The 99219-nt window shown below is 67.3% G+C and carries 93 protein-coding genes and 1 riboswitch (1 of these 94 only partly in view); of the genes, 52 read left to right on the forward strand and 41 right to left on the reverse strand.

From position 1 onward, the window contains the following. From AADJ02_RS07535 to AADJ02_RS07615, 17 genes are all read left to right on the forward strand, one after another. A protein-coding gene (locus tag AADJ02_RS07535) for an LLM class flavin-dependent oxidoreductase (protein ID WP_341212374.1) crosses the window boundary here: on the forward strand, positions 1–580 show its 3' portion. Its footprint begins 455 nt before the window's first position; 580 of the gene's 1035 nt are visible here — the last part of the coding sequence; its start codon lies beyond the left edge, outside the window; its stop codon occupies positions 578–580. Then, the gene (locus AADJ02_RS07540; RefSeq protein WP_341212375.1) at positions 580–1062 is read left to right on the forward strand and encodes a metallophosphoesterase family protein; all 483 of its coding nucleotides are present in this window, start codon (positions 580–582) and stop codon (positions 1060–1062) included. Before AADJ02_RS07535 ends, AADJ02_RS07540 begins: the two co-directional genes overlap by 1 nt. 117 nt (positions 1063–1179) lie before the next feature. Continuing rightward, a complete protein-coding gene (locus AADJ02_RS07545) occupies positions 1180–2238 on the forward strand; it encodes a C4-dicarboxylate TRAP transporter substrate-binding protein (protein ID WP_341212376.1) in 1059 nt (352 codons plus the stop codon). 111 nt (positions 2239–2349) lie between these two features. Then, on the forward strand, positions 2350–2871 hold the full coding sequence (locus AADJ02_RS07550) for a TRAP transporter small permease (protein WP_341212377.1): 522 nt from the start codon (positions 2350–2352) through the stop codon (positions 2869–2871). A gap of 4 nt (positions 2872–2875) precedes the next feature. Next, positions 2876–4213 carry a TRAP transporter large permease gene (locus tag AADJ02_RS07555; RefSeq protein ID WP_341212378.1) on the forward strand — a complete coding sequence of 446 codons (1338 nt, stop codon included), beginning with the start codon at positions 2876–2878 and terminating at the stop codon, positions 4211–4213. A gap of 7 nt (positions 4214–4220) precedes the next feature. Next, complete coding sequence (locus AADJ02_RS07560) at positions 4221–5033, forward strand: IclR family transcriptional regulator (RefSeq protein ID WP_341212379.1); 813 nt, start codon at positions 4221–4223, stop codon at positions 5031–5033. 92 nt (positions 5034–5125) lie between these two features. Then, positions 5126–7213, forward strand: coding sequence for a 3-hydroxyacyl-CoA dehydrogenase NAD-binding domain-containing protein (locus AADJ02_RS07565; protein ID WP_341212380.1), 2088 nt, complete (start codon positions 5126–5128; stop codon positions 7211–7213). Between the two features lie 14 nt (positions 7214–7227). Further along, positions 7228–8403, forward strand: a complete 1176-nt coding sequence (locus tag AADJ02_RS07570; RefSeq protein WP_341212381.1) for an acetyl-CoA C-acyltransferase — start codon at positions 7228–7230, stop codon at positions 8401–8403. Positions 8404–8417: 14 nt separating this feature from the next. Next, the gene (locus AADJ02_RS07575; protein WP_341212382.1) at positions 8418–9614 is read left to right on the forward strand and encodes an acyl-CoA dehydrogenase family protein; all 1197 of its coding nucleotides are present in this window, start codon (positions 8418–8420) and stop codon (positions 9612–9614) included. Positions 9615–9624: 10 nt separating this feature from the next. Beyond that, positions 9625–10752: an acyl-CoA dehydrogenase gene (locus tag AADJ02_RS07580; RefSeq protein WP_341212383.1), complete on the forward strand. Its 1128-nt coding sequence runs from the start codon at positions 9625–9627 to the stop codon at positions 10750–10752. A gap of 1 nt (position 10753) precedes the next feature. Beyond that, on the forward strand, positions 10754–11182 hold the full coding sequence (locus tag AADJ02_RS07585) for a PaaI family thioesterase (protein WP_341212384.1): 429 nt from the start codon (positions 10754–10756) through the stop codon (positions 11180–11182). Further along, positions 11179–11973 carry an enoyl-CoA hydratase family protein gene (locus tag AADJ02_RS07590; RefSeq protein WP_341212385.1) on the forward strand — a complete coding sequence of 265 codons (795 nt, stop codon included), beginning with the start codon at positions 11179–11181 and terminating at the stop codon, positions 11971–11973. The genes AADJ02_RS07585 and AADJ02_RS07590 overlap by 4 nt, the downstream gene beginning before the upstream one ends. Continuing rightward, positions 11970–12986: a nitronate monooxygenase gene (locus tag AADJ02_RS07595; RefSeq protein WP_341212386.1), complete on the forward strand. Its 1017-nt coding sequence runs from the start codon at positions 11970–11972 to the stop codon at positions 12984–12986. The genes AADJ02_RS07590 and AADJ02_RS07595 overlap by 4 nt, the downstream gene beginning before the upstream one ends. Next, positions 12983–14545 carry a class I adenylate-forming enzyme family protein gene (locus AADJ02_RS07600; RefSeq protein ID WP_341212387.1) on the forward strand — a complete coding sequence of 521 codons (1563 nt, stop codon included), beginning with the start codon at positions 12983–12985 and terminating at the stop codon, positions 14543–14545. The genes AADJ02_RS07595 and AADJ02_RS07600 overlap by 4 nt, the downstream gene beginning before the upstream one ends. Position 14546: 1 nt before the next feature. Then, entirely contained in the window at positions 14547–15758 is a 1212-nt protein-coding gene (locus AADJ02_RS07605) for an acyl-CoA dehydrogenase (RefSeq protein WP_341212388.1), read from the forward strand. 14 nt (positions 15759–15772) lie between these two features. Next, complete coding sequence (locus AADJ02_RS07610) at positions 15773–16531, forward strand: electron transfer flavoprotein subunit beta/FixA family protein (RefSeq protein ID WP_341212389.1); 759 nt, start codon at positions 15773–15775, stop codon at positions 16529–16531. Further along, positions 16531–17457: an FAD-binding protein gene (locus tag AADJ02_RS07615; protein ID WP_341212390.1), complete on the forward strand. Its 927-nt coding sequence runs from the start codon at positions 16531–16533 to the stop codon at positions 17455–17457. The genes AADJ02_RS07610 and AADJ02_RS07615 overlap by 1 nt, the downstream gene beginning before the upstream one ends. A gap of 73 nt (positions 17458–17530) precedes the next feature. On the opposite strand, the gene AADJ02_RS07620 is transcribed toward AADJ02_RS07615, so the two are convergent. From AADJ02_RS07620 to AADJ02_RS07650, 7 genes are all read right to left on the reverse strand, one after another. Then, on the reverse strand, positions 17531–19042 hold the full coding sequence (locus tag AADJ02_RS07620; protein ID WP_341212391.1) for an ABC transporter permease: 1512 nt from the start codon (positions 19040–19042) through the stop codon (positions 17531–17533). Position 19043: 1 nt separating this feature from the next. Further along, positions 19044–19724: an ATP-binding cassette domain-containing protein gene (locus AADJ02_RS07625; protein WP_341212392.1), complete on the reverse strand. Its 681-nt coding sequence runs from the start codon at positions 19722–19724 to the stop codon at positions 19044–19046. Next, entirely contained in the window at positions 19724–20605 is an 882-nt protein-coding gene (locus AADJ02_RS07630; RefSeq protein WP_341212393.1) for a putative selenate ABC transporter substrate-binding protein, read from the reverse strand. Before AADJ02_RS07630 ends, AADJ02_RS07625 begins: the two co-directional genes overlap by 1 nt. Positions 20606–20805: 200 nt before the next feature. Further along, a complete protein-coding gene (locus AADJ02_RS07635) occupies positions 20806–21489 on the reverse strand; it encodes a type 1 glutamine amidotransferase domain-containing protein (RefSeq protein WP_341212394.1) in 684 nt (227 codons plus the stop codon). 35 nt (positions 21490–21524) lie between these two features. After that, positions 21525–22553 (reverse strand): NADP-dependent oxidoreductase, encoded by a 1029-nt coding sequence (locus tag AADJ02_RS07640; protein ID WP_341212395.1) that lies wholly within the window; start codon positions 22551–22553, stop codon positions 21525–21527. Continuing rightward, a complete protein-coding gene (locus AADJ02_RS07645; protein WP_341212396.1) occupies positions 22550–23140 on the reverse strand; it encodes a TetR/AcrR family transcriptional regulator in 591 nt (196 codons plus the stop codon). The genes AADJ02_RS07640 and AADJ02_RS07645 overlap by 4 nt, the downstream gene beginning before the upstream one ends. A 108-nt stretch (positions 23141–23248) precedes the next feature. Continuing rightward, on the reverse strand, positions 23249–23644 hold the full coding sequence (locus tag AADJ02_RS07650) for a VOC family protein (protein WP_341212397.1): 396 nt from the start codon (positions 23642–23644) through the stop codon (positions 23249–23251). 186 nt (positions 23645–23830) lie between these two features. Between AADJ02_RS07650 and AADJ02_RS07655 the strand changes: the two genes are divergently transcribed. Further along, the gene (locus AADJ02_RS07655; RefSeq protein ID WP_341212398.1) at positions 23831–25051 is read left to right on the forward strand and encodes an MFS transporter; all 1221 of its coding nucleotides are present in this window, start codon (positions 23831–23833) and stop codon (positions 25049–25051) included. A gap of 15 nt (positions 25052–25066) precedes the next feature. On the opposite strand, the gene AADJ02_RS07660 is transcribed toward AADJ02_RS07655, so the two are convergent. The 5 genes from AADJ02_RS07660 to motA form a co-directional block, all read right to left on the reverse strand. Next, positions 25067–26302 carry a saccharopine dehydrogenase family protein gene (locus tag AADJ02_RS07660; protein ID WP_341212399.1) on the reverse strand — a complete coding sequence of 412 codons (1236 nt, stop codon included), beginning with the start codon at positions 26300–26302 and terminating at the stop codon, positions 25067–25069. A gap of 34 nt (positions 26303–26336) precedes the next feature. Continuing rightward, positions 26337–27437 (reverse strand): carboxynorspermidine decarboxylase, encoded by a 1101-nt coding sequence (locus AADJ02_RS07665; RefSeq protein ID WP_341212400.1) that lies wholly within the window; start codon positions 27435–27437, stop codon positions 26337–26339. A gap of 88 nt (positions 27438–27525) precedes the next feature. Then, positions 27526–27948, reverse strand: coding sequence for a flagellar FliJ family protein (locus tag AADJ02_RS07670; protein WP_341212401.1), 423 nt, complete (start codon positions 27946–27948; stop codon positions 27526–27528). After that, positions 27938–28165, reverse strand: coding sequence for a hypothetical protein (locus AADJ02_RS07675; protein WP_341212402.1), 228 nt, complete (start codon positions 28163–28165; stop codon positions 27938–27940). Before AADJ02_RS07675 ends, AADJ02_RS07670 begins: the two co-directional genes overlap by 11 nt. After that, a complete protein-coding gene (gene motA / locus AADJ02_RS07680) occupies positions 28162–29028 on the reverse strand; it encodes a flagellar motor stator protein MotA (protein ID WP_341212403.1) in 867 nt (288 codons plus the stop codon). The genes AADJ02_RS07675 and motA overlap by 4 nt, the downstream gene beginning before the upstream one ends. Positions 29029–29158: 130 nt before the next feature. On the opposite strand from motA, the gene AADJ02_RS07685 reads away from it, so the two are divergent. The 7 genes from AADJ02_RS07685 to AADJ02_RS07715 all read left to right on the forward strand — a co-directional run bounded on the left by AADJ02_RS07685 (position 29159) and on the right by AADJ02_RS07715 (position 35510). Next, complete coding sequence (locus AADJ02_RS07685) at positions 29159–30205, forward strand: hypothetical protein (RefSeq protein ID WP_341212404.1); 1047 nt, start codon at positions 29159–29161, stop codon at positions 30203–30205. A gap of 17 nt (positions 30206–30222) precedes the next feature. Then, a complete protein-coding gene (locus AADJ02_RS07690; protein ID WP_341212405.1) occupies positions 30223–30444 on the forward strand; it encodes a MucR family transcriptional regulator in 222 nt (73 codons plus the stop codon). 164 nt (positions 30445–30608) lie between these two features. Beyond that, a complete protein-coding gene (locus AADJ02_RS07695) occupies positions 30609–31049 on the forward strand; it encodes a MucR family transcriptional regulator (protein ID WP_341212406.1) in 441 nt (146 codons plus the stop codon). Between the two features lie 125 nt (positions 31050–31174). Then, the gene (locus tag AADJ02_RS07700) at positions 31175–32158 is read left to right on the forward strand and encodes a flagellar motor protein MotB (protein ID WP_341212407.1); all 984 of its coding nucleotides are present in this window, start codon (positions 31175–31177) and stop codon (positions 32156–32158) included. A 230-nt stretch (positions 32159–32388) separates the two neighbouring features. Further along, positions 32389–33156: a hypothetical protein gene (locus AADJ02_RS07705; protein ID WP_341212408.1), complete on the forward strand. Its 768-nt coding sequence runs from the start codon at positions 32389–32391 to the stop codon at positions 33154–33156. A 45-nt stretch (positions 33157–33201) separates the two neighbouring features. After that, positions 33202–34821 (forward strand): flagellar hook-length control protein FliK, encoded by a 1620-nt coding sequence (locus AADJ02_RS07710; protein WP_341212409.1) that lies wholly within the window; start codon positions 33202–33204, stop codon positions 34819–34821. Between the two features lie 20 nt (positions 34822–34841). Further along, positions 34842–35510 carry a flagellar hook capping FlgD N-terminal domain-containing protein gene (locus AADJ02_RS07715; protein WP_341212410.1) on the forward strand — a complete coding sequence of 223 codons (669 nt, stop codon included), beginning with the start codon at positions 34842–34844 and terminating at the stop codon, positions 35508–35510. 10 nt (positions 35511–35520) lie between these two features. On the opposite strand, the gene AADJ02_RS07720 is transcribed toward AADJ02_RS07715, so the two are convergent. The 5 genes from AADJ02_RS07720 to flgF all read right to left on the reverse strand — a co-directional run bounded on the left by AADJ02_RS07720 (position 35521) and on the right by flgF (position 39268). Beyond that, positions 35521–36198 carry a hypothetical protein gene (locus AADJ02_RS07720; protein WP_341212411.1) on the reverse strand — a complete coding sequence of 226 codons (678 nt, stop codon included), beginning with the start codon at positions 36196–36198 and terminating at the stop codon, positions 35521–35523. Positions 36199–36260: 62 nt separating this feature from the next. Continuing rightward, positions 36261–37037 carry a flagellar basal body L-ring protein FlgH gene (gene flgH / locus AADJ02_RS07725; RefSeq protein ID WP_341212412.1) on the reverse strand — a complete coding sequence of 259 codons (777 nt, stop codon included), beginning with the start codon at positions 37035–37037 and terminating at the stop codon, positions 36261–36263. Beyond that, entirely contained in the window at positions 37034–37699 is a 666-nt protein-coding gene (flgA, locus tag AADJ02_RS07730; RefSeq protein WP_341212413.1) for a flagellar basal body P-ring formation chaperone FlgA, read from the reverse strand. Before flgA ends, flgH begins: the two co-directional genes overlap by 4 nt. After that, a complete protein-coding gene (gene flgG / locus AADJ02_RS07735) occupies positions 37699–38484 on the reverse strand; it encodes a flagellar basal-body rod protein FlgG (RefSeq protein ID WP_341212414.1) in 786 nt (261 codons plus the stop codon). The genes flgA and flgG overlap by 1 nt, the downstream gene beginning before the upstream one ends. Before the next feature lie 34 nt (positions 38485–38518). Then, positions 38519–39268 (reverse strand): flagellar basal-body rod protein FlgF, encoded by a 750-nt coding sequence (gene flgF, locus AADJ02_RS07740; RefSeq protein WP_341212415.1) that lies wholly within the window; start codon positions 39266–39268, stop codon positions 38519–38521. A gap of 152 nt (positions 39269–39420) precedes the next feature. Between flgF and AADJ02_RS07745 the strand changes: the two genes are divergently transcribed. The 12 genes from AADJ02_RS07745 (at position 39421) to AADJ02_RS07800 (ending at position 51485) form a co-directional block, all read left to right on the forward strand. Next, positions 39421–41217 carry a hypothetical protein gene (locus AADJ02_RS07745; protein WP_341212416.1) on the forward strand — a complete coding sequence of 599 codons (1797 nt, stop codon included), beginning with the start codon at positions 39421–39423 and terminating at the stop codon, positions 41215–41217. 97 nt (positions 41218–41314) lie between these two features. Then, positions 41315–42622 (forward strand): flagellar hook-basal body complex protein, encoded by a 1308-nt coding sequence (locus AADJ02_RS07750; protein ID WP_341212417.1) that lies wholly within the window; start codon positions 41315–41317, stop codon positions 42620–42622. 52 nt (positions 42623–42674) lie between these two features. Continuing rightward, on the forward strand, positions 42675–44090 hold the full coding sequence (flgK, locus tag AADJ02_RS07755; protein WP_341212418.1) for a flagellar hook-associated protein FlgK: 1416 nt from the start codon (positions 42675–42677) through the stop codon (positions 44088–44090). Between the two features lie 12 nt (positions 44091–44102). Continuing rightward, a complete protein-coding gene (locus tag AADJ02_RS07760) occupies positions 44103–45164 on the forward strand; it encodes a flagellin (protein WP_341212419.1) in 1062 nt (353 codons plus the stop codon). A 120-nt stretch (positions 45165–45284) separates the two neighbouring features. Beyond that, positions 45285–46400, forward strand: a complete 1116-nt coding sequence (locus AADJ02_RS07765) for a flagellar basal body P-ring protein FlgI (protein ID WP_341212420.1) — start codon at positions 45285–45287, stop codon at positions 46398–46400. Continuing rightward, a complete protein-coding gene (locus AADJ02_RS07770; protein WP_341212421.1) occupies positions 46400–46717 on the forward strand; it encodes a rod-binding protein in 318 nt (105 codons plus the stop codon). The genes AADJ02_RS07765 and AADJ02_RS07770 overlap by 1 nt, the downstream gene beginning before the upstream one ends. After that, a complete protein-coding gene (locus AADJ02_RS07775) occupies positions 46714–47124 on the forward strand; it encodes a hypothetical protein (protein WP_341212422.1) in 411 nt (136 codons plus the stop codon). The genes AADJ02_RS07770 and AADJ02_RS07775 overlap by 4 nt, the downstream gene beginning before the upstream one ends. A 107-nt stretch (positions 47125–47231) precedes the next feature. Continuing rightward, positions 47232–48185 carry a flagellin gene (locus tag AADJ02_RS07780; RefSeq protein WP_341212423.1) on the forward strand — a complete coding sequence of 318 codons (954 nt, stop codon included), beginning with the start codon at positions 47232–47234 and terminating at the stop codon, positions 48183–48185. Positions 48186–48673: 488 nt separating this feature from the next. Next, positions 48674–49621, forward strand: coding sequence for a flagellin (locus AADJ02_RS07785; RefSeq protein WP_341212424.1), 948 nt, complete (start codon positions 48674–48676; stop codon positions 49619–49621). 154 nt (positions 49622–49775) lie between these two features. Next, complete coding sequence (locus AADJ02_RS07790; protein ID WP_341212425.1) at positions 49776–50183, forward strand: flagellar biosynthesis regulator FlaF; 408 nt, start codon at positions 49776–49778, stop codon at positions 50181–50183. Position 50184: 1 nt separating this feature from the next. Beyond that, positions 50185–50664 carry a flagellar biosynthesis repressor FlbT gene (locus AADJ02_RS07795; protein ID WP_341212426.1) on the forward strand — a complete coding sequence of 160 codons (480 nt, stop codon included), beginning with the start codon at positions 50185–50187 and terminating at the stop codon, positions 50662–50664. Then, positions 50661–51485 carry a DUF1217 domain-containing protein gene (locus tag AADJ02_RS07800; protein ID WP_341212427.1) on the forward strand — a complete coding sequence of 275 codons (825 nt, stop codon included), beginning with the start codon at positions 50661–50663 and terminating at the stop codon, positions 51483–51485. The genes AADJ02_RS07795 and AADJ02_RS07800 overlap by 4 nt, the downstream gene beginning before the upstream one ends. 51 nt (positions 51486–51536) lie before the next feature. Here the strand turns inward: AADJ02_RS07800 and AADJ02_RS07805 are convergent, their stop codons facing one another. From AADJ02_RS07805 to fliF, 5 genes are read right to left on the reverse strand one after another with little or no spacing between them, the layout of a single operon-like run. Next, on the reverse strand, positions 51537–52622 hold the full coding sequence (locus AADJ02_RS07805; RefSeq protein WP_341212428.1) for a flagellar motor switch protein FliG: 1086 nt from the start codon (positions 52620–52622) through the stop codon (positions 51537–51539). Positions 52623–52624: 2 nt separating this feature from the next. Continuing rightward, positions 52625–53440, reverse strand: a complete 816-nt coding sequence (gene fliP / locus AADJ02_RS07810; protein ID WP_341212429.1) for a flagellar type III secretion system pore protein FliP — start codon at positions 53438–53440, stop codon at positions 52625–52627. 8 nt (positions 53441–53448) lie between these two features. Beyond that, complete coding sequence (locus tag AADJ02_RS07815; RefSeq protein ID WP_341212430.1) at positions 53449–53808, reverse strand: FliM/FliN family flagellar motor switch protein; 360 nt, start codon at positions 53806–53808, stop codon at positions 53449–53451. Then, positions 53805–54455: a FliH/SctL family protein gene (locus AADJ02_RS07820; RefSeq protein ID WP_341212431.1), complete on the reverse strand. Its 651-nt coding sequence runs from the start codon at positions 54453–54455 to the stop codon at positions 53805–53807. Before AADJ02_RS07820 ends, AADJ02_RS07815 begins: the two co-directional genes overlap by 4 nt. A gap of 1 nt (position 54456) precedes the next feature. Next, positions 54457–56166 (reverse strand): flagellar basal-body MS-ring/collar protein FliF, encoded by a 1710-nt coding sequence (gene fliF, locus AADJ02_RS07825; protein WP_341212432.1) that lies wholly within the window; start codon positions 56164–56166, stop codon positions 54457–54459. A 143-nt stretch (positions 56167–56309) separates the two neighbouring features. Here fliF and AADJ02_RS07830 point away from each other — a divergent pair, with 143 nt between their 5' ends. Genes AADJ02_RS07830 through AADJ02_RS07845 form a run of 4 tightly spaced genes read left to right on the forward strand, consistent with a single transcriptional unit; the run spans position 56310 to position 58891 of the window. Continuing rightward, entirely contained in the window at positions 56310–56885 is a 576-nt protein-coding gene (locus AADJ02_RS07830) for a flagellar basal body-associated FliL family protein (RefSeq protein ID WP_341212433.1), read from the forward strand. 11 nt (positions 56886–56896) lie between these two features. Next, positions 56897–57853 carry a FliM/FliN family flagellar motor switch protein gene (locus tag AADJ02_RS07835; RefSeq protein WP_341212434.1) on the forward strand — a complete coding sequence of 319 codons (957 nt, stop codon included), beginning with the start codon at positions 56897–56899 and terminating at the stop codon, positions 57851–57853. Next, the gene (locus tag AADJ02_RS07840) at positions 57837–58241 is read left to right on the forward strand and encodes a flagellar motor switch protein (protein ID WP_341212435.1); all 405 of its coding nucleotides are present in this window, start codon (positions 57837–57839) and stop codon (positions 58239–58241) included. The genes AADJ02_RS07835 and AADJ02_RS07840 overlap by 17 nt, the downstream gene beginning before the upstream one ends. Next, positions 58238–58891, forward strand: a complete 654-nt coding sequence (locus AADJ02_RS07845; protein WP_341212436.1) for a hypothetical protein — start codon at positions 58238–58240, stop codon at positions 58889–58891. The genes AADJ02_RS07840 and AADJ02_RS07845 overlap by 4 nt, the downstream gene beginning before the upstream one ends. A gap of 3 nt (positions 58892–58894) precedes the next feature. Here AADJ02_RS07845 and flhB read toward each other — a convergent pair whose 3' ends face one another. From flhB to flgB, 8 genes are read right to left on the reverse strand one after another with little or no spacing between them, the layout of a single operon-like run. Beyond that, on the reverse strand, positions 58895–60016 hold the full coding sequence (gene flhB, locus AADJ02_RS07850) for a flagellar biosynthesis protein FlhB (protein ID WP_341212437.1): 1122 nt from the start codon (positions 60014–60016) through the stop codon (positions 58895–58897). A gap of 9 nt (positions 60017–60025) precedes the next feature. Next, the gene (locus tag AADJ02_RS07855) at positions 60026–60781 is read right to left on the reverse strand and encodes a flagellar biosynthetic protein FliR (protein WP_341212438.1); all 756 of its coding nucleotides are present in this window, start codon (positions 60779–60781) and stop codon (positions 60026–60028) included. Between the two features lie 3 nt (positions 60782–60784). Continuing rightward, positions 60785–62887 (reverse strand): flagellar biosynthesis protein FlhA, encoded by a 2103-nt coding sequence (gene flhA / locus AADJ02_RS07860; RefSeq protein WP_341212439.1) that lies wholly within the window; start codon positions 62885–62887, stop codon positions 60785–60787. Positions 62888–62894: 7 nt separating this feature from the next. After that, positions 62895–63725 carry a lytic transglycosylase domain-containing protein gene (locus AADJ02_RS07865; protein WP_341212440.1) on the reverse strand — a complete coding sequence of 277 codons (831 nt, stop codon included), beginning with the start codon at positions 63723–63725 and terminating at the stop codon, positions 62895–62897. Then, positions 63722–63991 carry a flagellar biosynthetic protein FliQ gene (locus AADJ02_RS07870; RefSeq protein ID WP_021694172.1) on the reverse strand — a complete coding sequence of 90 codons (270 nt, stop codon included), beginning with the start codon at positions 63989–63991 and terminating at the stop codon, positions 63722–63724. Before AADJ02_RS07870 ends, AADJ02_RS07865 begins: the two co-directional genes overlap by 4 nt. 31 nt (positions 63992–64022) lie before the next feature. Beyond that, positions 64023–64346 carry a flagellar hook-basal body complex protein FliE gene (locus tag AADJ02_RS07875; RefSeq protein WP_341212441.1) on the reverse strand — a complete coding sequence of 108 codons (324 nt, stop codon included), beginning with the start codon at positions 64344–64346 and terminating at the stop codon, positions 64023–64025. Positions 64347–64355: 9 nt separating this feature from the next. After that, positions 64356–64766 (reverse strand): flagellar basal body rod protein FlgC, encoded by a 411-nt coding sequence (flgC, locus tag AADJ02_RS07880; RefSeq protein ID WP_341212442.1) that lies wholly within the window; start codon positions 64764–64766, stop codon positions 64356–64358. Between the two features lie 17 nt (positions 64767–64783). Then, positions 64784–65176 (reverse strand): flagellar basal body rod protein FlgB, encoded by a 393-nt coding sequence (flgB, locus tag AADJ02_RS07885; RefSeq protein ID WP_341212443.1) that lies wholly within the window; start codon positions 65174–65176, stop codon positions 64784–64786. A 67-nt stretch (positions 65177–65243) separates the two neighbouring features. On the opposite strand from flgB, the gene fliI reads away from it, so the two are divergent. Both fliI and AADJ02_RS07895 read left to right on the forward strand, forming a co-directional pair. After that, on the forward strand, positions 65244–66647 hold the full coding sequence (gene fliI, locus AADJ02_RS07890; protein WP_341212444.1) for a flagellar protein export ATPase FliI: 1404 nt from the start codon (positions 65244–65246) through the stop codon (positions 66645–66647). An 83-nt stretch (positions 66648–66730) separates the two neighbouring features. Then, positions 66731–67984: an Hsp70 family protein gene (locus AADJ02_RS07895; protein ID WP_341212445.1), complete on the forward strand. Its 1254-nt coding sequence runs from the start codon at positions 66731–66733 to the stop codon at positions 67982–67984. A gap of 104 nt (positions 67985–68088) precedes the next feature. Here the strand turns inward: AADJ02_RS07895 and AADJ02_RS07900 are convergent, their stop codons facing one another. From AADJ02_RS07900 to AADJ02_RS07920, 5 genes are all read right to left on the reverse strand, one after another. After that, positions 68089–69069 carry a branched-chain amino acid ABC transporter permease gene (locus AADJ02_RS07900; protein ID WP_341212446.1) on the reverse strand — a complete coding sequence of 327 codons (981 nt, stop codon included), beginning with the start codon at positions 69067–69069 and terminating at the stop codon, positions 68089–68091. Further along, positions 69069–69956 (reverse strand): branched-chain amino acid ABC transporter permease, encoded by an 888-nt coding sequence (locus AADJ02_RS07905; protein ID WP_341212447.1) that lies wholly within the window; start codon positions 69954–69956, stop codon positions 69069–69071. Before AADJ02_RS07905 ends, AADJ02_RS07900 begins: the two co-directional genes overlap by 1 nt. Positions 69957–70031: 75 nt before the next feature. After that, positions 70032–71234 (reverse strand): ABC transporter substrate-binding protein, encoded by a 1203-nt coding sequence (locus AADJ02_RS07910; RefSeq protein WP_341212448.1) that lies wholly within the window; start codon positions 71232–71234, stop codon positions 70032–70034. Between the two features lie 46 nt (positions 71235–71280). Then, complete coding sequence (locus AADJ02_RS07915; RefSeq protein WP_341212449.1) at positions 71281–72024, reverse strand: ABC transporter ATP-binding protein; 744 nt, start codon at positions 72022–72024, stop codon at positions 71281–71283. Continuing rightward, positions 72017–72766 (reverse strand): ABC transporter ATP-binding protein, encoded by a 750-nt coding sequence (locus AADJ02_RS07920; RefSeq protein ID WP_341212450.1) that lies wholly within the window; start codon positions 72764–72766, stop codon positions 72017–72019. Before AADJ02_RS07920 ends, AADJ02_RS07915 begins: the two co-directional genes overlap by 8 nt. 310 nt (positions 72767–73076) lie before the next feature. Between AADJ02_RS07920 and AADJ02_RS07925 the strand changes: the two genes are divergently transcribed. Both AADJ02_RS07925 and AADJ02_RS07930 read left to right on the forward strand, forming a co-directional pair. Next, the gene (locus tag AADJ02_RS07925; protein WP_341212451.1) at positions 73077–73649 is read left to right on the forward strand and encodes a TRAP transporter small permease subunit; all 573 of its coding nucleotides are present in this window, start codon (positions 73077–73079) and stop codon (positions 73647–73649) included. Beyond that, a complete protein-coding gene (locus tag AADJ02_RS07930; RefSeq protein WP_341212452.1) occupies positions 73649–75034 on the forward strand; it encodes a TRAP transporter large permease subunit in 1386 nt (461 codons plus the stop codon). Before AADJ02_RS07925 ends, AADJ02_RS07930 begins: the two co-directional genes overlap by 1 nt. An 80-nt stretch (positions 75035–75114) precedes the next feature. Here the strand turns inward: AADJ02_RS07930 and AADJ02_RS07935 are convergent, their stop codons facing one another. Then, positions 75115–76200 (reverse strand): TRAP transporter substrate-binding protein, encoded by a 1086-nt coding sequence (locus AADJ02_RS07935; protein WP_341212453.1) that lies wholly within the window; start codon positions 76198–76200, stop codon positions 75115–75117. A gap of 197 nt (positions 76201–76397) precedes the next feature. Here AADJ02_RS07935 and AADJ02_RS07940 point away from each other — a divergent pair, with 197 nt between their 5' ends. Together AADJ02_RS07940 and AADJ02_RS07945 are read left to right on the forward strand one after the other, a co-directional pair. Beyond that, a complete protein-coding gene (locus tag AADJ02_RS07940; RefSeq protein WP_341212454.1) occupies positions 76398–81551 on the forward strand; it encodes a DUF4011 domain-containing protein in 5154 nt (1717 codons plus the stop codon). A 190-nt stretch (positions 81552–81741) separates the two neighbouring features. Next, complete coding sequence (locus tag AADJ02_RS07945; protein ID WP_341212455.1) at positions 81742–82713, forward strand: DMT family transporter; 972 nt, start codon at positions 81742–81744, stop codon at positions 82711–82713. Between the two features lie 108 nt (positions 82714–82821). Here AADJ02_RS07945 and thiC read toward each other — a convergent pair whose 3' ends face one another. From thiC to AADJ02_RS07970, 5 genes are all read right to left on the reverse strand, one after another. After that, positions 82822–84633: a phosphomethylpyrimidine synthase ThiC gene (gene thiC, locus AADJ02_RS07950; protein ID WP_341212456.1), complete on the reverse strand. Its 1812-nt coding sequence runs from the start codon at positions 84631–84633 to the stop codon at positions 82822–82824. Positions 84634–84716: 83 nt separating this feature from the next. Continuing rightward, a riboswitch (TPP riboswitch) is annotated at positions 84717–84846 on the reverse strand. Positions 84847–84876: 30 nt separating this feature from the next. Further along, positions 84877–86691 carry a 4-alpha-glucanotransferase gene (gene malQ / locus AADJ02_RS07955; protein ID WP_341212457.1) on the reverse strand — a complete coding sequence of 605 codons (1815 nt, stop codon included), beginning with the start codon at positions 86689–86691 and terminating at the stop codon, positions 84877–84879. Between the two features lie 80 nt (positions 86692–86771). Beyond that, entirely contained in the window at positions 86772–88994 is a 2223-nt protein-coding gene (gene glgB, locus AADJ02_RS07960; protein ID WP_341212458.1) for a 1,4-alpha-glucan branching protein GlgB, read from the reverse strand. Then, positions 88991–92272, reverse strand: a complete 3282-nt coding sequence (gene treS, locus AADJ02_RS07965; RefSeq protein ID WP_341212459.1) for a maltose alpha-D-glucosyltransferase — start codon at positions 92270–92272, stop codon at positions 88991–88993. Before treS ends, glgB begins: the two co-directional genes overlap by 4 nt. Then, positions 92272–94242, reverse strand: coding sequence for an alpha-1,4-glucan--maltose-1-phosphate maltosyltransferase (locus AADJ02_RS07970; RefSeq protein ID WP_341212476.1), 1971 nt, complete (start codon positions 94240–94242; stop codon positions 92272–92274). Before AADJ02_RS07970 ends, treS begins: the two co-directional genes overlap by 1 nt. A 258-nt stretch (positions 94243–94500) precedes the next feature. Here AADJ02_RS07970 and AADJ02_RS07975 point away from each other — a divergent pair, with 258 nt between their 5' ends. The 5 genes from AADJ02_RS07975 (at position 94501) to AADJ02_RS07995 (ending at position 98982) form a co-directional block, all read left to right on the forward strand. Next, positions 94501–95412 (forward strand): ABC transporter substrate-binding protein, encoded by a 912-nt coding sequence (locus AADJ02_RS07975; protein WP_341212460.1) that lies wholly within the window; start codon positions 94501–94503, stop codon positions 95410–95412. Positions 95413–95431: 19 nt separating this feature from the next. Next, the gene (locus AADJ02_RS07980; RefSeq protein WP_341212461.1) at positions 95432–96580 is read left to right on the forward strand and encodes an ABC transporter permease; all 1149 of its coding nucleotides are present in this window, start codon (positions 95432–95434) and stop codon (positions 96578–96580) included. Beyond that, entirely contained in the window at positions 96577–97524 is a 948-nt protein-coding gene (locus tag AADJ02_RS07985) for an ABC transporter ATP-binding protein (RefSeq protein ID WP_341212462.1), read from the forward strand. The genes AADJ02_RS07980 and AADJ02_RS07985 overlap by 4 nt, the downstream gene beginning before the upstream one ends. Next, entirely contained in the window at positions 97521–98249 is a 729-nt protein-coding gene (locus tag AADJ02_RS07990) for an ABC transporter permease (protein WP_341212463.1), read from the forward strand. Before AADJ02_RS07985 ends, AADJ02_RS07990 begins: the two co-directional genes overlap by 4 nt. 157 nt (positions 98250–98406) lie before the next feature. Beyond that, positions 98407–98982, forward strand: coding sequence for a L,D-transpeptidase (locus tag AADJ02_RS07995; protein ID WP_341212464.1), 576 nt, complete (start codon positions 98407–98409; stop codon positions 98980–98982). The last annotated feature ends 237 nt before the right edge of the window (positions 98983–99219 follow it).

A 99219-nucleotide genomic window follows, 5' to 3' on the forward strand; every position in this document is an offset into this window, starting at 1 on the left:
CGGCAGCGAGCACACGCATGAGATCCCCGGTCGCGGCGTCTATCCGCGTCCCGTCCAAGACAGGCTGCCGATCTGGCGCGCCGTCGGCGGCTCGCCCCAGTCGGTGGCGCGCGCGGGGGCGCTGGGGCTGCCCATGGCGCTCGCCATCATCGGTGGAGATCCCGCCCGCTTCGCGCCGCTGTTCGACCTCTACCGCAAGAGCGCGGCGCAGATGGGGCACGACCCGAAATCGCTCAGGACCTCGCTCAACGTGCACGGCTTCGTGGCCGAGACGAGCCAGCAGGCCGCCGACATCATCTATCCCGCACAGGCCGAGGTGATGAACCGGATCGGTCGCGAGCGGGGCTGGGGGCCGACGAGCCGCGATCAGTTCGACGCGGCGCGTGGGCCGAAGGGCGCGCAGTTCGTCGGCAGCCCGACCGAGATGGTCGACAAGATCCTCGCGACGCACGAGCGCTTCGGTTTCGATCGGATGCTGATCCAGATGGCGATCGGGGTCTTTGATCATGCGCAGCTGATGAAGGCGATCGAGCTGTTTGGCACCAAGGTCGCGCCCGAACTGCGCCGCGCCACCGCGTGATGCGGATCGGTGTCATCTCCGACACCCACGGGCTGCTCAGGCCCGAAGCTCTCGCCGCATTGGCGGGAGTGGGACCAGAGGGCGATCCATCGGTGGATCACATCCTGCATGGCGGCGACATCGGTCGCCAACAGATCGTGGAGGAACTGGGGCGCATCGCGCCGGTCACGGCGATTCGGGGCAACGTCGATACCGCGCCCTGGTGCGCGCGCTTTCCCGAAACCTTCGATCTCGATCTCGGGGGGCTGCGCATTCATATGCGCCACGACCGCAAATCGCTTGATTTCGACCCCTCCGCGCGGGGTATCGACGTCGTGATCAGCGGACATTCGCACAAACCGTTGATCGAAACGGTGGATCACGTGCTCTATCTCAACCCCGGTGCCGCCGGGCCGAGGCGCTTCAAGTTGCCGATCACGCTGGCTTTTCTGTATTTGGGGCAGGGCGCGCCGCGCGCTGATCTGGTTTCTCTTCTCGACTGATCGCGCGTGATGCCGCGCTGCGGCGTACGCGACGGGTTGCCAGAATCTCGGTGCTCTCGTAGGTTTCATGTAGTAGAATACAATTCCACTATGCGAAACTTCAGGGAGGAGACTGAAATGACGCGATTTCTGAAGGCGGCCCTCGCCTCGACGATTCTCGCCGGTGCCACGCTTGGCTCCATCGCCCACGCCGAAACCACGCTGTTCTTTGGCGAGGCCGGTCCCAACCGCGGCGCCCGCGCCGAGGCGCTGAACTGGTTCGTCGAGGATGTGAAGACCCGCACCGAAGGCGAGCTGAACTTCGACGTCCAGTGGGGCGGCGCGCTGTTCAAGGCCGATGCCGCGGCACAGGCCGTGGCGGATGGCGTGGCGGACGCAGGCACCATCATCGGCGTCTATTTCCCGCAGGAGATGCTGGCCTACGGCATCGCCGACCTGCCGGTGCAGAACCCCGATCCTTGGGTCGGCATGAAGGCCACCGACGAGCTGATGCGCGGGTCCGAGGCTATTCAGGCGAACCTCGCCGATCAGAACCTGGTCTATCTTGGCACCTACACCACCTCGGCGGTGCATATCGGCTGCAAGGGCAAGGCGATCCGCACGGTCGAGGACATCGACGGCCTCAAGGTCCGCGGCGTCGGCGCCTATGGCAAGACCTTCGCGGATTTCGGCGCGAACCTCGTCAACATGTCGATCTACGATGCCTATCAGGGCCTCGATTCGGGCCTGCTCGATTGCTCTCAGGGCTATTCCTACGCCGTGGGCGCGCTGAATCAGCAAGAGGTCATGGACAGCTACACCATGCTCAACTGGGGTCAGGTCGGTGCACTGGGCATCTTCATGAACAAGGATGCCTTCGACGCCCTGCCCGAAGAGCAGCAGAAGGCGCTGATGGAAGCGGGCAAGGGCCTGTCGGATGAGTTCGGCCGTCTCGTGAACGCCGACAACGATGCCGCCGTCGAAAAGATGCGCGAAGCGGGCGTCGAAATCATCGAGCTGCCCGAGGAAGAGCGCGCCAAGCTGGTCGAGAAGGGCAACACCTATCTCGAAGAGTGGTCGGCGCAGGCCGATGCCGCCGGTCTCGACGGCGCGGCGCTGCTCGACGAGTACCGCGGGCTGATCGAGAAGTATCAGGCCGAAGTCGAGGCGAACGGCTACCCTTGGGAGCGCGGTTGATCCGCACCGGGTAGGCCACCGGGCGGCGCGCCTCACCCGCGCCGCCCCATTTCACACTGACATCCGCCAGAGCGGCGGGGGCCACGGGCTCCCGGCCGGGAAGGATTGCCGATGCTGACCCGTATCGAGAGTTTCCTGCTCAACCTCGCCGCCGTCGCGGTGATCGGTCTTGGGCTGCTGATCACCACAAGCGTGCTTTTGCGCGCGACGCTGAACTCGGGCATCCCCGACACGATCAACATGGTGCGCGAACTGATGGTGGCGGCCATCGTGCTGCCGCTGGCTGCCACCGCCGCCGCGCGCGCCAACATCGTGGTGGAGGTGCTCTCCGAGCGTCTCTCGCCGCGCACGCAGGACTGGCTCGTGGTGATGGGCTCGGTCATCGGGCTTCTGGCGCTGATGCCGCTGATCTGGGCTGGCTGGAACGAGGCGGTGCACACGCTGAAGTCGGGCAGCTACTTCTTCGGTCAGCTCAGCCTGCCGAAATGGCCGGGGCGCGTCATCTTCCTGTTCGGGGTCGGGTTCTGCTGGCTGCGCCTCGCGGTTCAGGTGGTGGGCGACATCCGCACCATCCGCTCGGGCGGCCGGGTCTTGACCGGGCTTTCCTCGCACACCCCCCACGAAGAGGTCTGAGACCATGGACGGCACTCTAATCGGTCTCGTGGCCTTCGGCTCGGTCCTATTCCTTCTGGCGCTGCGCGTGCCGATCGCCTTCGCGCTGGCGGCCATCGCCACCATCGGCACCTTCGTGATCTTTGCCTTTCGCACCGGGACCTTCGCGCCCGAACGGGCGATCCGTCCCACCTCGTCGTTGGTGTTCTCCAACAGCTTCGACCTCATTCACAGCTACGATCTGTCGATGATTCCGCTCTTCGTGGCGCTGGGTCACATCGCCTATCGCGCGGACATCACCACCAAGATCTACCACGCGGCCCGCGTCTGGCTCGCCAAGGTGCCCGGCGGCGTGGCCATGGCCTCTGTCGTGGGCTGCGGCGGGTTTTCGGCGATCACCGGATCGTCGATCGCCTGCGCCTCGACCATGGGGCGGATCTGCACGCCCGAGATGCTCTCGGTCGGATATGACAAGCGCCTCGCCACCGCGAGCGTCGCCGCGGGCGGCACGCTGGGCTCGCTGATCCCGCCCTCGGTGCTGTTCATCATCTACGGCATCTTCACCGAGACTTCGATCAGCCAGCTGTTCCTCGCGGGCATCCTGCCGGGCATCGTGTCGCTCTTGGGCTTTCTGCTCGTCATCTTCATCTGGGTAAAGCGCGATCCCTCGGCCGCGCCGGCCTTCACCGGCACCATCACCATGGCCGACCGGGGCCGCGCCGCGCTTGAGAGCTGGCCCGCTGTTCTGCTGTTCGCGATCATCGTCGGCGGCATCTACGGCGGCATCTTCACCGCGACCGAAGCGGCGGCGGTCTGTGTTTCGGCGGCCATCGTGATCGGTCTGGTGCAGCGCAAGCTGACGCTGCGCGCGATCTGGGAGTCCCTGCGCGAAACCTGCATCCAGACCACCTCGATCTTCCTGATCGCGGCAGGGGCCAAGATCTTCGTGGCCTTCATCGCCCTCACCGGCGTGGCGCCCGACATCGTCGAGGCGGTGACCGCCGCCGAGCTGTCGCCGGTGCTGCTGATGGCGGCGATCGCGGCGATCTATCTGCTGCTGGGCATGTTCCTCGATCCCATCGGCATCATGGTGCTGACGCTGCCGCTGATGATCCCGCTGATCGAAACCTACGGCTTCGACCTGATCTGGTTCGGCGTCGTGGTCATCAAGCTTCTGGAAATCGGCCTGATCACGCCCCCCGTCGGCCTCAACGTCTTTGTCATCGCCGGCGTGGTCGGACGCGATGTGCCGATCGACCGCATCTTCGCCGGCATCGCGCGGTTTTTGTCGGTGGACGTTCTGGTGCTGATCCTGATCATGGCGGTGCCGGCGCTGTCGCTGGTCATCCCCTATTCGATGTGAGGCCCGCATGAAGATCACCGACGAAAGCCAGGACCGCCGTTTCGCCACCACGTTGGCGCGGGGACTATCGGTGCTGCGCGCCTTTCGTCCCTCGGATGACGGGCTGGGCAACGCCGAGATCTCCGAACGCACGGGCCTGCCGAAAAGCACCGTGTCACGGCTGACCTTCACGCTGCAAAGCCTGGGCTACCTGACCCACGCGCGCCGCCACGACCGCTATCGTCCCGGCCCCGCGCTGTTGGCCTTGGGCAACGTGGCGAGCGCGTCGATCTCTTTCGTGGAGCTGTCGGGGCCGATCATGCAGCGGGTCGCGGACGAAACCGGGACGCTGACGCTCTTGTCGGTGCGCGACCGGGGGCGGGTGCTGATCACCAAGACGTGGCGGCCGCAGGAGGTGTCCTCGATCTGGCTGGAGGTCGGTCACAGGCTGCCCTTCAAGGGGTCGAGTTCGGGGCATGCGATGCTGGCGGCGCTCTCCGAAGAGGGCTTTGTCGAGGCCGTGGCAGACGCCGAAGGCCACCGGGGTCTCGACGAGACGACGGCGCGGGAGGCGCGTCGGACGGCCTATACGCAACTCGTCACCGAGGGCTTCGTGATCGCCGACCCGGCGGCTTACTTTGCCGCCAACATCCACGCCGTCTCGGTGCCGTTCCAGTCGCGCGACCTGAGCGAGCCGGTGATCTTCACCTGCGGCGCCATGCCCAAGGATCTGAGCATGGAGCGGATGCAGACCGAGGTCGGACCGCGATTGCAGCAGGGCGTGCGCGAGCTGGAGCGGATCATGGGGCAGGGACCGTTCCTGTCGCGGCACGATATCTGAACGCGGTCTTATTTCCACATAGTGGAATTAAGATTTGCATGTTGAAATAGATGGCGTCGATTGCTAGGTTGATGCCGGAGAGGGAGGACCACATGGCTGGAGCAGTTCATTTCGAAAGCCGGGGCCGGATCGCGGTCATCACGGTGGATCATGCGCCGGTGAACGCGCTGGGTCGCGACGTGCGGGCCGGTCTGGTCACGGCGATCGAGCGGTTCGAGGACGACGCGGCGGAGATCGCGGTGATCCATGGGGCGGGGCGGCTGTTCATCGGCGGGGCCGACATCTCCGAGTTCGGCAAGCCGCCGATGGAGCCGTCGCTGCCCGACGTGGTGAACCGCATCGAGGCCTGCACCAAGCCGGTCGTCGCCGCGATCCACGGGGCCGCCTTGGGTGGCGGGCTGGAGATCGCGCTTGGCGCGCATTACCGCGTGGCCGTGCCCGGCGCGCAACTCGGCCTGCCCGAGACCAAGCTCGGTGTGATCCCCGGCGCTGGCGGCACGCAGCGCACGCCGCGTCTCGTGGGGGCCGAGGCCGCCATCGAGATGGCGACCACCGGCACGCCGGTCCCTGCGGCCAAGGCCGTCGAGATGGGCCTCGTGGACCGTCTGGGCGAGGGCGAGGCGCTCGACGCCGGCTTGGCCTATGCCGAGGAGTTGCTGTCGCAGGGCGCTGGACCGCGCCCGGTGCGCGACATGGCCGCGCCTGCGCATGACGCCGAGATGTTCGACGGCCGCCGCACTGCCCTGAGGAAGAAGCTGCGCGGCGAGGTGGCTCCGCTGGCCGCGCTTGACGCCATCGAAGCTTCGACCAAGCTGGGCTTCGACGAGGGCCTCGCCGAGGAGCGCCGCCAATTCATGAAGATGATGGAGACGCCGCAGCGCGCGGGCCTGATCCACGCCTTCTTCATCGAGCGCAAGGTCGCCAAGCTGCCCGAGATCGAGGGCGTCAGCCCCCGCGACGCCTCGGCCATCGGCGTGATCGGCGGCGGCACCATGGGGGCGGGCATCGCCACCGCGGCCTTGCTGCGCGGCCTGACCGTGACGCTGGTCGAGCGCGACGAGGAGGCCGCGAACCGCGCCCGGGCCACCATCGAAAAGAACCTCGCAGCCGCCGTGAAGCGCGGCAAGCTGAAAGAGGCCAAGCGCGACGCGATCCTGTCGGACGCGCTCGCTTGCGTCACCGGCTACGACGCGCTGGGGCAGGCCGACGTGATCATCGAGGCCGTGTTCGAGAGCATGGACGTCAAGAAGGACGTATTCCGCGAACTCGACCGGGTCGCGAAGCCCGGCGCGGTGCTGGCGACCAACACCTCCTATCTCGACATCAACGAGATCGCGCAGGCGACCTCGCGTCCCGGTGACGTGATTGGCCTGCACTTCTTCTCGCCCGCCCATGTGATGAAGCTTCTGGAGGTCGTGGTCGCCGATAAGACCGCCCCCGAGGTCACCGCCACCGCCTTCGCGCTCGGCAGGACGCTCGGCAAGGTTTCGGTCCGTGCCGGCGTCTGCGACGGCTTCATCGGCAACCGCATCCTGTCGCATTACCGTGCAGCTGCCGATCACATGATCCTCGACGGGGCCAGCCCCTACCAGATCGACAAGGCGCTGCGCGACTTCGGTTTCCCGATGGGTCCCTATCAGGTGGGCGATCTCGCAGGCCTCGACATCGGCTACATGACCCGCCAGCGCAAAGCTTCTCAGCGCCACGAGAAGGACCGCTACCCGGGCTGGGCCGATACGCTCTACGAGATGGGGCGGCTGGGCCAGAAGACCGGGCGCGGCTATTACATCTACGACGAGGAGAGCCCGCGCGGCCGCCCCGATCCGGAGGTAGATGAGATCATCGCCGCCGAGCGCGAGAAGCAGGGCGTCAGCCCGCGCGAGTTCACCGACGAAGAGATCGTCGCGCGCTACATGGCCGCCATGGTCAACGAGAGCGCGCGCGTGGTCGAGGAGGGCATCGCCAAGCGACCGCTCGATGTCGATGTGACGCTGCTCTATGGCTACGGCTTCCCGCGCCATCGCGGCGGGCCGATGCACTACGCCGACATGGAAGGCCCGGCCGCGATCCGTGACCGGATCAAGCAATACGCCGCCCAAGACGATCATTTCTGGCAGGTCGCGCCGCTGCTCGACCGCCTAGCCGACCAAAATTCCACATTCGCCAGCCTGAACGGCTGAGAGGGAGAGACGACATGACCGACGCCGTCATCGTATCCACCGCCCGCACGCCGATCGGCAAGGCCGCCCGCGGCGCGTTCAACATCACCCACGGGGCCGACATGGCAGGCCACGCCGCCCGCCATGCGGTCGAGCGCGCCGGCATCGATCCGGCGCTGATCGAGGATGCGATCTTTGGCTGCGGGTACCCGGAGTATGTCACAGGCGGCAACATCGCCCGTCAGGCGGTGATCCGTGCGGGCCTGCCCGTCTCCATCGCCGCGACCACGGTGAACCGCTTCTGCGCCTCGGGCCTGCAAGCCATTGCCATGGGCGGTCACATGATCAGCCAGGAGGGCGCGAAGGCTGTCCTCGTCGGCGGCGTGGAAAGCATCTCGATGGTGCAGCCGCCCGCGCGTCATTCGCGCAATGCCTGGATCGAAGCGCACAAGCCCGAGCTCTATCAGGCGATGATCGAGACCGCCGATACGGTGGCCAAGCGCTACGGCATCTCCCGCGAGGCGCAGGACGAGCTGTCGCTGCAAAGCCAGATGCGCACCGCCGAGGCGCAGAAGGCCGGGCGCTATGATGCCGAGATCGCGCCGATGGAGGTGACCAAGGCCGTCAAGGACAAGGAAAGCGGCGAGGTCTCCCACGTCACCGAGACCATCTCGATGGACGAATGCAACCGCCCCTCGACCGATCTCGCGGGGCTGCAGAAGCTGAACCCGGTGCGCGGCGAGGGCAACTTCATCACCGCCGGCAACGCGAGCCAGCTTTCGGACGGCGCCGCCGCATTGGTGATGATGGACCGCAAGGAGGCCGAAAAGCTTGGCCTCGACATTCTCGGCGCGTTCCGCGGCTTTGCCGTCGCGGGCTGCGAGCCCGACGAGATGGGCATCGGCCCGGTCTTTGCCGTGCCGCGCCTGCTCGAGCGTCAGGGCCTCACCGTCGACGACATCGACCTGTGGGAGCTCAACGAGGCCTTCGCCTCCCAGGCACTCTACTGCCGCGACAAGCTCGGCATCGACAACGACAAGCTCAACGTCTCGGGCGGCTCGATCTCGATCGGGCATCCCTTTGGGATGACCGGCGCGCGGATGACCGGCCACCTGATGATCGAGGGCCGCCGTCGCGGCGCCAAGCTCGGCGTCGTCACCATGTGCATCGGCGGCGGGCAGGGTGCTGCCGGCCTGTTCGAGATCTACTGAGGGAGGCCCCGGAAATGGACCTGAACTTCACCGACGACCAGAAGGCCTTTCGCGCCGAAGTGCGCGGCTTTCTCGAAGCCAAGCTGCCCGAGCGCCTCTCCGAGAAGGGGCGTCTGGGCCAACGGCTAACCAAGGCCGATTACGAGGAGTGGCATGCCATCCTCAACGAGAAGGGCTGGCTTGCAGGCAACTGGCCCAAGGAACACGGCGGTGCGGGCTGGAACGCGGTCGAGCGGCACATCTTCGAGGAGGAGACCACCGCCGCGAACGCCCCGCGCATCGTGCCCTTCGGCCTCGCCATGCTCGGGCCGGTGCTGCAGAAGTTCGGCTCCGCCGAGCAGCAACAATACTGGTTGCCGCGCATCCTGAACGGTGACGACTGGTGGTGTCAGGGCTACTCCGAGCCGGGGGCGGGCTCCGACCTTGCCTCGGTCAAGACGACCGCCGAGCGCGACGGCGACCACTACGTGGTGAACGGGCAGAAGACCTGGACCACGCTGGGCCAATACGCGAACATGATCTTCTGCCTCGTGCGCACCTCGAAAGAGGGCAAGCCGCAGGAGGGGATCTCCTTCCTGCTCGTCGACATGGACGACCCGGGCATCACCGTACGCCCGATCGTTCTGATCGACGGAGAGCCGGAGGTGAACGAGGTCTTCTTCGACAACGTCCGCGTACCCGCCACGAACCTCGTGGGCGAGGAGAACAAGGGCTGGACCTACGCCAAGTACCTGCTGACGCATGAGCGCACCAACATCGCCGGTGTCGGCTTTGCCAATGCCGGTCTGGCGAACCTCAAGCGGATCGCGAAGCTGGAGCAGAGCCAAGGCCGCCCGCTGATCGAGGACCCGCTGTTTGCCGCGAAGATCGCCGAGGTCGAGATCGCGCTCATGGCGATGGCCACGACCAATTTGCGGGTGGTCTCGGCCGCCGCCGCCGGTCAGGCACCGGGGGCCGAAAGCTCGATGCTCAAGGTCAAGGGCACGGTGATCCGTCAGGAAATCAACGCCCTGACCAAAGCCGCCGTCGGTCCCTATGCCATGCCCTTCGTGTCGGAGGCGCTCGAGGCGGGCACCAATGAGGGGCCGGTGGGCCCGGCCTATGCGATGGCCGCGACGCCGCAATACCTGAACAACCGCAAGCTCTCGATCTACGGCGGATCGAACGAGGTGCAGAAGACGATCATCGCCAAGGCGATCCTGGAACTCTGAGGAGCGGGCCATGAACTTCCAACTGACCGAAGAACGGCAGATGCTGCAGGACGGGCTGCGCCGCTATCTCGCGGACGCCGTCACCCCCGAGGCGCTGAAAGCCGCCGAAGAGGGCGAGGGCTTCTCGCCCGAGATCTGGGCCGGGCTGTCCGAGATGGGCGTCGCGGGCGCGCTGTTCACCGAAGATCAGGGCGGCTTCGGCGGCATGGGCTTCGACCTGATGACCGTGTTCGAGGAATTGGGCCGCGCCGGCACATCCGAGCCGATGCTCGAAGTGCTTCTGGCGGGCGGGCTGATCGCCGAGCTGGGCGACGAGACGCAACAAGGCCTCGTCGAGCAGGCGGTCGAGGGCGCGGTGCAGCTTGCCCTCGCGCATGCCGAGCCGAACAGCCGTTATGACATCGAGCGGGTCGAGACCCGGGCCGAGCGCGCGGGCGACAACTGGACCCTCACGGGGCGCAAGTCCGTCGTCGTCAACGGCGCGCAGGCCGATCACATCGTCGTCTCTGCCCGCACCTCGGGCGAGGCGCGCGACCGCGACGGAATCAGCCTCTTCGTGCTGCCCAAGGGCACGGCGGGCGTCGAGATCCGCGACTACCCGCTGGCGCAGGGCGGCCACGCCGCCGAGCTGGTGCTCGAGGGGGTGACGCTACCCGAGAGCGCGCTTCTGGGGGCCGAAGGGCAGGCCATCGATGCGCTCGAGACCGCGCACGCCCGCGCCACCGCCGCTCTTTGCGCCGACGGTCTGGGGGCGATGGAGACCGCGCGCCGCCTCACCGGCGATTACCTCAAGACGCGCAAGCAGTTCGGCCAGCCGATCGGCAAGTTTCAGGCGCTACAGCACCGCATGGCCGAGCTGCTGATCGAGATCGAGCAGGCGCGCTCGGCCGTGATCAACCTGTGCGGCCATCTCGAGGCCGACCGCGCCACGCGCGAAATCCATGTCTCCGCGACCAAGCACCTCGTGGGCAGGGTCGCACGGCTGGTGGCCGAGGAAGCGATCCAGCTGCATGGCGGCATCGGCATGACCGAGGAATACGAGCTGGGCCGCTTCGCGCGCCGCCTGTCGATGCTCGACCACCGGTTCGGCGACAGCACCTTCCACTTGGGCCGCTTCGTCCGGCTCCGGGCCGCCTGAGATGACCGGGGAGGGGATCATCGAGGGTGAGACCGGGGCGCAGCGTCTTTTGGGCTACACGCTCGACGTGGGCCGGGGCGACGGGCGCGCGCGCTGCTACCTCACGGTGGGGCCCAAGCACACCAACCGGCACGACATGTTGCACGGCGGTATCGTCGCGACGATCCTCGACAACGCGATGGGCGCCACCGGCAGTTTGACGCGCGACCCTAGCGGGCGGCACCCGTTCCTGACGATCTCGCTCAACACCCAGTATCTCGCCCCCGCGCGGGAAGGCGAGGCGCTGGTGGCGGTGGGGCGGATCACCGGCGGCGGCCGCAAGCTCGTGTTCATCGAGGGCGAGCTGCGCGGTCCGGACGATCGCCTCATCGCCACGGCGACCGGCGTGTTCAAGCCGGTGGCGCAGACCCGGCGGGAGGAGACGACATGAGCCTAGCGCGGATCGACGATCACGGCGACCGGCTGGTGGTGTGGAACCTCAACGCCACGCGGCGCGGCGCGCTGACCCCGGAGTATTACGCGGCGCTGCACGAGGCCATCGTGAGCGCCGCCTACAACCCGCGCATCGTTGCGGTTATCCTCGCCTCCGAAGGCGGATTCTTCTGCGCGGGCGGCGATCTGTCGGTGCTGGCAACGCGGGCGGCGCAGACCGAGGCGCAGCGGCGCAACAACATCGACAAGCTGCACGATCTTGTGCGCGCCGTCACCGGCTGTCCCAAGCCGGTGATCGCCGCGGTCGAAGGCGGAGCGGCAGGGGCCGGGATGTCGCTGGCGCTGGCCTGCGATTTCACCGTGGCCTCCGACACCGCGCGCTTCACCGCCGCTTACGTCAAGGCCGGGCTGGTCCCGGACGCGGGCCTCACGCATTTTCTCACCGGCCTGCTGCCGCGCGCCATGGCCTCGCGGATGCTGCTTCTGGGCGAGCCTGTGGCGGCGGACCGCCTGCACGCGCTCGGCGCTTTGTCGGAACTTGCCCCCGAAGGTGGGGCCTTCGACGCGGCGATGGCGCTGGCCGACCGGCTGGCGCAGGGGCCGTCGGCGACCCAAGGCGAGATCAAGGCGCTGATCAACAGCGCGGCAAGCGGCGACCTCTTTGCCCAGCTCGACGCCGAGCGCGACGCGATGGCGCGGGCGCAAGGCTCGCCCGAGGCGGCCGAGGGCATCAACGCCTTTCTCGAAAAACGCGCGCCCGACTTTGCCAAGCTGAGGAGCGACGCATGACCGACCCGGCCTTCGACACCGCCGTCACCCGCGCCTACGGCACGCGGCTGCCCATCGTCGCGGGTGGCCTGATGTGGCTGTCGGATGCGGCCTATGTCTCGGCCTGCGCGCGGGCCGGGATCATCGGTTTTCTCACGGCAGCGAGCTTTCCCGAGCCGGAGGCGCTTCGTGCCGAGATCCGCAAGACGCGAAAGATGGCCAACGGTGGCGCTTTCGGCGTCAACGTCTCGATGCTGCCCAAGCTGGTGCCGGGCGAGCGCACCGAAGAGATTTTCGCGCTCATTGCCGATGAGGGCGTACGTTTTGTCGAGACCTCGGGGCGCAACCCCGAGCCTTGGCTGCCAATGCTCAAGGACGCGGGCATCACCGTGCTGCACAAGGTGCCCTCGGTGCGCTTTGCCGAGAAGGCGCAGTCGGTCGGCGTCGACATGGTGTCGATCGTCGGCGCCGAATGCGGCGGCCATCCCGGCCTCGACCTCGTGGGCAGTTTCGTCAACCTTGCGCTCGCGGAGCGTCGGCTGAAGATTCCGTTCCTGATCGGCGGCGGCGTCGGCCATGGCGGGCAGATCGTGGCGGCGCTCGCGGGCGGGGCCTCGGGCGTCGTCGTCGGCACGCGGTTCCTCGTGGCCGAGGAAATCACCGCGCATCCCGACTACAAACGCGCGCTTGCGGGGGCACGCGAAACCGACACGATGCTCAGCATGTCGAGCGTGCGCAACACGATCCGCACGCTGAAGAACGAGACCTCGCAGACCGTGGCGCGGCTTGAGGCCGAGAACCCCGAGATTGGGATCGAAGCGCTGCTGCCGCATGTCTCGGGCAAGATCGGACGCCGCGCCTACGAGACCGGCGACGTGTCGCGCGGCATGTTGTCGGCGGGGCAAGCGCTTGGGCTGACGGGCGATATCGCGCCGCTGGCCGAGATCGTCAGCGGGCTGGAGGACGAAGCGCTGGTGGCGCTGGCGCGGCTGCGCCCGGCGCATCAGCGGATTGAGGAGGGAATGGCGGTATGACAAGCGCGCAAACACGCGACACGCAGGGCGCCGAAGGGACGACACGGCGCATCCACGAGCTGATCGCGCGGCAGGCAAGCGCGCGCGCCGATGCGCCGGGGTTGATCGACGGCGACGGGCGCGTGCTGAGCCATGCCAAAAATCACGCCGCGATCGAGGAGATGGCCGGATTGCTGCGCGACCGGGGCGTCGCGGGCGGCGACCGGGTGTTGATCGTGGCCGAGAACTGCGCCGCGACGGCGCTTGCGATCTTCGCGGCCTCGAAGCTCGATGCCATCGCCGTGCCGGTCAACGCGCGGATGACCGGGCCGGAGCTTGCGCGCATCGTGGCCCATGCCGAGCCGCGTGCGATCCTGTTCACCTGCCATGTGTCGCCGGAGGCGCGCGCGCATGCCGAGGCGGCGGGCGCGGTCGAGGTCGAGACCGCAACGGCCACCATTGCCGTCGCCACTGGCCCCGCAGGCACGCCAGAGACCGTGGACGCCGGGCCGGAGCAGGTCGCGGTGATCCTTTACACAACCGGCACCACGGGCGACCCAAAGGGCGTGATGCTGACCCATGCCAACCTTCTGTTTGCGGGCGCGTCGAGCGCCAAGATGCGCGGCATGGTGCCCGAGGACCGGATCTACGGCGCCCTGCCGCTGACCCATGTCTTCGGCCTGGCCTCGATGCTGATGGCGGGGGCCTCCTGCGGCGCTTGCGTCCAGCTCGAGACCCGCTTTGCCCCCGACCGGCTGCTGGCCGCCCTCAAGGACGGAGCGACCGTGCTGCCTGCGGTGCCGCAGATGCACGCGCTCTTGATGAAGCACACCGCCTCGCTGGGCCTCGAACGGCTGGAGGGCGCGAAGCTGCGCTATGTTTCCTCCGGGGCGGCCCCGCTCGATCCGGCGTGGAAGCGCAAGGCCGAGGCGTTTTACGGCCTGCCGTTGCAGAACGGCTATGGCATGACCGAAAGCACGGCGGGCGTCAGCGGCACCCGCAACGCCATCGGCAACCCCGACATTTCGGTCGGCCCGGCGCTGCCCGGTCTCGAGATCCGCATAGACCCCGCTGCGAGCGACGCCGAAGGCGTGGGCGAAATCCACACGCGGGGACCCCATGTTATGAAGGGGTATTACCGCAACCCCGAGGCCACCGCGCAGGTGATCGACGCCGACGGCTGGCTCAGGACCGGCGATCTGGGACGGATCGACGCCGAAAGCCGCTTGCACGTGGTGGGCCGCTGCAAGGAGCTGATCATCCGCTCGGGCTTCAACGTCTATCCGCCCGAGGTCGAGGCGGCGTTGAACGACCACCCCTGCGTGGTGCAATCCGCCGTCATCGGCCGCACGCGCGGTGGCAACGAAGAGGTGCTCGCCTTCGTGCAATGCACCGACCCGGCACCGGAGCCTGCGATGCTGAAAGCCCATGTCTCGGAGCGGCTTTCGAGCTACAAGCGGCCATCGAAGATTTTGATCGTGGACCGGCTGCCCGCTGCGGCAACCGGCAAGATCCTGAAACACAAGCTGCTGGGCACATTCGCCGATCGCCTGGCCGCACTCGACGCGGAGGAGAAATGATATGCCCAAGGATACCCAAGGCCACGGCCCCGAACTCGGCCAGTTCGACTGGAGCGATCCGTTCCTGATCGAGGCCCAGCTCGACGAGGACGAGCGGATGCTGCGCGACGCCGCGCGCGCCTTTGCCGAAGACAAGCTCGCGCCGCGCGTGACCGAAGCCTACCGCGAGGAGACGGCCGATCCGTCGATCTTCCGCGAGATGGGCGCAGCGGGCCTCTTGGGCGTCACGGTCGAGGAGGAACTGGGCGGCCTCGGCGCGTCCTACGTCACCTATGGTCTCATCGCCCGTGAGGTGGAGCGCGTCGATTCAGGTTACCGTTCGATGATGTCGGTGCAGTCGAGCCTCGTGATCTACCCGATCGACGCCTACGGCTCGGAAGAGCAGCGCCGCAAATACCTGCCGGGCCTGTGCTCGGGCGAACTCATCGGCTGCTTTGGTCTGACCGAGCCTGACGCGGGCTCCGACCCCGCTGGCATGAAGACCGTGGCCAAGAAGACCGACACCGGCTACCGGCTGTCGGGTTCCAAGATGTGGATCTCGAACGCGCCCTTCGCCGATGTCTTCGTGGTCTGGGCCAAGTCCGAGGCGCATGACGGCAAGATCCGCGGCTTCATCCTCGAAAAGGGCATGAGCGGTCTTTCGGCGCCCAAGATCGGCGGCAAGCTGAGCTTGCGGGCCTCGACCACAGGCGAGATCGTCATGGACGGGGTGGAAGTGGGCGAAGACGCGCTTTTGCCGAACGTGCAGGGCCTTAAGGGCCCCTTCGGCTGCCTCAACCGCGCGCGCTACGGCATCAGCTGGGGCGCGATGGGCGCGGCCGAGGCTTGCTGGCACGCGGCACGCCAATACGGGCTAGATCGCAAGCAATTCAACAAGCCGCTGGCGCAGACCCAGCTGTTCCAGAAGAAGCTGGCCGACATGCAGACCGAGATCGCGCTCGGCCTTCAAGGCTCGCTGCGGCTGGGCCGGATGATGGACGAAGGCCGTGCCTCGCCCGAGCTGGTCTCCCTGATGAAGCGCAACAACTGCGGCAAGGCGCTCGAGATCGCGCGCCACGCCCGCGACATGCATGGCGGCAACGGCATCTCCGAGGAATTCCCGGTGATGCGCCACATGATCAACCTGGAAACCGTGAACACCTACGAAGGCACGCATGACGTTCATGCGCTGATCCTGGGCCGCGCCCAGACCGGCCTTCAGGCGTTCTTCTGAGACAGGAGAGAAGAATGAAAATCATTGTCCCCGTGAAGCGGGTGATCGACTACAACGTGAAGGTGCGTGTGAAGTCGGACGGCTCGGGCGTCGATCTGGCGAACGTGAAGATGTCGATGAACCCGTTCGACGAGATCGCGGTCGAGGAGGCGATCCGGCTGAAGGAGGCGGGCACCGCCTCGGAGATCGTCGCCGTCTCGATCGGCGTGAAGCAGGCGCAGGAGACCCTGCGCACGGCGCTGGCGATGGGCGCGGACCGGGCGATCCTCGTGGTCGCCGCCGAGGCCCCCGATCAGGACATCGAGCCGCTGGCGGTGGCCAAGATCCTCGCGCGTATCGTCGAGGAGGAGCAGCCCGGCCTCGTGCTCTGCGGCAAGCAGGCGATCGACAACGACATGAACGCCACCGGGCAGATGCTCTCGGCGCTCTTGGGCTGGTCCCAGGCGACCTTCGCCTCCGAGGTGAAGATCGACGGTGAGCACGCGCAGGTCACCCGCGAGGTCGACGGCGGCTTGCAGACCATCTCGGTCAAGCTGCCGGCGATCGTGAGCGTGGACCTGCGGCTCAACGAGCCGCGCTATGCCTCGCTGCCCAACATCATGAAGGCCAAGAAGAAGCCCTTGGACGAGAAGACCCCGGCCGATTACGGCGTCGACGTGAGCCCGCGGCTCGAGGTGGTGAAGACCGCCGAGCCGCCGGAGCGCAAGGCGGGGATGATGGTCGGCTCGGTCGATGATCTGGTCGAGAAACTCAAAGATCTGGGGGTGGTGTGATGAGCGTGTTGCTTCTGGCCGAGGTCACCGACGGCGAGCTGAACCATGACGCCACCGCCCGCGCCGTCGCCGCCACGGCGCCGCTTGGCGATGTGACGCTCTTGTGCGTCGGGGCGAAGGCCAAGGACGCGGCGCAGGCGGCCGCGAAGATCGCGGGCGTGGCAAAGGTGCTCTGCGCCGAGGACGCGCTCTACTCCCACCGCCTGGCCGAGCCGGTGGCGGCGCTGGTCGCAAGCCTCGCCGAGGGGCACGAGCATATCGCAGCCCCCGCGACGACGGACGCCAAGAACATCATGCCGCGCGTCGCCGCCCTGCTCGACGTGATGATCATCCCCGACGTGATCGCGATCCACGAAGACGGCAGCTTCGACCGCCCGGTCTATGCCGGCAACGCGGTGCAGACGGTGAAGTCGCGCGATGCCACCCGCGTCTTCACCATCCGCACCACCGGCTTCGAGCCCGCGGGCGAGGGCGGCTCGGCTTCGGTCGAGGACGTCGCCGCCGCCGCCGATCCGGGCCTGTCGACTTGGGTCGAGGACAAGCTCGCCGAGAGCGACCGGCCCGAGCTGACCTCCGCGGGCATCGTGGTCTCGGGCGGGCGCGGCGTCGGCTCGGAGGAGAACTTCGCGCTGATCGAGAAGCTCGCCGACAAGCTCGGCGCGGCAGTAGGCGCGAGCCGCGCCGCGGTCGACTCGGGCTATGCGCCGAACGACTGGCAGGTCGGCCAGACCGGCAAGGTGGTCGCACCCGCGCTTTACATCGCGGTCGGCATCTCGGGCGCGATCCAGCACCTCGCGGGGATGAAGGACAGCAAGGTCATCGTGGCGATCAACAAGGACGAGGAGGCGCCGATCTTCCAGGTCGCCGACTACGGCCTCGTCGCGGATCTCTTCACCGCGCTGCCCGAGCTGACCGAAAAGCTCTGATCCGGACGGCCCGGCGCGGGACATCCCCCGCCGGGCCGCATGCTGGCCACTTTGCTCGACAAATACTCATCTTTCAGGCCGCTTCGGCTTGCTCCGGTTCCGCCTGTCGCATGCCGGGCGCTGAAAGCCGCATCCGCCCCCTGATCCAGCCCGACAGAGTGTCGATCCCAAGTGTCAGCAGCGCCGAGACCACGAGCAGCAGCACGGCGCGATCCGTGCGCAGCTCCTGCACGGCGGCGTCGACGTAAAAGCCCAGCGTGGCGATGCCCAAAAGCCCGAGGATCGCGCTGTCGCGCACGATGATCTCCCAGCGATAGAGGCACAGCGCGAAGAAGTTGCCCGAAAGGCGCGGCAGCAGTTCCCACGCCGCCAGCCGCAGCCCGTGGGGCGCGTCGGGTCTGAGCCGGCTCACAAGCGCGTCGCCCTGCCGCCCCATCAGATGCGCGATGATGGCACCGTTGTGCAGGCCAAGCGCCAGAATGGCAGGAAGCTTCGACGGCCCCGTCACCTGCAGGATCAAAAAAGCCAGCATGTAGTCGGGAATCGAGCGCGACAGCACCAGCGCCAGATGCCCCAAGAGCGCGCCCGCGCGTCCCGTCACACGGCGCACGATCAGCGGAAAGCCGGTGACGGCGACAGCGGCGGCCAGCGCCAGTGCCAACTGCGACAAGATCAGCGTGGCGATCACACCGGGCAGCGCCTGCTCGCCCAGGAGCTTGCCAAGCCACGGCCAGAGCCCGGCCCAGTCGCCCGACCGGATCGGCGCGGGCACCGCGTCGCCAAGGAACCGCCAGAGCGCGCCGTCGCCCATCGGCGGAGCGGGGTGGCGCGACAGCAGCCAGACGGAGGCCCCGAGCCACAAGGGCGCCAGCCGCAGCCGCATCCAGTAGCGGATCGGCAGGATCAGAGCGAGGTAAACCCCGAGGGTGGCCGCCGCCGCGCCGTAGTTGGCCTGACGAAAATCGGTTTCGAGCAGGTAGCCCAGTGTCGGCAGCCCGACGAAACCCAACACCGCCGAGGAGCGCAGCCCGCATTCGAGGCGATAGAGCGTGTAGGCCCCAAGCTCGGGCAGGGCCAGCGGCAGGCGGCTCCACAAGAGGCGCGACAGCGCTGGGGTGCGGCGCGGCAGGGCGCGGCCCGCTGCCGGGTCGGCCTCGGCGAGGTATTCGGCAAAGACCTTGGCGAAGATGCCCGCGTAAGGCAGGGCGATGGCAAGCACGCCGGTCAGCGGCCCGAGGCCGGTGATGCTCAAGAGCAAAAGCGCCCAGAACAGTTCGTGCACCGAGCGCACGAGGATGCACAGCGCCCGGATCGGGCGCAGCCGGTAACCGAAGCTTAGCGCGAAGCCCGCCAGAGCACCGGCAAAGACGCCGCAGACCGCGAACGCGACCGTGAGAGCGGCGGCATAGGCGAGGGCGGCGGGATCGCCGATCTCGGGTGAAAGCAGCCCCGCGCCGATACGGCGCAGGGTCAGCCACGGGTCGGGGCGCGCGAGGTCGAGGTCGGCAAAGAGCAGCGCCGCGAGCGTGACCAACCCGAAGCCCGCGAGCACGCGGGAGGCCCGGAGGCGGCGCGGTGCGGCCATTTCAGCCCTCGTAGAGCGCATGAAGCTCGGGCAGGGACAGCCCCCGGGTGGGGCGGTCGAGCACGATGCGGCTTTCGCGGATGCCGATGACCCGGGTGCCGATCGCCAGCGCCCGCGCCGGGTCGTGCAGCGCCAGAACCATGGTCTCGAACCGTTCGGCCAGAGCGTCGAGCAGGTCGCCCGACTGGCGCGGATCGACGGCCGAGACAGGTTCGTCCGCGATCAGCGCATCGCCGCCACGTGTGAGGGCGCGCGCGAGAGCGGCGCGCTGCTTCTGCCCGCCTGAGAGCGAGCCGATGCGTCGCCGCTCGAAGCCGGCCAGCCCGACACGGGCGATGGCAGGGGCCGCGCGGGCGCGCTCGCCCCCCGGCGGGCGCAGCAGCACGCGCAGCCCGTAGGCGGCGGAGTGATCGTCGAGCAGCCCCATCCAGACGTTGTGGAACACCGACAGCTGCGGCACCAGCCCGGGGTCCTGCGGCACCAGAGCCAAGCGCGGCGCGGGGCGCTGCGCCTCGAGCTTGAGCCGGACCGCGTTCAGCAGGGTGCTCTTGCCAGAGCCGCTGCGCCCCAAAAGCACCAGCCGCTCGCCGCGCGACAGCGACAGCGAGACACGGTCGAGCACGGTCGTGCCGTCCCACGACAGCGTCTCGCCCTCAAAGCGCAGGAGCGGCGCATCCGGCATCAGTCGATCAGGTCGAGCTCTTGTGCCGTATTCTCGATCGGGGCGTAGAGCGCGTCGCTCGCCTCGATGAAGGCCGAGCGCGGGAAGCTCGCAAGGATCTCCGCGTCGTCGAGCGCGATCAGCGCCGCCTGCACCTTGTCGGCGAAACCTTCGCCCCAGCGCGCGTCGACGTCGCCGCGAATGGTCCAGTTGTAATCGGGATAGGGCGGCGTGCGCCAGATCACGGTGGCGGTGTCGATCTCGGGCGCGCCTTCGGTCACGGCCTGCTCAAAGACGCTGTAGTTCAGCGCGCCCAAATCATAGGCCCCCGAGGCCACGAGGCGCAGCGTCTGCCCGTGGTCGCCCGAGAATCCGACGTCGGAAAACAGATCCTGCGGCGCCTGACCGGTGATCTCGCGCAAGTGATACTCGGGCATCAAGCGACCCGAGGTCGAGCCCTGTGCGCCGAAGGTGAAGCTCAGCCCCGCCAGCCCTTCGGGAAAGCTGCCATCCTCGGCTTCGGTCAGGCCGGTGTCGATGTTGGCGATGAAATAGGTGACGAAGGCCTCGTCCTCGGCCCCTTGGGCGATAACGCGGCTTCCGGGCACCATCCGGCGGGCCTGCACGCCCGACAGACCGCCGAACCAGGCGAGCTGGATCTGGTCGTTGCGGAACGCGGTGACCGAGGCGGCGTAATCCTTGACCGGTACATAGGCCACCGGCACGCCCAAGGTCTCTTCGAGGTACTCCGCGACCTTGCCAAACCGCTCCTGCAGGCGGGTCTCGTCGTCGTCGGGGATGGCCGAGAAGTAGAGCGTGGCCGGGTCCTGCGCGGCGGCGGGCAGGGCCGCGAAGAGCAGGGCGGCGAGCGGCAGGGCGCGGCGGCTGAGACGAATGGGCATGGATCTGGCTCCGGGTCAGGTGTCGAGGCCCTTCTAGGCCTTGGTGCGCGCATGGCAAGCGGTGAGGCGGGACCCGGGGCGCAAGAGCGCATGCAAAGCGTCGTCAGGCGCATGGGCTGGCACGTCCTGCCTGCAAACCGTGCATGAAAAAGGCCCGCCCGCTCTATGCGGACGGGCCGGGCAAGGCATCGCGTGGGCGATCAGGCGTCGACGAGCGCCAGAAGCTTCTTGGCCGCCTCTTCGGACGAGGCCGGATTCTGACCGGTCACGAGCGTGCCGTCGACCAGCACATAGGGGGCCCAGTCATCGCCCTTGGAGTAATCCGCGCCGTGGCCCTTGAGCATGTCCTCAAGCAGGAACGGCACGACGTCGGTGAGACCCACGCCCTCTTCCTCGCCATTGGTGAAACCAGTCACCTTGCGCCCCTTGACCAGCGGCTCTCCGGCTTCGGTCTGGGTGTGCAGGAAGATGGCCGGGGCGTGACAGACGGCCCCCAGCGGGCGATCGTTGTTCACGAAGGCCTCGATGATGCGGCGGCTGTCGGCATTCTCGGCGAGATCCCACATCGGGCCGTGGCCGCCCGGATAGAAGACGGCGTCGTATTGGTTGGGATAGATCTCGTCGAGGCGCTCGGTCGAGGCAAGCTGGTCCTGCGCCTCCTTGTCTTCCTTGAAGCGATGCGTCGCTTCGGTCTGAAAGTCGGGCTCGTCGCTCTTGGGGTCGAGCGGCGGCTGGCCGCCCTGCGGCGAGGCCAGCGTGATCTCGGCGCCTGCATCCTTGAAGACGTAGTAGGGGGCCGCGAACTCTTCGAGCCAGAAGCCGGTTTTCTCGCCGGTATCGCCGAGGCGGTCATGCGAGGTGAGGATCATCAGGATCTTGGTCATGTAGTCTTTCCTTTGAATTCTGGGCGCGGTGCCGTTCAGGCGACGCGGATCACGCGCTTGCCGAAGGCTTCGCCACGCAGCAGGCCAACGAAAGCCTCGGGCGCCTGTTCCAGACCTTCGATCATCTCTTCGCGGTAGGTGATCTTGCCTTCCGAGACCCAGCCGCCCATTTCGGCGGCGAATTCGGGGTAGAGGTGACCGAAATCGTCAAAGATGATGAAGCCGCGCATGGTGATCCGCTTGCGCAGCATCTGCCCCATGAGCCAGTTCATCCGATCCGGTCCCTCGGGCAGTGACGTTGCGTTGTATTGCGAGATCAGGCCGCACAGCGGGATGCGCGCGCCGGTGTTGAGCTGCGGCAGAACCGCGTCGAACACCGCGCCGCCGACGTTCTCCCAATAGACGTCGATGCCGTTCGGCGTCTCGCGTGCGAGGTCCTCGGCAAAGCTTTCGGCCTTGTAATCGACGCAGGCTTCAAAGCCCAAGGTCTCGACCGCGTGGCGGCACTTTTCGGGGCCGCCCGCGATGCCCACGGCGCGCAGGCCGTGGATCTTGGCGATCTGGCCCACGGTCGCGCCCACCGGGCCGGTCGCGCCGCCGACCACCAGCGTCTCGCCGGCCTTCGGCTTGCCGATCTCGCGCAGGCCCGCCCATGCGGTAAAGCCCGGCATGCCCAGCACGCCCAGCGCCCATGAGGGGTTCGGCATATTCGCGGGCAGCTTGTTGAGACCGGTGCCGTCTGACAGGGCATAATCCTGCCAGCCCGAGAAGCTCACCACCCGGTCGCCTGTCGCGAAGTTCGGGTTGTTGGACTTGACGACACGCGCCACCGTGCCGCCGACCATCGGCTGGCCGATTTCCACGGGGGCGGCGTAGGAGGGCGCGTCGCTCATCCGGCCGCGCATGTAGGGGTCGAGCGAGAGAAACTCGGTCGCCAGAAGCACTTCGCCGTCCTTGGGCGTGGGCACATCGGCGGTCTCGAGCCGCAGCGTGTTCTCGTTGGGCTCGCCCTTGGGGCGTTCGGCGAGAACCCAGCGGCGGTTGGTGTCGGGAGATTGGGTCATGAGGTCGGTCCTTGTTGGTCGACGAGCGCGGCCGTGGCGGCCAAGGCGCTGTCATAAGGGGCGATGTCGCGCGAAAGCGCGCCCATCAGGCTGGCACCCAGCCAGATCTGGTAGAGCGTGGTGGCGAGGGCCTCGGCGTCCGTCTTTGGCGGGATCGAGCCATCGTCCACGCCTTCACGGATCACTTGCGCAAGACGGGCCACGATGGCCGAAACGCCACGCGCCAGCACCTCGCGCATGCCGGGCGACAGATCCGCCACCTCGGCCGAGAGCTTCACCACAAGGCAGCGCGCTTCATAGGCGTCGCCTGTCTGGTTCGTTCGCCAGCGGCCGAAATAGGTCATCAGCCGGTCCCGCCCGGAAAGCTCCGGGGCGGCCAATGTCGTGGTCAGGTCCGCGGCATAGCTCTCGACAAAGCTGTCAAGCAGCGCGCAGCCGAAGACCTCCTTCGATTTGAAGAAATGGTAGAAGCTGCCCTTGGGCACACCGGCCTGCGTCAAAAGCTCGGAGAGCCCGACGCCGGTGTATCCATGCTGCGCCACGAGGGCGCGTCCGGTGGCAAGAATATGCTGTCGCGTATCGGTCATGATCAGGCAGATGGGGTCTAATAGACCGGTCGTCTAGCGCCTCGGTCGAAGGGGATGGATTGACTTGGCGTCAGGGCGGGGCGGCGTGACGCCACCCCGCCGGGACGATCATTGTTCGGCGAAGCGGCCCTTGCGCGCCAGCACCTCGATTTCATAGCCGTCGGGGTCGGCCACGAAGAAGAACCGCGCGATGGTCTGGCCATCGGGTGCGAAGTCTTTGATGTCGCGCGGCGCGTGACCGGCTTCGACGAGGCGCTGGTGCAGCGGCTCCAGATCGTCCTCCAGAAACGCGAGATGCCCGTAGCCCGTGCCGAGATCATAGGCGGTGTCGCCATTGTTGACGGTCAGCTCCAGCTCGAAGCCGCTCTCGGCGTTGCTGAGATAGATCAGCGAAAAGGCGTCGAAGTCGAGCCGCTCGGCGATCTCGAGCCCGAACAGCTCGTAGAACGCGAGCGAGCGGGCCTCGTCTCGGACGCGGATCATGGAGTGGATCATCTTGGGCATGAGGTGGTCCTTGTCATGGGGTGGGTTGTTCGCCGAATGCCGCAACGGGGCCGTCGGGTCCATAGTTGAGAGATGGAACGAAATGGGCGGTTTCGTTCGCTATGGCGCATTGTCCCTTGTGCGGCTCGTATCGACAGCAACTTGGCGGCGGTCTAGGTCTTGGCGTTCCCTGCGAGAGGCGACCCCATGACCGACATTCCCGCCTCTGGCCGTTGGCGCGCGCTGGCGCTGATCTGCGCAGGCGTGGTCTGCGCGATGACGAGCTGGTTTTCCGCTACGGCAATTCTTCCCGATCTGGTCCGCGACTGGTCCCTGAGCCCGAGCGCGCAGGCCTGGCTCACCAACGCCGTGCAACTCGGGTTCGTCGCGGGCGCAGTGGGGGCGAGCCTCGTCAACCTTCCCGACATCGTGGCGCTGCCGCGCCTCATGGCGATTTCGGCGCTGGTGGCGGCACTGGCCAACGCGGTGCTGCTTCTGGAGCCGGGGGCCGGGGTGGCGATCGCGGCGCGGGCGCTGACCGGGGCGGCGCTTGCCGGGGTCTACCCGCCCGCGATCAAGCTGATGGCGACGTGGTTCACACGCGGGCGGGGGCTGGCGCTGGGCTTTCTGATCGGCGCGCTGACGCTCGGCTCCTCGATGCCGCATCTGCTGCGTGCGCTAACCGAGGGGCTCGATTGGCGCGCGGTGGTGATCGGCACCACGGCGGCCACCGGCGTCGCGGCGCTGATCTTCGGGCAGGGTCTTGCAGAGGGGCCGCATGGCTTTGGCCGCGCCACCTTCGATCCGCGCCAGAGCCTCGCCGCGCTGCGCAATCGCGGCGTGATGCTCGCGAACTTGGGCTACTTCGGCCACATGTGGGAGCTTTACGCCATGTGGGCGTGGTTCCTTGCCTTCGCCACGGCGGCAGAGGCGAAAATAATCCCCTTTCCAACGGGTTCCGCGTCGATGCTCACCTTCGTTGTCGTGGCCTCGGGGGCGTTGGGATGCGTGCTCGCGGGGGCGTTGTCGGACCGGATTGGCCGCTGTGCGACCACGGCGCTGATGATGGGACTGTCGGGGGCCTCGGCGCTCGCCATCGGCTTTGCCTTCGACGGGCCGGGCTGGCTTCTGGCGCTGGTGGCGTTGGTCTGGGGGATCACGGTGGTCGCCGACAGCGCCCAGTTCTCGGCCGCCGTGACGGAACTGGCCGAGCCGCGCTTTGTCGGCACGGCGGTGACGCTGCAGCTTGGCATCGGCTTCGCGCTGACGGTGGTGGCGATCCAGATCATGCCGCTGGTGGCGGGGGCCATGGGCGGGTGGCGCTGGGCGTTCTTGGTGCTGGTCCCCGGCCCGGTGATCGGGGCCGGGGCCATGCTGTTGCTGCGCCGCCTGCCAGAGGCGGCGCAGCTTGCGGGCGGGCGGCGCTAGGCCGCCCCAGACCCGTCAGTAGAGCTTTTCGTCGGTGCCGCCCTGGCGCACCCAGGTGCCAAGTCCGATCTCGCCCAGCACCTTGAGGAAGGGCTTGGGGTCCAGCTCCTCGACATTGGCCATCCGGGCCACGTCCCATTCGCCGGTGGCGATCAGCATCGCGGCGGCCACGGGGGGCACGCCCGCGGTGTAGGAGATGCCCTGGCTGCCTACCTCGGCATAGGCCTCGGCGTGGTCGGCGACGTTGTAGACCAGCACCTCGACCTCCTGGCCATCCTTGGTGCCTTTGACGAAGTCACCGATGCAGGTCTTGCCGGTGTAATCGGGCGCGAGGCTGGAGGGATCGGGCAGGCAGGCCTTCACCACCTTGAGCGGCACGACTTCCTGACCCTCGGCCAGCTTGACCGGCTGCTCGGACAGAAGTCCGATGTTCTTCAGCACGGTGAAGACGTTGATGTAATGCTCGCCAAAGCCCATCCAGAACCGCACATCGGCCTGCGGGTAGTTGGCCGAAAGCGAATGCACCTCGTCATGGCCGGACATGTAGGCGCGTTGGGTGCCGACGACCGGCAGGTCCCAGTCGCGGCCCACCTCGAACATCTCGTTCTCCTGCCACGCGCCATCCTGCCACGAATAGACCGTCCCGGTGAACTCGCGGAAGTTGATCTCGGGGTCGAAGTTGGTCGCGAAGTAGCGCCCGTGGGAGCCAGCGTTGATGTCGACGATGTCGATGGACTTCACCTCGTCCATGTACTCGTCGATGGCAAACCGCGCATAGGCGTTGACCACGCCCGGATCGAAGCCCGCGCCGAGGATCGCCGTCACGCCCTTTTCGGCGCAGCGGTCGCGGCGCTTCCATTCATAGTTGCCGTACCACGGCGGCGTTTCGCAGATCTTTTCGGGCTCTTCGTGGATCGCGGTGTCGATATAGGCCACACCGGTTTCGATGCAGGCTTCGAGTACATGCATGTTCACGAAGGCCGACGCCACGTTGATGACGATCTGGACGCCGGTCTTCTCGATCAGCGCGGCGACCGCACGGCTGTCGGTGGCGTCCACGGCATGGGCCGCGAGGGCAGCGTCGGTCTTGAGGCTCCCCTTGTCCCGGACGGAGGCAATGATCGCCTCGCATTTCGCCTGCGTGCGCGAGGCGATGTGGATGTCTCCGAGCAGGTCGGCGTTCTGCGCACACTTATGCGCCACGACCTGTGCGACGCCGCCGGCGCCGATGATGAGGACGTTCTTCTTCAAGACCCTCGAGCCTCCTTTCGTGTGTTGCCGCGCCTCAGGACAGGGCGGCTTCGAAGTCACCATAGCCGAATTCGCGCACGGTTCTAACCGTGCCGTCGAGTTCGCGTACCGCGATGGCGGGCATGCGCACGCCATTGAACCAGTTTTTCTTGACCATCGTGTAGCCCGCCGCATCGCGGATCGACACGCGGTCGCCGGGTTTCAAGGGCTGTTCGAACCGGAATTCGCCAAAGATATCCCCCGCAAGGCAGGAGTTGCCGCAGACCATCCACTCGTGATCGCCAGCGTTGGGCGCGACTTTCGCGCTTTCGCGGTAGATCAGCAGGTCGAGCATATGCGCCTCGATCGAGCTGTCGACGATGGCGAGGTTCTTGCCGTTGTCGAGCGTGTCGAGCACGGTCAGCTCCAGCGTGGTGGAGTTGGTGATCGCGGCCTCGCCCGGCTCCAGATAGACCTGCACGCCGTGATCTTGCGAGAACCGCTTGAGCCGCTCGGCCAGCTTTTCGAGCGGGTAGCCCGCGCCGGTGAAGTGAATGCCGCCACCGAGGCTGATCCACTCCATGCGGGAGATCAGATGGCCGAAGCGGCCTTCGATCTCGCCCAGCATCGCGTCGAAGCGATCGAAGTCGCGGTTCTCGCAGTTGTTGTGGAACATGAAGCCCGACACCCGGTCGCAGACCGTCTCGATCCGCGCGGGATCGTGCTCGCCCAGCCGCGAGAAGGGGCGCGCCGGATCGGCGATGTCGAACGACGACGAGCTGATGCCAGGGTTCACCCGCAGCCCGCGCACGTGATCGCGGGCGGCCTCGCCGAAGCGCTCCAGCTGGCCAATGGTGTTGAAGATGATCTTGTCGGAGTTGGCCAGCACCTCGGCCATGTCGGCCTCGTCCCATGCCACCGAATAGGCATGGGTTTCACCGGGAAAATGGTTGCGCCCGAGCTTCACCTCGAAGGGCGAGGACGAGGTGGTGCCGTCCATGTATTCGCTCATCAGCTCGAACACCGACCACGAGGCGAAACATTTGAGCGCCAGCAGCGACTTGGCCCCCGACAGTTCGCGCAGACGGGCGATCTTTTCGAGGTTGGGCAGCAGCGCCTGCTTGTCGATGAGATAGTAGGGGGTTCGCAGCGTCATCGGGGCTCCCTCGCGTGTCGGGCCACGGGCGGGTGGCGCGAGGGGCATATAGACATGCGCCGCGACAGGCTCAACAGTCGCCTGCGCCTCAGTCGTCGCGACCCCAGCGCAGCAGCACCATTTCGTCGGTGTCGGCCGCCTCGCGGGCGGCGCGTGCCTGGGTGGCGCGCAGTTTGGCGCGGGCGGCGACGGTGGCCACGGTCTTCATCTCGCGAAAACTCTCGCGCATCGCATCCTCGAGCGCGGTCGCCTGCGGCTCGAGATCGGCGCGTGCCCGGTCGAGCGCGCCGATCTGGGCGCGGGCGTCGCGGATATAGGCCCCGACATAGGGGGCGGATTCGATCGACACGATGCGCCCGTCGCGGGCCAGCGCCTCTGCCGTCTCGGCGCTGCGCCGCTCCAGATCGGTCATCTTGTCACGCAGGGCGTTCAACTCGACCGCGCGGGCCTCGATCTCGACCCGGTGTAGCCGTTCGATCAGACCCAGCGCCCGGTCGCGTCTATTTGCCATCGCGCGCGGCCTCCAACGCCACGAGGGCGGCGCGCATCCGCGCCAATATCTCGGGCGGAAACGCGTTGAGATGCTCGGGCGGCAGCAGCGCATAGGGCTGCTGGGCGGCGCCGGCCGGGGGGGCTGCGGCCTCCGCCTCCTTCTCCACGGGTTCGGCCGATCCCGCGGCAAAGGCGGGACCGGCCAGACACAGCGCGAGGAGGGTGGCGCGGATCATGCCGCCGGAAGCTCCTTCTGCGCGGCCTCGACCTTGAAGAAGTCGGGCTGCTTGGAGGTGGGGATGTTGCCGCGGCCGATCTCGACGCAGATGTTCGGCGGATGGTTGGCGACCATGGCGACGAAGATATCGCGGATGATCATGTAGAAGGCCCCGTCCTCGTCCTCGATCTGCTTGAGACGGCCCGAGATAGGCTGGACCATGCAATAGGCGAGGAACACGCCGAGGAAGGTGCCGACCAGCGCGCCGCCGATCATCTTGCCCAGAACTTCGGGCGGCTGATCGATCGAGGACATGGTCTTGATCACGCCGAGCACGGCGGCGACGATGCCGATCGCAGGCAGGCCGTCGGCCATGGTCTGGATCGCGCCGGCAGCACCCAGCGCCTCGTGATGATGCTTCTTGATCTTGCGGTTGATCACGTCCTCGGTCTGGTACTTGTCGTCGAACTGCATCGCCAGCATCCGAAAGCTGTCGGTGATCAGCTCGGTGGCGAAGTGGTCCTTGAGGATCGTGGGATAGCGCTGGAAGATCGAACTGTCCTTGGGCGTCTCGATATGTTCATCGAGGGCCAGGATGCCCTTTTGTTTGTAGAGCCTGGCCAGCTCATACATCAGGTTGAGGAGTGCCTCGTAATCCGAGGCCTTCCACTTGGGCCCTTTCAGAACCTTGCCGATCCCCTTGAGCGCGCTCTTGATCACCGTCATCGAGTTGGCGATCACGAAGGCCCCCAGCGCCGCACCGCCGATCATCATGCCCTCGAAGGGCAGGGCGTGCAGGACGATTCCCATGCTTCCCCCCGACAGCATGAAGCCGCCAAAGACGAGGCCGAAGACCATGACAAGTCCGAGGATTAGGGTCATCGCAGCTCTCCGAAAACCTTGCTTCCGCGACACAGCATCGCGTCTTTCCGCCTAAATCGGATAAGGATAATTGACACCAATTCAAGCATAAACAAGGATAGTTCCTAAGTTTGCCGCAGTGGTGTTTGAAATGAGCAGCGTCGAAACCCTCGCCTATTTCCTCGAAGAGGACAGCCTGCGCGGTGTCATGCGTGACTGGCCCGAGGCCATGCAGCTGATGGTCCGGCTCGATGGGGCGGGGCGCTGCGAGCTTTTGGTGCATCATCGCGACGAGGCGGGTCGCGTTCTCGACACTCTGCGTGAGGGGCTGGGCGACGAAGCCGACACCTTGGCGGTGGTGCCGCAGGTCGAAGGCTTCGCCACCCGCCGCGTGCGCTTTTCCGAAGAGCAACAGCTTCTGGCGCTCGCCGCCTCGACCGACGGGCTGAGCGAGAGCGCGCAGGACTACGCCATCAACTACCGCTTCGCCTGCGAGGAAGGCCTCGACCCAGAGGCGGTGATCGGGCAGCGTGCCCGGCCCTTCGCGGACGAGCCTGAAAGCGATCTGCCGCAGGTCAGCGAGCGGCGCGCGGCCCGGCGCGCGGCTCCTGCGCCAGAGCCGCGGCTGTTTCCCGAAGGCTTCGAGGCCGCAAACGACCCCGCGCGGCGCGAATGCACCCTCGTGTCGGCCCAGCTCTACGGGCAGGGCGCCCGGGTTCGCCTGACGCTCGAGCCGGACACGGCGCAGGGCAACGAGATGCCGGTGACCGTCGGCAATGTCGGCCACAGCGCGGATTTCGGCTGTTTCGTGCTGCCGCGCGGCGCGCTGGCAGAGTGGCAATCGGGGGCGGCCTTGGTCATCGACATGCCTCAAGAACAGTTCCCCGAGGCCTGGGCCGCGCGGTTCCGCAAGCAGACCCACCACGCGCAGGTCTCGATCACCGCGACCGGGATCTTCGTGCGCCCGATGCTGCCCGAGACGGCGGCCCCGCCAGAGGCACCGATGGTCGAGGTCGAAGAGGGCTGGAGCCTGAGACGCCCGCTGCGCGCCGCCCTTCTGGTGGCTGGCATGGTTCTGGTCGGTGGATCGCTGGCGATCGGCTGGAGCCCGTTTGCCGTCGCCGAGAACGGGGCCGGGCCGTTGATCCCCGCGCGGACCGGGCTTGCCGCGCTGGGCGGTGTCGAGGCGCTGCGGTGAGCGTGGAGGCGGGCCCAGTGCCCGAACCACGACGCCCTGCCGTGCCGATCGAAACCAGCGTGACGCCCGATTACATCATCTGCCTCGAGACCGGCCGCAAGCTGGTGTTGATGCGCCGTCACCTGCGCGAGATCCTGCATCTGACGCCCGAGCAATACCGCGCCCGCTGGAACCTGCCGCCCGAATATCCAATGGCCGCGCCGAACTATGTGCTCAAGCGAGCCGGTTTCTGCACATGAGCCGCGCTTTCCAAAGGATTGGTTGTATCGGCCAACAATACATGCAAGGATTAAACATTGCCGTCGAAGAATTCGACTTGATGCCGTCACCTCTCGCATCGGTCCCTTCTTTTGGATTGCCGATGCCGTCGGGCGGGGCGCTCTCCCTAGATGAAAGGGCAGACATGACCAAAGCGGATTCCAAGACCGAACTTCTCAGCACCATCGTGGCCTCCTATGCCGCACGTCCGGATGTCAGTTCCGACGATATCGTGGCGCTGGTCGCCAAGCTCAGCCGCGAGCTTGGGATCGACGCTGACGCACCGGCGTCGATCGACCCCTCCGGCACAGGCACGATGACCCCGGCGATCCCGCTGTCTCGCGCCGTGACCGAAGACAAGGTGTTCTGCCTGTGCTGCGGCAAGGGCTTCAAGATGCTCAAGCGGCATTTGGGGGCCGAGCACGGCATGACCGAGGCCGAGTATCGCGCCGCCTTCGGCCTGCCCGAAGAGATGCCACTGGTGGCGCCGAGCTATTCCAAGCGCAAGGCCAACTACGCCCGCAAGGTGGGCTTTGGCCGCTACAGCCGCGAGACCGTGCGCCGCGATGACGAGATCGTCGACTGATCCGGCCATTGCGGCGGGGTCAGCTCCGAAACCATCCACCGAAATTTCAAACCGTCCCTTGCGGCGCCGATATGGCGCTGCGGGGATGACATACGCGCCGGATGGCGCGGGCAGGGGGGCAGGCCATGGCCGGCGGTCAGACCATCATCATCAAGAAAGTCGAAGACGACGGGCACCACGAGCATCACGGCGGTGGCTGGAAGGTGGCCTATGCCGACTTCATGACCGCGATGATGGCGTTCTTTCTGCTGCTGTGGATTCTCGCGGCGAGCGATGAGGAAAAGCTCGAAGGCCTGGCCGAGTACTTCACCCCGTCGATGAGCATGTTGCGCGGCGGCGGCTCGGAAGGGGTGCTGCGCGGACAGATCGTCGACATGGCCGGTGACATGCAGGCCTCCGAAGGCGCGCCGCCGGTCGACGTGCCGGACCTCCCCGATTTCGGCACCAACGATCCGCTCAAGGCCTTTGACAGCCGGTTGCGCGACGAGGAGCCGCAGGTGGTGATCGAATACCTGCCCGCCGACGAGGCCCCGCCCAGCGCCGAGGATCTGCGCACCAAGGCGATGGCCGATGCGGCGTCGCAGGTGCAGGCGGCCCTCGACCGCCGCGACGCCGAACTTGACGCCATCGAGGCCGAAATCGCCGACCGCATCGCCGAGACGCCGGAGCTGGCCGACATCGGCGACAACCTGCGCCTCGATCGTACGCCCGAGGGGCTGCTGATGCAGATCCTCGACGAGGACGAGCGCCCGATGTTCGCCACCGGCAGCGCGCGCATCGTGCCGCAGACCCGCGCCCTGATCGAGATCGTCGGAGAGACGATCCGCGATATGACCCACGACCTCACGATCTCGGGCCACACGGATTCGCTGCCGTTTGCACGGCAGAATGACTATGGCAATTGGGAGTTGTCTTCGGATCGTGCCAACGCCACCCGCCGGGCGCTGCTCGACGCGGGCCTCCCGCCCGAGCGGATCAGCCGGGTGAGCGGTCTGGCCGACACGCAGCCGCTCTTTCCCGACCGCCCCGAAGCCCCGCAAAACAGGCGGATCGGGCTGCTGCTGCAGTATCCCGAGCCGGGCCTTGGAGCGGTCGAGGGGGGGCGCTGAGATCATTGCCGGTGGGATCGTGGTTGATGCAGATCGGCCACGATCGTGACCATCGGAGGGCGATTGGCTGGCGGCTGCCCCATTTCGGCCTCAATTGGTTCGCAATCTGAACATGCCTCATAGACAAACTGCGGACAGGCCCGCGGCGAGGTACCGAAACCAAGCGTCACGAACCGCAAAGCGGCGTGCCGCGGGACAGACTAACCAGACCCGGATAACAGGGCGGATCGATGCAGAGCAGTAACCTTCTCGAAGCCATCTGGCGGGGCGATGTCGCTTGCGCCGATGACAGTGACACAGGTGCCCGTTTCGGGCGCCTCCTCGATGCGCTCGTGCCGATGCGGCGGATCGGCCTGCTGCGCGGGGATCGCGCCGGCGGGCAGATTCTGCCCGAGCAGACCGAGCTTCTGCCGGCCTTGGCGCTCGGCGACGTGATCGAGGAAGAGCTGTCGGTGGCGACCCCGCACGGGGCGCTGGTGGTGATCCTCGACCAGGCCACGATGCGGCCCGGCGCGGGGGATGCGGCACGATCGCAGCTCGCTGGCCGGTTGGTCGGCGAGCTGCTGATCGACGCGGTGCAGCGCGGCGCGTTTCCCGCCGAACAGGAAACCAACGCGCTCTACCTGCTGGCGCAGGGCTACGACGCTCTGGCGCGAAGCCCCGAACTGGCACGGCTCGGGCTTGTCCCCGCGCCGTTCCGCGCCGGTCTCGCGGCGGTGCTGGCCAGCCTCTGGACCGGCCCGGTGGTGCGTGGCTCGGACCCTGACGAGCTGATCTGCGGGCCGCTGTTTCTCGACAGCCCGCGGCTGCGCGACTATCTCGTCACGCTCGACGCGAGCTTCGAGGCCCCGGCTTCCGGCCTCGCGACGGCCACGCTCGTGCGCTTTGATGCCGTCGCGCGGACGCATGACGCTTGGCTGCGCGATGTCGCCTTGCGGGTCGATGACCTGCTGCGCCTGTCCTGCAAGGTACAGGGCGAAACCGCCGGCGAAGGCTGAAGGCCGATGGTCGCGCCGCTCCTTACAGCCCAGACAGGGCGCGTCATGGCAGGTCCGACTACCACGGCGCGCCCGTCTGGCGTTGAGGACACGGGCTTTGCGGCAATGCTGGCCATGAACCACGGTGCCGAGGCCAAGGCCACGCCGCCGACCGAGGCTCCGAAGGCTGCCGTGCCCGCAGGGCCGCCAGCGCTCGAAGCGCTGCTCGGAGAGCTCGAAAACATCGCGCAGGACGGTCTGGCGCAGCTTGTGGCCGCCGGGACCGACCCCACGGCGCAGGCCGCTGCCGTCTCGGGCATGGATGCCAAGCTGCGCGAAGCCATCGCCGGGTTCGACGAGGCGCAGGGCACCGATCTGGGCGGGCTGCTCACCATCGCCCCCGATGCGGCGCTCGGGTCTGAGGCAGGAGCCTTGAACCCAACGAGTGTGACCTTCGCGGTCGCGCCGGACGCCGCTGCGACGCAGGAGGCTGTGCAGGCGGTGACGTCGATCGCGTCCCCCGCCGGGCTTACGGCCTCGCTGACGAAAATCTCCGATCTGCTCGGCACGGTGGCGGCGGCGGTTCAGGGCAATACGCCGTCTGCTTCCGCGACGCCGTCCGCTTCCGCGACGCCGGTCGCGGCTCCCACGGGTGGCGCCTCCGAGACGTTCACGTCGCAAGCGACGCCCAAGCCTCCGGCTGCGATCCCAGCGCATGCCAAGGCCCAGTCCGACGGGCTTCAGGTCCCGCAAACGGGTTCGACGGCGATTGCAGATACGGCAGGTCCGGGCGTTCCTGCGCCAATGGTCCGAGCCGGGGCGGCAAGCGCCCCGGTCGAGATCGAGGCACAGCGCGCGACAACCGTTCCAGCGACCGCTGCGGACCCTTGGGTCAAGGCCGGTCTACCGCCCTCGACCCAAGCCGGAGCGAACCCCATGGGCGCACAGCCCCTGCAACAGGGGCGCAGGACGGGCGAGGCCATGCCCATCCCCTCCGCAGCAGCGGTGCAGGAGGCCGAGACCCCATTGGCGGCGTCGGCCGTCACGCAAGTTGCGCCCGATGCCGCAGGCGACGCGGAGACCCGTACGCCGCTGAGCTTTGCCGCGATGTTGTCCAAGGAAGCGGCGCAGGGCGGCGAGGGCGGGGCGGAGGCGACCGGCCCGGACCTGCCGATGCGTGAGATCCTTGCCCCCGAGCCCGGCGCGGCACCGCTGCGCACGGCCGAGACTGCAGCATTGCCCCGGATCGCGCCGGCCCCGCCTCCACCGCCACAGCCGAGCGGCTTTTCGCGGGCCCTGACCTCTCAGATTCGCGAGACCTCGATCATCGAGGGTCGCACGCGGATCGCGCTCACCCCCGGCGGATTGGGCGAGATCGAGATCGAGCTCAGCCGCGACGAGGGCCAGCTCCGGGTAGTGATCCGGGCCGAGAACCAGACCGTCCTGCAGGCGCTGCGCGGTGATCGCGACGGGCTGATGACGATGCTCGGCCAAAGCGGCGCAGGCGTGGAAGACGGTCAGCTGAGCTTTGAATCCTTCGATCGCGGGGGGCGTGACGGTGCCGCGCCGGACGAGCGCGTGACAGGTCGCCCCGGCGCGACCGCCGCGGCCGGACCCGAGACGGCCCTTGCCGACGACACCCCGGCCTCGCCGACCGGCGACGGTCAACTCGACATTCTCACCTGAGCCGATCGGAGCCCCCCGAGATGGAAGCCCTCTCCTCGTCGACCGCCACCGCGACAGCCACCGCGAGCGCGGCCACCACCAGCCGCAACAAGCTCGACGCCGATTACCAGAGCTTTCTCAAGCTGCTGATCGCGCAGGTCTCGAACCAGGACCCGCTGGAGCCGATGGATTCGACCACCTTCGTGTCGCAGCTCGCACAGCTGACGCAGGTGGAGCAGTCGATAACCACCAACGACACGCTCGAGAAGATCGAGGCCCGGCTCAGCTCCGCGAACGCGCGCGAGGATGCGATGCTGATCGGGCGCGAGGTGCTGGTGCCGACCGACAGGATCGCGCTCAACGAGGGCACGGCCAAGTTCTCCTACACGCTGAACAGCGCGGCGGCCTCGGTCTCGGCGCGCATCCTGGGCGAGGATGGCACCGAGCTGCGCCGCATCGACGGGCTGCCCGGCGGGCAGGAGGGGCGCCACGAGGTGATCTGGGACGGGCGCGACCGCGAGGGGCTTCCGGTGCCGGACGGGGCCTTTCAGGTCGAGATCAATGCCCTCGACGCCGACGACAAGGCGGTGTTCCTCACCACCTATGCCGAAGGTCAGGTCGAGCGTGTGGCGTTCCGGGACGGAAGCCCGGTGCTGCAGCTGGCCTCGGGGGCCGAGGTGTCGCCCGACAGCATCGTCGGCATCCGCTGATCCCCACGCGCTAGTGTGTCAGCACCTCGTGCTCCGTCTCCGTCGCGGCGATCTCCGCCGCCGGGGCCGGAGCGCGGGTTTGCGGGATGTCCTGACGGGCCACGTCCTGCTTGAACAGGTTGGGAAACAGAACATCTTCGATCGGCATGCCGATTGCCTTGAGATCGGCGAGCACGCGCTCGGAGAGCGCCTCCGTGTCGATCGTGGGTCCGGTCATGGCGGGCGTCGTGGCCGCTTCGCTGAGAGAGGTCAGCACCGCGTCGCGCATCCGCATCAGGGTTTCGGGGCTGGTCTCGACCTGCGCCACCAGCGCCGCCTCGGGCATCGCCAATGCGATGTCGGCCACGACATAGGTGATGGAGCGAGGCTTGAGCACCGGTATGGTCAGACGCCCGACACTGAGCAGATAGGCCGTCTCCTCCGCACCCGCCACCGCGTCGTCGCCGTGCTCCGAGGCGTCCGCGTCGGCATGGGCCGCCCCATGCGCCCCGGCTTTGGGGTCGACGGGGGCGGGCGGGATGCCCAGCGCGGCGTGATCGCCGGGCTGGCCCGGCTCCGCGTCCGTGAGGGTCGTGGGCTCGGCCATCGCAACCTGCGATTCGCTTGTCGGGACGAGGAACATCCCCGCAGCATAGCCGCCCGCAAGGCAGGCCAGCGGCAGGGAGATCATCAGGATCATGGATTTCATCGGACCATCGCGTGTTGTGCGTTCGGTCCTCTATGGCCCCGCTTCGTGGCGGCAATTGCGTGTCAGTAGGGCAAGATGATGTCCATTGCGTCCTCGCCATAGCCGCGCTCTTGCGTGCGCGACAGCTGGCCGCGCCCGCCATAGGTGATGCGCGCCTCGGCGATCTTCTCGTAAGGAATGGTGTTGTTCATCTGGATGTCCTCGGGCCGGATGATGCCCGCGACGCGCAGCTCGCGCAGTTCCTGGTTCACCTTAACCTCCTGACGGCCCGCGATGACGAGGTTACCGTTCGGCAGCATCTGCACCACCAGCGCCGCGACCTTGAGCTCGATCGATTCGTTACGGGTGATCGAACCCGAGCCCGACACATCCGTCGACGAACCGATGTCGACGATGTCGCCCGAGGGCAGGTCGTCGGGGCCGACACCGGGCAGGATCTTGTCGATCTGGGTGCCGTAACCGAACAGCGTCGGGAAGGCGACGGTGCTCTGGCCGTCGCGCGACCGCTGGCCCGCGTTGCGCAGCTGCGCGCGGTCGTCGATGCGGATGTCGACGGTGAGGATGTCGCCCACCTGAGAGGCGCGCTGGTCGGCGAAGAAGCCGCCAGAACCGCCCCGCTCCCACAGAGAGGCGGCCTCGGCGCGTTGATAGACGCGAGGCGGCGTAGGCGGCGGCATCGGCACCGAGACGGCGGCCGCCTCGGGGATCGTGACCGGGTTCACCTCGATCGCCGAGGTCTGCGGATCGCGGTCGAACTTGTCGCGCACCCCGCCGCAGCCGGAGACGAGCGCCGCCCCCAGCAAAAGAACGGGCAGGGGACGCAGATGGGTGCGGCTCAACGGGAGACCTCCACGATGCCCTCGGCGACGGCTGTGCCGGTGAGGGTGGTGTTGCTGGATGTGTTGACGATGCGGACTTCCTGGCCGCGATGCGCGTCCGACAGCGCGCGGCCCGGTGCCGACAGGCGCATCGCACCGTCCGAAAACTTGATGGTGACCTCGTCGCCGCGGTCGATGACCAGCGGCTGCATCACCGATTGCACCATGACCGGGCGTCCTTCGGGGAGCATCCGGCGCACCTGCATGCCGATCATCGCCTCGGGCTCGATCACCGCATAGGGGCCAAGCCGCGCCTGTGGCAGCCGCAGTTCGGTCAGATCCGCCTCTGCCACGATGTCGCCGGGCATCAGCCGCCGGTTCGGCACCGGCAGCGGCACCATCACCGCGGCGAGCCCGCTCACCCGGTGCAGACCGCCGGTGTCGTCGATCGCGTTTGCGACAAAGCGCCCAGATGCCGGGTCCATCCAGAATTCGGCGATGAAGGCGGCGTCGGAGGGCGGTTGACCGGCAAAGCCGATCTCGAATTCGGCCCGACCCGAAAGCGAGGGGCCGAAATGGTCGCGCGCGCGCTCCTCCACCAGCACCGGTAGAGGGGCCGCGATGGCTGTCGCGGGGACCGCGACGGGGGCGACGAGCGCCGAGAGGAGGGCGAGGGCGCGCATCACTTGATCTGGTTGGCGGCGGTCATCATCTGATCCGCCGTTTCCAGAGACTTCGAGTTCATTTCGTAGGCGCGCTGCGCCGAGATCAGATCGGTGATCTGCTGGATGATGTTGACATTGGAGTTCTCGAGATAGCCCTGCCGCAGGATGCCGATCCCTTCGTCGCCGGGGTTGGCGGGCACGGCGTCGCCCGAGGCCGTCGTGGCTTCGAGCAGGTTCGAGCCGAGCTGGCGCATCCCCGCCTCGTTGGTGAAGGTCGACATGGTGATCCGACCCAGCTCCACCGGGGTCGGATCGCCGCCGACATAGGCCATGACCACGCCTTGTTCGGAGATCTCGACCTGCGTGGTGTTGTCGGGCACCACGATGCCGGGATCGAGCTCGTAGCCCTGCATGGTGACGAGCTGGCCCTCGGAGGAGAGCTGGAACGCGCCGTCGCGGGTATAGGCCTGCCCGCCGTCGGGCAGGTTCACCGCAAAGAAGCCGCGCCCGTCGATCGCCAGATCGAGCTGGTTCTCGGTTGCCATCAACCCGCCTTGGGTGTTGAGCCGCACCGTGCCCGCCGTCTCGACGCCGAAACCGATGTCGACGCCCGTGGGTCGGGCCGTGCCCGCCTCGGAGGTAAGCGATCCCTCGCGGCGCACGGTCTCGTAGATCAGGTCCTGGAACGCCGCCCGGCTCGATTTGAAGCCGGTGGTGTTGGCGTTGGCGATGTTGTTGGAGATGACGTCCACGTTGGTCTGCTGCGCGAGCATGCCGGTTGCGGCGATTCCGAGGGCTTTCATGAGGGGGCTCCTGTGCCGGGTCCGGGGGGTGGGGTCAGGTCACGCTGCCGATGCGGCGCAGCATGTCGCGCGTCAGGTCGTCTTCGCCGCCCACCAGCTTGAGCGCGCGTTCATAGGCCTGTTGGATCGCCATCAGCCGGGTCATCTCGACCACCGGCTGGACGTTGCTCGATTCGATCATGCCCTGCACGACGCGGGTGCCGCTGGTCGCGGGCCGCGCGGTGTCGACGCCCTCGGGGGGGACGAACATGCCCGAGCCGATGCGCTCGTAGGATTGCAGGTCCGGCAGGTCGAACAGGCCGACGCGCCCGATCACGCCGCCGGTCAGCGTCGAGATCGTGCCGTCCTGCGAGATCGAGACCTCGCCGCCCAGATCGGGCGGCAGGGAGATCGGCGCGCCGCCCGCATCGAGCACCTTGGCCCCCGAAAGCGTGACAAGCGCGCCGTTCGGGTCGAGCGCGAAGCGCCCGTCGCGGCCGTAGGCGGTGCGCCCGTCGCTGGTCTCGTAGCCGAACCAGCTGTCGCCCTGCAGCGCCAGATCGAGCGGGTTGCCAGTGCGCGACATCGCGCCCTGCTCGGGGTTCATGTAGGAACCCTGATCGATCAGGAATTCGGTGTTGCGGCTCTCATCCACGCCGGTTTCGCGGTGCAGGTAGCTGTCGAACACGACCCGCTCGCCCTTGAAACCCGCGGTGTTGGCGTTGGCGATGTTGTTGGCGGTTACGTCGAGCGCGTTGTGCATTGCCGTGGCCAGAGACAGCGAAACATAGGTGCTGTTGTCCATCGCGTCCTGTCTCCCGATTCCCACGATTCTCGACGCTTGCACGCCGTTATTGACGCTGTTGTTGCTTCGATGTGGGATTCGATCAAGGATAGCTCAGATCAATTCATGGGTTCGTGGCGAATTTGCCAAGATTACTGAGCATATGTCTGGGCATGGCCCTGTTGGCGGATCCGGCCTTGGCCGAGGCTCCGACGACCGTGGCGCGCCCTGCGCTTACGCCCGTGCCTGCACCCGGACCCGCCGCCAGGGCGCCCACCACCATCGTGCTCTCCGCCGCGTCCACGCCCGGCTATCTCGAGCGTCGCGCGGCGCTGATCGAAGCATTGTCGGCCACGCGCGACACCGATCAGAGAGCGGATCTGCTGCTCGATCTTGCCGAGTTGTCGGTGGGGGTGGCGCTGGCCCCCGAGGCACAGTCCTTCCTGTCGGGTCTGCCGGAGGCGGGGCCGGACGGGCTCGATGCCGCGCAGGCGCTGCGCCGGGATCGGCTCGGCCTCGCGATCTGGGGCGTCGACGGCGGCATGCTGTCGCCACCGCTGCCGTCGCGGCAGTTGATCGAGGAGACGGGCGATTGGGACGAGGCCCCGGTCTGGCGCGCCCTGGCCCATGCGCGCGAGGGCGATGCCGCCGGCGCCGCCGCGGATTTGCCGCGGGTGGGGGCGGTGCTCGACACGATGCCGCCCGCGCTTGCCGCGACGCTGCTGCCCGAACTTCTGGAGGCTGCGATCGATGCCTCGCTTTGGGACACGGCGCATGGTCTGGCGCAGATGTTCGACGTTCATGCCGAGTTGCGCGGCGGCAGTGCCTACCGGTTTCTTCTGGGCCGCGCGGCGCAGGCCGGTGGCAACCCGGTGATGGCCTTCGACAGCTATGCTATGGCCTCCGGCGGTGGCGACGTCTGGGCCCAGAGGGCACGGCTGGCGCTCGTCGATCTCGGCCGTGCCACCGGCACGTTGACGCCCGAAGACGGCGCGGCCTTGCTGCGACAGAGCTGGCGGCTGTGGCGCGGCGACGCGCTCGAGATCGCCACGCTGGAGCGACTGGCCGAGGTCGAGCACGGACGCGGTGAGACCGAGGCCGCGATCATCGCGATGACCGAAATCCAGCGTCGCCACGCGACGAGCGATGCCGCGATCGGCTCCGCCGCGCGGCTCGATGAGCTGGTCGAAGAGCTTTATACGCGCGGCGCCACGGGGGCGCTGCCGATCGGTGCCTTCGTGGCGGCGCATCGCAGGCTGTCGCCGGACCTGATGTTCCGCTCCGGCTTTGCCGCGCAGGCGGAAAAGCTGGCGGCGCGGCTTCTCGAGATCGGGGCGACGGATGCGGCGGCGCGTGAATACGCGATGCTGCGCGACCAGCTCGCGGTGATGCGCGATCTGGGCCTCGAGGAGGTGCCTGCGGTGCGGCTCGACATGCTGCGTCTGGCGCAGGCCGAGGCGCTGCTGCGCGGCGGCCAGACCGTCGCGGCGGCGCAGGCGCTGGGGGCCACGGCGGCCACGGCGCCCGAACTGCGCGACCGCATGGAGATGCTGCGCGCCCGCCTGTCGAGCGCCCAGGGCGACGGGGCGGGCGTCATCGCGACCCGCATGGAAACCCCCACCGAGGGCTACCGACGGCTTCGCGCCGCCGCCCTGTTCGACCGGGGCGACTGGAGTGGCGCGCGTGACGGCTATGCCGCGCTCTGGCGCGAGCCGGAGACGCCGCTGGGGGCGGGCGAAGCGATCCGCCTGCTGCTGGCCGCGCACCACTCCGGCGACGCCGCCTTGGTGGCCGAGCTTCTCGAAGGTCTGCCGCAGCTGGCGCGCAGCCCGGAACTGGCCGAGGTCGCCCGCTCGCTGGCCCCGGTGGCTCCGCTTGCGCTGCCGATCGGTCAAAAATCCGCCACGGATCGGATGCAGGATGCCGATGCAGCCCTGCGTCGTCTCGAACTCGTTGCGGGCGACGGCTGATGGCCGTCACCGCATTCTACCACTGGCCTTGGCCGGTACCCCCTACCGGCCAGGGCCTCGAAAGCCCCGGCGGCACAACAAACGAAGGACAGTCAGGATGAGCATTTCCTACGCCATGCAGACCGGCGTCAGCGGTCTTCGGGCCAATTCGACCGCTGTCGGCCGGATTTCGGAGAACATCGCCAACGCCAATACCGACGGCTATCGGCGCAGCTTCGTGCAGATGGTGACGACGAGCACGCTGAGCAATTCTGCCGGCGTCTCGCCCTCGGGCGTACGGGCGGCGCAGGGGGCGGATGTCTCGACCGAAGGGGCGGTGCGCGCCACCAACAGCTCGACCGACCTCGCGATCGGCGGTGCCGGCTTCTTCGTGGTGAGCAAGCAGCCCAATGAGACCAACGAGGCCAACTTCTTCCTGACCCGGGCGGGCTCGTTCCTGCCGGACGAAAACGGCGATCTGCGGAACGCGGCGGGCTATTACCTCTCGGGCTTTCCCTATGATCAGACCGCGTCGCTGGGCAACATCGACCGCAACCAGTTCGGCGATCTGAAGACCGTCAATCTGGGCAGCCTGTCGCAGACCGGATCGCCCACCGGCAACATGACCGTGAGCGGCAACATCCCCGCCCAGCAGACCGGGCTGGCCACACCGGGCGAGCCCTTCATGAGTTCGGCTGAGTATTATTCGCCTTTGGGCGAGGCCGAGCGGATGCAGCTGTCCTGGCAGCCCACCGACGTCTCCAGCCGCTGGGTGCTATCGATGTCCGGATCGGACGGGGCGCAGTACGGCGATGTGACGGTTGATTTCCACGACAGCGGCCCGCTCGCCGGGGCGCCGCGCGCCTATTCCGCCGCCACCTCGACCGCGACCGCGCCCGCGGGCTTTGCGTTCAACGCAGCCACCGGCACCGCGACGCTGACGATCGACAACGGCACCGTGCCGCAGACCATCGAGGTCTCGATCGGCGCGCCCGACACCCACACCGGCATGACCCAGTTCGCGGGCGACTACTCGGCGCTCAAGATCGGTGCCGACGGGGCCGAGAGCGGCGTGCTGGTGCGCACCGAGATCGACGAGCGCGGCGACGTCTACGGCGTGTTCAACAACGGCAGCCGCAAGCCGCTCTACAACATCCCGCTGGCCGAAGTGGCCAACCCCGACGGCCTGTTGGCCGCCGATGGCAACGCCTACGCGCTGTCGCGCCAATCGGGCAAGTTCAGCCTGAACCAGGCCGGGCAGGGCTCGGCGGGAACGTTGACGGCGGGGGCGCTGGAAAGCTCCAACGTCGAGGTGGCGCAGGAGCTGACCGATCTGATCAGGACCCAGCGGGCCTATTCCTCGAACGCCAAGATCGTCACCACGGTCGACGAGATGCTCCAGGAAACGACGAACCTGAAGCGCTAAGCCTGGCAGGCGGCAGCAGAATGCGCCGCGCCTCTCTCTGAAGGAGTGCAGAATGAGCATTACCGCCGCCTTCTCCGCCAGCCGCAGTGGCCTCGCCGCCGCGGAGCGCTGGTCGGAAACGACGTCGAGCAACATCGCGAACGCGTCAAACCCGGGCTATTCCCGGCGCAGCGCACCGATGACGACCTTGCCCGGCGGCGGCGTCGCGGTCACGGGCTATGCCCGTGCCGTCGACGACCGCCTCGAACAGGCGCACCGGCTGGAAATTTCGCGCGTGGCTGGCCGCGAAGTCGTCGCCTCCGCGCTTGAAAGCCATGCCGCCCTTTTGGGCGACATCGATTCCTCCACCGGTCTGCATGGCCGCCTCGGGACGCTGCAAAGCTCGCTCGACGCCGTGGCCTCGGACCCGGCCCAGCCCGCGCTGCAGGAGAACGCCGTGCGCGCCGCGATCGCCATGGCATCGACCCTGCGCGATGCCGCCGACAGCCTGGCACGGGTCGAGACCAACGCCCGCGCCGGCGTGCGCGACGACGTGAGCCAGATCAACAGCCAGTTGGTCGAGATCGTCGAGATCAACCGTAAGATCAGCGGCGAATACGGCCCGACCGAGCGCCGTGCATCGCTCGAAGACAGCCTCTCGGCCAAGCTCGACGCGTTGAGCGAAGTGCTTGACGTCCGCACCAGCTTCGACGCCTCGGGCCGGATCTCGATCTTCACCACGGGCGGCGCGCCGCTGGTCGAGAACAACACCGCCCACAAGCTGGAGTTCGACGGACAGACCGATCGCCTGATGGTCAGCGGCGTCGACGTGACCCCCGGCGTGACCGGATCGCGAGGCTCACAGGAAGGGCGCTTGGCCGGACGGCTGAGCATGCTCACGGGCGACGTGCCGCGCATGCAGCTGCAGCTCGACGAGATGGCGCGCGCCCTCGTGCAGGGGTTCGAAGGGGCGGACGACACGATCGCTCCCGGTCAGGCCGGTCTGTTCACCGATCAGGGCGGCGCCTACTCGGCCGCCAATTTCGAAGGGCTGGCCACGCGGATCAGCGTCAACGACGCCGTGCGTTCGGACGCGGGCGGCGGGGCCTGGCGGCTGCGCGACGGCATCGGGGCCACGGCCCAAGGGGCGGCCTCGGATGGTCGCCGCGTGAACGGCTATGTCACGATGCTGGCGGATCGCACGAGCTTCGATGCGGCAGCCGGGCTGGGGCAGGAACGCAGCATCGCAGAATTCGCGGCCGGGCTGATCGCCGATCACCAGCAGATGCGCAACACGGCCCGCGACGATGTCGATTCGCTCTCGGCGGGACGCGACGCCGTCGAGGCGGCGTGGGCGTCGGTGCAGGGCGTCAACATCGACGAGGAGTTGCAGCAGCTCATGCTGATCGAGCAGAGCTATGCCGCCAACGCCACCGTCATGAAGACGCTGAACGAGATGATGGACACGCTGCTCGCGGCAGTCAGGTAAGGGAGAGCGACGATGATTTCGATGACCCGCAGCCTTGGCAGCCTGCAAAGCACGGTGGCCAGAACCCGCCAGATCGGCGAGCTCGATCGCAAGCTCGGCGAAGCCGGAGCGGAGATGAGCACCAGCCGCAAGGCCGATGTGTACCGCGCGCTCGGCAACCGGTCGGCGGAGGCGCTGACCCTGCGCTCCGAGACCAAGCGGATGGAGGGCTTCGTTCTGTCGAACGAATTGCTCTCCTACCGCCTCGACACCGGCGCCCAGGCGCTTGGCGAGATCCGTTCGACGATCAGCGGCGTGCAGGATCTCGCCGCCCAGACCGGGGCCAACGGCCTGACGCGTGGCAAGGAGCTGCAGGCCGCCGCCCTTGCTGCGATCGACCAGCTTATCGGTCAGGCCAACCGCACCGTGCAGGGCAGCGCGCTCTTCGGGGGCCTCGACAGCGGCAAGCTGCCGCTGCAGCCGTGGGATCAGGCGAACCCGCGCAGCGGCCTCGCGCCGTCCGACGTGATCGCCGGGATCTATGGCGCGGGCCCGACCAACGCCGCCGATGCCGCCGCGATGGCGGACCGGCTGGTCGCGGTGTTTTCGACGGCCGGCGGCGCGGCCGAAGGCTTCGAGCAAACCTTCTACAACGGCAGCCCGGCCTCCGAGACGGGGCGTCTGTCGGCGCGGATCGACGTGGATGAGACGATCAATTACGGCGTGCAGGCCAACGACACGGGGATGCGCGAAACCCTGCGCGGTCTGGCGATGCTGGCGGCGGGCGACATCTCCGATATCGCCGATCCGGCCGCGCGCAAGCTCTGGTTCGACGAGGCCTTCAACGCACTGGGGGTCGGCGGCGAGGACATCCTGGCCGCCGAGAGCCGGATGGGCGCGCAGCATTCCCGCGTCAACGAATTGCGCGAATCGCAGGCGCTGCGGCTCGACCTCTACCGCAGCCAGACCGCCGCTCTCGAAGGCGCCGATCCCTACGAGGCCGCGACCCGGCTGAACCAGTTGGAGACGCAACTAGAGGCGACCTACGCGGTCACGGCCAAGCTCTCGAGGCTGTCGTTCCTGAACTACATGTGACCCGGCGACCATGCATAGATTGCTTAATTGCAACCAATGCATGGATTGTTGGACCTGTTCTTGTGAACAGGGCTCCGCTCTCGCTAGGGTGACGACGGCACCATCTGGCGGGAGCGGAACATGGCGACACGGGTTTGCAGGGCATGGCCCATCGTGTTTCTGGCGCTCGGACTGACGCAGGCACAGGCGCCGGCGGTCCGGGCCGAGGTGCGGATCAAGGACATCGCCCAGTTCGAGGGCGTGCGCGAGAACCAGCTCGTGGGCTACGGCCTCGTGGTCGGCCTCGCCGGCACGGGCGACAGCCTGCGCAACTCTCCCTTCACGCAACGCTCGATCGAAGGCATGCTGGAGCGTCTCGGCGTCGGCAACCTGACCGACGAGCAGATGCGCACCCAGAACACCGCCGCCGTCATGGTCACCGCCATGCTGCCGCCCTTCGCGCGGCGTGGCTCGACCATCGACGTCGTGGTCTCCTCGCTGGGCGACGCCTCCTCCTTGCGGGGTGGTACGCTGATCGTGACGCCGCTCACCGGCGCGGATGGCGAGGTCTATGCCGTGAGCCAAGGGCCGATCGCGGTCGCGGGCTACGCCGCCCAAGGGGCCAACGCCAGCATCGTCGAAGGCGTGCCCACGGTGGCGCGGATCGAGAACGGCGCCACGGTCGAGAATGAGATCGACTTCAAGATCAACGACATGAACAGCATCCGCATCGCGCTGCGCACGCCGGATTTCACCACGGCCGAGCGCATCGAGCAGGTGATCAACAACCGTCTCGGTGGCGGCGCCACGGCGCTTGATTCGGGCACCATCGAGGTGCGCCCGACCGACAAGACCGACATTCCGGGCCTGCTGGCCGAGATCGAGGGGCTGCGGGTGCAGCCCGACGCCATCGCCAAGGTGGTGATCGACGCCCGTTCGGGCACCATCGTGATCGGCGCCGACGTGCGCATCGCCGAGGTCGCAGTGAGCCAGGGCGGTCTCACTGTCATCGTCAAGGAAGAGATCGAGGTGAGCCAGCCCGAGCCGATCTCGATCGGCAACACAGTGGTGGTGCCGCAGACCGAGGTGACCGTGCAGGAGCAAGAGGCGCAGTTCTCGATCCTCGAGGGCGACGTCAGCCTGCAACGCCTCGTCGACGGGCTCAACGCCATCGGCGTCTCGGCCAGCCAAACCATTTCGATCCTGCAGGCCATCAAGGCCGCAGGCGCGCTTCACGCCGATCTGGAGATCATCTGATGGAGATCACACCCGGCCCGCTCTCGATCAAGCAGCTCGCCCGAACGCGTGCGCCCGATCCCGAGACCATGGCCACCGCCAAGAAGTTCGAAGAGATGTTCCTCGCCCAGACCGTCGACGAGATGCTCAAGAACGTCGACACCGGCAGCTTTGGTGGCGGCCATGCCGAAGAAACATGGCGCAGCTTTCTCGCGCGCGCTTTCGCCGAGCAGATCTCGGATCAGGGCAGCACCGGCATCGCCGAAAGCGTGGCCCGCGCCATCGGGGCCTACGGCGACGCGGGGCCTGAAGACACCGGACGGGGAGACGCGACATGAGCGGATTGCATATCGACGAGGTGAAGGCGGACATCGCGGCGCTGAGTGAACTCCTTGAGGCCGAAATCGCCGAGATTCGCGCGGGCCAGCTCTCGGGTGTCACGGATCGGCTCGACGCGAAGACCGCGCTCGCGGGGCGGCTCGATGGGGCAGGGCCGGTGATTGAGGCGGCGCTCGACGCGGATGACGAGGCATCCAATGCCTTGCGCGACGATCTCGCAGCACTTGGTGCCCTGATCGCGCGCGATGCGGCGATGCTCGGGCGGATGCGCGAGACCACGGCAGGCGTCGCGCGCGATCTGGAGCGACTGCGCGCCCGCCATGGGCTGGGCGGGCTATATGGCGCGGATGGGCACCGTAGCGCCAAGGACACACTGTCCCGCGCCCCCATGGATAAGTCGGTATAGCGCCACAAACGCGCCCCAATTCTTCTATTCAACCACAGTCATACCGCGGCGGTCATGCCGACTTCGTCAGAAAGACGATCGAACAGTTAGAACACTGGAGATCACCAATGTCTTCGATCATCACCAACAACTCTGCGATGTCCGCGCTCTCGACCCTGCGGAACATCAACACCAACCTGAACAGCACCCAGGACCGCATCTCGACCGGTCTCAAGGTGTCGTCGGGTAAAGATAACGCCGCCTACTTCGCCATCTCCGAGACGATGAAGGGCGACAGCGGCATGACCAAGGCGGTCAACGAAAGCCTGACCCTGACCAAGAACTCGGTCGCGACCGCGCGTCTCGGCGCCGAGCAGTTCTCGGATCTGGCGACAGAATTCCGCGACAAGGTTGCCTTCGCTCAGGAAAACAAGGGCGGTCTCGAAGAGATCGAAGCCGACCTGAAGCGTCTTGTGGCCGACATGGGCGCGATCATGTCGCAGTCGACCTTCAACGGTGATGACCTCGTCAACGCCGGTGGCAAGCGGGCCGACGGGACCGCCGCGGCCGCGGCCACCATCAGCGCCACGACGGGTGCGATCACGGCGGCTGCCGGTGTCACCGGAAGCGCCGCGGCTGCAGATCGCTCCGTGGTCAGTGGCGTAAGCCGCGACTCGGCCGGTGCCTTGAAAACGACCACCATCACCGTCTCGCCGGTCGATCTGTACGGGCAACTCGAGAAGTTCACTCTCATCGCCGGCAGCTTTGCGACAAACGCCGGGGATGCGACCAACGGCGAGGCCTTCCTCTCCGGCGTCCTGGGCGAGGCGGACAAGGCCACCAAGGCTTCGGTCGACGCGGCAACCTCGCTGGGTCAGTCCGAGAAGTCGATCGAGCGCCAGCAGGAGTTCCTGACCAAGCTCTCTGACAACCTCGACTCGGGCGTCGGCGCGATGGTCGACGCTAACATGGAAGAGGAAGCGGCGCGTCTGCAGTCCCTGCAGGTCCAGCAGCAGCTGGCATCGCAGTCGCTCTCGATCGCCAACCAGGCACCGCAGAACATCCTGAGCCTGTTCCGCTAAGACCGGCTTCACGGACGTTATCGCGGCCCGCCCTTCGGGGCGGGCCGTATCGATTCCAAGCCGGGCCCAAGCCGCTTTCCCCGCACGACGCAGGACAAGGGCGGCGCCGCCACGCGAACCTTGGAGGATAGTTGCCTGCTTCGCCACCGCACGACGATCCGCTCTCTCGGCACGGCGAGAGTGGTTCCGGTGGTGATCAGGGCGACGATTCAAGGCCGCGGTCGCGCGCAAGCTCAAGGTCGTTGCGCAAGCCAACCAGGGCTTCGGCGCGCGGTGCGAAACAGTCGTACCACCACTGATCCGGGCAAAGCGCATGGTCTCCGAAAACACCGTAACCTCCGGGACACGCTTTCGAATATCCTCAAGGATTAGTCGGAGCAGCGCCACAAACGCGCCCCAATTCATGGTTCTAACCATGCATATACCGCGGCGGTCATGCCGACTTCGTCAGAAAGACGATCGAACAGTAAGAACGCTGGAGAGCTAAAATGTCTTCGATCATCACCAACAACTCCGCAATGTCCGCCCTCTCGACCCTGCGGAACATCAACAATAACCTGAACACCACTCAGGACCGCATCTCGACCGGCCTCAAGGTGTCCTCGGGCAAAGACAACGCCGCCTACTTCGCGATCTCCGAGACGATGAAGGGCGACAGCGGCATGACCAAGGCGGTCAACGAAAGCCTGACCCTGACCAAGAACTCGGTCGCAACCGCGCGTCTCGGCGCCGAGCAGTTCTCGGATCTGGCAACGGAATTCCGCGACAAGGTCGCCTTCGCCCAGGAGAACAAGGGCGGTCTCGACGAGATCGAAGCCGACCTGACTCGTCTGGTGGCCGACATGGGCGCGATCCTCTCCCAGTCGACCTTCAACGGCGATGACTTGGTAAACGCTGGCGGCAAACAGACGGACGGCACCACTGACGCGTCGGGCGACAGCTCTTTCACTGCCGCAGGTGTCTATGCTGCTGAAGGTACCGCGAGCGGTGCGGCGGCTGAGCGGACGGTCATCACCGGCGTTAGCCGTGACAGCGCTGGTAACCTCACCACGACGTCCATCAAGGTTGCGCCGGTGGATCTGAACGCTCAGAAAGAGATGTTCCGTGCGATCGCCGATGGCTTCTCTGGGAAGGCAGGCTCGGCGACTGGTGAGGCCTACCTCTCGGCGGTTCTGACCAAGGCCGACGAAGCGACCAAGGCCACGGTCGACGCGGCCACCTCTCTGGGTCAATCCGAGAAGTCGATCGAGCGCCAGCAGGAGTTCCTGACCAAGCTCTCCGACAACCTCGACTCGGGCGTCGGCGCGATGGTCGATGCGAACATGGAAGAGGAAGCGGCGCGTCTGCAGGCACTGCAGGTCCAGCAGCAGCTGGCGTCGCAGTCGCTCTCGATCGCCAACCAGGCACCGCAGAACATCCTGAGCCTGTTCCGCTAAGACCTGACGCGGCCCGCCTTTCGGGGCGGGCCGCAACCGGACCCCTCCAGCAGATTTCGACCGGCTGACGCGCCTGTGCGATCCTCGGGTTGCCGCAGCGCCGGCCTTCACCGCCCCCGCCAGAAGCGCGGGGCCCTGAGCGAGAGCAGAACGCATGAGCATCGCCGCCTACAAGACCACCATCCGCGAAAGCGAAACCCCCCGCCAGATCGAGCGCCGCGTGCTGAGCCGCGTCACCGGACAGCTGGCCGCCCGCGCCGAAGCCTATGACCGCGCCGAGAGCATGCGCGACCGTGGCACGCTTCTGGCCGAAGGGCTGCGCGACGATCTCGCGACCAATCAGAAATTCTGGAACGAGCTGAAGTTCGATCTGTCGCAGCCCAAGAACGCGCTGCCGACCGATCTGCGCGCCGGGCTCATCTCTCTCGCCATGTGGGTCGATCGACAGACCAGCAGCGTGATGGGCGGCAGCGCCGGTGTCGGCGCGCTCGTCGACATCAACCGCTCGATCGTCGCCGGCCTCGCAGGCCAAGGGTCGGTCGCGACCGCCGAGGTGGCGTGACATGGCTTTGAAACTCACTCTCAAGCCCGATGAGCGGATCATCGTCAACGGCTGCATGATGCGCAACTCGTCGCGCCGCCACGTGCTGACCATCGAAAGCCAGGCCGACGTGGTCCGCGGCCACGATCTGCTCGACGCCGACGCCCCGGTGACACCGGTGACCCGCGTCTATTACCTGATCCAGACCGCGCTCATCCAAAGCGCCGTCCGCGAGGATCTGGTCCCGGTGATCCAGCGGCAGCTCGCCGATCTCGCGACGACCTTTGGCAGCCAGAGCCTCGGCCACATCTTCGATGCGGCGAACTACGTCTCCATCGGCGACTACTACAAGGCCATGCGGGCGCTGCGCCCGGTGATCGCGCATGAGACCGAGCTGTTCGAGCGGATCGCGGCACGCGCCAAGGCCGATCTCACGGCAATCGAGGCGGACATGGCGCCGAGCGCCCCCCGCGCGCAGCCTGAACGCAGGGTGCAGGGGTGATCAGCCTTTCGGGTCTCAACACTCGGATGGGTCTTCAGCTGGTGGACGCCACGCGCGACCGCCAGCTCGACATGATCCGTAACAGTGCTCAGGACAAGCGCGCCATCGCCGCATTCGAGTCGCGAATCGGCAATGTCGAGACCGTCGATCAGCTGATGGAGGATCGCGAGCTCTATGTCTTCGTGATGAAGGCCTTCGACCTCGAGGATCAGATCTTTGGCAAGGCGCTGATCAAGAAATTGCTGAAGAGCGATGCCGACGATCCCAAGTCCTTGGTCAATCGTCTGACGGATGCGCGCTTCAAGGAAATGCATACGAAGCTCGGATTCAAGGACAACGGCACGCGGAACTCGCTGACAGATTCCAGCTTCTGGCAAAAGACGATCGTCAACAGGTATGTCGAGCAGCGGTTCGAGAATGCACAGGCCGACCAGAACGAGAAGGTGGGGACGGTCCTCGAGTTCCGGCGCAAGGCCGAGACCGTCAAGAACTGGTTCGACGTGCTCAAGGATCCGGAAATGACCGAGTTCATGCGCACCTCGCTCGGTGTGCCCTCGAGCGTCGCCGGTCTGAACATCGACAAACAGGTCGAGCTGTTCAAGGCGAAGTTCGACATCAGCAAGCTCAAGGACCCGGCCGAACTCGCGAAGCTCGAGCGCAAATACGTCTCGATCACGGATGCGAAGACTGGCGTGAACACGGCCTCGAACGCGGCGCTGGCTTTGATGAGTGCCGCCGTCAGCGCCGGGGCGGGGGGGCAGTTCACCCCGATCACCCTCGACATCACCGCCGTGACATTGTTGCGCCGCAACACCTACTGACGGATCCCCCGGGGCGCAGGGCGCGCGCCCCGGGGGGGGGGGGACGGCACCTCACTCCAGGATTTCTTCGTCCTCGTCGCCCGCGCTCGGAAGCTCGATCGAGCCGTCCTCGGCCAGTTGGCGCGTGAAGTCGACGATCATGGTCTGGGCGGCGCGCGCATCGCGGCCTCTGACCGGGCCCATCGTGTTCATCTCGTCGAGTAGCATGTCGCGCGCCCGCGAGGTCAGCGCGTCGAGGAAATGCGCGCGCATCTCCTTGCTGGCGCCGCGCAGGGCGAGGGGCAGGGTGTTGCCGGTCAGGCCCCGCATAACCCGCGCAAGGCTCTGCGCGTCGAGCCGGATCAGATCCTCGAAGGTAAACATCTTGGCCATGATCCCGTCGAGCGCTCCGGGTTTGCGGCCGTCGATCGCGGCCTGAAGCCCCTCGAACACGTCGCGGTCGAGCTTGTTGAACAGATCCGCCATGCGCTGCTCCATCTCGACGGCGCTGGACTGGCCTCCGGCCGACAGCATGTCGCTTTGCAGCGTCTCCTCGATCTGGGCCATCATCTTGGGCGGTACCGCTTCCATGCGGATCATCCGCTCGACCACCTCACCCATCATCGTCTCGCCCAAGAGCGGCAGCACCTTGGCCGCCACTTCGGTGTCGACGTTTGACAGGATCGCGGCGGCGGTCTGCTCGTGCTCGCCCTTGAGGTAGGTGGCGATGACGCTTTCGTTCATCGCCGAGAACCGGGCCCAGAGGTCGCGCTCCTTCATCGGGCCGCGGATGTCGCGCAGGATCGCCTCGACCTGTTCTTCGGGCAGAAAGGCGCGCAGCATGGCTTCGGCGGTGGCCAGAGATCCGACCACGCCGCCACCGCTGTCGACCCCTTCGGAGAACTCGGCCAGCACCGCTTCGACCAGCTCGGCCTGCACCACGCCGAGCCGGGCCACGGCGCGGGTGATCTTGGCGATGTCCTCGGGCGCCAGCTTGCGCATCAATTCGGAGCCGCGTTCCTCGCCAAGGCACAAAAACAGGATCGCCGCCTTTTCGGGTCCGCGCAGCCGCCTGAGCGGCGGGGTGGGGGGCGTCGCTGCGGCGCGGACGGGGCTTTGCTCGGGGCTGCGCGCGGGCGCGGCGGTCATCGCATTCATCGTCATCCTCCGGCCAAGGGCACGTAGCTTTCCATCAAGCTGCCCGCCAGCATGTACCAGCCGTCGATCAGCACGAAAAAGATCACCTTGAAGGGCAAGGAGATCAACACGGGCGGCAGCATCATCATGCCGGCGCTCATCAATATCGAAGCGACGATCAGGTCGATCGCCACGAAGGGCAGATAGATCAGGAAGCCGATCGAGAAGGCCCGGCGCAATTCCGAGATCATGAAGGCCGGGATCAGCGAACGCCAGCCCGCATCATCGGCGGTCTCTGGCACGGGCAGGGGTTCGGAGCCGTCGGCGCGCGCGGCGAGGCCTTGGAACAGCTCGAGATCGCGCGGGCGGGTGTTGGCGAACATGAATCCCTTGAAGGGATCGCCGATCCGCATGATCGCCTGCTCTTCGGTGATGGCGTTGTTCATCAAGGGCTGCAACCCGTCCTCCCAAGCCTCTTCGAAAACCGGCTGCATCACGAAGAAGGTCATGAACAGCGCCATCGACGACAGCACAACGTTGGGCGGCGTCTGGTTCAGGCCCAGCGCCGAGCGCAGGATCGAGAACACTATCACGAAGCGCGTGAAGCTGGTCATGATCATCAACAGGCCCGGCGCAATCGACAGCACCGTCATCAGCGCCACGAGCTGGATGATCCGCCCCGACAGCGAGGCCCGCTCGTCCGTGCCCGGGGCCGCGTCCGAGAACACGTCGCCCAACGCCCCGAGCACGCCCGCGCCGTCCTGCGCCGAGGCGGGCAGGGTTGGCAGGGCGATCAGCACGAGGGCCGCGATCGCGATCAAGTGGGGGGCGCGGGGCATCGGTTCTGTCAGTCGCCCGTCACATAGTCCTTGACGATCTCGGTGAGCGAGACGCCGATCCGCGCGTCGCCCAGCTTCACGAGATCGCCGCGCGCCACGAGGCGATCGTTGATGACGATCTCCACCGGCTCGCCGATGCGCTTGTCGAGCTCGATCACCGAACCGCGCCCGAACTTCAAAAGCTGCGCGATCGGCAGGCGTGCGTGGCCCAGCACGATCTGCACGTCGAGCCCGACGTTCATCATTGCCTCGATATTGCGTCCGCCCTTGGGGGCCTCGGCTTCGGGCGCGTCGTCGAACAGAGCGGCGGCGTCGTCCTCGATCTCGGGGAACTCGGCGCCGGTGGTCTTGGTGGGGGTCTCCGTCACGTGCGGTCCTCCGGTGTGGGGGTGGGACGGGCATGGGCCCGAAGGGTGTTCAGGATCTCGTCGCAGATCGCGGCGAAGCTGTAGTCGAGGCGCCCGCCGTCCCAAGCCACCCGGACATCGCCGGGGGCAAGGGTGGGATCGCCGGAAATGGTGGTGCGCGCCGCAATGCCGCGGCTCTCCACGAGATCGGTGACGTCGCGGTGCAGCGCCTGTGCGCCGTCGGGCAGGGCGATCTCGAGCCGCGCGGTGCCTAGGCCGAGCCGCAGGCCGCGACGGATCTGCGACAGCGTGCGGGCATGGGCGCGGTCCTCTAAGATCTCCGGCAGCACCTTCTCGGCGGTGGTGGCGGCATAGCCGAGGATCTGGCGCTCGAGAGCGGCGCGGTGCTCGGCCTGCGCGGCCATGACCGCATCGAGCCGCTGCGCGATCCGCTCGAGCGCGGCCGAGCGGGCCTCGGTCTCGGCGGCGCGCGCCTCGGCTTCGGCCTCGGCCCGGCCTTGCGCGTGGCCCTGTGCCAGCGCCTCGGCGCGCGCCTCGGCCACGGCGGCGAGCAGATCGTCATCGGAATGGCGCGCCTTGGCCAGCTGCACGACGGCGCGCCGCTCCTCGGCGATCTCGCGGTCGAAATCCCTGTCGAAGAGCGTCATCTCAGGCCTCCTCGGCCAGCCAGCCCTGAACGACCTTCAAGGAGGCCTCGGGCTCGTTCTCGACCATCTCGCCGACGGAGACGAGGTTGCGCATGCCGATCTTGCCGTCGACCGACGCGAGCGAGATCATTTCGTCGCCATCATAGGTCGCGAGTTGCTGCTCATAGGGCAGCATCGCCTGCTGGCCCGGACCACGCGCCCCGTTGACGGCCGCGGGCACGCCTCCTGCCGCCCCGGCCATGCCCGGCAGGGCCTGGGCCTGGGCCGGTGCGCCTTCAAAGCTCAGCTGACCGGCGCCGCCATTGGCCCCCGCGAGCGCCAGATCGGGCGCCACTTCGGGCAGGACGCGCCGCAGCATCGGGCGCAGGCCGAAGGCCAGCACCGCCGCCACCAGCGCCAAGGCGAAGGTGCCGCGCAGGATCGCGCCGAAGTTCTGGGCGATAGTCTGGCCAAGCGACAGGCCGATCGGCGCGCCGACATCCATCGAGTAATCCATGAAGCGCAGGCTGTCGACGGAGACGAGATCGCCGCGCGCCTCGTCATAGCCCACCGCCGAGCGGACCAACTGTCCGAGCCGCTCCAGCTCTTCGGGGCTGCGCTCCTCATAGACGGTCTCACCGTTGCCGGCGACGTTGTAGATGCCGTTGACCAGCACCGCGACCGAAATCCGCTCCACCGAGCCGGGCTCGCGCACGGTTTCGCTCTGGGTCGAGCCGATCTCGTAGTTGACGATCTCGTCGGTACGGGTCGAGGTCGAGGCGGATTGGTCGCCGTTGACGTCTCCGCCCAGTTCGGGGGGCAGGTTGTTGCCGACGCCCACCTCGGTCTGGGTGCCTTCGCGGTCCTGGTTCTCTTCCTGACGGGTCTCGGTCGAACGCACGACCTGCTGGTCGGGGTTGAAGCTCTGTTCGCGGATCACCTGCCGCTCGGTCGACAGATCGACATTGACCTGCACCCGCGCGTTGCCCGCGCCCACGCGGGCGGTCAGCATCTCGGTGATCGAGCGTTGCAGGCGTTCCTGCATCGAAGCGCCCGCCGCCTGCACGCCGGCGTCGCCCTCGGTTTCCTCCGACAGGATCGTCTCGCCGCTGGCCGACAGGACGGTGACGCGCGACTGTGCGAGGTCCGGCACGGCGGAGGCCACGAGCGCCCGGATCGCGAGGCCCTGACGGCGCGAGATCGACGAGGTGGCGCGACCGCGCACGATGACCGAGGCCGACGGCTCAGGGCGGGTGCGCGAGAAGGCCTCCCGCTCGGGCAGCACCAGATGCACGCGGGCCGCGTCGATGCCGTCGATGGTCTGGATCGAGCGGGCCAGCTCACCTTCGAGCGCGCGCAGGCGGCTGACCTGTTGCATGAAGCTGTTCATGCCGAGGCCCGAGGATTGATCGAAGATTTCCCAGCCCGCGCCGCCTTCGCCCGGAAGACCCTGTTCGGCCAAGGACATGCGCGCGCGCGCCACGTCGTCTTGCGGCACGTTGACGATCGTGCCGCCGCCCGACAGCTCGACCTCGAAACCGTCCTGCTCGAGCGCCGCGACGACGCGGCCCGCGGTGGCAAGCGACAGGTCGGAGTAGAGCGGCGCGAAGTTCGGCGCGAGCACGAGGTTCAACCCCACGAGCAGCGCCGCGACAAGACCGATGCCGGTGGCGCCGAGCGCGATCAGCCGAGGACGGCCCAGGGCCGAGAGGTTTTCGATGATGGACTGCACGCAAGGCCTCGCCGCTACGGGTCTTTGTCCCGAAACTATCCGCAATACAGGTCACGGAACAAGTATAGTCATGGATAAGTTCTTGCCTGTTCGGCCCAAAGAACACATATTGTCCATGTTCCGACGACCCAGCGGGAACCAAAATGACAGATGTGAATGCAAAGATGATTGGCAAGGAGAGCGGCGCCCGGCCGGGGCGACTGCGCCTGATCCTGCTCGTGCTGTTGTCGGTGATCGCCCTAGGCGGTGGCCTCGTCGCGGCGGTGGGGCCTGCACGCATCATGGAGTTGGCCGGGCTTGGCGGTGGCGATGATCCGGATCACGCCGAACAATCCGGCGCCGGAGAGGATCACGAGACCGCCCCCGAAGAAATCCGTTCGGCGCTGGCCGCGGATCCGTCGCGCATGGCGATGCCCTTCGAGGAAATCATCGTCAACATCACCGCGACCTCGGCCGCCGGTCGGCAGACCAGCCGGTTTCTCAAGCTCGATCTCGCGCTCATCTACGATTCGGCCGCCCCTGATGCTGCACGGCTGCAAGAGCGGCAGGTCTACATGCGCGACAGCTTTCAGGACTACCTGCGCACGCTCGACGAGCGCGACCTGCGCGGCAGCCTCGGGCTGGCGGACCTCAAGTCCGAACTGCTGCGCCGCGCCCGCGCCGTGTCGGGCGGCGAGGCCCCCCGCGAAATCCTCGTGTCCGACATGATCGTCCAGTAGGAATGACCTCCATGATCCAGCGCACGCTCCGTGAGCCCGAAGGTGGTCTCACTGATGGCAGCATCGAAGAGCAGATCATCCAGATGGCCTCGCTCAGCTACGAGCGCCTGCCGCTGCTGGAGGCGATCTTCGACCGCTATGCGCTGGCCTTGGGCAGCGCGTTCAAGACCTTTGCCGGGATGCCCTCCGAGGCAGTGCTGACGAAGTTCGACTATCTGCCCTGCGCCTCTGCGCTCGAGGCCATCGGCACCCCGGCCCTGACGGCGGTGGCGCGCGCCGAGCCTTGGGATGGGCGCATCGGCGTGTCGATGTCGCCCGACCTGTTGTTCTCGGTGCTCGAGATCATGCTGGGCGGTCGAGGCGGCAGCACGCAGGAGTGGAAGCCACGCAGCTTCACCGCGATCGAGCGGCGATTCGGTCAACGTCTGGCCGAAATGGTGCTGGCCGAGCTCGAAGCGGCCTTCGAGCCGGCGGGTGGCGTGAAATTCCGGGTCGATCATCTGGAAAGCAGCCCGACCAACGCGGTGCTGGCTCCGCCCAACGCTCCGGCGGTGCGGATCACCTTGAAGGTGAGCCTCGAGGATCGCGGCGGCACTTTGGATTTCGTGATCCCCGACAGCACCTTGGAGACCGTGCGGCCGATGCTGTCGCAGAACTTTCCGGGCGCCGATCTGGGCGGCGACAACGGCTGGCGCGAGGCTCTGGGCCGCTCGATCTCGGGCTCTGAGGCGCGGATCACCGCCGTGTTGCACGAGGTCCGTGTCGGTCTGCGCACGGTTCTCGACTGGGCACCCGGCGATGTCATTGACCTTGGGGTCGACATGGATCACGAGGCAACCGTATCGTGCAACGGTCAACCGATGTTTCGCGCCGCGATGGGGCGACGCAAGAACGGTGCGGTGGCGCTGCGCGTGACCGATGACCTCGGCGACCAAGAGAAGGAGCGCGCCGGTGACCTTGCTGATTGATGCGATGATCCTGGCGATGCTGGCGGGTGTCCTTGGCTATGCTTGGATGGTGGACCGCCGGGTGCGGCTCCTGATGGAGACGCTGCGCGAGCTTCAGCCGGTGATCACCGCCTATGCGGCGGCGGTCGACAAGTCCGAGGAATCCGTCCGCGACCTAAGCAGCATGGCGCGCAGCCTGACCGAGACCCCTGTGGCCGCCAAAACCCAGCCCGCCGCTGCCCGCGATGCCGCCGCCCCGCGCGCCGGTGACAAGGCCGGGCCGCGCGCTGGCGACAAGGTCGCGCGCGCCGCCCGCGCCCGCGCGCAGGCCGCGGGCGTCACCCGCGTCACCGGCAAGACCGAGCTGGTGCAGGGCTTTTTCGACAGCGTGCGAGAGCGCGATCAGTGAACACGCCGCGTCCCTTTCAGATCGTGCTCGGCGCGCTGGCGCTGGCCGGTGTCGCCAAGGCGGCGCTGCTGGTGGGTGACATCGGCGCGCCACGGATCGACGATGCTCCCGCGCGGCCCGGCATGTTCGTCGGCGCCGCCAACGCGGCGGCGGGCGACCCTGCGCCCGAGGACGCACCCGCACCGGCACCCGTCGCCCCCGCGATCCCCGAAAGCTGCGCCGCCCCTGAAGAGGTGTTGTCGGCCATCGCCACCGAGCGCGGCCTGTTGCACGAACAGCGTGCCGCGCTGGACGAGCGCGCCTCCGAGATAGCGCTGGCCGAGGAAACGCTGTCGATCGAGATGGCGCGGCTGGCGGAGCTGCGCGGCGAACTCGAAGGGCTGATGACCAAGATCGACGAGGCACGTCAGGCCGATGTCGCCCGTCTGGTGGCGCTCTATGTCAACATGAAGCCGCGCGAGGCCGCGACGATCATGAACGATCTCGACATCGAGGTCGCGGTGACGGTGTTGGGCGCCATGCCCGAGCGCGATGCCGCTCCGGTGCTCGCGGCGATGAACGTGGTGCGCGCGCAGGCGATCTCGATGATCATCCTCGAGCGCTCCAAGCTGCCGGGCGACCAGCGGCTCAACGGCATCCGACTCCAGTAATCGTCAGTCCTCCTCGCGCAGCGCCGAGCCTTCGGGCGGGGCGCGGCGGATGCGGCGCTTGAGATCCATGATGTAGCCGATGATCTCGGCCACCGCCTGCCAATGCTCGGCCGGGATCGCGTCGTCGACCTCGACCGCCGCATGCAGGGCGCGCGCCAACGGCTTGTTCTCCACGATGGTCACGTCGTTCTCGCGCGCGATCCGGCGGATCTGCGCGGCGATGAGATCGGCCCCCTTGGCGACACAGACCGGCGCGCGATCGAGCCCCGGCGTGTAGCGCAGCGCCACCGCGTAATGCGTTGGGTTGGTCAGCACCACGGTCGCCTGCGGCACCGCCGTGGCGATCCGCTGCTGCGAACGCTTGCGGCGGATCTGGGCGCGCTTGCCCTTGATATGCGGGTCGCCTTCGCTGTCCTTGTGCTCGTCGCGGATCTCCTTGAGGCTCATCCGCTGTTTGCGGATGTAATCCATCCGCTTCCAGATGATGTCGATCAGCGCCACCACCGCGAGAAAGGCGGTGGCCCCGATGAGCATGCGCACCACGGCGCCGCGCGCATGCGGCAGGAGCGTCTCGGGCGCAAAGCCCGGCGCCTGCCAGATGTCCATGACCGAAGAGCGCACCGCGAGCAGGGCGATCACCGTGATCACCGCGACCTTGGCGATGTTCTTGCCGAATTCGACGAAGGCATCGGCCGAGAACATCTTCTTGAAGCCCGAGCCGGGGTTGAGCTTCGACAGCTTGGGCTTGATCCGTTCCAGCGCCACCACGGTCTGGCCCTGGATCAGCACCCCGAACAGCGCCGCCAGCACCATCACCAGCACCACGGGCGCCAGCGTCGTCACCACCGTGCCCACGAGGGCCTGCGCCATGCCGCTGACATCGCGCAACCCTGCGGTGCCCGAGCCGATCTCGATGCTGCCCGCGGAATCGAGAAGCCCCGAAAGATCCCCCGCGAGCCGTGGCAGCAGCGAGGGCAGCAGGTAGAGCGAGATGATGAGCAGCGCGAAGGCGCTCATCATGTTGCCGGTTTCCTTTGAGGAGGGGACGTCGCCCTTTTCGCGCGCCTTGCGCAGCTTGGACTCGGTCGGCTCTTCGGTCTTGCTGCTCTTGTCTTCGTCCGACATCGCGCCCCCCTAGAAGCTGAAGCCCACGAGCCAGTCGCCCAGCGCCTGCACCGTCCCCGATAGCATGGCCGGACCCGCGAGCACGAGGCCCAACAGCCCGGTGGCGATCAGGATCGGTGCCGCCACGAAGAACACCGGCAGGCTCGGCATCGCGCGGTTGGCTAGCCCCATCCCGAGGTTGAGCACCAGCGACAGCACATAGAAGGGGGCGGCGAGCGAAACCCCGAGATAAAAGCTCTCGGCCACCGCGCGCACCATCTGCTGCGCCAGATCGCCCAGCATCAACCGACCCGGCGGAAACAGTTCGTAGCTGTCGAGCAGGGCCATGATCATCACATGGTGCAATTCGGTCGCGAAGATCAGCGCCACACCGGCCATCAGCAGCGCACCGGCGATCAGGGTCGAGCCTTCGAAGCTGCCCGTTCCGGGAGCGAAAGCGTTGGAGAGACCCGCCACCATGCCGACCTGATAGCCCGCAAATTGCAGCGCCGAGAACAGGATGCGCGCCATGGTGCCGATCCAGATCCCGATGGTCACCTCAATGGCGAACATCGACAACAAAACCACGGGGGCCGTATCGGCCAGCCCGCCGATTGGCGCCAGCGGGGCGATGGCCGCGCTGAGGGCGAGGCCGAACAACAGCCGATGCCGGGCCGGTATCGTCTGCTCACCAAACCCCGGCAGGAACATCAGTGCCGCGCCTAGCCGCGCGAAGACGAGGCCCGCGACCAACACCTGCGACACGAGAAACTCGGCCAGATCCAAACCCTAGCCGCCGATGGTGGCGACGGTGCGCAGCGCCGCCTTGCGATGCACCTCGTTGTGCGAGATCACCTGCGTCATCGGGCTCACACGTTCGAGCATGGAGCGCACGAAGCTGCGGACCTCGGGGCTGACCATCAGCGCGGGCCATTCGTCCTGCTGAGCGAAACGCTGGATCTCCTTGCGCGCCTCGAGCACGAACTCCTGCACACGCTGCGGCGACATCAGGAAATTGCGCTCGTCGCCGTTCATCCGCACCGCGCCGTTGAACTCGGTCTCCCACGACGACGACATGGTGATCACCGGCACGAAGCCCGAAGGGTCGGTCAGCGCGTGGCAGATCTGGTTCGACAGCCGCCGCCGCACGTGTTCGGTGATCAGCGTGACGGACGAGGTGGTGCGCCCGGCCTCGGCGATCGCCTCGACGATCAGCGGCAGGTTGCGGATCGAGATCCGCTCCAGAAGCAGCGCCTGCAGCACGTGCTGCACGAGGATGGTCGGGCTGGTGCCCGAAATTTCGCCCGCGAGCTTCTGATACGGGCGCGGCAGCCCCTCGATCAGCTCCTGCACCGCGCCATAGGTCAAAAGCTCGGGCATGTGCTGCTTGATGATCTCGGTCAGATGCGTGGTGATGACGCTCTCGGGATCGACCACGGTGCAGCCAGCCGCCTCGGCCTCGTCGGCGAGGGCCTGATCGACCCAGACCACCTCGAGCCCGAAGGTCGGGTCCTTGGTGCGCTGGCCCGGCAGCTCGATCCCTGCCTCGGCGGGGTTGATCACCATCATGCCGGTGGCGCGGATCTCGGAGGTGGCGGCGGCCACGCCCTGCACGGTGATGGCATAGCTATCGGCGGCGAGGCTCGGGTCGTCCTTGATCCGCACCGAGGGCAGCACGAAGCCGAAATCGCGCGCAAACAGATGGCGCAGGCTCTTGATCTTGCCCGGAAGCGCGGCGTCGGGGCGGTTGATCAGCGGCACCAGCGCGCCGCCGAGATCGAGCCGCAGGTCGTCGAGCTTCAGCGTCTGCTGAACGTCGTCCTCGGGGTCCTTGGTCGCGGCCTGCGCGCTCTCGACGGCTTGGACGGCCTCGCGCGCCACCCGCGCCTTGGCCTCGCGGTCCATCACATAGCCCAGACCCGCCATCATCGCCGCGAGGATGGCAAAGACGGGCAGGGGAAAGCCCGGCAGCAGGCCGATGCCGCACAAAAGCCCGGCGGCCATGTAGAGCGCCTTGGGAAACTTGCCGAGCTGCGCCAGAACCGCTTCGTTGGCCGCGCCCTCGGTGCCGCCCTTGGTGACGATGAGACCGGCGGCGAGCGAGACGATGAGCGCCGGGATCTGGCTCACCAGACCGTCGCCGATGGTCAGCGTGGTATAGACGTTGGCGGCCTCGCCGATCGGCAGACCGTGCTGCACGACGCCGATCAGAATGCCGCCGACGATGTTGATCATGGTGATGATCAGGCCCGCAACGGCGTCGCCGCGCACGAATTTGGACGCACCGTCCATCGCCCCGAAAAACCCGCTCTCGTCCTCGAGTTCCTTGCGGCGCTTCTTGGCCACGTCCTCGTCGATCAGACCCGCGCCGAGGTCGGCGTCGATCGCCATCTGCTTGCCCGGCATCGCGTCGAGCGAGAAGCGCGCCGCCACCTCGGCGATGCGGGTCGAGCCCTTGGAGATGACGATGAAGTTGATCACCACGAGGATCGCGAAGATCACGATGCCGATCACGAAGCTACCTGCGACGATGAAGCGCGAGAAGCCCTCGATCACGCCGCCGGCGGCCCCCGGCCCGGTGTGGCCCTGGCTCAGGATCAGCCGGGTCGAGGCAACGTTGAGCGACAGCCGCAGCATGGTGACCACGAGCAGGAGCGTCGGAAAGCTGTTGAAGTCGAGCGGCCGCGGGATCCACAGCGCCACCATCAGGATCAACGCCGAAAGCGCCAGCGACACCGCCAGCCCGAGGTCGAGAAGCACCGAAGGCAGCGGCACGAAGAGAACGGCGAGCACCGCCGTGACGCCGAGCGCGAAGCCCACGTCGCGGTTGGCGAGGCTCATGCTGAGCAGCGCCGACGGGGCCTTGATCTCGGGGGTGGGTTTCTGGCTCATGCGCGCCTCACGAGGATGGGGTGGTGAGGGACATCACCGGTCTGAGCGGCGCGTCGCTGTAGATGCCGAACCGCGCACCACTGCCGCCGCCGGTCTGGGCGCCGCCCGCCGACCAGCCACGACGCATCGATCCGGCACCGCGTTGGCGCGGCGTGGGCGCTGGGGCCAGCACGGGGCCGCCGGAAGCACCGGAAGCACCGGGGGCGGCGATGTCGCGAAATCCCGCGATCCGCTCGTTGGCGACCTCGATGTTGCGGCGTAGCGCCGCGAGATAGATGCCTTGTGCCTCGGGGGTGCGCGAATGATAGGCCCCCGCCGCGGCGGTCCAGTCGCCGAACTCATCGAACAGCCCGCGCAAGAAGCGCGCGGCATAATCGACGTTCTGCGCCGGATCGAATCCCTGTCTGGCATCGGCAAAAGCGTCGGGGTGCCAGCGCAGGTTGATCTGCATGCAGCCCACGTCGATGCTTTCGATGCCTGATGCGCGCCGCTCGGCGATCCAGCCCAGCGCCGCGTCGCGGCTCTCGAACAGGCGGCCTTCACCGGCGGCGTTCACCGCCCAGGGCCAGATCGTGAGATGGCCGCCGCGCGTCACCCCTGCCTCCTGAATGCCGATGGCCAGAAGCAGGTTGCCCGGGATGCGGTGGCGCAGCTGCGCACGCAGGATCTCGGCCACGCAGACACCGCGTTCGAGCGGGGCGCCGCGCGCGTCGCCACCCGCCACGGCGCGCGAAGCGCCCAGCGACTCGCTGCCGCGATAGAAATCGCCCCAGCCGGCGAGGCCGGGCCGGGGCACCAGCGCCGCGACTAGCGACAAGGCAAGCGCGAGGCGTTTCATGCGCCACCGCTCGCGATCAGGTCGAACACCCGGTCCGACAATCGCGTCAGCGTGGCATAGATGAAGGGGGTGGCTGCGAGCAGACCGAGAAAGATCGCCGCGATCTTGGGCACGAAAGTCAGGGTCATTTCCTGAATCTGGGTCAGCGCCTGAAAGAAGGCGATGACAAGGCCGACGCCCAGCGCCAGCGCAAGGATCGGGCCGGAGCCGATCAGCACCGTGAGGATCGTGTCCGACAGGATATCGTAGGTGTCGCTCTCGTTCATCGCCGCCCCCGCGTCCCCGTCGGTGCCGCGATCAGAGCGGCATCCGCATGATTTCCTGATAGGCCTCGACGACCTTGTCGCGCATCGAGACCATCATTTTGACGGTGCTTTCCAGCTCGAGCGTCGCTTCGACGACACGCTGCGTGCCGACCTCGCCCGTCAGGCCCTTCTGCGCGACCGTTTCGGCCTCGCGGATGGTTTCGACCGCGTTGGTGGTGGCGCCGCGCAGCATGTCGGAAAAGCTTTCGCCCTCGCCGGCTGCTTTGGCGGGGCCGGGAAGGCCCGACAATTCCTGCGAGGACCGGTAGGCACCGCGGACGTTGGAGGTGGAGAGGATCGACGAGAACTCGGTCATCGGTCAGCCTTATCTGAGAAGGTCGAGCATCTGGGTGCGCATGTCGCGTCCGGCTTCGAACATGTTCATGTTCGCCTCGTAGCTGCGCGAGGCCTCGCGCATGTTGCCCATTTCGAGGATCGGGTTGACGTTGGGCATCTTGACCATGCCCTTCGCGTCCGCCGCCGGGTGTGCGGGGTCGTGCACCAGTGTGAAAGGGGTCTTGTCGCGGCCGATCTGCTCGACCTTGACCATCGAGGCCCCCATGTCGCGGTCGACCATTTCCTCGAAGGAGAGGGTCTTGCGGCGATAGGGATCGGCGCCCGGCGTGTTGCCGGTCGAGTCGGCGTTGGCGACGTTCTCGGACACGACCTTGAGGCGTTCGCCCTGCGCCCGCATGCCGCTGGCGGCGATGGCGCTGATCGAGGAAAGCGGATCCATGGCGATCTCCTAAGCGCTCAGCGCTGGCCGGTGACGGAAAGGGTGAGCAGGTCGTGGCCCTTGCGGTAGAGCTGCGCCGCGAGGCGGTAGCTTTCGCTGACCTCCGCGGCCTTCACGGTCTGTTGTTCAAGCACGACGGTGTTGCCGTCGATCGAGCGCTCCCAAGCGGCGACGTCTGTCATCACCCGCGGGCCGCCGTTGCCGCCGCTGCCGGTGGAGATGTGCCGCGCATTGGTGGTGGCCATGCCGGATTGCGTGCCCGCCAGCATCGACTCGAACCCAGCCACATCCTTGGCCAGAAAGTCGGGCGTGTTGGCGTTGGCGACGTTCTCGGAGATCACCTTTTGGCGCGCCGCGAGCCAGTCGAGCCGCTTTGAAGCAAGAGCAAAGAAGGACATGCCGTCGAGCATTTGCGTTTCCTTTCCGGTCGAGCATGGATAGCATGTATAAATTGGCATGACTACCGGGGTGAGTTCCATGCAGACCGCATTTTCCGATCTGACGTCGCAACTGCGCAACGCTCCCGAGGCGCGCGTGACCGGCGAAGTGCGCGCGGTGCTGGGTCTGTCTCTCACGGTAAGCGGGCTCGAGCGCGCGGTGGGCATCGGCGGGCGCTGCACGGTGCATGGGGCGCGCGGAGCGGTTTTGGGCGAAGTCGTGGGCATCGACGCGCGCGGCACGCATCTGCTGCCCTTCGGCTCATGGGCGGGGGTGGTGGTGGGCGACAAGGTCGAGAGCAGCCCGCGCGGCGATCTTGTGCGCCCGGACGCGGCGTGGATCGGCCGGGTGGTCAACGCTCTGGGCGAGCCGCTCGACGGTCGCGGACCTCTGATGGAGGGAGAGGCCCCCCGGATGGTGCGTGCCGGGCCACCCGCCGCCTTCGCGCGCCGCCGCGTCGGCGCGCGGCTCGACACCGGCATCAAGACGCTCGACGTCTTCGTGCCGCTGTGCCGGGGCCAGCGCATGGGCGTCTTCGCGGGCTCCGGCGTCGGCAAATCGACCCTGATGGCAATGCTGGCGCGCGGCGCGCAGGCCGATGTGATCGTCGTGGGGCTGGTGGGCGAGCGGGGCCGCGAGGTGCAGGACTTCATTCAGGAGGACCTTGGCCCCGACGGCATGGCGCGCTCGGTCATGGTGGTCTCCACCGGTGACGAGCCGCCGCTCATGCGCCGTCAGGCCGCCTGGACCGCGACGGCGGTGGCCGAGCATTTCCGCGATCAGGGCCTGCAGGTACTGCTGCTTCTCGACAGCGTCACCCGATTTGCCATGGCGCAGCGCGAGATCGGGCTGGCGGCCGGTGAGCCGCCGACCGCCAAGGGATACCCGCCCACCGTCTTCGCCGAGCTGCCGCAGCTTCTGGAGCGTTCCGGTCCCGGAGCCGAAGGGCAGGGCGACATCACCGGGCTCTATACGGTGCTGGTCGACGGCGACGACATGAACGAGCCGGTGGCCGACGCGGTGCGCGGCGTGCTTGACGGTCACGTGGTGCTCGACCGCGCCATCGCCGAGCAGGGGCGCTTTCCGGCGGTGAATATCCAGAAAAGCATCTCGCGGATGCTGCCGGCCTGCCATTCGCCCGCCGAATACGCTGTGCTGCAGGCGGCAAGGCGCAGCCTCGCGCGGCACGCCGACATGGAGGAGCTGATCCGCATCGGGGCCTACAAGGCGGGCTCTGACGAAGAGGTCGACGCCGCGATCCGCTTTGCGGCCCCCGCCGACACCTTCCTGAGCCAGCGCAAGGGCGAGGCGATGGTGGCGGATGAGAGCTTTGCCGAGATCTACCGGATGCTGAGCGAAGCCGGGATCAACGTGGCCCTGCCCAGATCGCCCGCGCCCCCTGCGCCGTTGCGCCGCGTCGGGCAGGTGGCCCCGTCCGCCTGAGGGGGCTTTCGCGCAGGCGCGCGGGGCGCTAGACCGGTCCGCTCGAAACGGCCCTCCCGGGGCCGTATCCGGCGGAGAACACCATGCATCCTGTGGCCTGCGGCATCGATTTCGGCACCTCCAATTCCACCATGGGCCTCGGTGCCGCGCGCGGTGCGACGCTGATCGCGCTCGAAGGCGAGGAAACCACGCTTCCCAGCGCTGTGTTCTGGGAGGTGGACGATCCCGCGCCGATCTTTGGCCGCGCTGCGATCTCTGCCTATGCCGAGGGTGAGGAGGGGCGGCTGTTGCGTGGCCTGAAAAGCACGCTTGGCTCGTCGCTCATCACCGAGCGCACCGCCATCGGCCGCCGCTCGGTGAGCTTCGTGGAGATCCTGGGGCATTACTTCGGCCATCTGCGCGCGCGACTCGATGCCGCGGCGCCGGGGGTGGAGCGTGCGGTTCTGGGTCGCCCCGTGCATTTCGTCGATGACGACCCGACGGGCGACGGCGCGGCGCAGGATGCGCTGGAGGAGATCGCGCGCGGGGCGGGCTTCACCGAGGTCGGTTTTCAATACGAGCCGATCGCGGCCGCGCTGCATTACGAGAGCGGCATTTCCTCCGAGGAGCTGGTGCTCATCGTCGACATCGGAGGCGGCACATCGGACTTTTCGGTGGTGCGCGTTGGCCCCGACCGCATGGCGCGACCCGACCGCGCGGACGACATCCTTGCCAACGACGGCATCCGGGTGGGCGGCACCGATCTCGACCGGCTGCTGAGCCTTGCCGCCGCGATGCCGCATCTGGGCTTTGGCACCCCGATCCGCGGGGGCAAGGGCGACATGCCGCGTCACTACTATGTCGATTTCGCCACGTGGCACCGCATCAACCGGCTGTACGCCGCCCGCGCCTTGTCGGACCTCAAGGCGCTGTTGCGCGAGGCCGACGCGCCCACCTTGGTGGCGCGGATGGTGCGCGCGGTCGAGGATCGGCGCGGCCACGCGCTGGCGATGGCGGTTGAGGGCGTGAAGGTCGCGCTCTCGGAAGAGGAGGCCGCGCGTCTCGAGCTGAAGCCGCTGGTCGGCGGGCCGAACCCGGTTGTCACGCGCGCGTTGTTCGAGGAGGCCGTCACCGCGCCGCTCGAGAGGATCGGCGCGCGCTTGGACGCGGTGCTGGCGCAGGCCGGGATCGGGCCGGACGCCATCGGCACGGTGTTCATGACCGGCGGCTCAAGCCGTCTTCCGGCGCTCCGCGCTCTGGTGGCCGCACATCTGCCTGGGGCCAGAATCGCCACCGGCGACATGCTGGGCTCTGTCGGCACCGGTCTGGCCTTGGAGGCCGGTCGCCGTTTCGCCTGAGGGTGACTTTACTCTCCAAATACTCAAATCCGCCGCATCGCCCCGGGCACTCACGCAAAAGGCCCGGGCGATCCGCCCGGGCCTTTGCCTGTAGTGCTGGCCGATCAGAGCGGCCGCTTGATCCATTTCGAGATCACGCCGACGATGCCTTCGCGGAACAGCAGCACGCCGAGCACAAAGATCACGCCCTGAATCACCGTGACCCACGCGCCCATGGAGGCGAGGTAGTTCTGCATCGTCACCACGATGGTCGCGCCCAAGAGCGGGCCGAACACCGTGCCGACCCCGCCCAGAAGTGTCATCAGCACCACTTCGCCCGACATCGACCAATGCACGTCCGTGAGCGATGCCAGTTGGAACACCTGGCTCTTGGTGGCACCCGCCAGCCCGGCGAAGGCCGCCGAGAGCACGAAGACCATGAGCTTGTAGCGGTTGACCCTGTAGCCCAGCGAAATCGCGCGCGGTTCGTTCTCGCGGATCGCCTTGAGCACCTGACCGAAGGGCGAGTGCACGATGCGATAGAGAAACAGGATGCCGCCCAAGGTCACGGCGAGGACGAGGTAATAGAGCGCCTCGTTGCTGTCGACCGGGAAGATCCCGAACAGGGAGCCGCGCGGCACCGACTGGATGCCGTCCTCGCCGCCGGTGAAGTCGGCCTGCAGCGCGAAGAAGTAGAACATCTGCGCGAAGGCCAGCGTCACCATGGCAAAGTAGATGCCCTGCCGCCGGATCGCGAGCGCGCCGATCAGCAGCCCCAGCAGGGCCGCCGCCAGCGTGCCGACGAGGATCGAGGCCTCGGGCGTCCAGCCCCAGACCTTGGAGGCGTGGGCCGCCACGTAGCTCGCGCCGCCAAAGTAGGCGGCATGGCCGAAGGACAAGAGCCCGCCGAAGCCCAGTAGCAGGTTGAAGGCCGCCGCGAAGAGGGCAAAGCACATCACCTTCATCGCGAAGACCGGATAGACCAGCAGCGGCAGCACCGCGAGCACGATCAGCAGCACCGCAAAGATCGCCATGTGCAACTTGGGCATGCCCACGGTCGCGGGGCGGCGTTCGTTGGGACCGGGTTGGATGTCGCTCACGCTCATCAGTTGTTCCTCCCGAACAGGCCTTCGGGCTTGATCATCAGCACGATGGCCATGATCACGAAGATGACGACGGCCGATCCGGCGGGGTAGAACACCTTGGTCAGGCCCTCGATCACACCAAGGCCAAATCCGGTGACGATCGCGCCCATGATCGAGCCCATGCCGCCGATCACGACAACCGCGAAGACGACGATGATCAGATCCGCGCCCATGTTCGGGTTCACCGAGTAGATCGGTGCTGCGAGCACGCCCGCAAAGCCCGCCAGCGCCACGCCAAAGCCGTAGGTCAGCATGATCATCAGCGGCACGTTGATGCCGAAGGCGCCCACGAGGGTCGGGTTCTCGGTCGCAGCGCGCAGATAGGCGCCGAGCCGGGTCTTTTCGATCACGAACCATGTGCCGAAGCAGACGATGACCGAGGCCACGACGACCCAGCCCCGATAGTTGGGCAGGAACATGAAGCCGAGGTTCTGGCCGCCCGAGAGCTGCGACGGGATCTGATAGGGCAGGCCCGAGATGCCGTAATAATTGCGAAACAGCCCCTGAATGATCAGCGCGACGCCGAAGGTCAGCAGCAGCCCATAGAGGTGATCGAGATGATACAGGCGCCGCAGCGCCAGTTTTTCGAGGATGATGCCCGAGGCGCCCACGATCAGCGGCACCAGAAGCAGCGCCCACCAATAGTTGATGCCGAGGTATTCAAGGAGCATCCACGACACGAAGGCGCCCAGCATGTACTGCGCGCCGTGGCTGAAGTTGATGATGTTCAGAAGGCCGAAGATCACAGCGAGCCCGAGCGACAGGACCGCGTAGAACGACCCATTGATCAGCCCGAGCAGGAGCTGCCCCATCAGAACCTGCGGCGGAATGCCTAGGAGTTCGAACATGCCTGTCCCGTTCTTGTCAGTTGGCCCCCGAGGGGGCGGGGGTGGGCGCGCCTTTGGCGGCGCGCCCGGTCAGGATCAGCCCTCGTTGGCGAAGGCGCAGCCCGAACCTTCCATCGGCAGGAACGCTTCCTCGCCGGGGATGGTGGACACCAGCTTGTAGAGGTCCCACTCGCCGGTCGATTCCTCGGGCGTCTTCACCTCGTAGAGGTGCATGTCGTGGATCACCCGGCCGTCCTTGCGCACATAGCCCTTGCCGAACAGCGGATCGTCGAACTCGTTGGCCTTCATCCATTCCGCGACCACGTCGCCATCGGTCGAGCCGGTGGCCTCGACGCCCGCGAGGTAGTGCATGGTGCCCGAGTAGACACCGGCATGAACCATGGTGGGCTTGGAGCCGAACTCTTCCTCGAAGCGGGCCGACCATTCGCGGGTCTTGTCGTCGTGATCCCAGTAGAAAGCCTCGGTCAGAACGAGACCTTGGGCGGTCTCGGCACCAAGGGCGTGCACGTCGGTGATGAACATCAGCAGGGCGGCGAGCGATTGGCCGGACTGGGTGATGCCGAACTCGGAGGCCTGCTTGATGGCGTTGACGGTGTCGCCGCCGGCGTTGGCCAGGCCGATCACGTCGGCGCCGGAGGCCTGCGCCTGCAGCAGGAAGGAAGAGAAGTCGGTGGCCGGGAACGGGTGGCGCACCGAGCCCACCACTTCACCGCCGGACTCGCCGACGATCTTCATGGTTTCGCCTTCCAGCGAATGGCCGAAGGCGTAGTCGGCGGTCAGGAAGAACCACTTCTTGTCGCCGCGCGCGGTCACGGCGCCGCCGGTGCCCTTGGCCAGCGCCGCGGTGTCGTAGGTCCAGTGGATCGTGGTCGGCTGACACTGGTCGGTGGTCAGCGAGGTGGAGCCCGCGCCGCTGTCGATCAGCAGCTTGTTCGCCTTCGCGGTGATGTCGGCCACGGCGAGCGCGGTCGAGGAAGTCGGCACGTCGAGGATCGCGTCGACGCCGTCTTGATCGTACCACTGGCGCGCGATGTTCGACGCGATGTCGGGCTTGTTCTGGTGGTCGGCCGAGATCACCTCGACGGTCATGTTCTTGTCGGCGGCGCCGAAATCGGCGACTGCCATGCGAGCCGCGACGACCGAGCCTTCGCCCGAGAGGTCGGCATAGACGCCTGATCGGTCGTTCAGGACACCGAGCGTCACCTCCATGGCGTCCTGCGCCATCGCGGGCAGGCCGAAGGACGCGAGGGTCAGGGCTCCGAGAATGGTTTTCTTCATGTTTTCCTCCCAGTGGACGGCGCTTTTCATGCGCCTTGCAAAGCCATCAGACGCCCAGATAGGCGTGCAGCTTGTCGATGTTGGCGTCGAGTTCGGCGTTGGGGATCATGTCCACCACCCGGCCTTGGTCGACGACATAATGGCGATCCGCGACCGAGGCCGCGAAGCGGAAGTTCTGCTCCACCAGCACGATGGTGAAGCCCTCCTGCTTGAGCTGGCGGATCGTGGCGCCGATCTGCTGGACGATCACCGGGGCGAGGCCCTCGGTCGGCTCGTCGAGCAGCAGGAGCTTGGCCCCGGTGCGCAGAATGCGGGCGATGGCAAGCATCTGCTGCTCGCCGCCCGACAGCTTGGTGCCTTGGCTGCGCTTGCGCTCCAGCAGGTTCGGGAACAGCTGGTAGATCCGCTCGACCGAAAGCCCACCCTCGGCGATCTTCGGCGGCAGCATCAGGTTTTCCTCGACGTTGAGCGAGGAGAAGATGCCGCGCTCTTCGGGGCACAGCGCGATGCCGAGCTTGGCGATATGGCGCGGCTCGAGCTTGATCGTCTCGGCGCCGCGCATCGTCACCGACCCGCTGCGCTTGGACAGGATGCCCATGATGGCGAGCAGGGTCGAGGTCTTGCCCGCGCCGTTGCGGCCCAGAAGCGTGACGACCTCGCCCTCGCGCACCTCGAAGTCGATGCCGTGCAGCACATGGCTTTCGCCGTACCAGCCCTGCAGGCCCTCGACCTTGAGAAGGGCCTCACCGGTGGCGGCGGGGCGTTGGCTCATGGTGGCGGCGTCAGTCATGTCCGGCTCCGATATAGGCGTCGATGACGTCCGGGGATTTGGAAACGGCGGCGTAATCGCCCTCGGCGAGGATTTCACCGCGAGCCAAAACCGTAATCTTGTCAGAGAGATCCGCGACGACTTTAAGGTTGTGCTCGACCATCAGGATGGTGCGGTTCGCGGCGATCCGCTTGATCAGTTGCGAGGTGCGCTCCACGTCCTCGGAGCCCATGCCGGCCATCGGCTCGTCGAGCAGAAGCATCTGCGGGTCGAGCGCCAGCGTCGTGGCAATCTCCAGCGCCCGCTTGCGCCCATAGGAAAGCTCGCCCGCGCGGTTGTCGGTGAACTGGGTCAGGCCCACCGCGTCGATGTGTTCGCGCGCCTCGTCGTCGAACTGGGTCAGCCCGCGCTCCGAGCGCCAGAAGTCGTAGCTGTCGCCACGCTTGCGCTGCAGCGCGATGCGCACGTTCTGCAGCACGCTGAGATCAGCGAAGACGGCCGAGATCTGAAAGCTTCGCACCATGCCGAGCCGGGCGATGTCGGCGGGGGCCATCTTGGTGATGTCGCGCCCGTCATAGGTGATGGTGCCGCGCGTCGGCTGCAGGAACTTGGTCAGCAGGTTAAAGCAGGTGGTCTTGCCCGCGCCGTTGGGTCCGATCAACGCATGGATCGAGCCGCGCTCGATCATGAGGTCGACCTTGTTGACGGCGACAAAGCCCTTGAATTCCTTGGTGAGCCCTTCGGCCTTCAGAACGGCGTCCATCAACGGCCGCCCCGCGATTGCGGCACGGCAAGCGTGATCTTCGTCACGGCCTTCCTCCCAATATCCTCCCGCCTCCGTTTCTCCCCGGGCGGTTTGAATGGAGGCTAGGCAGCGGGTGGGGCGGCTGTCAACTGCGGGCTTCAGGATCGTGCCGCAGACGCGAGGTCAAGGCGCGTTTGCGCGGAATTGTGGCGGCCAATGCCAAGAGACCGGGCGATTTTTCCGATGCCGCACCGCATCGGAGCGTTGCGACACAAGGCCCCGACGTGCCATGACGTCGCGCAATGAATTGCCCACGAGGGAGGGAAGGATGCGCGCGCTCGCGGCGGTCGTCACCGCCATATCGGCCCTGAACCGGATCATCGGCCACGTCTTCTCCTGGCTCGCGCTGGGGATCGTCGTGGTCTGCTTCACCGTGGTGGTGCAGCGCTACGTCTTCGCCGTCAGCTTCATCTGGATGCAGGATCTCTACATCTGGCTCAACGGCGCGATGTTCACCGCCGTGGCGGGCTTTGCGCTTTTGCGCGACGACCACGTCCGCGTCGACATCTTCTACCGCCCTGCCTCGATCCCCAGAAAGGCGTTGATCGATCTGATCGGCGTGGTGCTGTTCCTGCTGCCGTTCTGCGTGATCGTCTATCTCTACGCGATGCCCTTCGTGCAGCGGTCCTGGAGCTACTTGGAGGCTTCGGCCAACGTCGGCGGCATGCCGGGGCTGTATATCCTCAAGAGCTTCATCATCGTCTTTGCGGTGCTGGTCGGGCTTCAGGGCCTCGCGATGGCGGGCCGTTCGATCCTGACGCTCGCCGGGCGTGACGGGCTGCTGCCCGAAAAGCTGCGCTATACCCTGACCCCCGATCACGCGACCGAGGCTGCCGAATGATGGACATGACGCTTATCGGTGAGATCCTGTCGGGTCTCATGTTCTTCGGCATCATCGGCTTTCTGATGCTGGGCTTTCCCGTGGCCTTCACGTTGGCGGGCGTGTCGCTGCTGTTCGGCCTTGTGGGCTGGATGATCGGCGTGTTCGACCCGTCGAACTTCGGCAGCCTGCCAAGCCGTTACATCGGCTTCATGTCGAGCGAGGTGCTCGTCGCGGTGCCCTTGTTCATCTTCATGGGGGTGATGCTGGAACGCTCGCGCATCGCCGAGCAATTGCTGCTCACCATGTCGAAGCTGTTTGGCAACCTGCGCGGGGGCTTGGGTCTCTCGGTGGTCATCGTCGGCGCAATGCTCGCGGCCTCGACCGGCGTCGTCGGCGCCACGGTCGTCACCATGGGCCTCATCTCACTGCCCGCGATGCTGCGCGCGGGCTACGACCCCAAGCTCGCCACCGGCGTGATCTGTTCGTCTGGCACGCTGGGGCAGATCATCCCGCCCTCGACGGTGCTGATCTTCATGGGCGACATGTTGTCGGGCATCAATTCCCAAGTGCAGATGGAGAAGGGCAACTTCGCGCCCACGCCGGTTTCGGTCGGCGATCTCTTCGCGGGCGCGCTGCTGCCGGGCCTTATGCTGGTTGTCCTCTATTCGGCGTGGATCATCTTCAAGGCGATCACCGATCCCGAAAGCTGCCCCGCCACGCCGGTGCCGCTCGATGAAAAGCGTGGGCTCTTCAAGGAGGTGCTGGTCGCGCTTCTGCCGCCGCTCTTGCTGATCATGGCGGTGCTGGGCTCGATCCTGGGCGGCGTGGCCACCCCGACCGAGGCGGCCTCGGTGGGGGCTGTCGGCGCGATCATCCTTGCGGCGCTGCGCTGGCGGCTGTCGCTTCGGGTGCTGCACGAGACGGTGGTGGCGACGGCGACGATCACCTCGATGGTGTTCATCATCCTGTTCGGCGCCTCGGTCTTTTCGATCGTGTTCCGGCTGATGGGCGGCGACAACCTCGTGCACGAGTTCCTGTCGAACCTGCCAGGCGGGGCCTATGCGGCCGTGATCGTCGTGATGGCGATCATGTTCGTGCTGGGCTTCATCCTCGACACCTTCGAGATCATCTTCATCGTGATCCCGATCACCGCGCCGATCCTGCTGGCGCTCGACATCGACCCGATCTGGCTCGGCGTGCTGGTGGGGATGAACCTGCAGACCTCGTTCCTGACGCCGCCCTTCGGCTTTGCGCTGTTCTATCTGCGCGGCGTCGCCCCTGCGAGCCTGCCGACCTCGGCGATCTACCGCGGCATCATCCCCTTCGTGGTGTTGCAGCTCATTGGCATCGCGATCCTGTTCGCCTTTCCCGGCATCGTGACCTGGCTGCCGACGGTGCTTTAACCACCGCAAACCCGGTCGAACGGAACGAAAAAGCCCGGATCTTTCGATCCGGGCTTTCTCTTTTTCCGTAGGGGTCGGGATCACATCTCGAAGTACTGCTGACGCGCGCGGATGAAGTTGGCGTCCGCCGTCTCGCCCTTGGTGCGCAGCAGCTTGAGCGAGGAGATGAAGCTCTCGGTGGTGCGCTTGGTCAGGTCGTCGCCGGTGTCGCGCAGTTCGGTCAGCACTTCCTTGGAGGCCTCGGCCGCAGCCTTGAGGATCTCCTCGGGGAACTGCTGCACCTTCACGCCGTGCTCATTCACCAGAGTGTTGAGCGCACGCGGGTCGTTGGCGGCGAAATCCGCCGTGACCATGTCGTACTCGGCCTGCGACACGTCCCGGATGATCGCTTGCAGATCCTCGGGCAGGGCGCTGTATTTCGCCTTGTCGACCACCAGCTCGGTGGCGAGGCCCGGCTCCACGAAGGAGGGGAAGTAGTAGTTCTTGGCGACCTGATGGAAACCCAGTGCCAGATCGTTGTAGGGGCCCACGAACTCGGCCGCGTCGAGCGTGCCCGACTGCAGCGCCTGAAAGATCTCGCCCGCCGCCATGTTGGTAGCGGTGACGCCCAGCTTCTCCCAGACCCTGCCGCCAAGGCCGGGCGTGCGGAAGCGCAGGCCCTTGAGGCTGTCGAGACCGGTGACCTCTTCGCGGAACCAGCCGCCGGCCTGGGTGCCGGTGTTGCCGGACATGAAACCCTGGACGCCGAACTGGTCATAGACCTCGTCCCACAGTTCCTGACCGCCCATGTGGCGCATCCAGCCCGCCAGCTCGCCCGAGGTCATGCCGTAAGGGACGCCAGTGAAGAAGTTCAGCGCCGAGGACTTGTTCTGCCAATAATACGCCGCCGAATGCGACATCTCGGCGGTGCCGTCGATCACCGCGTCGAGCGACTGCAACGGCGGCACAAGCTCGCCCGCCGAATAGACCTGGATCGTCAGCCGGCCGCCCGAAGCGGCGGTGATGCGGTCGGCGAGGCGCTGGGCACCGACGCCGAGGCCCGGAAAGTTCTTGGGCCAAGTGGTGACCATGCGCCAGGTGATGTTGCCCTGCGCCACGGCGGGGGCGGCCAGTGCGGCGGCGCCGGCACCCAGACCGGCCTTGGTGATGAACGAACGACGATCCACGCGTCTCTCCCTGTTCTGTCTGTCTGTCCCGCGCCCCTCCCGGCCGCGGTCACTCGGGCGAGATAAATCCATGCGCAGGGGACTTGTCCAGCCTCTCGCGGCGTTGAGGCATCGGCGGCGGCCTGCCGGGGGTGGGCGAGGCTGTTGACGGCAAAGGGCAAATGGATTCATGTCCGCCCGAGCGCAGGAGAGAACGGATGACGAACCCAGACAGCCAGCTTCCCGCCGTTTCACCGCGCCTCTCGATCGAGATCGACGCCGTGGCGCGGCTCGGGTTTGTCAGCGCGCAGGCGCGCAGCTCGGTGATCCGGTCGCTCGCAATCGATCATGCGGGCGAGACGGCGGTCACGGGTGCGGAGCTGCACTTGTGGGCCGAGCCTGCGGTGCTGCGGCCCCGAAGCTGGGCGATCGAGCGGATGGCGCCGGGCGAACGGCTGGAGATCACCGACCTTGCGGTCGTGCTCGATGCCGTGCGGCTTGCCACGCTGGATGTCGCAGAGCCTGCGACGCTGCGGCTAGAGCTGCGGCAGGGTGGGCAGGTGTTGGCCCGCGCCGAGCGCACGGTGAGCCTGCTGGCGCGCGACGAATGGGGCGGTTTGGGCGAAATGGCGCATCTGCTGCCCGCCTTTGTGCGGCCCGACGCCGCCGTCACGGCGGGGCTGGTCGCGGCGGCGACGACGCTTCTGGAGCAGGCCGGGCAGGGCGCACCCGACGGCTACCGGTCGGGCGATGCGGGCCGGGCCTGGATGCAGGCGGCGGCGGTGTGGTCGGCGGGCTTGGGCTGGGGTCTGCGCGGGGCCGTGGCGGGCGGCGGCGTGGCGGCGCAAGGACAGGTGCTGCGCGCGCCGAGCCGCATTCGGGCCGAGCGACTGGCAACCCCTTTGGACGCTGCATTGCTGCTGGCGGCGGGGGCCGAGGCGCTGGGCCTGAACCCGGTCGTGGCCTTTGCGCAGGGGCGGGTCTGGTGTGGCGTCTGGCTGGTGGATCGCGACCTTGGCCGCGTGGTGGAGCCCGACGCGGTGGCGCTGCGCAAGGCGATCGCCGCGCGCGAGCTTCTGATGCTCGACCCTGAGCTTCTGGGGCGGGGGGCGTCCTTCGAGGCGGCGGTGACGGCGGGGCGTCAGCTCGGCGACGAGGCGCAGGAGGCGGGCTTCATCGCCGCGATCGACGTGACGGCGGCGCGCGCGGCGGGGATCGCGGCCCTGCGCGACACCGTGCTCGACCCCGCGCCTGAGACGGGCGAGGCCGTGGCGCCGCCGCTGCCCTTCGCCCCCGGCGCCTCGGATCTGCCGGTCTCCGAAATCGAAGAGGTCCCCGACACGCCCGAAGGCCGGATCGAGCGTTGGCAGCGCAAGCTGCTTGATCTGTCATTGCGCAACCGGCTTTTGAATTTCCGCGACGGACGCGGCTCGGTGCCGTTCCTGTGCACGGACATGGCCGCGCTTGAGGATCGTCTTGCAGGCGGGGCGAGCGCGACCCCGGTGGCAATGGAGGAGGCCGAGAGCCTTTCCGCCGACGAAATCGCACGGCGCGCGGCGCAGGCGCAGGAGCGCGGCCGCCTCGCGGCACCGCTCTCTGGCACCGATCTGCAATCGCGCCTCGTCGCACTGCACCGCCGGGCCAAAAGCGACATGCAGGAGGGCGGCACCAACACGCTGTTCCTTGCCGCAGGCTTCCTGCGCTGGCGCCGCGAGGGCGAGGACCGGGCCTACCGCGCGCCGCTCCTGCTGATCCCGGCGCGGCTGGAGCGGCGGTCGGCCAAGGCCGAGTTCCGCATCACCCATCTCGAGGACGAGGTGCGCATCAACGCGACGCTGCTCGAATTCCTGCGCCGCGACTTCGCGCTGTCGGTGCCCGGTTTCGACGGGGATCTGCCACGCGACGACAGCGGCATCGACCTTGCACGGATTTTCGATCTCGTCCGCCTCGCGGTGCGCGACATGCCCGGCTTCGAGGTGATCGAGGATCTGGCGCTTTCGACCTTTTCCTTCGCCAAGTTCTTGATGTGGGAGGATCTCGTCGCGCGCAGCGACGACCTGCGCGACAGCCCGCTGGTGCGTCACCTGCTCGACGGGCCGGAGACGGCCTATCCGCAGCCCGACCTGCCGGTGATCGCGCCGCGCGATCTCGACCGGGCGCTGATGCCCGCCGATCTGGTCACGCCGCTTCCCGCCGACAGCAGCCAGCTCGCCGCCGTGGCGGCGGCAGCACAGGGGCGCGACTTCGTGCTCATCGGCCCGCCGGGGACGGGCAAGAGCCAGACCATCGCCAACATAATCGCGCAGGTGATGTCGCAGGGGCGGACCGTGCTCTTCGTGGCCGAGAAGGCCGCCGCTCTCGACGTGGTGCATCGCCGTCTTGCGGCGCATGGCTTGGGCGACGCCTGCCTCGAGCTGCATTCGAACAAGACCGACCGCGCCTCGGTGCTGGCGCAGCTCGGGCGCGGCTGGGACCGCGCGGCGCGGGGGAGCGAGGCGGATTGGGTGCAGGTGACCGAGGATCTGCGCCTCACCCGCGATCAGCTCAACGCCTATGTCGCGGCGTTGCACCGCAACGGACGGCAGGGGTTTTCGGTGTTCGACGCGATCGGGCGCGTCGCCGCGGGCGAGCCGCCGTTCCGGCTCGTCTTCCCCGGACCGGATGCGCATGACTTTGCAAGCTACGCGCGGCTGCGTGACCTCGCGGGCGATCTGGAGCGTCTGGCCGAGGTGGCCGGGCGCGACGCGCCGGTCGATCTGCTGTCGGGGGCCGAATGGTCCTTTGACTGGCAGGAGCGGTTTCTCGGCGCGGCGGTGGCGCTGGGCCGCGCGGCGCGCGGGCTGGACCGGGCGCTGGGTACGCTGTGCGACCGGCTCGGCCTCGCCCCTCGGGCGACGCGCATGACGGCGCGGCGCGAGCTGCTCATGGGGCTGGTGCCGCTAGCGGCAGAGGGCGCGCCCGATCTGTCGGCGCTGCCCGATCTGCCGCTGGCCGAGCTGGACCGCGCCGTGGCGGCGCTTCGCGAGGCCGAGGCGGCGATGGCCTCGGCGCGCGGGCGGCTGTCTGCCGATTACCCCGATGATGCCGACACCCGGATCGATGTCGCCGCCCTCGACGCCGATTGGCGCGCCGCCCAAGCCGGGGTCTGGCCGCTCTCGGCGCTGGCGAAGCGGCGGGTGCGCGGCGTGCTGCAGAGCCATGCGCGTTCGGGCACGGTCGATCCCGGCGGCGATCTCGATGCGCTGCACCGGCTTGGGCGGGCGCGAAGCCAACGCGATACCTCGCCATTGGCGCGGCTGTCGGGTGAGGGGTTCGGGGCCATGGTCGCGGCCCACCGCGCGCTGGAGACGGCGCTGGCCGGGCTCGCGGGCGAGGGGGTGGAGCCCGCGCGGCTCGGCGCGGTGCGGGCCGAGTTGCGCCAGCCGGGGGCGGGGCCCCTGCGCGCGGCACTTTCGGCGCTCGAAGCGGCGGATGCCGAAGCGGCGGCGGCCAGCGAGGCCTTCGAGGCCTTGGGCGGGCGAGTGCCCGAGGACACAGCCCCCGCCGATCTGGCCAAGGCGCTGGAGGCGCTGGACGCCCAAGCCGCGCGGCTGGCGGATTGGACCCGCTGGGTGGCGCTGCGCCGCAAGGCCGAAACGGCTGGTCTGGGTCCGCTGATCGTGGCGATCGAGGCGGGCAAGCTCGACCGGCCCGCCCGCGCCGCCTTCGAGGCCGCCTATGCCGCATGGTGGCTGCCGCGCGCGATGGATGCCGAGCCGCTTCTGCGCGACTTCGCCCATTGGGCGCAGGACGATCTTGTGGCGCGGTTCCGCATGCTCGATGACCGCGCCGCTGCCATGGCCCCCGCCGAGGCGCTGCGCCGGATTGGTGGCGATCTGCCCGCGCGAGACACGGTGCCGCGCGCCTCCGAGCTTGGCGTGCTGCGCCATCAGCTCGGGCTCAAGCGTCCTTCGATGCCGATCCGGCAGCTCTTGGGGCAGATGCCCGACAGCCTGCCGCAACTGGCCCCTTGCGTGCTGATGTCGCCGCTTTCGGTGGCACAATACCTGCCCGCCGGTCAGCCCGCCTTCGACGTGGTGATCTTTGACGAGGCGAGCCAGATCACCACATGGGACGCCATCGGCGCCATCGCGCGCGGGCGGCAGGCAATCGTGGTGGGCGACCCCAAGCAGCTGCCGCCGACCAATTTCTTTGGCCGATCCGACGAGGAGGACGACGACGAAGAGCCAGACGCGCTGTCCTTGCGCGACATGCCGTCGATCCTAGACGAGGTGGCGGCCTCCGGCGTGCCGGTGCGCAGGCTCGACTGGCACTACCGGTCGCGCGACGAGGCGCTGATCGCCTTCTCGAACCACTTCTACTACGACGGCGGTCTCGTCACCTTTCCCTCGCCGGGAACGGCGGGCGAGGCGATCACCCTGCACCGGGTCGAGGGGCGCTATGGGCGCGGCAAGGGTCGCACCAACATCGAGGAGGCGCGCGCCGTTGTCGCGCTGATCCGCGAGCGTCTGATGGCGGCGCTAGCGCAGCCCGAAGGCCAGCGTCACAGCCTCGGCGTCATCACCTTCAACGGCGACCAGCAGGCGCTGATCCTCGATCAGCTCGACGCGATGCGGCGCGAGGTGCCGGAGCTGGAGTGGTTCTTCGACGAGGCGCGCGACGAGCCGGTGATCGTCAAGAACCTCGAGAACATCCAAGGCGACGAGCGCGACGTGATGCTGTTCTCGGTCACCTTCGGGCCGGATCTCGCGGGCAAGCTCTCGATGAACTTCGGCGCGCTCAACACCGAGGGCGGCGAGCGTCGGCTCAATGTCGCGATCACCCGGGCGCGGCGCGAGCTGCATGTCTTCGCCTCATTGGGCGCGGAACACATCGATCTGGGGCGCAGCCGCGCCCGTGGCGTCGCCGATCTCAAGGCGTTTCTCGATTATGCCGATCGCGGCGCCGTGGCGCTGCCCGCGCGCGACGGTGGCAGCCTCGGGCCCGCAGAGAACCCCTTCGAGGAGGCGGTGGCGCGTGCCCTCGAGGCCAAGGGCTGGGAGGTGCGCTGCCAGATCGGGGTCTCGGGCTACCGCATCGACCTCGCGGTGGTGCATCCCGACCGGGGCGGGGCCTATCTGGCGGGCGTCGAATGCGACGGGGCGACATACCATTCGGCGGCCACCGCGCGCGACCGGGACCGCGTGCGCCAGGCGGTGCTGGAGGGGCTTGGCTGGCGGATCGAAAGGGTCTGGTCGACCGATTGGTTCCGCGCGCCGGGGCACGTGGCCGATCGGCTCGACGCACGGCTGCGCGCGGCGCTGGCCGCGGATCGGGCACGGCGCGAGACCGAGCGGCCCAAGCGGTTGTCACTGCCCGCGCCGCAAGGCTGAGAGGGCGGCGAACGGCAGGAGCGATGGCAAGCCTTGACCGGCCGACGCAGGGTCACTAGCCCTGTGGCATGGCCGGTCACGGGGCCGACGATGGCGTCGTCCGTTCCCCCCGGCCACCTCGTCATTTTCGTCCCGGACGCCCGGACGGCCGCGCCCCTCTGACGGGGGGCGTGCATGTTGGGAGACGCCCATGATCCGACCCCGCACCAAAAGCCCCGTCGCCCCCGCCCGTCGTACAGATCACGGCTCCACCGGGACCGGGCTTGCGTTGATGATCCTCGCCATGGCGCTGCTGCCGGTGGGCGACACGCTGGCCAAGCTGCTGACGCAAGCCTTGCCGCCCGCCGAGGTGGTGCTGTGGCGCTTCGCTTTCCAGAGCACGATCCTGCTGCTGCTGGCCGGGATTTTGCGCCACAGACTGCGCGGGGCGATGTTTTCGCCCATCCTTATGCTGTCAGGGCTCTGCGCGGTCGTCACCATGGGCGGTCTTGTCGGGGCCCTTGCAGTGATGCCGATCGCCACCGCCATCGCGATCTTCTTCGTGGAGCCGCTTATCCTCGTGCTGCTCGCCGCGCCGCTCTTGGGCGAAAAGGTCGGCCCGCGCCGTTATGCCGCCGTCGCGGTGGGCTTTGTGGGCGTGCTGGTGGTGATCCGGCCGGGGTTCGAGGGCTTCACCCCGGCGGCGCTGCTGCCGCTGGCCTCGGCCACGGGTTTTGCGCTCAACGCGGTGATCCTGCGGCGCGCCTCGGCCACGCGCTCGGCGCTCACGATCCAGACCGGGGCGACGCTCTATGCCGCGCTGATCGCGATGACGCTGTTCGGGGCAGGCTGGCTCTTGGGGCTGCACGCGCTCAACGTGCCGACGGCACCGGGTTGGGTCTGGGGGATGCTGCCGCTGGTGGGCGCGGTCTCGGCCGGGACCTTCCTGCTGATCGCGGAGGCGTTCCGCCGCTCCGAAGCGGGGCTGCTCGCACCGTTCCAATACCTCGAAATCGTCGGTGCCGTGGCCTTGGGCTATCTGGTGTTCGGCGATCTGCCGGATGCGGCGACCGCGTTGGGCATGGCGATCATTCTCGGCTCGGGCGCCTATGTGGTGCACCGCGAGCGGGTGGCCGCGCGGCAGGGCGACGCCTCGGACAGAGCACTCGCACCGCAAGCATGACAAGAAACGGCGGACCGGGGCCATGCCCCGATCCGCCGCCCTTTGCACTCGTTTCCCGTTCACTCGACAAACATCGCCGCGACGCCTGCCCGGCGCGCGCCCGAAGGCTCAGGCGCTGGTCTCGGGCAGGTAGAGCGCACCGCCCTCGCGGAACTTCTCAGCCATCTTCGCCATGCCCTCTTTCTGGGCCTCGGACCGGATGTCGTGGCTGATCCGCATGGAGCAGAACTTGGGTCCACACATGGAGCAGAAATGTGCCGTCTTGTGGGCATCCTTGGGGAGCGTCTCGTCATGCATCGAGCGCGCGGTGTCGGGATCGAGCGCGAGGTTGAACTGGTCTTCCCAGCGGAACTCGAACCGCGCGCGTGACAGCGCGTCGTCGCGCAGCTCCGCACCGGGATGCCCCTTGGCGAGATCGGCGGCATGAGCGGCGATCTTGTAGGTGATGACGCCGGTCTTGACGTCGTCGCGGTCGGGCAGGCCCAGATGCTCCTTGGGCGTGACGTAGCACAGCATGGCGCAACCGAACCAACCGATCATCGCGGCGCCGATGCCGGAAGTTATGTGGTCGTAGCCCGGCGCGATGTCGGTGGTGAGCGGCCCCAGCGTGTAGAACGGCGCCTCGTCGCAGCAGGCCAGCTGCTTGTCCATGTTCTCCTTGATCTTGTGCATGGCGACGTGGCCGGGGCCCTCGATCATCACCTGACAATCGTGCTTCCACGCGATCTGCGTCAGCTCACCCAGCGTCTCCAACTCCGCGAACTGCGCGGCGTCGTTGGCATCGGCGATCGAGCCCGGGCGCAGCCCGTCGCCCAGCGAGAACGACACGTCGTAGCGGCGGCAGATCTCGCAGATCTCCTCGAAATGCTCGTAAAGAAAGCTTTCGCGGTGATGGTGCAGGCACCACTTGGCCATGATCGAGCCGCCCCGGCTGACGATGCCGGTGACCCGATCGATGGTGAGCGGTACGTGATGAAGCCTGAGCCCTGCGTGGATGGTGAAGTAGTCCACGCCCTGTTCCGCCTGCTCGATCAGCGTGTCGCGGAACACTTCCCATGTCAGGTCCTCTGCGATGCCGCCGACCTTCTCGAGCGCCTGATAGAGTGGCACCGTGCCGATCGGCACCGGAGAATTGCGCAAGATCCAGTCGCGGATGTCGTGAATGTCGCGGCCCGTGGAGAGGTCCATGACCGTGTCGGCGCCCCAGCGGATCGCCCAGACCATCTTCTCGACCTCCTCCTCCATCGAGGAGGTGACCGCCGAATTGCCGATATTGGCGTTGATCTTCACGAGGAAGTTGCGGCCGATGATCATCGGCTCCAGCTCGGGATGGTTGATGTTGGCGGGGATGATGGCGCGGCCGCGCGCGATCTCGTCGCGCACGAATTCGGGCGTCACGTGATCGGGGATCGCCGCGCCGAAGCTTTCGCCGTCGCGCGCGCGGGCCAGCGCGGCATCGCGGCCCATGTTCTCGCGGATCGCCACGTATTCCATCTCCGCCGTGACGATGCCCGCGCGGGCATAGGCAAGCTGGGTGACAGCGCGGTCGCCCGTCGCCCGTCGCGGCGCATGAGTGCGCGGAAAGGGGCGCAGCTTGTCGCTTGTCTCTATGCGCCCGTTGTCCTCGGGGCGGATGTTGCGGCCCTCGTAGTCTTCGGTGTCGCCGCGCGCGATGATCCATGCCTCGCGCGGGCGGGCCAACCCTGCGGCGGTGTCGATCGCAGCCTCGGTGTCGGTATAGGGGCCGGAGGCGTCATAGACCCTCACGTTTGGCTCACCGGCGCTCGGGTGCAGCGCGATCTCGCGCATTGGAACGCGAATGTCGGGATGCAGCGTCCCGGCCTTCCAGACCTTGGATGAAGCGGGGAGCGGACCGGTGGTCACGCGGGGCAGTTCGGGTGGGGTGGTGTTGATCGTCATGCGGCGTCCTTGCGTCGGCGGTGACGATCCAGAACGACAGCGGGGGTGGAGAAGCGGTGATGGAAAGGGAGTCGCCCCAAAAGCCCAGCAGCCGCGCACCGTCCCTACGCCAGTATGAACTGGATCAGGTTCGAAGGGTCTGCGCGCGCGTGGGCCATAGCGGCCTCGCCAGCGATATCTCAGCCCCTTGCCGGGGCCCCCCTGGTGAAGTGCGGCCACCCTGCCGTCGCGGCAGGGCGGGTGTCAAGCGCCGCGCGGACGCGTCTTGCGCATCATCGCCGTCACCGCCCGAAAATCGGGGTGGCTGGCGATGTCGGACACCTCCAGCGGCGCACGCGGCCGCCAGTTGGGATAGTCGTCCACCGTGCCGGGCATGTTGGTTGGCGCCTTGGGGCCCACCATGTCGGCCAGCCGCACACCGACGAGGGCAGCGCGGGTGCGCGCGAGATAGCGGTAGGCCGCGACCAGCACCTCGCGCGGCATCTCCTTCTGGCGCGGCAGGCGGCCACGCAGCGCGCCTGCGCGGCGCATCGCATCGAGCAGGGCACGGCGCTCGCGGGCGCGGTCCTTGGCATGGGCGTCGCTGTCCTCCTCGCCCACGAGACCGAGCTTGCGGCGCAGCGCGATGTCTTCGCCCGCCCACCAGCGCTCAAGCACCGGCAGGTCGTGGGTCGACAGACAGGCCAGCGCGGTGGGGCGGTATTCCTCGGGGCGCTTGAAGCGATCGCCGTCCTTTTCGAAGTAGAGGATCGAGTAGGACAGGATGTTGGCCGCCTGCATCGCCTCGCGAAAACCCGGCGGCACGAAGCCCAAGTCCTCACCAATCACCACCGCCTCGCGCGCGCGGCTCTCTTGTGCCAGCACGCGCAGCAGGTCCGAGAAGGGAAAGCGCAGATGCGCGCCGGCGCTGGCGGGTTCGCCATCCGGGATCAGGAACAGCTGCCACAGCGCCATCGCGTGATCGATGCGCAATGCGCCCGCATGGGCCAGCTGCGCCGCGATCATGTCGCGGAAGGGAGCGTAGTCGTATTTGCGCAAGCCCCCGGGCGAGAAGGCCGACAAACCCCAGTATTGGCCATCGGCCGCGAAGACATCGGGGGGGGCGCCGACCGACAGACCGATCATCTGCGTCTCGCCGCCACCCCAGCTTGCCGAGCCGTCGGGGGCCTCGCCCACCGCAAGGTCGAGGTAGAGGCCGATACGCATGCCCGCCTCCATGGCGCAGGCCATGGCGGTGTCGAGCTGACGCGTGGCCTGCCATTGCTGCCAGAGATGAAACTGGACCTCGGTCGCGTTCTCATCGGCAAAATCGGTGACCTCTTTGCTTTCGACCTCGCGCAATGCCTCGGGCCAGCCGTGCCAGCCCGATCCATTCCCTTCGGCCACCATGGCAAGCGACAGCGCCTCGAACAGCGCGTGGCGGCGTAGCGGCTCGCCGCCTTGGCTCACGAAGGCGTCGAAGGCGGCCTCGTCACCGTCGAAGGGCTGTCGCGCGAAGGCCGCGCGCAGGGCCTTGAGCTTGGCGGGCACCACCGCGTCGTAATCGACAAGGTCGCCCGCGCGAAGCGCCGCCCCGTCGATGTCGCCCGCGTCGTGACCGGCCAGATCGTCGAGCGCGATGTAAACCGGGCTGAGAAAGCTGCGGGTCGAGGGGAAGAAGGGGCTGCGCCGCGTCGGATCGCCGAGGAACAGCGCGTGCAGCGGGTTGACCCCTAGGAAATCCGCACCGGCCCGGCCCGCAATGCGCGCCATGTCCGACAGGTCGCGGAAGTCGCCGATGCCGTGATTGCGCGCCGAGCGCAACTCATAGAGCTGACAGAACATGCCCCAGCCGGGTGCGTCATCGAGCCAACCGGGCAGGTGGCACACGCCGTCTTCGGGCACCACCATCTCCTGCGGCGCGGCCGCGCCGCTTGCCGGGGCGTCGGGATCGACGCCGATCTTGCGCAGGATCAGGCGCAGCGTCGCCTCCGGTACTGGGCGCGTGCCATCGCCGTGCGGGTCGTCGTATTCGGTGGTGATCCCGTGGTGACGGCAGAGATCGGCAAGGTCGGTCATGCGGGCTCCATGGAAAAAGGGCCGGGACAGCGCCCGGCCCGTGGTCATCGATCAGGCCGGATGTCCCGGCCCGACCTGTCTCAGCGGTTGGGAACGAGGATCATCGTGGCCAAGGGCGGCAGCCGCAGCGACAGCGACACCGAGCGCCCGTGGCATTCCTCCTGACGGCTTTCGATCCGGCCCGTGTTGACCACGCCAGAGCCTCCGTAAGCCTCGTCGTCGGTGTTCAGAAGCTCGACCCAGTCGCCGCCTTCTGGCACGCCGATGCGGTAATCCTCGCGCACCACCGGTGTCATGTTGGAGATGATCAGCGCCGGGCGCGTGCCGCTGTCAGCCTTGCGCAGGAAGGCAAAGATCGAGCGTTGGTCATCAGCACCGTCGATCCATTCGAACCCCGCCGGGTCGCAGTCGAGCGCATGTAGCGCCTTCTCGTCGCGGTAGAGCTTGTTGAGGTCGCGCACGAGGCTCTGGGTGCCCTTGTGCTTGTCATCCTCGAGCAGGTGCCAGTCGAGCGAGAGGTCGTGGTTCCACTCCCGCTCCTGTCCGAACTCGCAGCCCATGAACAAAAGCTTCTTGCCCGGATGCGTCCACATGAAGCCCAAGTAGGCGCGCAGGTTCGCGAACTTCTGCCAGCGGTCGCCGGGCATCTTGTTGAGCAGCGATCCCTTGCCGTGCACCACCTCGTCGTGGCTGATCGGCAGCACGAAGTTCTCGGACCACGCGTAGTGGATCGAGAAGGTCATCTGGTGGTGGTTGTACTTGCGGTAGACCGGATCGTTCTGGATGTAGCTCAGGCTGTCGTGCATCCAGCCCATGTTCCACTTGAAGTCGAAGCCCAGACCGCCGCTTTCCACGGGGCGGCTGACCCCCGGAAAGGCGGTGCTTTCCTCGGCGATGGTTCCGGCCCCCGGCGTGCGGGCCGCCACCTGCGTGTTGGTGCCTTTCAGGAACTCGATCGCGTCGAGGTTCTCACGCCCACCGTACTGGTTGGGGATCCATTCGCCTTCGTTGCGCGAATAGTCGAGATAGAGCATCGAGGCGACCGCATCCACGCGCAGCGCGTCGATGTGGTATTTGTCGAGCCAGAAGGTGCCCGAGCAGCGCAGGAAGTTCGCCACTTCGTTGCGCCCGAAGTTGTAGATCAGAGTGTTCCAGTCCTGATGGAAGCCCTGTCGCGGGTCGGCATGCTCGTAAAGCGCCGTGCCGTCGAAATTGGCGAGGCCATGCGCGTCCGAGGGGAAATGCGCGGGCACCCAGTCGACGATGACGCCGATCCCGGCTTGATGAAGCCGGTCGACCATCGAGGCGAACTGCTCGGGCGTGCCATGGCGCGAGGTCGGCGCGAAGAGACCCACGGGCTGGTAGCCCCACGATCCGGTGAAGGGGTGCTCCGAGACCGGCATAAACTCCACATGGGTGAAGTTCATCTCGGTGACGTAGTCGACCAGAAGCTCGCCGATGGTGTCGTAGTCGAGCACCTCGCCCTCGGCGCCGCGCCGCCAGCTTCCCAGATGCACCTCGTAGATCGAGATCGGCTGGTTGTGCAGCGGCGTCTTGGCGCGGTTCTCCATCCACTCGCTGTCCTGCCACGCATGGCGGTGCATGCCGTGCACGATTGAGCCGGTGGCAGGGGGCTGCTCCTGGCGGAACGACATCGGATCGGCCTTGAGCGGCTGCAGATCGCCATGCGCGCCGACGATCTCGAACTTGTAGAGATCGCCGATGGCGAGACCGGGCACGAACAACTCCCACAGACCCGCGCCAAAGCGGCGGCGCAGCGGATGACGGCGGCCGTCCCAGGCGTTGAAGTGCCCCACGACGCTGACGCGGCGCGCGTTGGGGGCCCAGACCGCGAAGCATACGCCCTCAACGCCCTCATGGCTGATCGGATGCGCGCCGAGACGCTTCCAGATTTCCTCGTGGCGGCCTTCGGCGACGAGGTATTCGTCCATTTCGCCCAAGACCGGCGTGAAGCGGTAGGGGTCGTCGCGCTCCCACTCGTGCGCGCCTGCCTTCATGCGCAGACGGTATGGCGTGCCGAATTCGAAACCCTCCGGCAGTTCGCCCCAGAACACGCCTTCGGGGTTCACGCGGCTGAGCGGCGCGATCTGCGTCCCCTCTGGCGTGATCGCCACCACCTCGGCGGCGTCTGGGGCAAAGACGGTGAGCCCCATCACGCCGGCTTCGGTCTTGTGCGGCCCGAGCAGTTCGAACGGGTCGCCCATGCGGCCGCGGATGATCGCTTCGACGCGGGAGGCATCGGGGGCCGATGCGGGCCGGGTGTCGCTCGCGTTGGTCGTCATTGGGTATCCTTTTCGTCGATCAGGTCGAGCAGGCCGCTCAGGGGAATGTCCACCCATGCGGGGCGGCTGGCAAGCTCGTAACCCACTTCGTACACAGCTTTCTGGATCAGGAAGAGGTCCAGAAGTGCCGCGGCAAATCCCTTGTCGGTAGGGTGCGCCGGACTGCCGTCGATCACCTCGTCGTAGGCGGCCATGAAATCGCGCACGGCGCCGCGGTGCCAGTCGCGGATCAGCGTTTCGGCCTCCTCTCCGTCGGTGCCCGAGCTTTCGGCCCAGCGCAGCGCCGATTGCGCGGCATAGTCGAGCGAGCGCAGCATGCCCGCCACGTCGCGCAGAGCCGAGGACTTGGCGCGGCGCTCCGCGAGCGTGCGGCGCGGCTCGCCCTCGAAGTCGATGATCACCACGTCGTTCTGCGCCATGAGCACCTGACCCAGATGGTAATCGCCGTGGATGCGGGTGCGCTGCCCCGAGGGCGTCATCCGCGACACCGCATCGATCCGCGCGATCAGCGTGTCACGCCGATCAAGGATCTGGCGCGCATGGTCGGCGGCGCGTCCGGGCAGGCCGGTCATGCCCTTGAGTCGATCGAGCGTCGCCACTGTCTCGACCCGCACCTCGTCGCAGAGCGCTGCAAGATCGGCAGCCGTCATCGGCTCGGCTGCGAAGGCCGCGTCGTCTGTCGGATGCGCCAGCGCGCGGTGCATACCGGCGGTACGCTGGCCCAAAGCCTCGGCGATGCCCAGAACCGGCAGATAGGGCGGGGCTTCGTCCTCGGTTCCGGTGGCCGCGTCCTGCAGATGCCGATCCAGCGCGTTGGTCAGCGCGCCCCAAGCATCGCCCTGATTGGCGACATAGGCGAAGGCCGCACCAAGCGAGGTCGCCTCCGCGTCGTCGGGACGCAGCGCGATCTCGCCCAGGAAGGCGGGCGTGCCGTCGAAGCCCGCGACATCGGTGAGGAAGCGAGCCACCTCGATATCGGGCTGGATCCCTTCACGCAGGCGGCGGTAGACCTTGAGCACCACCTTGTCGGAGAAGGCGACCGTGGCGTTGGACTGCTCGACATTGAGCAGCCGTGGCTCGCCCGGTTCCTCGATCTCGGCCATCGCGGCGCTGGGCGTGAAGACGAGACGCCCGCGCGGGGTGTCGGTCTCGTAGCCATCACGCAGCGCAGCGAGTAGCTCGCCCATCAGCGTCTCGTCGGCGGTGCCGTCGATCAGCCCGCCGACATTGGGGCCCTTGCGCAGCTTGGCCATGGTATAGCCCAAGGTGGCCGAGCCGAACGACACGCTGTCTTCGCCCCAGACCGAGGCCAGCGGCAGCAGGTAATGCTGCGTCTCGCCGCCGACCTCCACGTCGATCAGGCCCAGCGCACCGTTGCCGCCGATCTCGGCCAGAGGCTCGATGCCGACGCGGGTGATGCGCGCGTCCTTGGCGGCGAACCAGCGCTGGAGGGGCAGGAACTTGGGCAGCACGTCGGTGCCCAAGAGCCGCCCGTCGCGGCCCGAAATGGCCGAGGAGACGCGACCGTCGCGGGTGGTCAGCGTTACAAATTCCGGCAGGATCTGCTGCGGCGCGGTGTGCCAAGCGGGGGCCTGATCCTCGTCGGCCAGCAGGAACCAATAGAATCCATAGCTCGGTAGGGTGATGAGGTAAGGCAGGGCTCCGATCGGTGGAAAGGCCGAATGGCCGGTCAGCTCGATCGGCACGCGGCCCTGATAGGCCGAGAGGTCGATCTCGACCGCCTGCGCCGCCCGCCCCAGGTTGGCCACGCAGAGCACGCTTTCGCCCTCATGCTCGCGGATATAGGCGAGCACGCGGCGGTTGCTGGGATAGAGCAGCTTCATCTCGCCGCGCCCGAACACCGTGTGGTTCGAGCGGACCTGCACCATGCGGCGCATCCAGTTCAGCAGCGACGACGGGTCCTTGGATTGGCTTTCGACGTTGAGCGCCTGAAAGCCATAGATCGAATCCTGGATCGTCGGCAGGTAGAGCCGCTGCGGATCGGCCTGGCTGAAGCCTGCGTTGCGGTCGGGCGACCACTGCATCGGCGTGCGCACGCCGTCGCGGTCGCCCAAGTAGATGTTGTCGCCCATGCCGATTTCGTCGCCGTAATAGAGGATCGGCGTTCCGGGCATCGACATCAGCAACGAGTTCAGAAGCTCGATCTTGCGCCGGTCGTTCTGCATGAGCGGCGCGAGCCGGCGGCGGATGCCCATGTTAATCCGCGCGCGCTTGTCGCTCGCATAGGTGTCCCAGAGGTAATCGCGCTCCTTGTCGGTCACCATCTCGAGCGTCAGCTCATCGTGGTTGCGCAGGAAGATCGCCCATTGGCAGTCGTCCGGGATGTCAGGCGTCTGGCGGATGATGTCGGTGATCGGGTGCCGGTCCTCCTGCGCCACCGCCATGTACATGCGCGGCATCAGCGGGAAGTGGAAACCCATATGGCATTCGTCGCCATCGCCGAAATAGGGGCGGGTGTCCTCGGGCCACTGGTTGGCCTCGGCGAGAAGCATCTTGTCCGGGTAATGCTTGTCGAGATCGGCGCGGATCGCCTTCAGCACGTCATGCGTCTCGGGCAGGTTCTCGTTATTGGTGCCGTCGCGTTCCACGAGATAGGGGATCGCGTCGAGCCGCAGACCGTCCACGCCCATGTCGAGCCAGAAGTGCATGACGCGCAGCACCTCTTTCAGAACCTCCGGGTTGTCGAAGTTCAGATCGGGCTGGTGGCTGAAAAAGCGATGCCAGAAATACTGCCCGGCCACCGGGTCCCAGGTCCAGTTCGATGGCTCAGTGTCGGTGAAGATGATCCGTGTCTCGGACCATTTGTCATCGGTGTCCGACCAGACGTAGAAGTCGCGCTCGGGGCTGCCCGCGGGCGCTTGGCGCGCGCGCTGGAACCACTCGTGCTGGTCCGAGGTGTGGTTGATGACCAGTTCGGTGATCACCCGCAACCCGCGCTTGTGGGCCTCGGCCACGAAGGCGCGGAACTGGTCCATGTCGCCGTATTGCGGATTGATCTCGGTGTATTCCTGAATGTCGTAACCATCGTCGCGCAGCGGCGAGGGGTAGAAGGGCAAAAGCCAGATCGCGGTCGCGCCAAGTTCCTGCACGTGGTCGAGCCGGCTCATCAGCCCGGCGAAATCGCCCATGCCGTCGCCGTTGCTGTCCTGATAGGCCTTGACGTGGAGCTGGTAGATGACCGCGTCCTTGTACCAGTCGCGCTGGTTGTTATCGATCGCGTCCGTCTGGGCGGCGGGGGTGGTTGCGTGGTCTTCCATCAGTCTCTTGCTCCTCCCGGCGGGATCAATCGCCAGATCGCGTAGGGCCGGGTCTCGGGATCGAGCGTCAGCCGATGTTCCTTGCCGTGCCAGGTGAAGTGGTTGCCCTGCACGACGTCCTGCACCTCAAGCGAGGCCTCGTCCGGTAGGCCGAACCGCCACAGCGGCAGATCGAAGGCGAACTCGCGCCCCGCATGGGGATCGAGCAGCACGTGAAACAGCAGGTAGCTGTCGGAGGCCTTGTCGAAGCGACCGTAGCACAGCACTGCGTCGTCATAGGCGTCGAAGAATTCGAGGTTGGTGAAATCGCGCATCGCCGCATGTTTGCGGCGGACGGCGTTCATCAGGCGGATGTCGTCCTTGATATGGCCTTCGCGGTCGAAGTCCCAATCGCGGATCTCGTATTTCTCGCTGTCGAGATACTCCTCCTTGCCCGGCAGGGGTCGCCCCTCGCAGATCTCGAATCCGTTGTAGACGCCGTAGTTGCCCGCAAGCGTTGCCGCTAGGACGAGGCGGATGCGGTGGCTGGCGCGGCCCGAGTCCTGCAAGAAATGCGGGTTGATGTCGGGCGTGTTGACGAAGAAGTTCGGCCGCATGTAGTGGCGGCATTCCTCGGTCGTGAGCTCGGTCAGATACTCGGTCAGTTCGGCCTTGGTGTTGCGCCAAGTGAAATAGCTGTAGCTCTGGTTATAGCCGAGCTTGGCCAGCCGCTTCATCATCTTGGGCCGAGTGAAGGCCTCCGAGAGGAACACCGCACCGGGGTGGCGGGCGCGCACCTCGTCGATGATCCATTCCCAGAAGGGGAACGGCTTGGTGTGTGGGTTGTCGACGCGGAAACACAGCACACCGTGGTCGGCCCAGTAGAGGAACATGTCGCGCACCGCCTCCCAGAAGGCGGCGTTGGGGCGTCCGTCTTCGAGGTAATAGCGGAAGTTGACGATGTCCTCGTATTTCTTGGGCGGGTTCTCGGCATAGGCGATCGAGCCGTCGGGCCGCCATTCGAACCAGTCGGGATGCTGCTTGATCCACGGATGGTCGGGCGAGGCGTTGAGCGCGATGTCGAGCGCGATCTCGAGCCCATGGCCGCGCGCTTCGCGCACCAAAGCGTCGAAATCCTCGATGGTGCCGAGCTCGGAGTGGATCGCCGTGTGACCGCCCTCATCCGAGCCGATGGCATAGGGCGAGCCCACGTCGTCGGGTCCGGGGGTCAGCGTGTTGTTGCGACCCTTGCGGTTGGTGCGCCCGATCGGGTGGATCGGGGTGAAATAGAGCACGTCGAAGCCCAGATCCTGCACGTAAGGGAGCCGGTCGATCACGTCGCGAAACGTGCCATGACGCAGCCCCGGCGCGGCGGACCGCGGGAACATCTCGTACCACGCCGAAAAGGCCGCCGCCTCGCGGTCGGCAAAGACGGCCAGATCGCGCTCGTAGCGGGTGAGACCATAGCGGCGACCGTTACGCAGCATCACCACCAGCGCGTCTTCGTTCATCAGGATGCCCAAGCGCTCTTCGGTGCTGCCATGGTTTGTGGCGTGCACGAGGCTTTCGAGCGCGGCGCGGCCTTCCCCCTCGGGGGCGTGATCGCGGGAGTTGGCGACGAGGCGGTGGCCCATCTCGGCCTCCACGTCGACATTGAGCCCCGCCTCGACCTTCTTGGCCGTGTCCTTGCGCCAGCCGAGGAAGTCGTCCTTCCAGCCGATCAGCGTATAGCGATAGAGTGCGTTCTCGGGCGGGGTGAAACGCCCCTCCCACCGGTCGTTGACCAGAAACTCCATCGGGGTTTCGTGGATCTCATCGGACCCCTGCCGCCACCACAAAAGGGCGGCGCGGATCGTGTCGTGCCCTTCACCGAAAATATTGGCCTGCACCGTAAAGGGGCGTCCCGCCACGCATTTCGCGGCAAACCGTCCGCCATCGATTTCGGGGTCGATCCCTTCGATACAGATGCGCGATGCGGCCAGAACCTGCATCTCGCGCGCGCTGCCTTCGACAGCGTGGCCCGTCTCGGCCGGGCGCAGCCTTTCGTCATGCATGAACCAAGGTCCCTCTTCTTGGTTGTGTTCGCAAGGTCAACCGCGCCGCGCGTCCCTTGTTCCGGGCCGGGGGCAGGATCGCGGCCGGGTCTCGATGTTTTCTCTTGATGCGTGGCGAGGCGCGCCTACCCTAGCGGGGCGTCGCTGCCGCAAGGCGCGGAAGTGGCCGGTTTCATTTGCACAAAGGGCTCCGCCATGCGCTCCACCCCGTTTTTCGCCGTCACCCTCGCCACCGCGCTGGGCGCGGGCACCATCCTCTCGGCCGAGGTCGTCGTCGGCTCCAAGATCGACACCGAGGGCGCGCTCTTGGGCAACATGATCAAGCTGGTGCTCGAAGACGCGGGGCTGGAGGTCGAAGATCGCATCGGCCTCGGGGCCACGCCGATCGTGCGTCAGGCGATCACCGGCGGCGAGATCGACCTTTATCCCGAATACACCGGCAACGGCGCCTTCTTCTTCGATCAGGCGGATTCGGACGTGTGGCGCGACGCGCAAAAGGGCTTTGACGAGGTGTCGCGCCTCGACGCCGAGGCCAACGACATCGTCTGGCTCACGCCTGCGCCCGCCAACAACACATGGGCCATCGCGCTGCGCGCAGAGCTGGCCGAGGAGAACGGCCTCGAGACCATGTCCGACATGGGGCGCTATATCTCCGAAGGCGGCACGGTGACGCTGGCGGCCAGCTCGGAGTTCGTGAACTCCGATGCGGCTCTGCCCGCGTTTCAGGAGGCCTACGGCTTCGAGCTTCCCAATGATCAATTGGTGATCCTGTCGGGCGGTGACACGGCGGCGACGATCCGTGCGGCGGCCGAGCAGATCGACGGGGCCAACGCGGCGATGGTCTATGGCACCGACGGTGCGATCTCCGAGGTCGGCCTCAAGGTGATGGAAGACGACAAGTCGGTGCAACCGGTCTATGAACCCGCCCCGATCATCCGCCGCGAGGCGCTCGAAGAGAACCCCGAGATCGAGGAGCTGTTGAAGCCGGTGTTCGAAGGGCTCGACCTCGAGACGCTGCAATCGCTCAACGCCCGCATCCAGCTTGGCGGCGAGAATGCGGCAGACGTGGCGCGCGATCACCTGACGCAGGCGGGGCTGCTCGACTGATCGGTCGAGGCGGACGAAGATGAAGCAAGCGTCCCGGCGGGCGGCGGCGGTCTATGCGCTGCCCGCGCTCGCCGGTCTGGCGCTGCTGCCGTTTCTGGATTTTCGCGCCAATCGCATCGTCAGCGGCGACGGCGTCATGCTCTGGGCCCCCGAGATCGGATCGCCCGGGGGGGCGGCGGCGCTTGCCGCGTTGATCCTCGGGACTGTCGTGATCGGCGCGCAGGCCGCGCGTTTCGCGTTGGCGCTCGCGGCGCTTGCGCTGCTGCTGTGGCTCGCCGGGCAGGGCGGCACCGCGCTCTCGGCGGAGGCGCCGCAGTTCGCGCGGGTTTCATTGGGTGGCGGGTTCTGGATCGCGGCGGCCTTCTCGGCGCTCGCCGCCGCCGACGCGGCCGCCCGCCTGTCCTTGGGGGCTTTGGCCCGGATCGCGGCGCTGGCGCTGCCGGCGCTGGGCTTCGGGCTGGCGCTGCGTGCGGGGCTGTTCGACGAGCTGTCGATCCTGCGCGAATACACCGCTAACCGCGATGTCTTCGACGCCGCGCTGGGCGGGCATTTGCGGCTGGTGTTGGGCAGCCTGATTCCGGCGCTCCTGATCGGCCTGCCGCTGGGCTGGCTGTGCTTCGTGGGACCGCGCGCCCGCGCGGCGATCCTGCCGGTGCTCAACCTGCTTCAGACCACGCCGAGCATCGCGATGTTCGGCCTGCTCATGGTGCCCTTGGGCGCGCTGTCGCGCGCGGTGCCCACCTTGCGCGACTGGGGCGTGGGCGGCATCGGCGCGGCTCCGGCCATCGTAGCGCTGGCGCTCTACGCGCTGCTGCCGATCGTCGCCAACACCTATGCCGGTCTTACGGGCGTGCCCGAGACGATGCGCGACGCAGGAAGGGGCATGGGCATGTCACGCGCGCGGCTCTTGGCGCGGGTCGAGCTGCCGCTCGCCGCGCCGGTGATCCTGACGGGCATCCGCATCGTGGTGGTGCAGAACATCGGCCTCGCCGCGGTCGCGGCGCTGATCGGCGGCGGCGGCTTTGGCACGCTGGTGTTTCGCGGCATGGGGCAGGCGGCGATGGATCTCGTGCTCCTTGGCACGCTGCCGATCGTGGCCTTGGCAATCCTGGCGAGCCTGATGTTCGACGCCATCATCGAGACGACAAGACGGGGAGGGGCGCGATGATACGGGTCACCGGGCTGACCAAGCGGTTTGACGGGGCCACCGCCGTCGACAGCCTCGACTTCGAGGTTGAGCGCGGCGAGGTGCTGGCGCTCGTCGGCACCTCGGGCTGCGGCAAATCGACGACGCTGCGCATGCTCAACCGCCTGATCGAGCCGGACGAGGGCCGCATCGAGATCGACGGGCGCGACGCGCGCGAGGTTTCGCCCGACGCGTTGCGGCGCGGCATCGGCTACGTGATCCAAGGGGTCGGGCTGTTCCCGCATTGGACCGTGGCGCAGAACATCGGCACCGTGCCGCGCCTGCTGCGCTGGGACAGGGCGCGGGTGCGGGCGCGGGTCGAGGAACTGCTCGAGCTGTTCGGGCTCGACCCGGCGGATTACGCCGACAAATACCCCTCCGAGCTGTCGGGCGGCCAGCAGCAGCGCGTCGGAGTCGCCCGCGCCATGGCGGCCGAGCCCGCGATGCTCCTGATGGACGAACCCTTTGGCGCGCTTGACCCGGTGACGCGCGGCCGCCTGCAGGACGAATTCACCGCGATCCGGCACAGGCGCGGCATCACCGCGATCCTCGTGACGCATGACATGGATGAGGCGTTCCGCCTCGCTGACCGGATCGCGGTGATGGACGCGGGCAAGATCCTGCAGATCGATACACCCGAGCGGCTGCTGCGCGGCCCGCGCGAAGGATTCGTGCGTCAGTTCGTCGGTCTCGACGACCGGGCCTTGCGGATTTTGTCGCTGCATCTCGTGTCCGAACTGGCGCGCCCTGCCGCCGATGCCCCGGCCCCGGCGCAATGGGTCGCCCCCGGCGACACGCTGCGAGAGGCGGCGTCCCGGCTGATCTGGGAGACGGGCGACAGCCTCGCCGTGGTCGAAGACGGTCGCGTGACCGGAGAGGTCCGTGCCGCAGATATCTGGCGCATCGGCGCGAGGGGCGGGGTTTGAGCCGCGCCGCGATCGCCCTCACGGCCGCGCTGGCCCTGTTCGTGACGCTGGTGCTTTGGCCGGGGCTGATGACGCCGCTGCTGCGGCTCGTGGCCGAACCGGGGCAGGCGCTGCTTTACGACCGCCAACCGATCGGCGTGCTTGTGGCATGGCATCTCGCGCTGGTCGGGGCGGCGGGCGTCGTCGCCTCCCTGGCGGGGGTGGCTTTGGGGGTGCTGGTGACGCGCTCGGGCGGGGCCGAATTCATGACGTTAGCGCGCATGGCCTCGAACCTTGGCCAGACCTTTCCGCCCATCGCGGTGCTCGCGGTCGCCGTGCCTCTCCTGGGCTTCGGCTTCGAGCCCACGTTTCTGGCGCTCTGTGCCTATGGGCTGCTGCCAGTGTTCGAAAACACCGTCGCGGGGCTGCACGGCGTGCCTGCACCGGTGCGCGAGGCGGCGCGCGGTATGGGTCTGGCCGGGCCCGCGCGGCTCTGGCGGGTCGAACTGCCGCTTGCCGCACCGGTAATCCTGACCGGGCTGCGGCTCTCGACCGTGGTGAACATCGGCACCGCCACCATCGGCAGCACCGTCGGTGCGGTCGGCCTAGGCGAGGTGATCATCGCCGGTCTTCAGTCTGGCAACACCGCCTTCGTGCTGCAGGGCGCGCTTCTCGTGGCGCTGATGGCGATCTGCGCCGATCTAGCGCTGCGGCAACTCGAGCGGAGCCTGTCCCGCACGGGCTGACGCGGGGTTGATGTCCGAGAGGTTGTCTCAGGGCTGGGTCCGTGCCAGATCATGTGCAAAGGGGCGGTGCGGCCACTCGGCCACCCGCCCCGCAAATTTGCATGGTTGCAGGAACTCCGACCCGGTCCTGCCGATTTGCTTGCCGGAGGCACTGAACATGATTGACAGACGATACTTCCTCGCATCGGGCGCGGCCTTGGGCATTTTCGGCGGCCAGGCCATGGCGCATGAGACCGGCGGCGCAGCGCAGCTCCCCGAAAAGTACCAGCCACGGATCGTGCCGATCCCCGCGACCATGAAGCCCGGCGAGATCCATGTCGACCCGAACCGCTTCGCACTCTACTGGACGATGCCGGGTGGCGAAGCGATGCGCTATTCGGTCGGCGTCGGACGCGAGGGTCTCTACGAGACGGGCGTGTTCCGCATCGGCGCCAAGAAGGAATGGCCAAGCTGGACGCCGACGCCCGACATGATCAAGCGTGAGCCCGAGAAGTACAAGCAGTACGAGGACGGCATGGAAGGCGGCCCCGAGAACCCCTTGGGGGCCCGTGCGCTCTATCTCTTTGAGGGGACGCGCGACACCTATCTGCGGATCCACGGCACCAACGCGCCCTCCACCATCGGCACCGCCGTCTCGAACGGCTGCGCCAGGCTGGTGAACGATCACATCATCGACTTCTATCCCAAGGTGCCGATGGAGACGAAAGTGTTCCTCTACCCCAAGCTCGCCTGACCATCGGCGACGCGCGGCATCGACGCCCCGGCCCCATGGCCGGGGCGTTCGCATGTCCGGGGCAGGAGAGGGGGCAGGGGAGGGGGCAAGAAAATCGCCCGAACGCGAAAAAACCTCTTGCGCCCTCGGTTCCCTCGCCGTAAAAGGCCCCTCACCGGCGACGCAGAGATGCAGCGTTGGTTAGAAATTCCGAAGGGGACGAGGCGGCGCGCCGGACGTTAGGGCGCGGTTGTTTGG

The sequence above is a fragment of the uncultured Limimaricola sp. genome (genome assembly GCF_964022235.1).
In the GTDB taxonomy this organism is placed as follows: Bacteria; Pseudomonadota; Alphaproteobacteria; order Rhodobacterales; family Rhodobacteraceae; genus Limimaricola.

Bases quoted from the DNA above. Each gene is read 5' to 3' on its own strand.
- AADJ02_RS07585 (WP_341212384.1), top strand. From the start codon at position 10,754: ATGACCGGGGAGGGGATCATCGAGGGTGAGACCGGGGCGCAGCGTCTT.
- AADJ02_RS07575 (WP_341212382.1), top strand. From the start codon at position 8,418: ATGGACCTGAACTTCACCGACGACCAGAAGGCCTTTCGCGCCGAAGTG.
- AADJ02_RS07785 (WP_341212424.1), top strand. From the start codon at position 48,674: ATGTCTTCGATCATCACCAACAACTCCGCAATGTCCGCCCTCTCGACC.
- AADJ02_RS07900 (WP_341212446.1), bottom strand. From the start codon at position 69,069: ATGAGCGTGAGCGACATCCAACCCGGTCCCAACGAACGCCGCCCCGCG.
- fliP (WP_341212429.1), bottom strand. From the start codon at position 53,440: ATGCCCCGCGCCCCCCACTTGATCGCGATCGCGGCCCTCGTGCTGATC.
- AADJ02_RS07620 (WP_341212391.1), bottom strand. From the start codon at position 19,042: ATGGCCGCACCGCGCCGCCTCCGGGCCTCCCGCGTGCTCGCGGGCTTC.
- AADJ02_RS07565 (WP_341212380.1), top strand. From the start codon at position 5,126: ATGGCTGGAGCAGTTCATTTCGAAAGCCGGGGCCGGATCGCGGTCATC.
- thiC (WP_341212456.1), bottom strand. From the start codon at position 84,633: ATGACGATCAACACCACCCCACCCGAACTGCCCCGCGTGACCACCGGT.
- flgG (WP_341212414.1), bottom strand. From the start codon at position 38,484: ATGAAAGCCCTCGGAATCGCCGCAACCGGCATGCTCGCGCAGCAGACC.
- AADJ02_RS07775 (WP_341212422.1), top strand. From the start codon at position 46,714: ATGAGCGGATTGCATATCGACGAGGTGAAGGCGGACATCGCGGCGCTG.
- flgA (WP_341212413.1), bottom strand. From the start codon at position 37,699: ATGCGCGCCCTCGCCCTCCTCTCGGCGCTCGTCGCCCCCGTCGCGGTC.
- AADJ02_RS07685 (WP_341212404.1), top strand. From the start codon at position 29,159: ATGAGCAGCGTCGAAACCCTCGCCTATTTCCTCGAAGAGGACAGCCTG.
- AADJ02_RS07945 (WP_341212455.1), top strand. From the start codon at position 81,742: ATGATCCGACCCCGCACCAAAAGCCCCGTCGCCCCCGCCCGTCGTACA.
- AADJ02_RS07705 (WP_341212408.1), top strand. From the start codon at position 32,389: ATGCAGAGCAGTAACCTTCTCGAAGCCATCTGGCGGGGCGATGTCGCT.
- AADJ02_RS07580 (WP_341212383.1), top strand. From the start codon at position 9,625: ATGAACTTCCAACTGACCGAAGAACGGCAGATGCTGCAGGACGGGCTG.
- AADJ02_RS07555 (WP_341212378.1), top strand. From the start codon at position 2,876: ATGGACGGCACTCTAATCGGTCTCGTGGCCTTCGGCTCGGTCCTATTC.
- AADJ02_RS07675 (WP_341212402.1), bottom strand. From the start codon at position 28,165: ATGATCCGCGCCACCCTCCTCGCGCTGTGTCTGGCCGGTCCCGCCTTT.
- AADJ02_RS07560 (WP_341212379.1), top strand. From the start codon at position 4,221: ATGAAGATCACCGACGAAAGCCAGGACCGCCGTTTCGCCACCACGTTG.
- AADJ02_RS07985 (WP_341212462.1), top strand. From the start codon at position 96,577: ATGATACGGGTCACCGGGCTGACCAAGCGGTTTGACGGGGCCACCGCC.
- AADJ02_RS07720 (WP_341212411.1), bottom strand. From the start codon at position 36,198: ATGAAATCCATGATCCTGATGATCTCCCTGCCGCTGGCCTGCCTTGCG.
- AADJ02_RS07590 (WP_341212385.1), top strand. From the start codon at position 11,179: ATGAGCCTAGCGCGGATCGACGATCACGGCGACCGGCTGGTGGTGTGG.
- AADJ02_RS07830 (WP_341212433.1), top strand. From the start codon at position 56,310: ATGACAGATGTGAATGCAAAGATGATTGGCAAGGAGAGCGGCGCCCGG.
- flgC (WP_341212442.1), bottom strand. From the start codon at position 64,766: ATGGATCCGCTTTCCTCGATCAGCGCCATCGCCGCCAGCGGCATGCGG.
- glgB (WP_341212458.1), bottom strand. From the start codon at position 88,994: ATGACGACCAACGCGAGCGACACCCGGCCCGCATCGGCCCCCGATGCC.
- AADJ02_RS07550 (WP_341212377.1), top strand. From the start codon at position 2,350: ATGCTGACCCGTATCGAGAGTTTCCTGCTCAACCTCGCCGCCGTCGCG.
- AADJ02_RS07625 (WP_341212392.1), bottom strand. From the start codon at position 19,724: ATGCCGGATGCGCCGCTCCTGCGCTTTGAGGGCGAGACGCTGTCGTGG.
- malQ (WP_341212457.1), bottom strand. From the start codon at position 86,691: ATGACCGACCTTGCCGATCTCTGCCGTCACCACGGGATCACCACCGAA.
- AADJ02_RS07695 (WP_341212406.1), top strand. From the start codon at position 30,609: ATGACCAAAGCGGATTCCAAGACCGAACTTCTCAGCACCATCGTGGCC.
- AADJ02_RS07910 (WP_341212448.1), bottom strand. From the start codon at position 71,234: ATGAAGAAAACCATTCTCGGAGCCCTGACCCTCGCGTCCTTCGGCCTG.
- AADJ02_RS07665 (WP_341212400.1), bottom strand. From the start codon at position 27,437: ATGACGCTGCGAACCCCCTACTATCTCATCGACAAGCAGGCGCTGCTG.
- flgB (WP_341212443.1), bottom strand. From the start codon at position 65,176: ATGCTCGACGGCATGTCCTTCTTTGCTCTTGCTTCAAAGCGGCTCGAC.
- AADJ02_RS07875 (WP_341212441.1), bottom strand. From the start codon at position 64,346: ATGACCGAGTTCTCGTCGATCCTCTCCACCTCCAACGTCCGCGGTGCC.
- AADJ02_RS07920 (WP_341212450.1), bottom strand. From the start codon at position 72,766: ATGGACGCCGTTCTGAAGGCCGAAGGGCTCACCAAGGAATTCAAGGGC.
- AADJ02_RS07980 (WP_341212461.1), top strand. From the start codon at position 95,432: ATGAAGCAAGCGTCCCGGCGGGCGGCGGCGGTCTATGCGCTGCCCGCG.
- AADJ02_RS07710 (WP_341212409.1), top strand. From the start codon at position 33,202: ATGGCAGGTCCGACTACCACGGCGCGCCCGTCTGGCGTTGAGGACACG.
- AADJ02_RS07895 (WP_341212445.1), top strand. From the start codon at position 66,731: ATGCATCCTGTGGCCTGCGGCATCGATTTCGGCACCTCCAATTCCACC.
- AADJ02_RS07765 (WP_341212420.1), top strand. From the start codon at position 45,285: ATGGCGACACGGGTTTGCAGGGCATGGCCCATCGTGTTTCTGGCGCTC.
- AADJ02_RS07790 (WP_341212425.1), top strand. From the start codon at position 49,776: ATGAGCATCGCCGCCTACAAGACCACCATCCGCGAAAGCGAAACCCCC.
- AADJ02_RS07760 (WP_341212419.1), top strand. From the start codon at position 44,103: ATGATTTCGATGACCCGCAGCCTTGGCAGCCTGCAAAGCACGGTGGCC.
- AADJ02_RS07700 (WP_341212407.1), top strand. From the start codon at position 31,175: ATGGCCGGCGGTCAGACCATCATCATCAAGAAAGTCGAAGACGACGGG.
- AADJ02_RS07915 (WP_341212449.1), bottom strand. From the start codon at position 72,024: ATGACTGACGCCGCCACCATGAGCCAACGCCCCGCCGCCACCGGTGAG.
- AADJ02_RS07925 (WP_341212451.1), top strand. From the start codon at position 73,077: ATGCGCGCGCTCGCGGCGGTCGTCACCGCCATATCGGCCCTGAACCGG.
- flgK (WP_341212418.1), top strand. From the start codon at position 42,675: ATGAGCATTACCGCCGCCTTCTCCGCCAGCCGCAGTGGCCTCGCCGCC.
- AADJ02_RS07995 (WP_341212464.1), top strand. From the start codon at position 98,407: ATGATTGACAGACGATACTTCCTCGCATCGGGCGCGGCCTTGGGCATT.
- AADJ02_RS07655 (WP_341212398.1), top strand. From the start codon at position 23,831: ATGACCGACATTCCCGCCTCTGGCCGTTGGCGCGCGCTGGCGCTGATC.
- AADJ02_RS07640 (WP_341212395.1), bottom strand. From the start codon at position 22,553: ATGACCCAATCTCCCGACACCAACCGCCGCTGGGTTCTCGCCGAACGC.
- AADJ02_RS07630 (WP_341212393.1), bottom strand. From the start codon at position 20,605: ATGCCCATTCGTCTCAGCCGCCGCGCCCTGCCGCTCGCCGCCCTGCTC.
- AADJ02_RS07970 (WP_341212476.1), bottom strand. From the start codon at position 94,242: ATGCAGGTTCTGGCCGCATCGCGCATCTGTATCGAAGGGATCGACCCC.
- AADJ02_RS07570 (WP_341212381.1), top strand. From the start codon at position 7,228: ATGACCGACGCCGTCATCGTATCCACCGCCCGCACGCCGATCGGCAAG.
- AADJ02_RS07635 (WP_341212394.1), bottom strand. From the start codon at position 21,489: ATGACCAAGATCCTGATGATCCTCACCTCGCATGACCGCCTCGGCGAT.
- AADJ02_RS07940 (WP_341212454.1), top strand. From the start codon at position 76,398: ATGACGAACCCAGACAGCCAGCTTCCCGCCGTTTCACCGCGCCTCTCG.
- AADJ02_RS07865 (WP_341212440.1), bottom strand. From the start codon at position 63,725: ATGAAACGCCTCGCGCTTGCCTTGTCGCTAGTCGCGGCGCTGGTGCCC.
- AADJ02_RS07605 (WP_341212388.1), top strand. From the start codon at position 14,547: ATGCCCAAGGATACCCAAGGCCACGGCCCCGAACTCGGCCAGTTCGAC.
- motA (WP_341212403.1), bottom strand. From the start codon at position 29,028: ATGACCCTAATCCTCGGACTTGTCATGGTCTTCGGCCTCGTCTTTGGC.
- AADJ02_RS07905 (WP_341212447.1), bottom strand. From the start codon at position 69,956: ATGTTCGAACTCCTAGGCATTCCGCCGCAGGTTCTGATGGGGCAGCTC.
- fliI (WP_341212444.1), top strand. From the start codon at position 65,244: ATGCAGACCGCATTTTCCGATCTGACGTCGCAACTGCGCAACGCTCCC.
- AADJ02_RS07645 (WP_341212396.1), bottom strand. From the start codon at position 23,140: ATGACCGATACGCGACAGCATATTCTTGCCACCGGACGCGCCCTCGTG.
- AADJ02_RS07540 (WP_341212375.1), top strand. From the start codon at position 580: ATGCGGATCGGTGTCATCTCCGACACCCACGGGCTGCTCAGGCCCGAA.
- AADJ02_RS07795 (WP_341212426.1), top strand. From the start codon at position 50,185: ATGGCTTTGAAACTCACTCTCAAGCCCGATGAGCGGATCATCGTCAAC.
- AADJ02_RS07595 (WP_341212386.1), top strand. From the start codon at position 11,970: ATGACCGACCCGGCCTTCGACACCGCCGTCACCCGCGCCTACGGCACG.
- AADJ02_RS07930 (WP_341212452.1), top strand. From the start codon at position 73,649: ATGGACATGACGCTTATCGGTGAGATCCTGTCGGGTCTCATGTTCTTC.
- flhA (WP_341212439.1), bottom strand. From the start codon at position 62,887: ATGAGCCAGAAACCCACCCCCGAGATCAAGGCCCCGTCGGCGCTGCTC.
- AADJ02_RS07610 (WP_341212389.1), top strand. From the start codon at position 15,773: ATGAAAATCATTGTCCCCGTGAAGCGGGTGATCGACTACAACGTGAAG.
- AADJ02_RS07615 (WP_341212390.1), top strand. From the start codon at position 16,531: ATGAGCGTGTTGCTTCTGGCCGAGGTCACCGACGGCGAGCTGAACCAT.
- AADJ02_RS07770 (WP_341212421.1), top strand. From the start codon at position 46,400: ATGGAGATCACACCCGGCCCGCTCTCGATCAAGCAGCTCGCCCGAACG.
- AADJ02_RS07600 (WP_341212387.1), top strand. From the start codon at position 12,983: ATGACAAGCGCGCAAACACGCGACACGCAGGGCGCCGAAGGGACGACA.
- AADJ02_RS07820 (WP_341212431.1), bottom strand. From the start codon at position 54,455: ATGACGCTCTTCGACAGGGATTTCGACCGCGAGATCGCCGAGGAGCGG.
- AADJ02_RS07805 (WP_341212428.1), bottom strand. From the start codon at position 52,622: ATGAATGCGATGACCGCCGCGCCCGCGCGCAGCCCCGAGCAAAGCCCC.
- AADJ02_RS07745 (WP_341212416.1), top strand. From the start codon at position 39,421: ATGGCCCTGTTGGCGGATCCGGCCTTGGCCGAGGCTCCGACGACCGTG.
- AADJ02_RS07780 (WP_341212423.1), top strand. From the start codon at position 47,232: ATGTCTTCGATCATCACCAACAACTCTGCGATGTCCGCGCTCTCGACC.
- flgF (WP_341212415.1), bottom strand. From the start codon at position 39,268: ATGGACAACAGCACCTATGTTTCGCTGTCTCTGGCCACGGCAATGCAC.
- AADJ02_RS07650 (WP_341212397.1), bottom strand. From the start codon at position 23,644: ATGCCCAAGATGATCCACTCCATGATCCGCGTCCGAGACGAGGCCCGC.
- AADJ02_RS07870 (WP_021694172.1), bottom strand. From the start codon at position 63,991: ATGAACGAGAGCGACACCTACGATATCCTGTCGGACACGATCCTCACG.
- treS (WP_341212459.1), bottom strand. From the start codon at position 92,272: ATGGAAGACCACGCAACCACCCCCGCCGCCCAGACGGACGCGATCGAT.
- flhB (WP_341212437.1), bottom strand. From the start codon at position 60,016: ATGTCGGACGAAGACAAGAGCAGCAAGACCGAAGAGCCGACCGAGTCC.
- AADJ02_RS07545 (WP_341212376.1), top strand. From the start codon at position 1,180: ATGACGCGATTTCTGAAGGCGGCCCTCGCCTCGACGATTCTCGCCGGT.
- AADJ02_RS07975 (WP_341212460.1), top strand. From the start codon at position 94,501: ATGCGCTCCACCCCGTTTTTCGCCGTCACCCTCGCCACCGCGCTGGGC.
- AADJ02_RS07670 (WP_341212401.1), bottom strand. From the start codon at position 27,948: ATGGCAAATAGACGCGACCGGGCGCTGGGTCTGATCGAACGGCTACAC.
- AADJ02_RS07750 (WP_341212417.1), top strand. From the start codon at position 41,315: ATGAGCATTTCCTACGCCATGCAGACCGGCGTCAGCGGTCTTCGGGCC.
- AADJ02_RS07715 (WP_341212410.1), top strand. From the start codon at position 34,842: ATGGAAGCCCTCTCCTCGTCGACCGCCACCGCGACAGCCACCGCGAGC.
- AADJ02_RS07835 (WP_341212434.1), top strand. From the start codon at position 56,897: ATGATCCAGCGCACGCTCCGTGAGCCCGAAGGTGGTCTCACTGATGGC.